Source organism: Rhodoferax sp. ZS1R8, from assembly GCF_056521325.1.
Genome location: NZ_JBWMBA010000003.1, coordinates 224672 through 339518, shown reverse-complemented (window position 1 = coordinate 339518; position 114847 = coordinate 224672). Strand labels below are relative to the sequence as shown.

The following is a 114847-nucleotide window of genomic DNA, read 5'->3' as shown; positions in this document are numbered from 1 at the left end:
GGGCAGCGTTGCTAGATGGTCTTGTATCCCATGGTCTGCGGCAACCACAGCACGATCTGCGGAAAAAAGGTCATGGCCAGCAACAGCAGCAGCAACATCACCAGGAAGGGCCAGCCCTCTTTCATCATCTCGCCAATCGGAATACCGGTCAATGCCTTGGTCACAAACAGCAGCATGCCAAACGGCGGGTGTATCAGCCCGATCATCATGTTCAGCACCACCAGCACGCCAAAGTGCACCAGATCCACGCCCAGCAGCTTGGCCGCGGGCAACAGCATGGGCACAAATACGAGCAGCAGCACCGATACATCCAGAAAACAGCCCAGTACCAAAAACATCACGTTCACCAGCAGCAGAAACTTGATCTGGCTCAGGTGCATGCTGTCCACCCACTGGGCCATGGCCTGGGGCACACCTTCGGCGGTGAAGGCGTAGTTCAGCATGAAGGAGCCCGCCAGTATCAGCGTGATGACGGCACTGCCCCGTGTGGATTCCATGACCACGCCCCAAAACGTGCGCCAGGTCAGTGCGCGGTAGACCACACCGGCCAGGATCAACGCATGCAATGCCGCCACCGCAGCCGCCTCGGTAGGGGTGAAGGCACCGGAGTAAATGCCACCCAGCAGCACGATCGGCATGGACAGCGGCAGCGCACCCCGGAACAAAATGGCGGGCCATTCGCGCAGCGGTACTGGCGCCTCGCGCGGCATATTGCGTTTGACCGCAATGCAGTGCACCACCACCATCATCAGTATGGCCATCAGAAAGCCCGGCACCACGCCACCCAGGAACAGTGCCCCCACCGATGCACCGGATACCAGTGCATAAATCACCATCGGAATGCTGGGCGGGATGATGGGCCCCAGCGTAGCGCTGGCCACCACGACGGCACCGGCAAAGCCACGCGAATACTCGGGCTTCTTCAGCATCTGTTTGATGGTGACCAAGCCAGGGCCAGCCGCATCGGCAATCGCGCTGCCGCTCATGCCCGAGAAGATGACGCTGACCAGAATGTCCACCTGCGCCAGACCGCCACGCATGCGCCCGACAAGGATGCGGCAGAAGTCAAAAATGCGCTCGCTGACCGTGCCTGCATTCATGATGTTGGCCGCAAACACAAACAGCGGCACGGCCAGCAGTACGTAGCTGTTGTACAGGCCATTGCCCACTTGTTCGGCCACTAGGCCCAGGTCTTGGCCTTTGACCAGCAGGTAGGCAAAGCCGGAGACCAGCATAGAAAAACCGATTGGCATACGCAGCAGCATGCCGACCACCAACACACACACCAACGCAGTAAGTCCCCAGCTCATGAAAATGCTTCCTCAATCACGTCCGCAACTGGGAGTCTTCCAAGCCGACGCCACGTGCTGCCCGCCAAATCCCCCACCCACTGCGCACCACCAGCGCACCCATCAGCAACACAAAGGGAAGGTACACCCGCATCATCGGCACATCCAACACGGGCGTACCTTCGCGCGCCATGAAGTGCACGTAGTCCCAGGTGGCCGGCAGCCCCGCCAGCGCCAGGCCGCCGATCAACAGATTGCCTGCGATCCGCATGGCCTGACGGGCGCGGCGGCCCACGTTGTTCCACACCAGGTCGAACACTACGTGTTCGCGCTCCGGCACCACGAAGGCCGCTGCCCACAGGATCACCCAGATGTACAGGATGACAGCCAGCTCGTCGGTCCACGGCAGTGGCAGGTTCAGGCCAAAACGAGCCGCGATCTGAACGATGAAAACCGTGAACAGTGCCAGAAAGAGAATGCCGCCAACCGCGTTGGCACTGCGTTGCAGCCAGCGCATGTTCAGTGTGTAGCGTTGATGCGATCCACCAAGCCGGCGGGCCAGACCTTGGCGTAGTCAGAACCATCGTAGGCGGCTTGCACGGTCTTGCGGAAGGCTGCTACATCAGGCGTCGCGATTTGCAGGCCTTCCTTCTTGAAATACTCCACCAGTTGGGATTCTTCCTGCGCGGTGTTGTCGTTGTTGTACGTAGCGGCCGCTTGTGCCGCGCCGATGACCTTCTGCTTTTGCGCGGGAGTCAGCGCGTTGAAGCTTTTGTTGGAGATGGCAATGAACAGGCTGTCCACCAGATGGCTGGTCAGCACGATTTGCTTGGTTACCTCGTAAAACTTGGCTGCGCGCACGCTGGGCAGCGGGTTGTCTTGGCCATCAATGGTGCCGGTCTTCAGGCCCAGGTAGACCTCGCCAAAGGCCAGCGGCGTGGCGGTGGCGCCCAGGGCGTTGCCCAGAAACAGCCAGTCCTTGGAGCCGGGCATGCGCAGCTTGATGCCTTTCAAATCACCCGGTGTCTTGACCGCGCGGGCCTCGCGCAGATTGACCTGGCGGGTGCCCAGGTAGCAGGTGGACAGCACGGTGATGTCCATCTTCTCGGACACACGCTTGAACAGTTCGGTGCCGATGGGGCCGGTGAAAACCTTCTGCTGGTGGGCCGCGTCGCGCAGCATATAGCCTGCGGTGAAGACAGAGAACTCGGGCACTATCTTGGCCACGTCGGCTGCCGACATCGAAGTCATCTCCAGATTGCCGCGCGCCATCGCGGCCGGTTCCGCGCCCTGCTTGAACAGGGACGCGTTCAAATTGATCTGCACATCAAACTCGCCCGGTGCCGATTTCTCCAGCGCGTCCTTGAAGACGGTCCACATCTTGGCGTGCCACGCGTCAGGCACGGCGGGAGTGGAGATGCGCAGCACAGTCTTGGGCTGCGCGGCGGCAGGGAAGGCTAGGCCGCCAAGCGCAGCAGCTGCAGCTGCAGCGGCCAGTAGTGTGGTGCGGCGCTTCATGGGTAGGGACATGGGCATGGGTTGTCTCATAGCTGGAAACGGAACCTGCAGTGTATTACCGCAGAATCAGGGCCGACCGCAAATGCAGGCTGCAGATAGCGGTGCAGACGTCAACTTCACACCAGGAGCAACCGCCAACTTCCTGAGCAAACTGTCTGGGATGGCTGGGGCGCTCAGCTGCCCGTACGGGAGTGACCGGGTCATTGAGTTGATGCCCTGGGGAGCTATAGTCGCCTACCTGCGCCAACCCTCCCATTCGTTGACAGCTAACAATCACACCATGAACCACGACTTTTTGATCAAAAACACGAACCGAATAGCGGTCTATGCCACCGTGGCACTGACGTACTGGATCGTTATCTTTTTGACCATCACCGTGTTTGACTTGAAAGTCTTCCGGGAACGCATGACTGAGACCTTCTATCTCAGTCTGTTGGGAATATTCGCAATACTTGGGGGCGCAATGGTCCTTAATGTCATGGCAAACCTGTCAAAGATCTCGGCGGCCCTCGGAATCCAGCATGCGTTGCCAACGAATGACACAAAATCGAGTCGCCTGCGGGTAGGCGCTGCAGCGCTCTCGCTGATACTCATCGTCGCTGTCTTGTTTGTTGGCAATGAGTTTTCTGTGCAACGTAAAAAAGAGGTGCTGATTAGTGCGGCAGAAAAGCTCGTTTCTGAGAACCAAGACTCACTGGCCATGTTGGCGGACTATAGATTTTCCCTGGACTACGCCAAGAAGTCGGCAGGGGTGCTAAAGGTCGTCAAGAAAATAGACAAGAACTTCCCCGAGGTAATGCTAGTGGTCCCGGAGTCAATTAACGGCAAGCAAGTGTTTTTAGCATTTGGTGGTCGCGAGTACCACGATGACAAGGAGGAGAGTGACAAGGTTTCCTACATTTTCTCGGCCACCCAAACTGAACGCGAATACCTGAGTTCTGTATTTGTTGCTGGCAACACAAACTACAGGTTTCATGGCGAGAAGGGAAGCTATCAGTTGTATTTTCCGATAGAAGTTTCCGGCAAGAGATTTGTTCTGTACCTTTCTGATTTCCAGCGTTATGGGAAGTTAGGCTCTTGAGTGCTGGAGTTGGGTCACTGTGTTCTACCGGCAGTGCAGGATACGGTGAGCGCATCCGGGTTGGGGCGGATGCCGACATCTGGTGTCACGGCCTGATCGACTACAGTTAACCATTGATTTGTCGTTTGGCGTCGCAGATGCACCCTTCCACTCGCTCAGTGTTTCTCATTGGAACTGACCACCGCTATCAGGAGCGTCAGCCTTGCTTCCCTGAAGCTTCGCACGGCGCATTTGAGACTCTGCTACGGCGATGCGCCAGGGAAAACGACATCCGAGCCATAGCCGAGGAACACAGTCTCGACGCCCTATCTGGAAAATCTCTATCAAGAACCGTTCTTGAATCGCTCGCGGCTGAACTGGGCTTTCCGCACAAATACTGCGACCCGTCAATCGGGCAGAACGCGTCGCTTGGCATACTTCAAGAGAGTCAAATTCGACTGAGGGGCTGGCCGAATACTCAGCCGACTGAAGAGCAAGTGGCAGAAGAACTAGCCAGGGGCTATCGCAGGCGAGAAGCTTGGTGGATGCAGGAACTTCTCACACTCAACGAATGGCCCTGCCTGTTTGTCTGCGGCTCAGATCACACAATTCCGTTCGCCAAGCTTCTCGAGGTGTCGGGAATAGATGTCCACATCGTTGCCGCAGACTGGAACTGGAAAGCGGAATGAGCAACTCATCGCTGCGCCGCACGGCGACTCCGAATACTTCGCTCAACCGGACCCCCCCACTGCATGCAGTTGTCCGGGCTTCCATTTCATTGTGACCCAGCCGCCATCACGCTGCGGCGGTCTGGTTAGCCCAATCGTCACGACTGCTTCGGAGCGAAGTGGACCTGTGCAATGCGTCTGTTATCGTCACCGCTTCGGGGCGATAACAGTCGGTCAAAAACGACCGCTTCCGGGAAGTACAGAGGTCACCCGCCACTTTCTCATACACCCCATCGACCACGCCCACATGAAAGTTTAAATGCCCATTCAGGCTGGAGACGAAGCGGTGGATCAAAGCGACTTCATTAATATGCGGGGCTGCCCTGCCTACCTGCGCCGCACATGGGCAAAGGCAGATGCGGGTCGGTCAACCCACCACCAGCCAGACGTCAGAACAAATTAAAGTTAAAGCATGCGCAAAAATATTCGGTCACTTGCCCTGCTACTCTTCTCAATATGCCTCTTTTACGGTGCAGCAACCAATATCAGCAATCTGCGAAGCTGGGCAATAAAGACCTATTCCTGGGTGTCGGATAGTTTTCTATCACTGAAGAAAACTGATTCTTCGCAGTTCTTTGTAGATGTCTTGCAGTTACGCCAAGCCATTGCAAGGTTGGAGCCACTACAAGCCAGCGAAGATACAGACTCATGCTATCCCGAGGGTGACGAAGAGGATACGAGCGTCACGCTTAGCCCGGAAGCGCTGGTGCTGAAAAATGAATCTATCAAGCAGGAAGAGGCCGCGGCACAGGCCTGTAGCGAGGCCATCGCGCAAAAATTTAAAGCCTATACAACGGCCTTTCATACCTTCAACAGCGAGTGGTTGCCACGGCTCACAAAAGCGATGGAGAGCGGGGATCGCGTTGCCGAGGTGATTTTGCGACAGTGCGATACAACGCCCGTCTTGGATCGCAGCAACATTGAGTCCACCTGCGATGCTAAACCGCAGCGCAGAGACATGGCGGCAAAACGATTAAAAGAAATTGGTTTTGCACCCGCATTCGATTACAGCAAGGAAATAAATACACCACATCCACCAACTTCCAATAACCAGCTGCAATCCAATAGAACCGCTGTGTTAGAGGCCTTTCGGCACGGGGCATTTGGAGTTGATTTCACAATTGCAGCGTGTTGCAGCATTGTCGAAAGTGAAGCTGCCCTAAAAGACTTTCGGCGCTGGGCACTCATTGAAGCAGCGCATCAAGAGGCTCAGCGCATGTTCACGTTTAAATCACTCGACCCGAATATGCCGGGATACTCTGAACTTTCACTCAATCGCCATCCACTTAAAGGCACCCAACTAACTTGGGGTAAATCGATGGTCGAGCCCTATGCGCACAGCGGTTACTGGCGCTCTTGGCCCACTGTTGGCTCGTTTGCCAACAGGCATTACTACTTTGGGACCCCTATTCGAAATTTCGAAGAGGATCGGAATGTGATCCGAATTGATGTGAGTAACCCGTCCAATAAAATCCCGCAAGACTTTTTCAAAATTGACAAAGACTTTGAAGCGGAATTACGAGAGCTTTTGAGTGCCAACGAGAAGGCAATCGATGGCTACCTTCAAGATGATCCGCGCTGGGGCATTTTCCTTCTCCAGCGCATCGGACATCACGAATTTATTCCGCAGGGTATGGTCAGCGCCTCATACGAAGTGGGTACTGCCTTGACTGGAGATTGGGTTCTTGAAGAGCACTATATCGATTGGAAGGCGGTAGAAGAAGACATCCAAGGCCTTGCGAAAATTAGCAGCGATGGCGAATCCACTCGGATCAGCATAAATTCAAAAACTCTTAAATCAGGACTGAGCGAACGTGATCAACTGCCGGACGTCAATCGCTGTCTATTGCGCAGGAGCGGCGGACAATGGCCAGGCATTGGTTATGAGCCAATCAATAGAACGAAAGCCCACAATGGTTTGTACGAGACGGGTATCGGTCATATTCGAAAACCTGAAGACGCGGCGGTACCCGCCTACGGTCCATTTGATTCGAAAAGCAATTACGAACAAATTCTGATGCAGTGCGAGGGGGCTGAAGCCACCAACTCTGATCGCGTCCGTTTCTTGCTTTTGGCAGGCGATACATTGGTGGAGTTTTCTACTGCAAGCTTGTGGCAGGTATTGCATATTCGTCACTACAAGAGACGCTAGTAAATCAGTGGATCGGAATTTCAGCCGCCCGGAGACCAGCATGGCAGCTTTGATCACCCGTGAGCCCATGTAAAAACCCTCTTGATTCCCCCTTCATCCGTCTGCTCATCACCGCCCCCACAGCGGCGGCCGTGTGCCGGTACGTGCGCGCGCCAACGTCAGCGATGGAGCGATCAGTTCGTAAATCTCTACGCCCGCTGTGGGCCTATGGCCGGTGCTCGGTTTGACGAAGTGCTCACCACATTGCAGCCCGTCGATCTTCGGTTGCCAATGTCCGGTCCGGAGGAGCCAGATCGCAAATCGCCACTACCGCTCAGTGTCTGCGGACTAAACCGCTCCCGCGGTAGTCCCCACGCCAGCGCATGTAGTTTGCGCTAGGCACCTGTGCATGCCTATGTTGTGCAATGAGGCAATTGGCCTCGTTTCACAACAGGAGCACAGCCATGCAATCACCCAACCATCCGGTATCACCGTTGCGCCTACGCATGCTCGAAGACATGCGTATGCGCCAACTCGCGCCCAAGACCCAGGCCGCCTATATTCGCGCCGTCTACAAGCTTGCAGCATTCACCAAGCAGTCACCCGATACGGCCAGCGCCGAAGACCTGCGCCGGTTCCAGCTGCATATGGTCGACGCCGGCACGTCCCCCATCACGCTCAACGCCACTATCACCGGGTTGACGTTCTTCTTTGACGTCACACTGGGCCGCGCTGACGTGATGGCCAGAATGCAGTCAGTTCGCGTGCCCCAGAAACTCCCTACGGTGCTGAGCCGCGAGGAAGTGGCCAGACTGCTGGGCGCGGTGGGCCACATCAAGCACCAGACTGCGCTATCGGTGGCCTACGGCACCGGACTGCGTGTCAGCGAAGTGGTTGCGCTCAAAGTGACGGACATCGACAGCGAGCGCATGACGCTGCGCATGGAACAGGGAAAAGGCAGCAAGGACCGCTACGCCATGCTCTCGCCCATATTGCTGGAGCGCCTGCGGGTCTGGTGGCGTGTGGCACGCGCCCAGGGCAAGATGCTTGACGGCGGTTGGTTGTTCCCTGGGAGGGACCCTATCGAGGCGTTGACCGCCAGGCAACTCAACCGCGCCATCCATGAAGCGGCAACTCTGGCCCACATCGACAAGCGTGTGTCCATGCATACCCTGCGTCACAGCTTTGCCACCCATTTGCTGGAACAGAAGGTCGATATCCGTGTGATCCAGGTGATGCTGGGCCACAAGAAGCTGACCACCATTGCCGCAGACCCCAAGCACTTGGGCGCACAGGTCGGGGCCACACTGGTGCTGCATACCTGGGGTTCGGCGCTGACGCACCATCCCCATGTGCACGGGATCGTGCCCGGTGGGGGTTTGTCCTTGGACGGCCAGCGCTGGGTGTCCTGCAAGCCGGGCTTCTTCCTGTCGGTGCGGGTGCTGTCGCGTTTGTTTCGGCGTCGGTTTATTGAAGCGTTGGCACAAGCGCATAGCCTGGGCGAGTTGCAGTTCTTTGGTGACAGTGCAGGCCTTGCCGATCCACAAGCCTTTGCGCAGTGGCTGGCGCCACTGCGCACCTGTGAATGGGTGGTGTACGCCAAGCGCCCGTTTGCCGGGCCTGCAGCCGTGCTGGCCTATCTGTCGCGCTACACGCACCGGGTGGCGATTGCCAATTCCCGTTTAGTGGCGCTGGACGAGCGTGGCGTGACCTTCCGATGGAAGGACTACGAGTTGCTCGGCGTTGCGTCGGCGGTTATCACCGAAGCCTCTCAGGTTGGCGCCGAAACTGAAGTGAATGAGGTTCGCCCGACCTTCGTTTGCACGCACTGTGGCGCGGCCATGGTTATTCTGGAGACCTTGGTGCGGGGCCAGGCCATTCGCGCGCCACCATCAATGCAGGGGCCACCCTGATGGCCCGCGGAAGCATCACTGGGGTCAATTGCCGGTCGGCTGTGTATCCAGAGCAGTTGGCGGGGATGGGTGTTGCCATACGGTGCAAAAGTGTTCTCAAGGGCCTGCATTCACGCCGCCGTATCCTGCTTCTCACCAACTGGTTCGTCGATCTGAACCTGGTGCGCCTGCAATGGGGGGCGCCGTTGCCCGTTCCAGCTGCGTTGTTTCGCATCCAATCGCCATAGTCTTGTAGCGGCCTCAACCAGTATTGGCACTCGCCGCGGTTTCCTCCCCCGAGGCTTGTACGACGCCCACCCTTCATGGGTGATCGTGGCGCCATTGGCTTGCCTGCGCGGGCGGGCATCCTACAAACCTAAACTAAAGCAGCCCAGTCAAAACTTCACTCCGGCAGCGCCCTGAGCACATTCTCAGCCGTAGCAGGCGCCGTCAGGCGCACGGGTTCGCTGTTGCACTGCACTGACGCGATGGCCTCCCGCAACGCCTCATACACGCTGATGGCCAACATGAAGGGCGGTTCGCCCACGGCTTTGGAGCCGAAGACGTTGTCTTCGCGGTTGGGCTCGGGCCACAGGTCTACCTTGAAGTGCTGGGGCACATCGCCTGCGGTCGGGATCTTGTAGGTGCTGGGCGCATGGGTGCTGAGATAACCCTTGTCGTTCCACACCAGTTGTTCGGTGGTCAGCCAACCCATGCCCTGCACAAAGCCACCCTCGATCTGGCCGATGTCGATGGCCGGGTTGATAGAGCGGCCCACGTCGTGCAAGATGTCCACCTTCAGTACCCGGCTCTCGCCGGTCAGCGTGTCAATCGCCACCTCGGTGCACGCCGCACCGTAGGCAAAGTAGTAAAACGGTCGCCCGGTCAGCGTGGCCTTGTCGTAGTGGATCTTGGGTGTGCGGTAGAAGCCATCGCTCCACAGCTGGATGCGGTTGGCATAGGCCATCTTCACCACATCGTCAAAACTGCGCGTGCTGGTGGGTGATACCACCTGCCCATGTTCAAAGCGCACGGCCCCTGCACCGCAGGCATCCATCCCGCTGACGAATGCCGCCAGGTTGTCGCGCACATGGCGGGCCGCAAACTGGGCGGCACGCCCGTTCAGGTCGGTACCGGCCGACGCGGCGGTGGCCGATGCATTAGGGATCTTGCTGGTGTCGCTGGCCGTGCACAGGATGCGGTGGTAGGGCACGCCCAATTCGTCAGCCACAATCTGCGCCACTTTGGTGTTCAGGCCCTGACCCATTTCGGTGCCGCCGTGGTTGACCTGCACGCTGCCGTCGGTGTAGACGTGCACCAGCGCGCCGGCCTGGTTGAACAGCGTGGCGGTGAAGCTGATGCCGAATTTGACCGGCGTGATGGCGATGCCGCGTTTCAGGATCGGGCTGCTGGCATTCCATTCGGCAATAGTCGCGCGGCGTTGCCGGTAGCTGGATGTGCTTTCTAACTGAGTCAGCAGCGGCTGCAGGATGTTGTCTTCCACGCGCATGCCGTAGTGGGTGGTGTCGCGCCGGGCGTCCGTGCCGGCAATGGCTTCGTCGCTATACAGGTTGCGCATGCGCACATCCAGCGGGTCTAGCCCCAAGTGGCGCGCAATATCGCCCATGACAGCCTCGATGGCGATGACGCCCTGTGGCCCGCCAAAGCCGCGGAAGGCAGTGTGGCTTTGTGTGTTGAGCTTGCAGCGGAAGGACGCTATGTCCACATCCTGCAGGTAGTAGGCGTTGTCGCTGTGGAAGATGGCGCGGTCGGCCACCGGGCCGGACAGGTCGGCGCTGAAGCCGCAGTTGGCGGCCATCATCAGTTTCAGTGCGGTCAGGCGGCCCGTGTCGTCAAAACCCGCGCTGTACTCCAACGCAAACGGGTGGCGTTTGCCGGTGACCATGAAGTCGTCATCGCGGTCCAGGCGCAGCTTGACCGGGCGCTGCAGCTTGTGCGCGGCGACTGCAGCCCACACCGCAAGATGCCCAGCCTGGGTTTCCTTTCCGCCAAAACCGCCGCCCATGCGCCGGCATTCGACCTTGACGGCGTGGCTGTCTATGCCCAGCGCGTGCGAGACCCAGTGTTGCACCTCGCCGGGGTGCTGGGTGCTGGAGTAGACCGACCACTGGTTTTGCTCCTGCGGCAGCACGTAGGCCACCTGGCCTTCCAGATAGAAGTGCTCCTGGCCACCAACCTCCAGCGCGCCGCTGAGCGTGTGCTGTGCGCGGGCCAAGGCTGCGGATGCATCGCCACGTTTTACGTACACCGGTGGCAGCACATAGTTCTGCGCAGCCAGTGCGTGCTGCACGGTCAGCACTGCGGGCAGGGCTTCGATGTTGAGCTGGACCTTTCGCGCGGCGCGGCGTGCCTGCATTACCGTGACGGCAACGACGAGACCGACCACCTGGCCGATGTGTTGCACCGTGTCCATCGCAAACACCGGCTCGTCACCGGCAAACGAGGCCAGCATGGGGTCACCGGGAATGTCACGCGACAGGATGACGCCGCGCACGCCCGGCATGGCCAGTGCCGCGCCGGCATCCACACCCAGCAGGCGGCCATGCGCCACGTTGGACAATATGGGCGCGGCCTGCAGCGTGCCGCGCACCTCGGGAATGTCGTCGATATAGGTGGCGCCACCGGCCACCTGGGCAGCGGCGCTCTCATGGGGGCGGCTGACGCCGGATGCGGGTTGGGCTGTGCTCATGCCAATACCTCCAGGCTGCGCACATCGGTTGCCACCGTGCCTTGGCTCTCCAGCCAGAAGCGTTGCAACAGGTTGCCCAGCACCGTGCTGCGGTAGGCCGCCGAGGCCCGCATGTCCGAGATGGGCGTGAACTCGCCGCGCAGAACATGCATGGCCTGCTGGATCGTGGCCTGCGTCCAAGGCTGGCCGATCAGTGCCGCCTCGGTCTGGCGGGCGCGCACTGGTGTAGCCGCCACGCCACCGGCGCCAATGGATGCACTGCGCACTTGGCCGTCGGCAAGCTGAACGTGGATGGCCAGGCACACCGCGGAAATATCGTCTTCAAAGCGCTTGGAGATCTTGTAGACACGGCTGAATTCGTTCTCCGTAGCCTTGGGCACCTTGATCCACGCCAGCACTTCGTCGGGCGCCATCACGTTCTTGCGGTAGCCGGTGTACAGGTTTTCCAACGGCAGCTCGCGGTGGGCGATGCTGGTGCCACTCTGCCGCATCAGCACCACATTGGCGCCCAGTGCAATCAGCAGCGGCATCGAATCGCCAATCGGTGACCCATTGGCGACGTTGCCGCCCAGCGTGCCACTGTTGCGCACCGGCAGGCCGGCAAAACGGTGGGCGAACTCGGCCAGTTGCGGGCGGTCTGCCACCAGCGCGGCAAAGGCATCGGTCAGCGTGACGGCCGCACCGATTGCGGTGTGGTCAGCGTGGGCTTCCACGCGGCGCAGTTCGGCCACCCGGGTCACATCCAGCACTTTGTCAAACTGCATGTGCATCTTGGTGATCCACAGACCTACATCGGTGCAGCCGGCCACCAGCTGGGCATCGGAGTGAGCCGCACGGTCTGCCAGCAGTTGGGGCAGACTGGCGGGCAGCATATATGAAGAATCGGCCGCTAGCCCTCGCGGAATGAGCGTAAGCTGCTCCAAATTCGATAGCACTTTGGATTCGTCGATGTGCGCAACCGGTAGCGTCTGCATGGCCTCTGCCGCATCCAGTATAGGCCGGTAGCCGGTGCAGCGGCACAGGTTGCCCGACAGCGCGCCCTGCGCATCTGCGCGTGTGAGGGGCTGGCCTTTGCAGGTCTTGCTCTGGTACTGGCCAAACAGGCTCATGACAAAACCGGGTGTGCAGAAGCCGCATTGCGAGCCGTGGCATTCCACCATGGCCTGCTGCACGGGATGAAGACGTTGGCCCCCACGTTCCGCCGCTTGCGCGGGTCGCTGCCCCCCGAGGGGGCCGTCCCCGCCTTGGGGCGGCCCGGCGGCGGGGTTGTCGCTGTTCAAAGAGATGTCTTCGGTTGTCCACACCGCCATGCCATCGATGGAGTGCGCTAAGCGGATGCAGCTGTTGATAGCGCTGTATTTGAGTGACGAACCGTCTGCCTCGGCCACTACCACGGTGCATGCGCCACAGTCACCCTCACCACAGCCTTCCTTGGTGCCGCAGCTGTGCAAGTCTTCGCGTAACACTTCGAGCAGCGTGCGGTTGGTGTCCACGGCGGGTAGGCTGACAATCTCTCCGCGTCTGACAAATCTCAGGGGTTGGGTGTGCATTGACTTCATGGGCATTTCTTAATCCGTGAGGGTAAATCGGGTGGCAGCTGCACACCATATTCCTTAGGATATGACACAAATCGACAACACCGTATGAGAAACCATTCCCTGTTAGACAAGATAGACCTTCACTTGATAAGGGTCCTCCACACCGTGTTGACTGAACGCAGCGTTTCCAAAGCCGCCATCCGCCTGGGTATGCACCAGCCCGCGGTAAGCAGTGCACTCAAAAGGCTGCGCGATTTTGCGGGAGACCCGCTCTTGGTGCGCTCGGGCTCCGGCATGGTGCCCACCGATGTGGCGCTGCGCATGCTCGAGCCCAGCGCCAGCATTTTGCGTGCCGCAGAGATGCTGTTCTCCGACGCCAAGGGGTTTGAGCCTGCCACAGCGCGCAACACCTTCCGCGTGGCGGCCAGCGACTATCTGGACCCGGCGTTCCTGCCCCACTTGGTTACGCAAATCAAGTCACTCGCTCCGCTGGCCGAGATCGAAATCCTGTCGCTCTCCGGTAGCGCGGATTACCGTGCACAGTTGGCTCAGGGCGAGGTCGATGTGGTCATTGGCAACTGGTCCGAGCCGCCGGATGAATTGCACCTGGGCCGCCTGTTTGGCGACGAGGTCGTGTGCCTGGTATCCAACAAGCACCCTGCCGTACGCCGCGGCTGGGACGAGGCCTCCTGGCTGGCGGCCGACCACATAGCGCCGGGTGCAACCCATCCTGGGGCCAAGGGCGTCATCGATGAGCACCTGAGCAGCCTGGGCCTGCGCCGCCATATCGCCGCGCGCTGCCCGTACTTTGGGCAGATTCCGGCCATGGTGGCATCAACCTTGCTGGTCATGACGACCGGGCGCCAGTACTGCGAACGGTTTACCGAAACGCTGCCGGTCACAATCCTGCCGTGCCCTATCGTCTTCCCACGGCTGATGTATTACCAGCTCTGGCATGCGCGCACGCACACATCTGCATCCAGCCGATGGCTGAGGGATTGTGTGAAATCGGTGGCGGCGGCATTGAAAAAAGAGTGAGACCCAGAACGAGGCACAACGCGAGAACCAACGGCACCATGACAAGCCCCCCACCCAGACTCCAACTCACCGGTATCACCAAGGCCTACCCCGGCGTTATTGCCAACAGCGATGTCGCGCTGACCGTGATGCCTGGCGAAATCCATGCGGTGCTGGGTGAAAACGGTGCCGGCAAGTCCACGCTGATGAAGATCATTTATGGCTCGGTCAAACCCGACGCAGGCCGCGTGCTCTTCAACGGCCAGGAGATGCATATCCGCAACCCCAAGGAGGCACGGGCCAATGGCATCAGCATGGTGTTCCAGCACTTCAACCTGTTCGACACGATGACCGTAGCCGAGAACGTGTGGCTGGGCTTGACCCGCAGCTCGCTGGCGGATGTGACGGCCAGCATCGTCGCCAAGGCCACGGAGTACGGGCTGGACATTGACCCGCAGCGCCCGGTGCACACGCTGAGCGTGGGCGAGATGCAGCGTGTGGAAATCATCCGCGCGCTGTTGACCCGGCCCGAGCTGCTGATACTGGACGAGCCTACTTCCGTGCTGACGCCGCAGGCCGTAGAGAAGCTGTTCGTCGTGCTGAAAAAGCTGTCGTCTGAAGGCTGCAGCATTTTGTACATCAGCCACAAGCTGCACGAGATCCGCGAACTCTGCACGGCCTGCACGGTGCTGCGCGGCGGCAAGGTCACCGGCGTCTGCAACCCACAGCAGGAGACCAACGCATCTTTGTCGCGGCTGATGATCGGTGCCGAGCCGCCACTGCTACAGCGTGCCGCGCGCAACCCTGGCGCAGCCGTGTTGCATGTCAGGGGTCTGCGCTTGGCGCGCGAAGACCAGTTTGGCGTGGACCTGGACGGTATCGACCTGCAGGTACGGGCCGGTGAGGTGGTGGGCATTGCCGGTGTGTCCGGCAATGGGCAGAAAGAACTGTTGTACGCGCTGTCGGGTGAAGACTGCCGTGCGCCGCGGGGCAGCATCCATATGCAAAGTTGCGGGAGCGATCTCGATGTCTCGCACATGCACCCTGGCAAGCGCCGCGCCATGGGCCTGCACTTTGTGCCCGAGGAACGCCTGGGCCGTGGTGCCGTGCCCACGCTGAGCCTGGCGCACAACCTGTTGCTGACGCGTACCGAATCCATATCCATGCCGCGCTTTGCCGGTGGTTGGATACGCGTGCGCAAGCTGGAGGCCCATGCCGCGCGGCTGATACAGGAATACAAGGTCAAGGCCAATGGCCCGGGTGCAGCGGCGCGTTCGCTGTCGGGCGGCAACTTGCAGAAATTCATTGTGGGCCGCGAGATTGATGCTGCACCCAAGTTGTTGATCGTGTCGCAGCCCACCTGGGGTGTGGACGTAGGTGCCGCGGCCCAAATCCGCGGCGCGATCCTGGCACTGCGCGATGCGGGATGCGCCGTGCTGGTGGTCAGCGAAGAGCTGGACGAATTGTTTGAGGTCTGTGACCGCATGCACGTGATTGCACGGGGCAAGCTGTCGCCCTCGGTACCGGTAGCGGAGGCGACTGTGGAGAAGATTGGTGAATGGATGAGCGGGCTATGGGAAGAAGTTCGGACACCTCTGCATATTGCGAAGGAACTGGCCCATGCTCAAGCTTGAAGCGCGGCCCCAACCCTCGCAGCGCTGGAGCTACGGCTCTCCGTTGCTGGCGCTGGTATGCACCGTGGTCATCGGTGTGATTTTATTTGCGCTGTTGGGCAAGGACCCTGTGCGCGGCCTGCAGGTTTTCTTTTGGGAACCTATCAAGAGCGGCTACGCGGTGGGTGAGCTGGTGGTCAAGGCCACGCCCTTGCTGCTGATCGCGCTGGGCCTGGCCGTGTGCTTTCGCTCCAATGTGTGGAACATCGGTGCCGAGGGGCAGTACATCCTGGGCGCCATCACGGCCGGTGGTGTGGCGCTGTTGGCCGACAAGACCACCGGCGGCTGGATCGTGCCGGCCCTGCTGCTGGCCGGTGTGCTGGGCGGCATGGCCTGGGCAGGGCTCACCGCGCTGCTGCGCGACCGCTTCAATGCCAATGAAATCCTGGTCAGCCTGATGCTGGTCTATGTAGCGGTGCAAGTGCTGGGCTATCTGGTGTTTGGTCCGTGGAAAGACCCCCAGGGCTACAACTTTCCGCAGACCAAGAGCTTTGACGCCATCACGCGCATACCGCGGCTGTTTGATGGCTCGCGGGTCAACATTGGCGTTATCCTGGCGCTGCTGGGCGTGGCCGGCATCTGGGTATTTTTGTTCCGCACGCGGTCCGGCTTTGCGCAGCAGGTGGGCGGGCTGACGCCCGCCGCGTCGCGGTATGCCGGCTTTTCGTCACGCCGCGCGCTATGGACTGCGCTGCTGATCTCGGGCGGCATGGCTGGCCTGGCCGGTGCGCTGGAGGTGGCGGGCCCCATTGGCCAGCTGACGCCGTATGTGCCAGCGGGCTACGGTTTCGCCGCCATCATCGTGGCTTTTGTCGGGCGGCTGCACCCGGTGGGCATGGTGTTTTCGGCGCTGCTGATGAGCATGTTCTACATCGGTGGTGAGTTGGCGCAAAGCCGGCTGGGGCTGCCCAAATCGCTGACCGGCGTGTTCCAGGGGTTGCTGCTGTTTTCGCTGCTGGCTTGTGACACGCTGGTCAACTACCGTCTGCGCTGGGTGCGCGCCGCTGCGCCATCACGGGCAACGGTTGCGGCACAACTGGGAGCCGCAAAATAATGGAATCCTACGCACTGTTAATCGCCGCCACGCTGAATGCTGGCACCGTGCTGGCCATCGCTTCCCTGGGCCTGCTGATCAACGAGAAGGCGGGCATCGTCAACCTGGGGGCTGAGGGCATGATGCTGTGCGCGGCAATAGCCGGTTTCGCCGCGGTGGTGGCCACCGGTAGCGACACGCTGGGCTTTGCCGCCGGCATGGGCGCCGGCGCGCTGATGGCGGCCGTATTCGGCGTGCTGGTGATCTGGCTCAACACCAACCAATATGCCACCGGGTTGGCTCTTAGCCTGTTTGGTGCGGGCTTCTCGGCGTTTGCCGGCATCGCCTATGTGCAGGCCAAGATACCGGAGCGGCCCAGCTTTGCCGTGCCTTTTCTGTCGGACATTCCGCTGGTGGGGTCGGCACTGTTTCGCCAGCATCCGCTGGTCTATTTGACCGTGCTGTTTGCGTTCGCGCTGATCTGGTTTTTGTACCGCACACGGGCCGGCCTGGTGCTGCGCAGCGTCGGTGAAAGCCCTGAGTCTGCCCACGCGCTGGGCTACCCCGTGCGCTGGATACGCCTGGGTGCTGTGGTGGTGGGTGGCGCACTATGCGGCCTGGCGGGCGCCTACATCTCCATCATTTACACGCCTCTGTGGGTGGAGGGCATGGTGTCTGGCAAGGGCTGGATCGCGCTGGCGCTGACGACCTTTGCCACATGGCGCCCGGCACGGGTATTGCTTGGAGCCTACCTGTTTGGCGGGGTGACGATGTTGCAGTTTCACTTGCAGGGCGCGGGGGTGGAAGTGCCCAGCCAGTTCCTCAGCATGCTGCCTTATGTAGCGACCATCGTGGTGCTGGCCCTGATATCCCGCAACCCGCGCTGGATTCGCATTAATATGCCGGCTGCCATGGGCAAACCGTTTTACCCCGGCGCCTAGATTTTTCTGCAGCTATCCGGCTGATTCTTCCGCAACCCAAGTTTCTTAGAAAGAACTGACATGACAGATTTGCAAAAACGCGCATTACTCAAGATTGCAGCCCTGACGGCCGTGGCAAGCGCTGCACTGGTTGGCTGCGGCAAGAAGGAAGAGCCGGTGGCAGTAACGCCTGCGCCCGCCGCGCCGGCAGCATCGGCGCCCGCGCCCAAGCCCGAGCCGCTGAAGATCGCGTTTGCCTATGTCGGCCCTGTGGGCGACGGCGGCTGGACCTTTGCCCATGACAAGGGCCGCCTGGCGTTGGAAAAGGAATTCGGCGACAAGATCAAGACATCGTTCGTGGAAAACGTGCCCGAGTCGGCCGATGCCGAGCGCGTCATCCGCGACATGGCCACCGAGGGCAAGAACAAGCTGATCTTCGGCACCACCTTTGGCTACATGGAACCCATACTCAAGGTGGCGGCTGACAACAAGGGCGTCCACTTTCAGCATGCCACTGGCTTCAAGACCGCCGACAACGTCAGCACCTATGACAGCCGCACCTACGAAGGCGCTTATATGGCCGGCATCATTGCCGGCAAGATGACCAAGACTGGCACATTGGGTGTGGTCGCTTCGGTGCCAATTCCCGAGGTGATCCGCAACATCAACAGCTTCACGCTGGGTGCGCAGAGCAGCAACCCCAAGATCAAGACCAAGGTGGTGTGGGTCAACGAGTGGTTTAACCCACCGAAAGAGACCGAAGCCGCCACCAGCCTGATCAACGCGGGTGCCGATGTGCTGTTCCAGAACACCGATTCCCCCGCCGTGCTGAAGACCGCACAAGACAAGGGCAAGCGCGCCTTTGGTTGGGATTCTGATATGACCGCCTATGGCCCCAAAGCCCACCTGGCGTCCAGCATCATCAACTGGAGCCCGTACTACATCAAGACCACCCGCGATGCACTGGAAGGCAAGTTGGCGACTGGCAGGGCGTGGTGGGGCGTCAAAGAGGGCGCGATCGATATCGTGTCGATTGCTGAAGACGTGCCTGCCGACACCAAGGCCAAGGTCGAAGAGGTGAAGAAGGGTTTGGCCGACGGTTCCTTCGTGATTTGGAAGGGGCCGATTGTTGACAACACTGGCAAGGAACAGATCGCCAAGGACAAGCAAGCCGACGATGAATTCCTCGGCGGCCTGGGTTTCTACGTCAAGGGTGTGGAAGGTAAGATCCCTGGCAGCAAGTAGGCAATAGAACCGTGATCCGGGCCGCTTACGAGCGGCCTTTTCTATTCCACCCCTTCTAAGGTCATTCCACTATGAAAAACCTGTTGCTCGGCACCGTGGCCGCATCTGTCCATTTGTTGTTTGCAAGCCCTGCGCTGGCCGCCAGTGCGCCCAAGCCGGCGACGCAAAACCGTGCCGACATCGCGGCGCAGTACAAGTGGGACTTCTCGCCCATCTACGCCAGCTGGGACGCGTGGGAGGCTGCGATGAAGGCCACCGAGGCCAAGATGGACGCCTTTGCCGCGCGCAAGGGCACGCTGAAGAACGGCCCTGCCGCGCTGCTCAGCGCCTACCAGGCCTTTGACGAGATCGGCATGCTGCAGTACAAGGTCTACCGCTACCCGCAGCTGCAGCGCGATGTGGAGACGCGCAACCAGGAGGTGGCAGGCAAGTTCCAGCGCGTGGGCGCGGTGTTTGCCAAGTTCGGCACGGCCACGGCGTGGTTCACGCCCGAGCTGCTGAAGATTCCGCAGGCCACCGTGGAACAGTGGATACGCGACACGCCGGCGCTTGCGCCCTACAAGTTCACGATACTGGACAACTACCGCCAGCAGGCCCATGTGCTGGACGAGCAGGGCGAGAAACTGCTGTCGTTTGCGTCGCGTCTGAACGACACGCCCAAGGCCACGTTCCAGGAGCTGTCGACGTCCGACATCAAATTTCCCAAGGTGACGCTGTCCGACGGGAAGGAGATCACGCTGTCACCCGGCACCTACCAGGGCGTGCTGCAGACCAACTATGTGCAGGCCGACCGCGCCAAATCGTTTGAGGCTTTCCTGGCCACCTATGCGGCAACGTCCAACACCTACGCCGCCATCTACAACGGTGTCATGCAAAAGGGCTGGTTCACCGCGCAGGCGCGCAACTTCCCGACAACATTGGACTCCGCGCTGGACGGGCATGCGGTGCCCACCGATGTCGTCAAGACGCTGGTGGACACTGTGCGCGCGGGTACCGCGCCGCTGCAGCGGTATTCCAAACTGCGCAAGAAGCTGCTGGGCCTGGACAGCTACCACCTGTACGACGGTTCCATCCCCATCTACAAGACCACGGCCACCTACCCGTACGACGATGCCAAGGAGACGGTGCTGCAATCCATGGCACCACTGGGTACAGACTATGCGGCCAAGTACCAGAAGTTTTTGTCTGGCCAGCAGATCGACGTGTACGAGAACGATGGCAAACGCTCGGGTGCCTATGTGGGTGGCGTCTATGGCGTAGGGCCCTACATGCTGCTGAACCACAACGACACGCAGAACGCGCTGTTCACGCTGGCGCATGAAGGTGGCCATGCCATGCACACCATCCTGTCGTATGAGAAGCAACCGTATGTGACGTCCAGCTACACCATCTTTGTTGCTGAGGTAGCGTCGACCACCAACGAGCGCTTTTTGCTGAACAAGCTGCTGGAAAGTACCACCGACCCCAAGGAACGTTTCCTGTTGCTGCAGCATGCGGTGGATTCCATCGTCGGCACCTTCTACACCCAGGTGCTGTTTGCTGATTTTGAACTGCAGGCCCACAAGTTGGTGGAGCAGGGTAAACCGGTAACCGCCGCCGTGTTGAACGGCATTTACCTGGATCTGCTGAAGACCTATTACGGCGACTCGGTGACGATAGACGATGCCTACAAGTACACCTGGTCGCGCATCCCGCACTTTTTCAACTCGCCGTACTACGTCTACCAGTACGCCACTTGCTTTGCGTCGTCGGCCAAGCTGTTCAAGGACATGACTACCGGCGACGCCGCATCCCGCGCGGCAGCCACCGCACGCTACCTGGAACTGCTGGGTAGCGGTGGCAATGACCACCCGATGGCACAGCTGCAAAAGGCCGGGGTTGACCTATCCAAGCGCGAGACCGTGCAAGCCGTTGTGGACCAGATGCAGGAGCTGGTTGCGCAGATGGAGCTTGAAGCGGCCAAGATCCGATGAGGCCCCGTATGAAGCTGCTTGCAACCCTGGGCGTCAGTCTGTCGCTATGGACCGGCCTGGCGCTGGCGGCCACCCCGCAGGCGGTGCAGGTGCCCACGGCGGGCCTGTCGTCGTCACCTGAACCGCTGCGCGCCTTTGTATTCAGCCCCGCAGAAGCCTCGACCACCACCCGGCACCCCGCGGTGGTCATGGTGCATGGTTGCGGCGGCGCCTATGGCAAAGACGGCCAGCTCAACGCCCGCCACAGTATGTGGGGCGAGTACCTGGCCGCACAGGGTTACGTGGCACTGATGCTGGACAGCTTCAGCTCCCGCGGCTTCCAGGAGATCTGCACCGTCAAGTTCAGCGAACGCACGCTGAAGGAATCAGACCGCGTCGGTGATGCTTACGCAGCACTAGCCTACCTGCGCCAGTTGCCCACGGTGGATGGCGCCCGCATTGCCATGCTGGGCTGGTCGCATGGGGCTGGCGTGACGCTGGACACGATCGGCCATCGCCCGTCGGGCCCGGGGTTTAACGCGGCCGTTGCCTTCTACCCCGGCTGCACGGCGCGCAACAAAAATCCTGAGCGCTTCCACCCCTACGCACCGCTGTTGCTGCTGATAGGCGAGACCGACGACTGGACGCCCGCCGCGCCGTGCAAGGCTTTGGCCGCCACAGTGTCAGCCCGGGGTGAGCCCATGCAGATCGTCACTTACCCCGACACTTACCACGACTTTGATAGCCCCGCACTGACCGCCAAGCGTGTCCGCAAGGACGTGCCCAACGGCGTGACCCCAGGGGCAGGCGTGACAACCGCGCCAAACCCCGAAGCGCGTGAAGACGCCAAGCAGCGCGTCAAGGCCTTTCTGGCCGACCGCCTGAAATAGACTGTTGCACCACACAAGAGAGCACAAGCATGACGACGATGAATCACAAGCCCATAGCAGCCGACCGCCTGCCCGAACTGCTGCGCCGCATGCCCAAGGCCGAGCTGCACATGCACATCGAAGGTTCGCTGGAGCCCGAGCTGATGTTTGCGCTGGCCAAGCGGAACAACGTGGCGCTGCGCTTCCCCAGTGAGCAGGCGCTGCGCGATGCCTATGTGTTCAACAACCTGCAGGAGTTTTTGGACATCTACCACGAGGGAACGATGGTGCTGAAGACTGAAGCAGACTTCTATGACATGACCTGCGCGTATCTGGCCCGTGCCCAGGCCGACAACGTGTTGCACACCGAAATCTTCTTCGACACGCAAACCCACACCGGCCATGGTCTGGATGCCGCCACCGTCATCAACGGCCTGCACCGTGCCTGCGCCGATGCGCCGGCCAAGTTCGGCATGACGGCCTCACTGATCCTGTGCTTCCTGCGCCACCTGAGCGAGGAGGAAGCCTTTGCCTGCCTGGAAGAGGCGCTACCGCTGCGCGACAAGATTGTGGGCATCGGCCTGGCGTCCAGCGAAGTAGGGCATCCGCCGGAGAAGTTTGCCAAGGTGTACGCCCGCTGCAAGCAACTGGGCTTTCGCCTGGTGGCGCACGCCGGTGAAGAAGCGCCGCCGGCCTACATCTGGAGCGCACTGGACGTTCTGAAGGTGGAGCGTATAGACCACGGCGTGCAGGCCATACACGATGCTGCGCTCATGCAGCGCCTGGCCAAAGACCAGATACCGCTGACCGTATGCCCCTTGAGCAACCTGAAGCTGCGCGTGTTCCCGACACTGGCCCAGCATAACCTGCAGCGCATGCTGGACGCCGGCATCATGGCCACCGTCAACTCGGACGACCCGGCCTATTTCGGCGGCTATATCAACGAGAACTTCACGCAGACCTTTGCGGCGCTGGGCATGACCAGCCAGCATGCCTACCAGCTGGCACGCAACAGCTTTGATGCCAGCTTTATCGATGCGTCGTTGCGCAGCCAGTATGTGCAGCGGCTGGACGCGGTGTTTCAAACCTTTGAGTGAAAACGGGCTGTAGCCCTTGTGCAGTGAGCGTAAGCCGCTCCTGAATTGATAGCGATTCAGGCTCCTGCGTAGGCCAGTTTAAGGTCGTCGATATTCAGTTTCGTCATTTGCAACATGGCAGTCATCACCCGTTGTGACCGTTCGTGTTCTGAGTCGGTGATCATGTCCTGCAGGATGGTGGGCACAATCTGCCACGACAAACCGTATTTGTCCTTGAGCCAGCCGCACTGCTGGGAGCCCACATCTCCGCCGGCCGACAACTTGTTCCAGTAGTCGTCCACTTCCTTTTGCGTCGTGCAATCCACCTGCAAAGAGACGGCTTCATTGAATCTGAATGTCGGCCCGCCATTCAGCGCGGTAAATGATTGGCCGACCAATTCAAATGACACTGTCATCACCGAACCTGCCGGCATGCCATGGATTTCATGCCCCGCCTCGCCATAACGGGCGATTTTTTTGATGCGGGAGTTTTTGAAAATGCCTACGTAGAAGTTGGCCGCTTCTTCGGCCTGGTGGTCAAACCACAGGCAGGGAAATATCTTCTGCAGACTGGCCATACTATTCTCCGGGCACGAAACAAGGGTGGTGGGGGTATGGTCAGCGTAGGGCCTTCGGGGGCGGCGGTTTGTACGGCAGCGCACGCATGCCCCCCGTGGCGCCTGGGCTGCGTTGTTTTCGCTACAGTATCGCCAACCGATAGTGGTGTGGCAGTAGGCCCAACTGGGAACCGCCCCCCGGTCTGGTCACAGATCGCGGAAGAAATCGGCGCGGGCTCGGCTGGCTTCGACCTTGCCCAGGCCGTCTTTCAGCTCCACCATAAACCGCCCCGGCCGCTCGCGGTGGATCTTGGCAACAAAGCGCAGATTGACGATGCTGGCGCGGTGCACCTGCACAAAGTTGTGCGGATCGAGCCGCTCCAGCAGCTTGGCCAATGGTTCGTTGATGAGGTGTTCGCCGTGTCGCGTGGTGATCTGGGTGTATCCGGGCACGGCGCGCAGGCAGGCGATGTCGTCTACCGGTATCAGCTGGATCTGGTTGCCGCTGACCACACGGACCCAGGGCATGGGCTCCGGCACAGTTGGCACAGCGGGGCTGGCGTGGGCCATAGCCTGGGCGATGGATTGCGCCACCGTTTGCTGCAGTTCTTTGATCAGCGCTGCGGGATCCTGGCCCGTATCGCCGTGGGGCGCCGCCAGGCGGACCTGAAGCCGTGCCACGGTATCGCGTAGCCGCGCTTCTTCCAGCGGTTTGACAAGGTAGTCGATGGCGCGTTGTTCAAAGGCCGGCAGCGCATATTGGTCGTAGGCGGTGACGAAAACTATTTCACCGCCATAGCCGTGTTCGCGCATCTGCTGTGCTGCAGCCATTCCGTCCAGGCGCGGCATATGGACATCCAGAAACACGACGTCCGGCAGATGTTGCTGGACACTGGCGACAGCAGCCCGGCCATCGCCAACTTGGTCGGCAATCACCAACGCGGGCCAGGCCTGCGCGAGCATGTCGCACAGCTCGGCGCGCAGCAGGGGCTCATCGTCGGCAATGACGGCGCGCGCTATTTTGGTTATGGGGCTTCCCATGGCAACTCCAGAGTGGCTTTGCAGCCGGAACCGATATCCTCCAAATGCAGGCTGGCTTGCCCACCGTAACGCAGGCGCAGACGTTCGCGCAGGTTGCGCAGGCCGGTGCCGGTCGATTCGGCGCTGGTCTGCGTGCGCAGACCTGGTCCATTGTCTTGCATGCTGAGTTGGAAGCACGCACCCGTGCGCGTGGCTGCTATGTGCAACGTAAGCCCTTCGCCATCGTCGGGCAAGCCATGCTTGACGGCGTTTTCGGCAAGGCACAGCAGGGCGCCCGGCAGGATGGACGCTGCCTGGAGCGCGGGCGGCACGTTCAGAGTCAGTTGAATGGGGCGGCCCAGGCGCTCGCGCAGCAGCTGCAGGTAGGCCTCAACCAGCGCAATCTCGTCGGGCAACGGCAAGCGTTCACTGCGAAAGCTGGGTAGCACCAGTTTGAAGTACTTGATCAGCTGCTCCAGCATGGCCAGCGCGCGGGTACTGTCCATGCGTATCAACTGGCGCAGATTTGCCAGCGTGTTGTACAAAAAATGCGGTTCGATCTGGGCCTGCAGCAATTGCAGGTCGGCTAGCGCACGCTCGCGTTGCAGGCGTTCAATGTCGAGACGGTTGGTCATCTCCTGGTGCCAAGCCTGCAGTTCACGCTGGCGGGCACGTGCCAGCAAGAACAAACTCAGTCCGACCATGGCACCCAGCACCGGGCCGGCCATCAAGCCTTTGACCACCACATGCCGGCCCAGGACGTCTGACAGCGTGCGGCCGTGGGCTGCTGCCAATGCAGCCACAGCAAACACCATGCCCACCGCACCGGCCGCCGCCGGCACTGCCACCAAGGTCCACAGCTTCAGGCGTGTGCGGACCAGCAGCCATAGGCCCACACCGCTGCTGCAGGCCATCGTGGTCAGCACGGCTGGCAACACCTGGTACAGCATGACCCGTACGTGTTGTTGCGACAACATCACCACGACCAGCAGTGTCAGGCCCAGGCTCAGGCAAGCCAGCACGGCGGCGTAGTCCCTGAAGGGGACTACCGGTGTGGCTGCGTTGGGGGCCGGGCTGTCGGTTGGCATGGGTTGGTCGTGTTGCTGCGGTGCTAACGGAGTGGGTCAAATACGGTGTGGCGCGACCAGGACGTGCAGGCGTTCGCTTCCACCTGCCCATGGTAGCCTGCGCCGGGCGGGTGCAACGGGGTTTGCGAATCCATCCACTGGGCGATAACCGGTTGGGTTTCGGTTTCCAGGTCTTCCACGGTCAGCAAAGGCCCGGCACCGGCAGCCTGAAAGTAGGCTCTGGCGGCAATGGCATTCGGAGCGGCCATTTTGTCCAGGCTGCCGTAGCAGACAAAGGTTTTGCTGACTGGCTTCCAGTCTCGCAGCAGGTTGTTTTCGCCCGCGTGCTCGCGCACTTTTGCACCACCTTTACTGATAGCGGTTGGGGCACCCAGGTAGCTCTTGACATAGTCCGCGGTGAGCAAGGGCTCTGCGCTGCAATCGGGGTACTGTGGTGTGTGATGGGTTGCAGGGTCCTTTAGGTTGTAGGGCAACTGGCATGTCTGGCGCAGCACGCCGTCGCTTGAGGTGGTGGTGCTCGGTAGCAGTGGCGGGAGTTTGCCCATCTCTTTGAACCACGGGTCACGGTAGGCCTCTGTTGGGTTGGTGTACACGTCACCGTAGCGCTGGTAGAAGCCCTCGATGATGTAAGTCGCCGCCACCGTTTTGGATTCTTCGTTGGTGTCAGGTGCGCCCATGAACTGGTCAAACGTAGCCTGCACCTGGTAGGGGCCGGAGGTCGGCGCTACGGCGGTGATTGCAAACTCGGTAGGGAAGTAGCGCTCCATGCTGCGCTGCGCGGCCATCGTCACGTAGCCTCCTTCCGATGTGCCCGCCAGAAAGAGCTTGGTGCCCAGCGATGCACCGTAGCCATTGTTGTTGAGCCAGTTGCGCGCCGCACGCACCGCATCGATGACCACGGCGGCGCTGGGTTCGGCCTGCAGGTAGGGGTGGTACAGCAATGAGGAATCAGAATAGCCGTGGTAGTCGGGCATGACCACCACATAGCCCTGCGAGCCATAGTAGGCCGCCATGCTCTTGATGCCCTCCTGACCGACACCATCTTTGCCGATGCTGGTGCCGTGCTGCTGCGAGAGCATGGGCCACGGTCCGCGGCAATCTGCACCCGGCACCAGCAGTGCGGCACTGGCTTTGGCTGTGGCCTGCACGGACTTGGGGGCATCCTGTGGGTTGATCGTGCTGTAGGTGAAACGCAGCACCTGTACATCGCACTTTGCATTGCCGGCGGCCGACTGCTTGCCGGCTACATTGGTGACCAGCGGGGCCTCCGCTACGCTGACTGAAGCGTCGATATCTGCCTTCTTCAAAGTTTTCTTGCCAGTGGTGCTGAGCACGGTGCCACGCAGGATCTTCGCGGCGTCTGCAACGGCGGACCCTCCGAGTGCGCTACCGGTGGCCTGAACGGCCATATCTGCGCTTGATGCGCCGCTGATGGCGCTACTCTCCGCGCTCTCCGTGCCACCGCCGCCACCGCAACCCGTGAGCGTGGAGGCGATGAGTGACAGCAACGCCAGAGATGATTTTTGACGACGCAATCGTTTGTACATGGGCGTATTCCTTGTAGTGACAGATGGGACCATGTGTCTCCACGTTGGAAGGCACGCGTGGCATTTCAGCGCACGACAAGACCCGCGTAAACTGTCGCCTCGGCCAGTGGTCGATCGGGCCCCTTGAACGGTGATATCGGGGGGTCCACTGGGGCGGCTTACGAATAAAGAAAGAACTCACTGAATGAAAATTTATCCATTGCTGGTGGTTGTGGTCAGCCTGGTGGCGTGTGCGTCTACCGAATAGGGTAGGCAGGAAGCTGTTGCGTCAGCCCGTTGCATTCGGGAGGTCTCTACGGGGTCGAACATGCCGGTCAAGCGTTGTAGGACTGCGGAAGAATCCGCTCAGGAAAAAGAGGCCGGCCGCGCTTTCGCCGCTGACTCGGCGCGCGCCTAGGGTGCGGAGGGGCTTGCCGCAGCAGACGTCAGCGCACCTGCGTCACTGGCAGCCTGCTGTCTGCTTCCATGTAGCCATGCTGCCCAGGTCCAGCATCTGATTGCTGCTGGCGCTACCCATGTAGCGCAGGTGGTCGTCCTGCGACGAGATGCCGACATAACTGTTGGTGCCGGGGTAGTAGCGGTAGTAGTAGGGCGCCAGTGTTTGCGAACGCGCGGGCGCAGGTATCAACAAATCCGCATAGCGGTGCTCGCCCCAGTTGAAAACACAATCGGCCGACGTGGTGGTGTTGCCACGGTCCAGCGTGGACGTGCTTATCTGTGCATTACCGCTGCCCAGGTAAAAGATGCCAGGCAGGCCTGTGGTCTCGAAGCCTGCGCTGGGGTTGGCACTGAGCACCGAGTTGCTGATCGCCAGCGTGCCACTGCGGTCATTGCTGACAAAGAAGACGGCACCGCCGCCTTCCTTGGCTGTGTTGTTGTTGATCTCGCTACCGCACACCTGCAGCTGGAACGTATTGCCATCGTTGTAGATGGCGCCGCCGCTGCCACCGCCGGTCGTGCCAGACCGCGCCGGGTTGGCGCCTTGGCCAATGGCGCGGTTGTGGGTGAACCGGCTGTTGATGACGGAGTACGACACGCCAATGCTGCTCAAAGCGCCGCCGTTGGAGCACACATTACCCAGATCCGTGCGCCCGCCAAACGTGGACCCCACGACATAGACCGGCAAGTTCTGCGACTGGCTCAGCGCACGGATAGCAGCGCCGCCCACGTCGGGCCCGGTAGCGTCGCACTGGTTGCGAAAGAAGCGGCTGTTGACCACTTTCAGCCGGCCACCGCGCGCCCAGATGGCACCGCCACCATCGGGACTCGCGCCGCTGGAGTTGGCGTCGATGAAGGTCAGGTTCTGCACGGTCAGCTGCGGGTGGTCCTGGTCCTGGCAGTGCGATGTGGTCCACACTTGGGCGGCGTCGCAGGTGTTCATGTACAGAATGCGCGAGGTGCCGCCGCCGCTGAGTGTCACCTTGCCGCCACCGTCGATGACGATCTTGGGGCCGGTGTTGTTGAAGATTTTGGCGGGCTGGGTCAACGTGATCGTCACCGGATCCGGCCCGCAGTTGAAGGTAATTACGCCGCCGCGGGCCACACCCTGCACCACGGCGGAGCCGGTGCAGCTGGCGGGTGTGCCGTTGCCAATTACAGTGGTGGGTGTGGACGTGTCTTCTGACTGCGCGGCTGCCGGCACCGTGCAGCTGCCCACGGCATTGCCGGCAGCCGGGAAATGGTCATCGCCATGGGCGGCAAAACTCAGGGCACTAACGCCCAGCAGCAGCCACAGTGGGCGACTGTGGGCCTGGTGCGCCATCCATTGCTTCAAGGTGTTTGTTCGCATCGTGCGGTCGACTGTAGCGCGGCTATCGGCGCCATGGCTGCCGGCAATTGCAAGCATTGGTAAGCACTGGCCGCAGCCTGTAGCGCTACGAAAGCCACCCCGGCCCGGTGGCATAGGGTTTATGCGGAGCGCCTTATGGTTGACCACCATTCCCGGTTTAAGCTAGCCGCCATGAAAGCCTACCGCGCCTCCGTTCTCTGGTTTGCCCCGCACGGCGAGGGCCCTGTGCGTGCCCTGTTTGAAGAAGACGGCCTGCTGGTCGTGGGTCCTAATGCCGACGGCACCCAGGTTGTGCAAGCCGTAGGTGCCTACCGCGAGGTGGCGGACCAGTACCCAGATGTTGCTGTCGAGCACTTCCCGGGCCGCATCATTGCCCCCGGTTTTGTGGACATGCACATCCACTACCCGCAAACCAATGTGATTGGTTCCCCGGCAGACGGCTTGCTGCCCTGGCTGGAGAACTACACCTTTCCAGAGGAGAAGCGCTTCGCAGCCCCCGACTACAGCGCGCAAGCAGCTACGTTTTTTGTAGCGGAGCTGTTGCGCAACGGGGTTACCACCGCGCTGACGTTTGCGACATCGCACACCGAATCGGTGAACGCCTTGTTCACCGAGGTCCAGGCCCAACGCATGCGCATCATCACCGGCCTGTGCCTGATGGACCGCAACGCGCCGGCCGATTTGTTGAACCAGGGGCAGGGTGCAGTGGGTGCCACCGAGCAAAGCCTGCGCGACACCGAAGCGCTGATCCAGCGCTGGCACGGCATTGACCGCCTGGGCTACGCGATCACGCCGCGCTTTGCACCTACCTGTACCGATGCGCAATTGCGGGGCGCAGGTGATCTGGCCAAGCAGTACCCGAGCGTGTGGATCCAGTCCCACGTGGCCGAGAACAAGGACGAGATCACGTGGGCGCGCGCGCTGTTCCCCCAGTCGCGCAGCTATCTGGCCACCTACGACGATTTTGGGTTGATGCGCCAGCGCGCCGTGTATGCCCACTGCATCCACTTCGACGATGCCGACCGGGCACTGATGCGCGACACGGCCACCGCGGCGGCCGTCAGCCCGACCAGTAATCTGTTCCTGGGCAGCGGCTTTTTTGACTATGCCGGTGCCGACCGGGTGGGTTTTCAGTACGGTCTGGCCAGTGACGTGGGTGGTGGCACGTCGTTCAGCCCTTTCCACACGATGATGGCTGCCTATTACGTGGGGCGGGAAGGGCAGACCAAGCAGGGGCTGACCTTGCATCCGCAGCATTTGTGGTGGCAGCATACGGCCGGCGCGGCGCGGGCTTTGGGGCTGGAGGGGGTTGTTGGCAATCTGCTGCCGGGTTGCGAGGCCGATTTTGTGGTGCTGAACCCCAAGGCAACGCCGTTGCTGGCGCGCAAGACGTCGCAGGCCTCCAATCTGGATGAGTTGCTATTTGCGATGGTTGTGCTGGGGGATGACCGGTTGGTCGAACGCACGGTGATCTCTCAAGCCATTTGAGGCTGTAGCCCTCGTGGGGCATGCGTAAGGCGCTACTGAATTTATAGCTGTTGTTGGGCTTTCGCGCGCCAGGGTGGGGGTAACCGGGCGGCTCATGGTGTCCTGCTGGCCACAAATCGCCGCCCGGTTACCCCCACCCTGGCGCGAGATACGGGTTTTCGACCGCGCGTTCCCCTCGGCTACGCAGCGGGGTATGGGGTATGGGTGCGGGCGATTTGTGGCCAGCAGGACACCATGAGCCCGCAGCCATACCCCATATCCCGCCACCCGCGGCGCCGGCACGCAAGCAGCCTGCAAGCAGCATACGAGCACCAAATACAATCACCCCCCAACTTAGGAGCCACCCCATGAGCATCAAAAGCGACAAGTGGATTCGCCACATGGCTGAAACGACCGGCATGATCGAACCCTTCGAGCCGGCCCAGGTCCGGCAGGCCGATGGCAAAAGAATCATCAGCTACGGCACCAGCAGCTACGGCTACGACATCCGCTGCGCACCCGAGTTCAAGGTGTTCACCAACATCCACAGCACCGTCGTCGACCCTAAAAACTTCGACGAAAAAAGCTTTGTCGACTTCAACGACGATGTCTGCATCATCCCGCCCAACAGCTTTGCACTGGCCCGCACGTTGGAGTATTTCCGCATACCGCGCAACGTGCTGACCATCTGCCTGGGCAAAAGCACCTACGCCCGCTGCGGCATTATTGTCAACGTGACCCCGTTCGAGCCCGAATGGGAAGGCTATGTGACGCTGGAGTTTTCCAACACTACGCCCCTGCCCGCCAAGATCTATGCGGGTGAAGGTTGCGCGCAAGTCCTGTTCTTTGAGAGTGACACAGACGACGTCTGCGAAACCAGCTATAAGGACCGCGGAGGCAAGTACCAGGGCCAGGTGGGCGTGACGCTACCCAAGGCCTAGGCTAGAAATAGGAGAACGTCATGAAATTGGATGGCAGCCGCGAGTCTGACAACGTTGAGGATCGCCGCGGCGAGGGTGGTGGTTCGGGCAGTGGACTATTGGGTGGGCGCAGTATTGGCATTGGCACCATAGTCATTGCACTGGTGGGCGGATGGATTTTCGGTATCAATCCATTGACGATCTTGGGCCTGATCAGTGGAGGGGGCGGCGCACCAACCGCCCAAGTGCACTCCCCTCCGACGACGAATGCCCAGGCGGACGACCCAATGAAGCATTTTGTGAAACAGATCTTGGGGTCGACGGAAGACGTATGGAAAGACGTATTCGCCAAAGGTGGTACCACCTACAGCAATCCGAAGCTGGTGCTGTTTCGCGGCGCCACACCCACGGACTGCGGTCAAGGCCAGGCTGCGATGGGCCCGTTTTACTGCCCGGCTGACCAGAAGGTTTATATCGATCTGGGCTTCTACGAGACACTGAAAACCCGCCTTGGCGCGCCCGGCGACTTTGCCCAGGCCTATGTGATTGCCCATGAGGTGGGCCACCACGTGCAGAATTTGTTGGGTATCAGCAACAAAGTCGACCAGCAGCGCGGCCAGGTCAGTAAAACCGAATACAACGCCCTCAGCGTGCGGGTGGAGCTGCAGGCAGACTGTTTTGCCGGGGTTTGGGCATTCCACGCCAACAATGCGCGCCAATTGCTGGAGCAGGGCGATCTGGAAGAGGCCATCAATGCCGCCGCCAAGATCGGCGACGATGCGCTGCAAAGCGGCAGCGGCCGTGCCGTGGTGCCAGAAAGTTTCACCCACGGCACCAGCGCCCAGCGCCAGCGCTGGTTTGCCAATGGCATCAAAAGCGGCAGCGTAAAGGCCTGCGACACGTTTTCAGCGCGGGTTTTGTGAGTAAGGCCCCCATGCTCCGCCGCTGCGCGGGTCGCTGCCTCCCGAGGGGGCGAACCCGCCTCGGGGGCGGCCCGGCGGCGGGGTGTTCACCCTTTCGGGAAACCTAGGGGATAATACGGGGTGCTCCCAGCGTTGGGCGCCATTCAGCTATCGGACGGATAGCAACCCCTTTTCGCTATGCGTGACCGACTTGAATACTGAACTGATTACCCCCGCCACCACTGAAATTTCCAACGAGCTGAACGCCGATACGCCGCTGATGGCATTCGCCCAGTTGCAGTTGGCTGCCCCCCTGGCCCGCGCCGTAGCCGAAATGGGCTACGAGTCCATGACCCCCATCCAGGCGCAGGCCATTCCAGTGGTTATCACCGGCAAAGACGTCATGGGCGCCGCGCAGACCGGCACTGGCAAGACGGCCGCGTTCTCGCTCCCGCTGCTGCACCGCCTGATGAAGCACGAAAACAGCTCCACCTCCCCAGCACGCCATCCGGTGCGCGCCCTGGTGCTGTTGCCCACCCGCGAACTGGCGGACCAGGTGGCCCAACAGGTCAAGCTGTACGCCAAGTACACCAACCTGCGCAGCGCAGTCGTGTTCGGCGGCATGGACATGAAACCCCAGACGCTGGAACTCAAACGTGGGGTCGAAATCTTGGTAGCCACGCCTGGCCGCCTGCTGGACCACATCGAAGCCAAAAACGCGGTGTTGAACCAGGTGGAATATGTGGTGCTGGACGAGGCCGACCGCATGCTGGACATCGGCTTTTTGCCGGACTTGCAACGCATCCTGTCCTACCTGCCCAAGCAGCGCACCACGCTGCTGTTCTCGGCCACTTTCTCGCCCGAAATCAAACGCCTGGCTGGCAGCTATTTGCAAAACCCGGTCACTATCGAGGTGGCGCGCCCCAATGCGACGGCGTCCACCGTGGAGCAGCGTTTCTACAGCGTGCCGGAAGATGAAAAGCGCCATGCGCTGCACCAGATTCTCAAGACCCGCGGCATGAAGCAGGCCTTTGTGTTTGTGAACAGCAAGCTTGGCTGCGCCCGTTTGGCCCGATCGTTGGAGCACGAAGGCCTGAAGACCACAGCCTTGCATGGCGACAAGAGCCAGGACGAGCGTTTGAAGGCGCTTGACGCTTTCAAGAAGGGTGAAGTCGATTTGCTGGTGTGTACCGATGTGGCCGCACGCGGTCTGGACATCAAGGACGTGCCGTGTGTGTTCAATTTCGACATCCCGTTCAACGCCGAAGACTACATCCACCGCATTGGCCGCACCGGCCGCGCGGGTGCGACCGGTCTTGCGGTGAGCTTTGTCGGCGGCAACAACGATGCACGCCTGGTGGGCGACATTGAGAAGCTGATCAAGACCAAGGTCGAACTGGAACCGGTGGAGTACGACGAAGACGCCCCCGATATCCGCAAGCAAGGCCGCATCAACGACGGCCGCCGCATGTACGCGCAAGAAAATGAAGGCACTGGTGGCGACAACGGCCGCAGCGGCGGCCGTGGCCAGCAGCAACGCGCCGCGCGTGACGACGGCTATGCATCGCGCACGCCGCGTGCGCCACGCAGCGACTACAACCGCCCGGCGCAGACGTCGCGGGATCCGTTTTTTGACAAGCCGTACGAACCATCGGCTCCTGGCGAAGCTGCTGCGGCGCCTTCGTGGGAAGCCACGGCCCGCCCGCAGGCCCGGGGCATTTCCGCCAATATCAAGCCCAAGGTCAAGGTCGCGGCGCTGTTCAAGTCTGTGTAGAGTGGCTATGGCGCTGCGAGCGCCAAGCCAAATGCCTGTTCACTACAGGCCCGGTTTTTGGGACATCGCGCACTGCACCTGGATGAGCTCCTGGTCCTGATTCTTCAGGTTGAAACGCAGCGCGCTCAAGCTGCCGCCCCATACACAGCCGGTGTCCAGCGACAGCACGTCGCTCCTTCCCAGCCAGCCCAGCGTGGACCAATGGCCAAAGGCCACGCTCACCAGCGCCGTGCGCCGACCTGGCACGTCAAACCAGGGTAGGTAACCCGGTGGCGCTCCGCCCGCGCCTTCCTTGCTGTCAAATTCCATGGCCCCCTGTGCGCTGCAAAAGCGCAACCGGGTCAGGGCATTGACGATGACGCGCATACGGTCCATCCCCGTCAGGGAATCGCTCCAGCTGTCGGGCGTGTTGCCATACATCACCTTGAAGAACTCGGCCGCTTGTTCGCCTTGGAGCACGGCTTCTACCTCCTGCGCCAGCGCCAGGGTCTGGTCCGCAGTCCAGGCGGGCAGGACGCCGGCGTGCACCATCAGCAGGGGAGTGCCACCGCGGTTGAGCAGCATTGCCATGTTCTGGTGGCGCAACCAGTGCAGCATGGCAGTGCGGTCGACCGCAGCCAGTACGCCGTCCAGCGTGTCCTTGCGGTGTGGTTTACGCACGCCTGCGGCGACCGCGAGCAGGTTCAGGTCGTGGTTGCCCAGCAGGCAATGGGCCGCGTCGCCAAGCGCCATCAGGCGGCGCAGCACCGCGGCGGAGTCGGGCCCGCGGTTGACCAAGTCACCCAGCATGTACAAAGTGTCGCGGCTGGGAGTGAAATCCAGGGTGTCCAGCAAATCCTGCAGCGCCGCGTCGCAGCCCTGCACATCGCCAATCATGTAAAGTGCCATGGTTTTCATTCTCGCTTGGGTTTCATGGAATTTATTTTGATCGTGCTGCTCACGCTGCTCAATGGCGCATTTGCCATGTCGGAGCTGGCACTGACGGCCAGTCGCAAGGTACGCCTGCAAGCCATGGCGGACGAAGGCGACAAAGGCGCCCAGGCGGCACAGGCCTTGCTGGCCAACCCTACGCAATTTCTATCGGCCGTGCAGGTCGGGGTCACGTCCATTGGCATGCTTAACGGCATCGTGGGTGAGGCTGCATTCAGTGATGGCGTTGCGCGCTGGTTGGGTGCCATGTTGCCGATATCCCACCGCGCGGCGGAGATATCGGCTACAGCGTTGGTCGTTACGCTGATCACCTTTGTCACCATTCTTTTCGGTGAATTGGTGCCCAAGCGCATTGGCCAGTTGTATCCTGAACCGGTAGCGCGTGTGCTGGCCCGACCCATGACCTGGTTTGCAACCGGTGCCAAACCCTTCGTGCGTCTGTTGTCGGTTTGCACCCACGGCATGCTGCGACTGCTGCGTATCGACACCACCGACACCCGCGGTGTGACCGAAGAAGAGATTTCCGCCAGTCTGGAAGAGGGTGTGGACGCCGGCATCATCGAGCAGCACGAGCACCAGATGGTGCGCAACGTTTTTGACTTGGACGACCGCACGCTGACATCGATGATGCTGCCACGTGCTGACATCGAGTGGATGGAGGCGACGGCCACTGTTGCAGATTGCCTGAGGCAAGCCAGCAGCGGTAGTAACAAGGGCACGCATTCGTGGTACCCGGTGTGCCGCGGATCGTTGGACCAGGTAGTCGGCCTGGTGAGCGTCGCGCGCCTGCTGCAGTTGGGGCCACAGCATGAGGGCAGTGTGGAGTCGGTCGCGGAAACCGCTGCCTTTGTGCCAGAAACTCTCAGCGGCATGGAGCTCATCGAACAGTTTCGCGCCAAGTCCGGCCGCATGGTGTTTGTCGTGGATGAGTACGGCGTGGTGCAGGGCTTGTTGACCCCCCACGATCTGCTGGAGGCCATCACCGGCGAACTGCAGCCCGACGGCCAGACGCAGGCCTGGGCCACGCAACTGCCTGATGGCTCCTGGGGGCTGGACGGGCTGATGCCGGTGGGTGAACTGAAGGCCCGGCTGGGCATCGATGAATTGCCGCAGGAAGACCGCGGGCGCTACAACACGCTGGCCGGCTTGCTGATGGCGGTGTCTGGCGAGTTGCCCAGCGTGGGCGAGCGCATCGAATGTGCGCAGTGGCAGTTTGAGGTGACCTCCTTGGACGGCAAGCGCATCGACAAGGTGTTGGCCCGCAACAGCTGACCTGCGTTACAGGCGGCCCGTGACGCGGTAGGCCAACGTACCCAGCAGCTCGTGCAAGGCCAGCTGCCAGCTTCGCAGCGCCGGCCCTAGTGAATACTCGGTCCACGGCGTGGACTGACCGGTGCGAAAGTCTACCGGATACGCCGTCACATTCCAGCCCGCCTTGGCAAACGTCGCCATAGAGCGCGGCATGTGCCACGCCGACGTGACCAGCAGCCAGTGCTGCGTGGTGTCCACCCCCGGCAACTGCGCCGTCAGCGTGGCGTTTTCATGGGTGGTGCGCGACGCGGATTCGTAAATCACTCTCTGCCGTGTCACGTCCAGGCTGTCGAAAAATACCTTGGCGCGCTGGGCCTCGCTGATGGCATCTTTGGGGTCGCCACCACCGGTGTAAATCACCTTGAGGTGGGGGTTGTGTTGCAGCATCGCCAGCGGTGCCGTCATCCGTTCGGCGGCATCATTCATCAGCGGCTGGACGTGCGCGATGCTGGCATGGCTGGACTCCGTCGATCCCCCCAAAACCACCATGCCCACATAGCCACGCAGATCGGCCTGCGGCGGCATTTCGGCGTATTGGCTTTCCAAATGACGCACCAGCAGATCGGGCAACGGCTGCCAGCCCAGCAGCAACAGCAAAGCCAACGCGGCGCCCACCAGCGCGCGGCCGAGCGTGGGTCTGCGCCGCAGCACCAGACTCAGCGCGAGCAGTGCCAGCACCCAGCTCAATGGTTGGGTCAAGATATTCAAAACAGGAGTCGCGATGGGCATGGGGATGGTTGGATTGCCAAGGGTTATTACTTAGGGGAGCTCCACACTTGTGGCGTCTGGACGTCCGGTCGACACTTGTGTATCGCACCAGCACCTGATTACACACCATGAATTTTCGTGCCCTTGCATTGGGCCTGGCCGTTGGAACCTTGTCTTTGCTGTCGTACGCACAGCGCCCCATCCTCATCAAGTTCAGCCATGTGGTGGCCGCCGACACACCCAAGGGCAAGGCGTCGGACTTCTTTGCCAAACGCGCCATGGAATTGACCAAAGGAAAGGTCAAGGTGGATGTTTACCCCAACAGCCTGCTCTACAAGGACAAGGAAGAAATAGAAGCGCTGCAGATTGGCGCCGTGCAGATGCTGGCCCCTTCGCTGGCCAAGTTTGGCCCTTTGGGGGTGAAAGAATTCGAGGTGTTTGACCTTCCGTTCATTTTTGACGAGACGTCCGACCTGCACAGAATCACCCAAGGCCCGGTAGGCGCCAGCCTGCTGGCCAAGTTGGAGCCCACGGGGGTCAAGGGCTTGGCGTTCTGGGATAACGGATTCAAATCTTTCTCTGCCAACACGCCGTTAAAAGTTCCAGCCGATTTCAGGGGTAGAAAATTTCGTATCCAGGCATCCCGGGTGCTGGAAGAGCAGATTCGCATGATGGGTGGCGTGCCCCAGGTGATGGCCTTTTCTGAGGTTTACCAAGCCTTGCAAACCGGCGTGGTGGATGGCACAGAAAACCCCATCTCCAACTTCTACAGCCAGAAGATGCATGAGGTGCAAAAGCACCTGTCCCTTACCAACCACGGCTACCTGGGCTATGCAGTGATCGTCAACAAGAAGTTCTGGGAGGGGCTGCCGGCCGACGTGCGCGCGCAGCTGGAACAGGCAATGAAAGAAGCGACCGTGTTGGCCAACCGTATTGCGCAGGAAGAAAACGACTTGGCGCTGGAAGGCGTCAAGAAGGCCGGAACGACCGCTGTGTATGTGCCCACGAGGGAGCAGCGCCTGGCCTTGAAGAAGATGCTGGTGCCCCTGCATGCCCAGTTGGCAGACCGTGTTGGCAAGCCGCTGCTGGATGCCATTCACAAGGACACCGGCCTTGATCCCAACAAGCTGTGAACCCAACACCCTGAGGGTTTACAGCAATACCCAGACGGTCCCACAGCACCGATAAAGTAGTTTTACGTTTTTGGGAGTTGCGAGCATGGCAGACACTGCACACAGTTTGATTGCCTTGTGCCGGGTAAACAAGCGCGTGTGCCCCATGCCCCAAAGCTGGAACGCGCTGTTCGAAATGCTGCCCAACCGCAAGCGCACAGCGCTGGGTTGGGAGCCTGCGCTGCCGTTGATACTGGAAGCGTGGGACAGCACACCCGCCCCGCTAAAAACCTTGCGCCTGGCCGAACACATTGAGTGGGCGGCGGACAACGGCGCGCTGGACGCGGTTGCCGCTTTCCTCAAAGGCTTGCCCGAAGAGGAATGGTTGCACACCAACTGACTTGCAATGCTATGAAGGGCAGACCGAACAAGTCACTCCGCTGAATGCACCATTTCGCCGCGCTTGGGTCGACTAGATGGCGTAGACCGGCTGGACTGTGCATCAGCTAGCGTATGGCGCATGGCACGCAGGAATTCCTGCACTTCTTCGCTGGGGCGCACTGGTTCTTTCCAGTATTCGCTGCAATCTGATTTGCGCCCCAACAGCTTCATGTTGACCAACTCGCGCCGCAGCGTGGCCTGGTCGCCAAAGGTGTGGTGGGCGTTGAGAATTTGGTTGACTTCTTTTTCGGTGTACTTGCGCCGCACCACAAACTGCGTCCACATCCACCACATGGCCATTTGCTGCACCGAAAATTTGTTGGGCAGGCGCACCAGCCGTCCGGCTGCATCAAATTGCCCCAAGGCCTTGCGGGTCGTCGGGGACAGCGTGGCGCGGTCTGAGGTCTCATCCGCGGTGCTGGCCACGGTGGGCTGCACCGCGTCGGCCGCTACAGTGGTGCCTTCGACCGAAGCTCTAAAGGCCTGGAAGTTGCGCAAACCGGCCGCACGGGCCAGCAGGTTCAGCAGTTCCAGGTGGCTGGGCAACGGTTGGCCTTGTTCGGCGCGTATGTCTAGAGAGGTCTTGAGCTTCTTCGCGAAGGAAGAAATGTCGGCAATAGCCAAGGGTAAGAGCATGCGAGTCATCATCAAAGTTCCTCGTGCGCCGTGGACTCCGTGAACGGAGTGCTGGGGTTGCCACTTGCAGCGTAGGCACACAAAAATTTGATGCGTACTTGCGATCGATACGTCAGGTTTAGCGTGAATCAAAGCAATGATTCTGGCAACGCCTGGGTGAACTGCTGACCCGAGCAACTATTGTAGCCACAGCCGCCAACAAGGCCCAGGCTCTCCACCCAGGCACTGATCGTCCGATCCCAGCGGAATGGCGGGGTCTAGTTCACCGCCTCTGGAACAAGTCGGTTGTTGGACGCATGCTGGTCCCGGACCAGCCCTGCGAGCAACACGTCGACCAAGGTTCCGCCGCCACCTTCGCCGCCGCCGTTGACCACCACTTCGGGAACCAGCTTGACACCGGCTGAGGACAAAGCCTGTGCAACTTGCACAATGGCGTAGTTGCCGGATTCCATGGAGTCGATCTTCTGTTTGATGACCGTGGCTTCGGCCTGGCCAACCGCCAGTGTCTTGTCTGCTTCCGCTACGCCGGTTACACGTATCACTTCAGCGTCGGCGTTGGCGTTGATTTTTTTGGCGCGCGCCGTACCGTCCGCGGTCTTGACAGCTGCCTGAGCCGAAAACTCTGCGATTGCCACCTTGCGCTCGGCATCGACCACCTGCGCCTGTGTGTTGGCCAAGGCCGTGGCTTGCTCCAGTTGCTGGCGCACGCCCTGGGCTTCCATTTGCGTGTTGTAGGTCACCTTCTCCTGCTCCGCAATCTTGCGGTCCGTCAGCGTTTTCATAAGATCTGCGGGTGGGCTGATGTCGCCGATCAGCGTTTCAACTGCGCCCACGTCGTAGTCCTTCAATGCTTTGGCAATGGCCTCCTTGGCCTCTGCTTGGCGCACGGTGCGCTGCTTCAGGAAGTCGATCACATCCGAGCTTTGTGCCGCGTTGCGGAAGTAGTTGCCAATGGTTGGCTCCAGCACCTGCGTGACCAGGGCTTCCATGCTGCCGAAACGTGCGATCACTTTGGGCGCGTCGTTGCGCGGAATGTGGATGATCTGGCTCACATCCAGGTTGAAGGTGAAGCCGTCGGCCGATCGCACCGTGATGGTGGACAGGTTGGCATCGAGTTTATGGGCCTCGGTCTTGCCGGTTGCCCAGTTGAGTACTACGTTGGCTGTGGGCACGACTCGCACCTTGTGCGTGTAGGTGTTGATTGCATACTTTCCTGGGTCCAGCACATCGACCCAGACGCCTTTCTCGCCACGGCGCACCATGTTGGCATGCCTGAACTCCACGCCCGTCACATCGTCGCCTGCCTTGCCCACAAAAGCCACCACGACACCGACCGATGCAATCGGCACCTCCGTCATTTCAATGATCTCTACCGTTGCAAACATGGGGTTGATGAAGTAGCGACCGGCCAGCAATACCTGCTCTTGCAGACCTTTGGTGCCCGCGTTGTCCACAAAGGCTTGCGGATCCTGGAATAAATTGTGTCCAACCACTTCGGGGCCGGCGATTTCACCAGTTTTCAGCGGTGCGCCTTCTCGGGTTGTCACGATGCCAACCTTGTTGTCAGGGATGTCGTGCACGCCAGCCATAGAAACCTTGAACAGCCGCGGGTTGATGCGGTACTTTCCTTGTGGAATGATGGTCATCTGTGGGCCGCGTTCGCCACCGGCGTTCATGAAGGCCTGTGCGTCCTGGAACGAATCGCAGGCGACCTGCTTGCCAATGATGCGGCCCCCTGAAAGTGGACGCCCATCACGTGCTTCCACCACGCCGATCTTTCCCGGCTCAATCACAGTCATATCCTCCAAGTGCACGGTAAACAACAGTGTGTTGATACGCCAGGTGCCGGGAGGGATGATCGACATTTGCACGCCGCGCTCGCCGCCATTGGCCAGAAAGGCACGGGCGTCCTGAAAGTTGTCGCACGCCACTTGGCGTGCAATCACGCGGCCATCTGGCAAGGACATGCCGTCGCATGCTTCGATGACCGCAATCTTGCCATCGGGGACTGTCGTGAACTCGACCAGTTCAACGGTGTACTGCCAGGGCCAGAGAAAGAAGTGCAGACCCGGCGCCAGCGTATCGGCCTGCAGGCCCGCTTCACCCAGCAGCGCCACGATCTTGCCCGCGGGCAGTTCGCGGTTGGCGCCGAAGAGCACGAATTTCTTGGTGATGGTGCCCACCGCATTGTCCGGAACGATCACGATGCCGATTAGGCGAAAGACCCACTTGTATGCGGCGGCCAGCACGACCACGGTGGCGATGGCCAGAACAGGGCCGAAATTGCTGTAGATATCCATATGCGTTTCCTACCTGCAAAGCAGTTGTGTGAAACTGGATTTTGCGAATCCCGGTATCAGGATTGCATAAGGACTCCGGGGTGTGCAGTCACCAATGACAAAGGGTTCATCACCATTTGCATGGCAATGAACCCTTGTGTGTTGTGGTGCTGGAGAGATGAATCGAACACCCCACCGACCAGGCCCGAAGTACCACCGTAGCGTGATCGTGCCACTGCGGCACCCGAGTTGTGACACGACTGTGATCGTGCACGCGGCCGAGGCCGGGCTACACCAGATTTACCAGCCGGGGTTCGACCTGATCAAGGCAGGCGTAATGCTGCTGGACCTGGCGCCCGATCACCTGGTGCAGGGCGAGCTTGATCTGGATGACGAGGGAGAGAACGTGGCCGAGCGCGCGAAGCTGATGAAAGTGCTTGACGGTTTAAACAACCGATTCGGCAAGGGCACGTTGCACCTGGCTAGTAGCGGCCTGGACGATGCCCACCGCGAATGGGGCATGCGGCAGGGGCGCAGAACGCCGCAATACACAACACGCATTGAAGACATCCCAGTTGCAAGAGCCTCAGAGGCTTCCGCGGAACACTCGGCAATCAGAACTGTGCGAATCACCGCCGTAACTCAATGTAAGTGTCTGTATCAAATATGGTATGGACATTTACCCAGACTTAGAAATGCTAGTATCGAAAGTCTCCGCAGTTAATATGCAATGATATTGATGCGGAGAGAAAGTGGCTGAATGCAAATTCGGTCTTCGAGTTCTAATCAAGGGATGAGAATATTATGAATAAGAATATTTCACGTTTACTGTCAGCGTTGGTTTTGGGTGTAGGGATGATTTCCTCTAACGCTGCATTTGCTGGTTGGTCAAGTACCTGCCCATACAGCACAACAAACCAATGTAATGATTACATGAACAGTGTTTGGAAGTACGCAAACGGTACGTTCGGCGGCAACTCACATTGGAACTTCTCGGGAAATGTGGCTGGAGGGCAGCACAATATTAATATTAAATTATCGTTATCTGCACCTGAAGCCACTATCATTTTGGACGGATTTACCTATGGTACTTTTCCAACGCAACTCGTCAAATCTGTTGTGATTGATAATGGAATGTGGAATGTTGTTGATAATATAGCCGTAATGACGTTCAATGTATTGGTTAACGGTCAAGTTTATCCCGTTACTCTTCAGACAAATTATCAAGGTTTTCCTAGTAGTGGTCGCATTCCAATTGGTGCCTGTACGACAATTTCGGGCGTAGGCCCTACTTGTGAAAGTTTCTAGTAGGCTTTAATCCGTGAGTAGCTATGGAAGCAGCTTGAACAGACGTTCGAGAGTTGGCTCTCCATCACACAAGATATCCATGCAGATGGCTATCTTGCTGTGTCGACGGTCCTTAGCGTTCGATACGACCTCAATTGACCACCGACGAACGTGGCCGCAGCGCAGGCGGTGTTCGACGCGGTGAATGCGCATCCTACGCCTGTGCCTATGCAATGAATATGCAGGAACGAGAAGACCCTGAACTGGAGTTAACTGCTGAACAATACGGCTGGGCAGAGGCTTATCGTGTTGCGCAAGAAACTAAGCGACAAAGCGAAGAGAAGTAAGGCCGGCCGACTCTCTATGATCAGGGAACCGAACCGCGATGAAGCCGGGGGGAGACGGGCGCTGGGGCGCAAGAACCATAATGATCGCAGAGTGGGTAAGGTCAACTTAAACCGTCTTCCATCGGCCCTCATATCATAGCAAAAGGAAAAAGGTTTGCTACTAAATTAATAGCAGCAAACCCTTTTTGATTGTGGTGCCGGAGAGATGAATCGAACACCCGACCTTCTCATTACGAACGCTAAGCTCTAGCTAATGTTTGCGGGTAATTTGAGGCTATTATTGTGTTTTTGGCACAATTTCGGCACAACCCGAAACGGGGGGGTATATGGCGGCAATAAATAAACGTGGTCCCTACCAATGGCGGGCACAGATACGGCGACATGGCTTTACGCCGTTGAGCAAGACTTTCACCACCAAGGCTGAAGCGGAAGCCTGGGCGAAGATGAATGAATCCGAGATGTCGCGCGGCGTTTGGATGAGCAGGGGTGAGGCCGAAGCCACACTGCTGCACGATGCCCTGGAGCGGTATGAACTTGAGGTTACGCCAAGTAAGAAGACTGCGGCTGGGGAAAAGTCGTTCCTGCGGATCTGGAAGGCGACGGCTATGGCAAATCAGCCGCTGGCTGCGATACGAAGCTCGGATGTGGCAAAGTTGCGTGACCAGTGGCTGAAAGAATACCAGCCGGCAACAGTGCTGCGCCGCCTGGGAGTTTTGTCCCACGTGTTCACGATTGCGCGCAAGGAATGGGGCATGGAAAGTCTGTCAAATCCGGTTGAACTGGTGCGCAAACCGCAACCTAACAATGCTCGTACGAGGCGAATAGCCGTCGAGGCCATACTGCCTGAAATCGCAGAGTCCGACGGGACGCCCAAAAAGCGCGCTGCCAGTAACGGGGAATTGGAGCGGGTAGTGGCCGCCAGTGGTTCGAGGTTGTTGCCGTCAATCATTTGGTTAGCAGTGGAGACTGCCATGCGCCGCGGCGAAATTGTTGGCTTGCGCTGGGAGCACATTGACCTTGAGCGTAGGGTAGCCCATTTGCCTTCAACCAAGAATGGCAGTTCACGCGACGTACCGCTGTCGACCCGTGCGGTTAATATTCTTGTTGCGTTGCAAGGCGAGCACGAAGACGGAGTCGGTGACGGTGACGGCGAGGGCGACGACACGGACAATGATGACAGAGTGTTCGGAATACGTAGCGATGCCGTAACAAGGGCATTTGAGCGTGCTGTAGTGCGTGCGCGCAAGGCGTTTGTGGACGAGTGCAAGGAAATCCGGCAAAAGCCCGACACACGGTATCTCACGGACCTGCGCTTTCACGACTTGCGGCATGAAGCGACTTCACGCCTGGCGGAGATTTTCCCGTTGCATGAACTTACGAAAATCACGGGGCATAAAGACCCGCGTATGTTGATGCGGTACTACCATCCGCGCGCTGAGGATCTTGCGAAGCGGCTGGCGTAAGTGTGTGTATGGTACAACCCATCCGTAGGCAATGTCCGTACCTACCTGAAGCGGCCACGGAATCTCCACACAATTTTTGTAAAGACGAGGCACACAACGTCGCGGGGGGAGCATGGCCCCATAAAGCTTCAGCGGAAGCTATCCAACGATGAAATTCTGCAGGCTGTTGAATATATTAAGATGAATGAAGTTAAGTTGAGTGGAATGGCCCGCAGTGCGCGTCGCCAAGATGTGGCTGATTTCCTGAAACGCTAGGAACCCAAATGCTCAGACGGTTCTTCACCAAGTTTAGCTCCGCCAAATTTGCGTGCAAGTGGCTGGGGCACGAGCTTCGTCAGGAAACAATATTTGGCGTGTACGGAGCCAAAATTAAGCGGCAATGCATTCATTGCAATTTTGACGACACCGATCCGGACTACAGCTAGGAAAACAGTTATTCAACAATCGAGAGGGAGACCCGGCTAATCGCCGGGTTTTCCCGTTTGACGCTGCCTTTCTCCAGTTTGTCGCGTTTTGATGTCATTTTGTTCTAGCTTGTGCGAACTGCAATCATCCTGTACTATTTGGGCATGCGCAAACACGGGAGGCCCGCATGCTTGGAAAAATCACGATTCGCAATATCCCCGCCTTGATCTGGCAAGGGCTTGAAACGCTTGCCGCCCGGAACATTCGTTCCGTCGAGGGAGAGGCGCGAATGGCCCTGCAGGCATGGGTAGAACCCCAAATTCAATCCGATGAGCGAAGCGCTCGCCGGATTCAGGTTTCTACCCGCTTGCGCGCCCTGCTGGATGCGGCCCGCGAAGGTATGCCAGGCAAGACCTTGAAAATCACACACATCGCACAGGACATTTCTTCGCCCTGCGCCGAACCTGTGGAAAAGTGGTTTAGCGGCGAGATTGAACCGACCTTTCAGGATCTGTTGAGCGTCGCAAACTACTTAGGTGGGCAACCGCGGTGGTTGCAGCACGGCGATGGCTCGATGTTTGAAGTTGGCTACTACCGCTTTCCCGAAAGCGCGACCGAGGCCGTTCAGAGCTTGCTTGAAATTGGGCCGGTGAAATCGGGAATGGACCGCACGTTGACGAACTTGCACTTAGTCCGTGAAAACCATAAAGCTGGTCGGTTTCTGATCGTGAAACAGTACGGTGAGTACCAGTGCAAGACTTTCTCTACACCTTTCCATGTCAGCCAGGAAGTAGGGTCGGGTGGACGTACCTCTTTGATGCATCTGTCGGTGACGTTTGAACTGCTGGATGCTCTCTACAAGAAGAAGCCAAAAATCGCAAGCGTCCAGGCAATCAAGGGGTATGTCCTGCCGGAAAATGAATTCGAGTCGCTAGTGAATGGCCAAGTGCATCCCTTGTCGCTGCTGAAATTTTCAAAGAACGATAGCCCGTGGTGGGAGGATATGTGGGACAGCTCGATGTTTATGAAGCGTGAGTATTGGCCGGGTTGGACCTCTTTTTGTTCCGAGCTGCACGGTCTGGTCCGCGATGACAAGAGTTTGCGCGCAGAGATTGAGTCCATTCGTAACCAAACCCATCCCTTGCTGCAGGAGCCTTGATCACAGGAGCCAAACACCCGGGGGGGACATTTTTGCTGACGCAAATAACGGGATGCTTTTCTGGGTGCGTCCACCGGGCGTTACGCGGTGAGGCCACGCGGGCCCCTAATATTTGCAAAACCAATTTGATGGCTGGATATTTTCTAGGGAACGGGAGGGGGGTGTGATGTTGCAAAAGGCCCCACCTGTCATTGTTGTAACGGCAATCGCGTGCTAGCCTCTGTGAAGTGCCTTACAAACACGGGTAAATCCGCAAGCCAGCTGCGAGAGGTGTGTTCTATTCGCCGTGACGTCCATCGCGTAGGCACCGCCATTTAACGAAGGAAACCATGAAGCTCTTCCAAGACCTCATCCATGACCGTTCAGAAATTGTAAACATGCACAGATCTGACTTAGCTGGGTATGTATTGGAAGCACTCATGACTAGTGAGCGAAACGCTGGGCCTTTCTGGCACAGACGCTCGTTTTGTACAGCAATTGGTGAAGATTTTCGAGCACCATTCGGCCCTCGTGGAAATGATGTTGGTATTGCTTGTTCGACAGCGTGGTCTTGGCTTGAGACAAACGGCCTTATTTGTCGACGCCCAGATGAAAGTGAAGATTGGTTTGATCCTACCCCGCTAGGGCAGAGTGTGCGTGACCTTCGAGGCGTCCGGGCGATGATCAGCAACGAGCAGTTGCCGGAAGCGTTTCTGCATGCCGAATTGCTCATAAATGTGAGGCCTCTCTATCTGCAATCGAGATTCGAGACGGCGGTTTTCGAAGCATTTAAATCACTTGAAGTCGCAATTCGCGCATCCGCAGGTTTGGGACATGACCTGCTCGGTGTTACTCTTGCCACGCGGGCCTTCAGCGTAGAAGATGGCGCGCTTACCGACAAATCTGTTGAACGCGGAGAACGTGTCGCACTCATGAACCTCATGGCCGGTGCGATAGGCAGCTATAAAAACCCTTCTTCTCACCGCCGAGTCGCAATATCCGCAGCTGAGGCGCGCGACATGATCATCTTGGCATCTCACCTTTTGAAAATCGTGGATTCCAGGGCAACAGCATAGGAAAACACGATGCAACTCCTCTTGAACCTGGACTGGGTTTCAATTGTTGCCATGCTGCTTTCTGGGGCGGCGCTGATTGCAAGTCGGGCGGGTTTCAAACGCGAGCCGCCACACATAGCGGCCTTCAATCAGGCCTACCACAAGGAATTGCAAGGCGTGACGCTTGCTGAAGCCGACCTAGGCCCGCAGCCGCGCATGATTGAGCGCATTAACTATTGGTTTAAGGCAAAAGGTGTCACGCTGCTCAAAGATGGCGGCTTCAACCATTACCGGGTAGTACAGGCTGTTCTGCCGAAGCTAACGGCAACGACGTTGAAGCCGGATGAGCTGGCGCGATTCGAGCGTCTCTTTGACCGAGTGTCTGCGGCCTTGTAGTTTGATCTAGGAAACCAAAAAATGAAACTCTTCCCCGACGCCGGCGCGGCTCAATGGTTGGCAGTTTTTGAAGATAGCAAGTTTGCTTGGATACGTCTTGCTGACATTACACAAGTGGCCAGAGTGAAGGTGCCGGAGGCACACCTGTGGTTGCTGCAAGTGACCCTGAGTAATGGCACCACAATGATGCTAGATACCGCAGCAGTATCTATTGATGTGGCTGACAAAGAAATTGAAACGCTTTTGCGTCAAGTGATGGACATCAGTCAATCAACCTCTAGATAGGAAGCCAACCGTGACGCAAAATCATGGCGAGCATCTGGCAGTCGGCTGGAACATGCGTATTCCTGGGCAACCTAGCCACTCATTCCGGTCCAAATCAGCCACCTGTTCCGGCGCAATGTAGGCCACCAATTCCGATTGAAAGTGAGCCAGTGTGTTGAATGCCACCCAAAACGGCCCCCACGCAGCCAGTTGAAGAGCCGCATTAGATGCCTCAAATAGCACCTTTTGCATAAACCCTTGGGCCTGCTTCAACTTTGCTCACGCCAAGCAACATGGCAATCGAAGCGTCGAAAGCACCTGGCTAAAAAAGGGTTTGCTCGCCGGATAACTGGTTGTCGCATAGAGCCCTATACGTGCCGGCTCTGTGTCTTCAGACCGGTGGCGGAACGTCCCGAACACCTGATCCCAAATGACCAGCGCACTGCCGAAGTTGGAGTCGCCTTCACTCTGCTCGGTGGAGTGGTGCCAGCGATGAACTGTGTTGGTACTAAAAACGTAATTGAGCCATCCGTGACACAGCGGCAGGTTGACGTGCTGCAACATCTGGATGGGCTGCGTCAAAGCAATGTAGCCAAGGATCGCGTCTGCCGGTGCACCCAACAGCATCAACGGCAATAGGCTGAGTGCGTGTTTGATCATGTATTCCAATGGATGCACCCGGAAGTTGTTGATGGAATACAGCCTTTCGCTGCCATGGTGCAAGGCATGTAGCCACCACAGTGCAGGAACCGTATGGTGCAAGCGGTGCCCCCAATACTTGCCAAATTCGGCCAGCAGCGTGACCGCCAAAACCTGCAACACAAAGGGCATGCCCGCGAATGACGACCCTATAGGCTCTCCTATCCACCCGTAGACGGCAACCACGATCAGCGGCGACGCCCACTTGAGTAGAGGCTGCACCAGCCCGGCCAGTACAGCAAAGCTGGTCCAGTCGGTGACAGTATCACCCCTGGATTGACTCCACTCGGACCGGTGTGGCGTCCACCGCTCCAGCAGCATGGCAATGACCAACGGAGCCAGGCTCGTGACCAGGATGGCAGTCTCCATAGAGCCACCGGTCTCGCGTGCGTACAGGAAACCAGCCAGGCTGGTGAGGACGGATGCAGGAAGTAGCAAAGCAAAGATGAGAGCCATAGGACCAGCGTGTGGTGGTGAAGTGGGTTTTAACATGGGTTTGTGTGTGCATATATGCACACAATTGGTAAAAAAAACTATTCGGCTTTTCCCGGGCAGCAAAGCGGCACCAGGGTGCGCATCAAGGCAACCATCTGCTCGACACGGCCAGCGATGGTGGGGCCATCAATTTCGTAGAAGGTATGCCGGCCTTCGGTCTGCGACTGAACCACTCCGGCCCGTTCCATCACTTGCAAGTGCCGTGTGATAACGGAGCGGTCTTGTGGCAAGGTCTGGGCGATGGTTCCGATATCCGAACGACCCAATAGCACCAATTGGCGAAACACCTGCAGGCGCGCAGGTTCGCACAACGCTCGAAAGAACTCGGCATCGAGGATCTCGATGCAGGCGTTAGCGGCTTGGGCTCGGGCGGTCGGCGTTTTCATTGGCGAGAGTATATGTGCATGCAAATGCACATGTCAAGAATCTGCTGAAACGAAGGAGCCGCCTCTATACCTTCCAGCCTAAATGGCGCGCTGGTTCACCCGCTTGGACAGCTCGGCGGCCGTTTCCTTGCGCTCGCTGTAGCGGTCTACCAGGTAGGGCGACACATCGCGCGTCAGCAACGTGAACTTGACCAACTCCTCCATCACGTCCACTACGCGGTCGTAGAAAGCCGACGGCTTCATGCGGCCTTCAGTGTCGAACTCGGTGAAAGCCTTGGCAACCGAGCTTTGGTTTGGGATAGTAATCATGCGCATCCAGCGCCCCAGGATGCGCATCTGGTTGACGGCATTGAAAGATTGCGAACCGCCACTGACTTCCATGACCGCAAGAGTCTTACCCTGAGTTGGACGTACCGCGCCATCGGACAGTGGAATCCAGTCGATCTGGCTTTTCATAATGCCGGTCATCGCGCCGTGGCGCTCGGGTGAGCACCAGACCATGCCTTCGGACCAGGCCGCAAGATCTCTCAGTTCTCGCACCTTGGGGTGGGTATCCGGCGCGCCATCCGGTAGCGGCAAGCCTGTGGGGTCATAGACCCTGACCTCGGCACCCATGGACTCCAGCAACCGTGCTGCTTCCAAGGTCAGGAGTTTGCTGTAAGAGCGCTCACGCAGCGAGCCATACAACATCAGGATGCGTGGCGGGTGTGCGGATGTGCCTCGCCCTGTTACGGCGCTGACATCGGGAAATTGGAAACAGGTGAGGTCCAGATTGCTGGAAGGCAGGAGGGATTCAGACACGGTTGCCCTTGTCATCAATTACTGCTTCTCCATCTTCCTTGGTGAAGGCGCCTTGTTGCGGATTGGTCAGAATGTCCAACACCGCTTCGCTGGGACGGCACAGCTTAGTGCCGAGCGGTGTGACGACTACCGGGCGGTTCATCAGAACAGGATGCAGCAGCATGAAGTCGACAAGTTCGTCTTCTGTCCACTTGGGATCAGCCAGGTTCAGCTCGTCATAGGGAGTACCTTTTTCGCGTAGCAAGTCGCGGGCGCTAATGCCCATGGCCTTGATCAACTCCTGAAGCCGGGTCTTGGTGGGCGGCGTCTTCAGGTACTCAATGACTTCGGGTTCTACTCCCGAGTTGCGGATCAACGCCAAGGTATTGCGCGAAGTCCCGCAGGCTGGGTTGTGATAAATGGTGATCTCGGACATGGCGATTCACTGGGCCTTTTTACTATGTGTGGAGTTGATGGTGTTCGGGCGACCTTATTGGATTGCGCCCGGCTGAAGGCTGCAATCGCCAATCAGGCGTCCGAACCCCAACTGAGGATAAAGCCCGGCACCCGCCGGCTCGATTATTTCAAAGCATTGCAGCTTCGGTATGCCCCTCAGACAGATCAAGCAAGCGCTGGACGCCAACCGGTTCGTCTTTCAGAAGTGGCACCAGAGCATATCGCTTGGCGTGCCTGGAGATCACGGCGTCAATAACTGCCACTTCGTTTGCTGCCCGCAGGCGCATCAATGTCGACGTGACGGGCGTCGCCGCAATGCTGTTGTTGATGACCCAAGCCCAGGGTTCGATCCCTGCGCGCCGCAGGTCGTCTTGCAGGCTCGCCGCCTCTAAAACTGGCGTCGTTTCGGCCAAAGTAACAATCAACACCTTGGTCTGCTTGGGGTCCTGCAACTGCATCATCGGTGTCTTGAAGTGCCTGCCACTGGCCTCCATTTGGCGTGCGATATCGCGATGGTAAGCACCTGTGGCGTCGAGGAGTAGAAGGGTGTGCCCGGTGGGCGCGGTGTCCATCACAACAAAGCGCGTTGCCGCCTCGCGGATGACGCGTGAGAATGCCTGGAATACGGCGATTTCTTCCGTGCAGGGCGAGCGCAAATCCTCTTCCAGCAAGGCGCGACCGTGCTCATCGAGCTTCGCGCCTTTGGTGGCCATGACCTGCTGACGGTAGCGCTCAGTGGCTTCCAGCGGGTCGATTCGACTGACCGTGAGGTGTTCGAGTTCTCCGTGCAAGGCCTCCACCAAGTGCGCGGCGGGATCAGATGTCGTCAAATGCACGGGAAAGCCTCGGTGGGCCAACTCAACTGCAACAGCCGCGGCAAGCGTGGTCTTTCCGACTCCGCCTTTGCCCATCAACATCACTAAACCGTGCCCGTCAGAAGCAATTTCATCGACCAGGCTAGACAAGCTTGGCGCTTGCAGCCTAGCAGATGCCTGTTCCGGAATGGGCTGGGTCACACCCGTTGTATCCAGCAACTGGCGCAGCGCGTCAAGGCCGACAAGATTGAATGGTTTGAGCTCCAACTGGTCCATGCTCAGGTTAGCAAGAGACGCCGGCATGTGTCTCAGCGCATCTTGCTCTCGCTGGTAAATGGATGCTGCCAACGTGTCATTGCCCACCTGCGCCTGCGGAAACACGGCGTTGATGACCAAGTACTGTTTTGTGAAGCCAATGTTGGCGAGCTCGTCATGCGTGCGCGCGGCTTCGTGAAGCGCTGAAGCTTGAGCCCGGGCGACAAGAACCAGACGCGTTTTTGATGCGTCGGCCAAGGCATCCACCGCCGCCTTGTACTGAATGCGTTGCTTTTCCAGGCCAGCCAGTGGGCCCAAACAGGAAGCATCGCCTGCACCTGCTTCGAGAAATCCACTCCAAGCACCCGGCAACTGCAGCAATCGAATGGTGTGCCCGGTCGGTGCAGTGTCAAAAACTATGTGATCAAAGTCCCGCACCAGGTCCGTGCCCGTCAGCAAACCGGTGAATTCATCAAACGCGGCTATTTCGGTGGTGCAGGCGCCCGACAACTGTTCCTCAATGCTCTTGACCACTGTCTGTGGCAATACGCCACGCACCGGATCAATGATCTTGCTGCGGTAGGCCTGGGCTGCGGCTTGTGGATCAATCTCCAGCGCCGACAGTCCGGGGACCAAAGGAACCGGTACAACGTGGTTGCCAATCGCAATTCCGAAGACCTGCCCAACATTGGAAGCGGGGTCGGTACTGACCAACAACACACGCCGGCCATCCGCCGCAAGCTTGATCGCGGCGGCACAGGCAATCGAGGTTTTACCCACGCCTCCTTTTCCGGTAAAAAACAGGAACCGTGGTGGTTGGTTCAGAAATTTCATAGAGGTGCTTTCTGCGCTCAACAGCGGCCACCGGAGCAACAGGCAGCAGTCTTTGGCTGCTCCGCGGCGACCAGCGCCAACCCTGCCAGGCGGGCCAACTCGGTGCGCGAGGGGTATCGGCCAGCAAATGCGATTTCGCCATCGACCAGAACCAGCGGCAATGCGTTTTCGCCCGAGCGCTCAAGGATTCCCTTGACCACTGGGCTTGAGGCAAATTCCATCGGCTGCTGGGCCAGGTTGAAACGTTCGATTTGTGCGCCGTTTTGTTTGGCCCAGTTCACATTGGCTGCGAAGGTGACCAGATTCTGATCAACTTCCACTCCGCACACACCGGAGCTGCAGCACATGGCTGGATCAAAAACTTGGATTTTTTTCATTTGAACTCCCTCTTTCCATTACGCACGACCGGATCCGCTGCGGTCTGTGTCTTGGCAATCATTGCGCAAGCTCAGTAGCGCGCCGTTGCGCTAGGTCAAACGTCCAACGATCTCCGCGCAAAGGCTGAGGCCAACAGCGCGCCTGCAACGCCGCCAACGATTTGGGCAAGGACAAATGGCAAAGCGCTCTGCGGAGCGATACCGGCAAAGCTATCGCTCAACATGCGGCCCACGACTGCAGCTGGATTGGCAAAGGACGTGCTCGCCGTAAACCAGTACGCGGCACCGATGTAACAAGCTACTAAGACACTCGCCTTGCCTTTGGGGGCGCGGAGAATCACAAAAATTAGACCTGCCGTTGCCACGGCCTCTGCAAGCCATTGCCCGGTCCCGCTTCGCACCTTCGTGCTGATTTGCATCATGTCCATATCGAACATGGCGTTCGCGAGGAATGCACCCAAAACCGCCCCGCTGCACTGTGCCAGGATATAGAGCGCCGTCATTGGAACCCTATCATGCGGAGCCATTTCGCCTCGGAGCGCCAAAATCACAGTAACGACCGGATTGAAGTGGGCACCGCTTTCGGGGCCAAGAACCTCAATGAGCACGTACAACGTGAAGACGGTAGCAAGGGTGTTGGCCAGCAAAGCCAGGCCAATGTTGCCACCGCTGAGGCGTTCGGCCATGATGCCCGAGCCGATCACGGCACACAGCAGCATGGCAGTACCCACGCACTCGGCCAGCAAGGCCTTAGAAATATTGGGTTGCATGTTTCTATATCACTGAAGACAGAGAGAGCCAATCAAGACGTTGATAGGTTGCGCGCAGTTTGCTCCAGCATCAGCTTCTCCAACCGTTCCGGGGGCAAGTTCACCAACAGATCCAGGCGGCGGCGAATGGCGTGCAGCGTCTGCCGAAAGGCTTCAAAGCGGTGTTCTTCGTCGCCTTGCGCATCGGAAGGGTCGGCATAACCCCAGTGGGCTGTAGCCGGAACGCCGGGCCAGTACGGGCATACCTCGCCGGCCGCGTTGTCGCACACGGTGATAACCAGGTCCATGTGGGGCGCATTTGGCTTAGCAAACTCGTCCCAGTTCTTGCTGTACAAGCCTTCGGTATCAATGCCAACTGATTGCAGCGCCTTCAATGCCAACGGGTTGGGTTGCTGGTTCTCTCGCGGGCTGCTGCCTGCCGAGTAGGCCTTGAAGCGGCCGCGGCCGATGAAATTCAGCGCGGCTTCGGCCAATATGCTGCGGGCGGAGTTGTGGGTGCACAAAAACAGCACGTTGATGGGCTTGTCGGTCATAGTGGGCTTTCAGGTAAATTGAATGGGGGCGGAAGATTCGCGTGTCAGGTTTCGCAGCAGTTGGCTGCAGCACCGTCCACCTCGCAGGCCTCGCCACCACAACAGTTTTCTGTGAGGTAGGCGATCAGTTCGTTCATCGAACTGAAGTCAGCGCTGTAGTGGATGTTTCTGCCCTCGGGTCGGGCGACGATGAGTCCGGAGTGACTCAGCTCTTTGAGGTGGAATGATAGCGGCGGCAAGGGCATCTCCAGCTCTTGGGCAATGGCGCTGGGCGTCATGCCATTCTTGCCTGCCTGGACCAGCATTCGGAACACAGACAGACGGGTCTTATGAGCCAGGGCGCTGAGGGCTTTGACTGTTTGTGTTGCATCCATACTTGTCTTCTCTTCTTCGGTGTTCGATCCAGCCGCCGTGCTGCAATGCCCGGCGGCAATTCCGATTGGCTTATTTTTTGACGGGTGGCATCAATACGGTATCGATGACCTGCACGACGCCGTTGGAGGCCTTGAGGTCAGGTTGCGTAACCACAGCACTTTCAACGGTCAAGAAGGTGCCCGCTTTGTACACCGAAATATTGGCGCCCTCGACAGTCTTTTGCGGGCCACTGTTTACAGCGTCAACGGTCAGGTTGGCCATTACAACGTGGTAGTTCAACACTGCTTTCAGCATTTCTTTGTTGGCCGCGAGTTCTGCCAGTTTTGCCGCGGGAATGGCGTTGAAGGCGTCATTGCTCGGAGCGAACATTGTGACTGGTCCGGCACCACGCAGGGAGTCCGCCAGGCCAGCATCCTGGATCAGCTTGGCGGCGGTAGTCAGATTGGGTGTGTGGGCAATGGTGTCCATGACGTTTTCTGGCTGTGCGGCATTTGCGCCAGCGGAAGCGACTAGCAGGGCAGAGACAGTGATGTTTAACAGTGCGCGAAGTGTCATAGGTAATCCTTAAATGGGCTGAACAGTCGGCGCCGGCCATTGAGTAGCCAGCGCAGCGTCGATCCGGCACACGGCCGGAGCGGAGACACCGGGTCTTTTGCCCCAAAGCAAAGACATTGATCCGGCAATCACTTCAATAATTCTAGAATCATATTATTAAACATTTGTGACGTCAGTAGCAGATCAGGCAACGGTGCGGACGTATCGTTGCTGATGGAAGGACCGAGCGAGACTAGGAGAGCGCCGCCGAGAGTGTTGCGGTAAAGTTTTCTGGAATCACGCGCTCGACAATGACAACGTCCAGCCAGCGGCCTTCCAACTGACCATGCTTTTCGTATATCCCAACTTCGCGAAAGCCGGCATGCTTGCACATCGCAAGGCTGGCAGTATTGAAGGTGAAGACACGTGACAAGAGCTTCCAGTAGCCGATGGCGCTTGCGGCCTCGACTAACTTCTGTAGCAAGTGGCGTCCAACACCTTGACCGCGAGCGTCACGAGCAAGATAAACAGAAAATTCGCCAATGCCCGCATAACATGCGCGGCTTCGGTAGCTGGACACGCTAGCCCAACCGATAACTTGATCCTCGGAGTTCACGGCCACCAGCATTGGATATCTGATGTCGCCACCGATGCGGGCTTCCAACTCTTCCACCGCACGCGGCTGGGTCTCAAATGTCGCAGCGCGATCCGCGATGCCCTGGTTGTAAATCGCTGTGATGGATGGAGCATCGGCCAGGGTTGCAGGGCGAATAGTTTGCATGTAGATCTTTCTGTTCATTGATTGATAGTGGAGATTGGTTTATTTACGTCGTCGCGTGGACAGGTTTTGGCATTAGCAGTAGTGCCCCGAAGGCCATGGACCCGAGAGCGGCTGTGACCCAAAGCGATCCACTGCCCCAGTGCTCAAGGCACAGTCCAAACACTGCGGGTGCAAAGGCCTGTCCGATGCGCGCAGGCATCATCAGAATGCCCTGCCTGGAGCCATATCCCATCGGACCGAACAACACCAACGGCAGCGTGCCCTTCGCGATGGTGAGAATGCCATTGCCAGCTCCGTGCAGCAGTGCAAACAAGGCTGCCACTGGCGCGCCGAAAATCAGAAGGACGGTAGCGCCAACCGGATGCGCAAGCGCGGCCAGTCGCGCGGACAAGAGCGGATGCACGCTCCGAAGAAACCCAAACTCCAGTAGCCGGCCTGCTACCTGTGCGGGTCCCACCAATGCGCCAACACCGACGGCGACGGCAAGCGTGGCTCCGCTGGCCTGAAGCAACTGGGGCAGGTGGGTGGCCATGGCCGTGCTGGTGAACCAAGTTGCCGCGAACACGAAAGACAGCAGGACAGCAGCCAGGCGTGGATTGGCACTGGGTTGCGATGCTGTCTGGGGAGGCGGTGCATCTACGGCTGGCTTTGGCGTCGCAGGTTCACCCGTAGCAACCCTGGGGATGGACCAGTTCAACGGGAAGCCAATCAGCAGATGCATTGCCGCCCAACCGAAACACGCACCGCGCCAACCCATGTGTACCTCCATCAGGGTCGATAGAGGCCAACTGACGGTGCTGGCGAACCCTGCAATCAGGGTGATGCCAGTAATCGCATTGCGCGCATCGTGACCGTATAGCCGGACCAAGGCAGAGAAAGCTGCCTCATACAGGCCGCCACCCATGGCGACCCCGATGATGATCCAGGCTGCAAATAGTCCGACCGCACTGTCCGCCATGGCAAGGGCCGCCAGGCCAGCGGCAAACACCAGGTTGGACACCAGTAGCACAGGACGTCCGCCCCAGCGATCAATGGCCCGACCTGCGAACGGCCCCATCAAAGCCGAGACAATCAACGCCACGGAGAAAGCCATGAAGACCGTGGGCGTTGACACACCAAGCTCGCGCGCCATGGGCGCAGCAAGCATGGCGGGCAAATAGTAAGTTGACGCCCAGGCCAGGGTTTGCGCCGTGCCGAGGATCGCGACAGTGTGCCAGCGTTGTGGTTGGCTCATGTCGCGTCCCGTGTGGTTCGGCTACTAGTGATCAACCGCAGCATGCCGTCTTGGCCAATGCAGGCTGTTTGGCAGGTGTCCCGCCCGCACCCGTGCCGCAGCAGCTTTTGGACGTTGCAGGAACAAGAGCTGGAATTTCTACGAGTTGATCGGCTGCTGGAGCCGGTGTACCGCAGCAGCTGCCACTGTCTGCCGAATCTGCTGCCCCAATGCCACATACGCCAGTCTCCGGCAGATCCAGCTCGACGCGGTCGGCGGCCGACATGTCGCCGGCAATGGCCGCCACCACCGAGCGCGCCTGTTCAAACCCGGTTGCCATCAGGAAGGTGGGCGCGCGGCCGTAGCTCTTTACGCCCAGGCTGTAGTAGCCAGGCTCTGGGTGCGCCAATTCTCTGTGGCCGTGTGGACGCACCGTGCCACAGCTATGCACGTTCGGGTCAATCAGCGGACCCAGAGCTTCCGTCGATTCAAGCCAGGGGTCCAGCTTCAGGCGCAGCTCACTCGTCATGGTCTGGTTGGGGCGTTGACCGGTGGCGCAGACTATCTCATCAATACCCTCCAGCGACGTCGCTTTGCCATCTGGGCCGATGCCGATGACTGTAATTCCGCCGTTTTCGCGCCGCAGCTCGGGAATTCGTAAACCTGAGAGGAACTCCAGCGCGCCCTGGTCGCGCAAAGCTTTGAGCGAGGTGCCCAGCTGTCCACGGGCAGGCAACGCATCGGCACTTCCTCCACCGAAGACTCGCGTTAGCACAGGGGAGCGCACGGTCCAGGCAAGGCGTGTGTTTGGAACTTGCTTGGCAAGCTCTGCAAGCGATAGCAATGCGTTGGCGGCCGAGTGTCCCGCACCCACCACGAGGGTGCGCTTGCCTGCGTACCGGCTGCGGTATTGATCCAATACATCCGGTATGCCGTAGAAGATGCGGTCCTGCAGCGCTGCCTCACCCTGGGCCGGTAGCCCACTGGCGCCTAAGGGGTTGGGTGTGTTCCAAGTGCCTGTGGCGTCAATGACAGCGCGCGCACGCCATTCCACGGGTTGACCGTTTTGCTCTGCGTGGATCACGAATGGAGCCTTTTCACGCCCCGCGGTCTTGACCTTGTCAAAGCCCTCCCGGCTGATCGAAAGCACCTTGGTTTTGAGATGCAGCGAGCGGGCAACCTGGGGCAATGCTGCAAAGGGCTGCAGAACCTTCTCGACGATGTCGCGGGCGGGTGGCAGTTCATCTGCTGGTGGTGCAGACCAGCCGGTGGGCTCCAACAGCTTGGCCATGGCCTGGTCGACGTTGTACTGCCAGGGCGAGAAAAGACGAACATGGCCGTACTCCAGCAGGTTCGCGCCCACCTGGGCGCCAGCTTCCAGCACGATGGATTCAATGCCGCGTTCCAAGAGGCGGGCGGCGGCGGCCAGACCCACAGGGCCTGCGCCCAACACCGCGACCGGCAACTGGGTATTCACGATTGGTGTCTCTATCAAAGTCAACGACATGAATGCAGCACATGCAGGGCAAGCTCCTTGGAACTCCGCAGATGCCTTCAGTGCCTCCGGTGCGTTGTCGCGCAAGCCGCGCTTGAAACCGTATTGCGCGAAATACTCCGGCGCGGTGACGGTCAGCAGATAGACTTTGGCAACCTGGCGACGCTTGGCTTCGTCCAGTAAACGGGTTACGAGCAACTTGCCGACGCCCTGGCGATGGGCAGTAGGTGCTACCGCAACCGAGCGCAGCAGCGCAATGTCGCCATAGACCTCCGCTCCAGCGATCCCGACAACTTCAGTTCCCTTGGTGGCCAAAAGGTAGTTCGACAGGTGCTCCTGTGCGCCCTCCAGCGGAAGCTTGTTTGCCTCCAGCAATGCCGCGATTGCATTCCAGTCGGAAGGTGTGGCGGGACGCAGAGAGATATTCGAATTCAACATTTCAATTCCTTTCGTTCAGGCGCTGGCAGGCAGCACGTGGCCGCACTGTCTTCGCGCAGCGCCTTCAGTAACAACAACAATGAGGTCTCGACGGCTTTACGGTCAGGCCCCGTCAGGGAGCCCAGCAACTGTTCCGCATGCGCATCGAGCGTTCGGTTCAGATCCAAAACACGTTCAACGCCATCGTCGGTGAGCGTGACGAGCCAGCTCCTGGCGTCCTGCGGGTTGGGTTCCTTGGTCGCCCAACCACGCTTGACCAAGCCATCGACCGCTCTGGAGATCCAGCTTTTTTCCAAACTGAGTCGCTGGCCGAGTTCGGATAGGGGCAACGGCCCTGAACGCCCCAGTTCGGTCAGCAGAATGCACTGGGTGTTGGATGTCCGGCAGCAATCGGCGACGACCCGTTGTGCCCGCGTGTAGAGACGGGCTACTTCGCGCAGCAGGCTGCCCGACAACATGGTGGAATCGTTCATAAGGTTGTGAATAGCAACTAAATAGACGCACGATAGACTCCTGGGTTATGGTTGTCAATAGCAACTAGATGCACGAAGAAAGGGGTTAAGAAGCGTTCCATGGTGTGCTCCCTAACATCCGCAGCCTGGCTTGGCGTCCGCGGTAGCTGGGGTGCCCTGGCAGCAGTTCAGGGTCAAAAAGGACAGCACGGCGTTCATTTGGTCGTAGTCTGCGCGGTAGATGAGACTTCGGCCATCGCGCTGCTGGGTGGTCAAACCTGAATGATTAAGTTCCTTCAGATGGAAGGAGAGCGTAGCTGGAGCGATTTCCAACAACTCGCCCATGGCGCCAGGCGTCATGCCGCTTTCACCGGCAATGACTAAACCCCGGAAGATCTTGAGGCGGATCGGGTGCGCGAGAGCCGCTAGGGCTTTGACGATGTTGTCTTCATTCATGATTCCAATATATTCGAATAATGGAATTAATGCAAATAAATCGTATCCCGGATAGTGACCCACTTGCCAAAAGAACGCATGGGAACTCCCGGCGTTTGACGGATGAGGTAGTTACCGTGTCATTTTTTGAACGTGTCGCCCGAGCGGCTGTGGCGATTGACCTGCTTTCCGGGAAGGGACATGATCGAGCGGAATCTCTGGGCGTAATTTCTATTGAGGCAACGGCGGATTAACCATGAACGTGAGAGCAAACAAGCGTCGAATCATGCATCGCCTGTACGGCCGGCTTTTGACTTGGTATCCGCCAGACCTTGGTCCACTGACGGACGAGGACATAGAGGCGATTCGCAACGATGCTGCCAAGCACTTGCCGAAGGGCCAGTTGTTGGCAAGTAGGCGGCCCTCGAATCTCATTGCCCTTTTGGACGGGTTCGATCCAAAGCGCCACGGTGGCGAAGTAATGGCATTGACACCCGCAGGACAAGAATTCGGCAGTCCAGACTACGAGAAGCTAACCTAGCTTGCATGTAAGCACCAGCCTAAACCGTTCCTGACATCCCGCAAGTTGTAATTTCTAGCAACGGCAAGGGGGCGCCTGCGGCGCCCTGATAGATAAAACCCCCCTAAGCATGCTTGGCCAGGTTGGTTTCTTTGACCGGAATGACTGGCCCAATTTGAACCAGAATAGGTGGCCCAGTTTCTGCCGGAATGACTGGCCTACATTGATCTGGAATTAATGGCCAGATTCACAGGAATACGCAGGAACACAAGGAACCACCATGAGCACCACCTCAATCGCGAACCTTTTGGACGGTTTCGATCCCAATCGCCACGGCGGCGAAGCGATGGCATTCGCGCCTGTGGGACGGGAAATTGGGAGACCGGACTATGAGCGTGACGATGGTCCACTGACAGCAGAACACGTGCAGGCGATCCGGCAGGAAGCCGCGAAGCATTTGCCAAACGGCAAGCTGCTATCGCGAAAGGATTTGTTCAAGTGAATACGCCGGCAAAAGTCAATGCTTCACGGCTCTGAAAGGCCAAAGGATTAGCGTTCGAATCCCTTGTCTTTACCGCGCGACTTTTCCCGTCCTGCCGCCAGCCGTTTGAACCCTGCCAGGCGCTGCGCCTTGCGGTAGGCCTCAACCTGAGTTTGCTGCTGTGAGGCCTGGCGCACGCTCTCGACTTGGCGCTCTGCATACTCCCGTGCGGTTTTTTTAACCTGGTCGCGGCCAGCGCGGATCTCTGGGGTGGTTGTGGCTTGGCCAACTGCCTTTGTCACTCCAGGCCTAGAAATATCCCGTCGCACGCCGTCAGTTGGTTTGGCTCCTTGGTGCTCCACTTGACCAGGAACATGACCCGGCAATAGCACTTCACTTCCACGGGCAAGCTGAACCACACGGAGTTCGGACAACCCTCGCAAACGGTTTTGTGCTTCGGGCGGCGGTTTTGTCCCAACGCGGCCAATGTTGGGCTTGCCGGGGAGTCTGCCGCCTAGAACGGGTTTTCTTCCGTCGGCCCCGTGACCTGGGAGCCAGGCACTGGCACCGTTGATTCGGGCAGCGGAGTATCCAGCGCCGACGCCATCATTTCGTCCTCCGTTAGCCGCTTGGCTCTTGCCGTCGCTTGGTGTGGCTGGTCCAGCGTATCTGTGTTCATCGGGCTTTTCTTTCGTGCCAACGGTGATGCTGTTCAAAATCTCTTGACGGCGGCGCTCTAGTGCGGCGTCCTCAAAAGTGATTGGCAATTTGGCAGCAGCTGCAGCTTGTGCAATTTGTTCCTTGAAGGCTGCGGTGCCATTTACTTGGATTCGCTCGCCGTAGCGCTGCATTGCCATCCGCAATGCAGCCTCGAAGCCTTCTTGGTTTGCGCCTCTCGACACATGGAGTTTGTCACCGTCGTCACGAACGGCCGTCGGGCCCACCCGGTAGATGATGGTCCCCTTCTTAGTAACACTGTCCGGGGCATCTGGGATCTGTATGGCAGCTATTGGCGCGATCCCCGCCACAGTATTACCCTTAAGTCCCGTTGCAGCTTCACGAGCGCGCAGCGCAGCGAGCGCTTCCTGATCGCCCTTTGTGGCTTTGGCTCGTAGCCAGTCGGCCCACGCTAGTTTTTCGTAGCGCTCGTAAATCTCTTGGCGCTCCTTCAAATACTTGGCGTTGATACTTTGGATGTCTTCCTTCATGGTTTGACTGGTCGCGGCATACAAAATCTTCTTGCCCTGGCCAGATCCTTTGACCAACTTCGTCGCGGCCCTCTTCAATCGACCAGTTCTCTTGACATCCTCCAGTGCGCGACTCTTCCGCTCGATGGCCTTTGCCCATTCAGCGGCACGCGCAACGTTTTGCGTTTGCTGCTCATGCTTGTAACGACCGTACAACTCAACCGTGTTGATGCGCGAGGGCATCGGCTTGCTCTGGTAGCGTTTGCCGCTGTCGATCTGAAGGGCTTCCAGGTCGCCCAGGCTGCGCAAGCGGTTCTGGCTTCTGGGCGGGGGTTTTGTGCCGACGTTCCCGACCATTGGCGCGTTGCCTTTTGCTATCCGTGCGGCAGAGACTCCTGGTGCAACGATCGGCGCAGGGTCGAACGGGCCGTAGCGCAGCTCAAGCTTTGCCTTGGACAACTCTCTCGCTACTGAGCTGGCCTTGACCCCTTGCCCCTTGCCATCGGTGATCACAAACCCATTGCCACGCGCCTGAAGCTCAAGGCCATTGCTTTGGAGAACTGCGTGCAACTCGACCCAACTCTGAGCGCCCTTAATTTGGTCGGCGCACTCCCGCTTTATCCAGCCTAAAAGACTCTCAATGCCGGCGTGCCTCTCCATGTCCTGCGCTCGGTTTTCGCTTCCAGTTTTGTGCGCCTGGTGGTTGTCCACTTCCAATCCAAATTCACGTTCTAGCTTTTCGCAGACCTGCCCTAACGTCTTGTGGTCGTTGTAGGGGTCATGGATCGTGTACCGCGTTGGGTGGATCTTGTTGATCGCTATATGGAAGTGCAGGTTGTCCGTGTCGTGGTGTACAACGCTGATGCGCTGGTGCTCTCCAAATCCAAGGCTTTCGCAAATCCGCGCCTCAATGGCCTGCATCGTGGCGTCGTCCAATTGTTCTCCGCTGCGGAAGCTCACGATCAGGTGATAGGTCTTGTCCGACATGGCGCGCGTATTCTTTGCTTGGGTGTTCAATACCTCCAAGATGGCGATCCTGTGCTCGTCGCTCTGGCAATTCGTGACCTTGACTGTGCCCACACGCTCGTGCTTCTCCTGATCGCCCGTGAGATAGCTGACCAGGGCACCAAAGTCGCTCTTGCCAATTGACTGCATCGGGACTTGTTTGGCGATCACTGGAACCCCTTTTGTTTCTCGACCAAGGAAAGCATTGATCAATCCTTCTTGGTTCGCGGCAGAACGACCATAGCCATCACATCCTGCATTTTTTGCTGAGTGCCCTCGATTTTCGACAAGACGGCGCGAATCGTCGCCGTCCCAAACAGTGCTGTGCGAGGGTCATCGGTCAGCCAAAGTTTCAAGAGCCCACCCAGTCGTCCAAGGTCACCATTGATGCGTGCCAGCTCTTCAACACGGGTGTTGTCCAGAATGCTCCGCGTGGTGTATCCCATGCCCACACTTCGAAGGTAGACCGCAACAGGCAAGCCGGTGGCCGCCGCCGTCTTCTTGATGGCCGTTTCCTCGCTGGGCAAAACCGGGACGCGCAAGACCTTGTGCTGTTTCCGGGTTGGCGGTTTCTGGTCTTCTTTCATCGTTCAACTCTCTGTTTCGTATGGCCTCGCAGAGCAGGAGACCCCGTTGAGCACGAAGTGCGAATAAGTGGTTGGTGAAGATAGATAACCGGCTTGCCGGGTAGCTACCTTCACATATCCTGCCCGGTCTTCGACCGTGTTTACACCATGGATAGCATGGCACAGAACGTTGTTATATGCATGTTTTTTCAAGCATTCATGCACACAACAACTGCATGACAAAAACACAACCACAAGACAACTAATAGAAACACTAGAACTACAACTGCAAATCAACACACAACAAAAACAAAACAAAACAAAATTTAGCCGCTAAAAATCAGCTTCTGCTTACATTCAACGGATCCAGTCCAGCTTAGCTTTCAGTGCATCCCAACGCTGATCTGCTGGGGCAGTGGCAAGCGGATCGCTAGCAATGGTCGCTAGGTGGGCGCAGACATCATCGAAAACCGCAAGCAGTTGCAACTCGATCTGCACACTTCTATCGTTTAGGCAACACCGCACGCATCGGTACGTCCCTGCACCATCAAAGCCAAACAACTCCTGATGCAGCCTATGCAGTGCCACAGCTTTCGCCAGGCATTGCGGTGTGAGCGGTTTCCTATAGACCTCCGTGAGAAGAATGTCAGCTTCGAACTCTGCTAACGCTACATCAAAGGACTGCCAGGCTTTGAAGTCATCAGCAACAACTGAACTCACCTCGCCAAGCGTGCCCCACATTGCCTTCCATAAAAAGCCTGGACCGTTACGGTGCATCCTCTCTGCATCCGGGAAATAAGTGGACAGAGAATTCAATGCCTTGATGGTCAGGGGCTGCTTACCCGAAAACAAAGGGTGCCACTTTTTTGACTCTTGCGTATTGGAAATTCCGCCTTCCAGGACGTCGTAAATACCTGCGAATTCATAGATCGAATCCGCGCCCACACCGTCTCGGAGAAAGTGCATTGTGGCCTTGGTACGAATGACTTCACGTTGTCGATCTTCTGCAGTATTCATGTTGTTCAGATTGGTGTGCACGGGTAAAAAATAGCGAACGTTTCTACCTGTAATTCTGCATCAGTCGAGAACAAAATCGACAGAAATCAACATCAATGCGATATCAAGTAATCGGATCAACTGCGTGAACACAACACTTGAGTTTCTGCTGAAGCAATATGGGCCAACTCTTACCTTGGAAGAACTGGCCAAGGTTCTTAAGCGCAAGCCTGGCGGCCTTCGGTCCGCATTGTCAATGCGCTCAGAACCATGGGCAATCGAGCTGAACAAAACCAAAGTCTATTTGGGCCGTCGTGTTCATTTTCCAACTGAGATCGTCGCCAACCTTTTAGTTGGTACAGGTGCGAGTCAAGAAGAAGGAGGCAATCTTGATTGAAGACAAGAAGTCACTCTCTGAGCGTATTGCAAAAAGAGAAGTAAGCAACACCCAAAGCTGCAATGACAAGAGCGGAGCGGCATTCAATGCGACTAGCGGAGATGTGTTCCAGACTATAGAAGATGCCCTGCGAGCCTTGGCGAGTGGCAACGCGAACCGTTCGAAGATAGGCCGACTCCGTGAGTTGTTCTCTGAAATAGAAGCATCTCAACGCGCGGGAGTCTCAAACAGCAAGATCGTTGAAACACTCAATACACATGGTTTTGACCTAACGCTGAAATCGTTCGAGACCATGTTGTACCGATTGAGAAAGGAGCGAAGCAAGAACCAAGGGGGTCTAGTCAGGCCGGCGTCCGGGACGGTGGCGGAGACACCAACTGGTGCCGGAACGGTGCAAGTAACGAATCCCGTCGATGACCTGGCGGGTTTGGACAGTAAGCAGCGGCGAGAAAAAATCGCCGATCAGTTCATCAACGCTGGCGAGAGCCAGCTTGCAAAACGTTTGTTGAAGGATAAGAAAACATGAAAATCGCAGTTATCAATTTCAGCGGGAACGTCGGCAAGTCGACTGTCGCCCGCCATCTTCTGGCACCGCGCCTAAAAGATGCGCAAGTGATCGCCGTGGAGAGTATCAATTCAGACGGCACGCAGGACGAAGCCATCAAGGGAAAACAATTTGGTGAGTTGCTTGAGGCCCTGGCCCTTTTGGATGATGCAGTCGTGGACATTGGCGCATCGAACGTGGAAGACTTCGTTGGCCTTATGAAGCAATATCGCGGCTCCCATGAAGACTTCGATTTCTACGTGGTGCCCACGGTTCCAGCGACTAAGCAGCAGCGCGACACGATCTCAACCATTGAGGCCCTATCCGCAATTGGTGTCCCAGCAAAGAAAATTCGCTTGGTTTTCAATCTGGTCGATTTGGACGACAAGCCGGAGCGCGTGTTTTCGGGTCTATTTGAATACCACGCCAGTGCGAAAAACTTCACCATCAAGCCGGAAGCCATCATTCATGTCAATGACATTTACGGCAAGCTCAAGGGCAGCGAAAGCGGCATTGCTGACATCCTCAAAGACCCGGCTGACCTGAAAGAGCAATTGAAGGCGGCGAAGGAGTCTGATGAAAAACTGCGTCTCAGCAAGCTCATCGGTATCAAGCGCTTGGCCGTTGGCGTCACCGAAGAGTTGGATGCAGTGTTCAAAACCCTGCTGAAGTAAACATCGTGGCCGCGAAAGATCACCTCGAAGCGCTCACCGCAGAAATGCTGGGCGACATTCTCAAATTGCATGACGCGGTGGAGTCGTTGAAAACTACGCTGCCGGCGCAAACCGAAGCTGTGGAAGCGAAGCTCTCCGGTCTGATTGACACGTTGCACAAAGCCGGGGACATCTACAAAGGTCAAATCACTGAGTTCGCCAACTCTGCCGGGCGAGGTGTACAGGCGGCTTTGGAAAAGGACTACGCAGCCAAGACAGCTGGCTTGGATTTGCAATCGCGGGAGTTGATTGAAGCGGCGCTGGACGACGCGCGGCGGGCCATCAATACAACTTTGCAACTAGAAATTGGACGGTTGCACGCGGCGCAACCAAGCTTTGCAACGACGCTCGCAGCATTCCTAGTTAGTAGTTTGTTCTGTGGAGCTTTTGTCATTACAGGCAACTACCTTTTGTTCGGCAAAAACCAAGAATCTCTCACAGACATCGGTAAAGCAGTAGCGGCTTCGTGGTCAAAATTGGACAGTAGGGCAAAAGCCACGATCAATGCCGAAAGAGAGCCAAAAACCAATGGCCAATAGACACGGCCTTGGATCGAAATTTAACCAGAACCCACTTGATGGAGAGATAAATGGCTTCTCAAATTTTAGCCGCTAAAAACGCGGCAATAAACGCAGACCGACCTTGCACCCCTTGGCTATTTTGGATCTTGGTCACGTGTCTTTCTTTGGTCTTCAGTGTTCAAAAATCCTATGCAGTCGGACTTCCGGTCTTTGATGGCGCAAATGTCGTGCAGACGACGGTTACTGCGGTCGAAGAGGTTGCACAAACGCTGAAACAAATCGAGCAATATAAGACGCAGTTAGACCAGTATATGGATCAGCTTCGCAACACTAAGATTCCTGGTTCATTCATCTGGGACCAAGCGCAAAAAACTATGAGTTCTTTGCGGAAGTCGATTGATACACTGAATTACTATAAACAGCAGCTGGGAAGCATCGACGGGTACGTCCGTAAATTTAAAGATGCCGCCACATACAGCAATTTTCTTTGCTACAAAAATAATTCTTGCACAGCGGCAGAGTGGGCCCAAATCAATTCGGATCAATACCTTGGGTCCGAGTCCCAAAAGAAGGCAACGGACGCCCTGTTCAAGGGCCTCGACAAGCAACAAGATGCTATGCAAACCGATGCCGCAACACTTGAGAGTCTTCAAGCTGCGGCTCAGAGTGCCGAAGGCCGCATGCAGGCAATTCAATATGCCAACCAGCTGGCAAGCCAACAAGCCAACCAGCTACTTCAGATCCGCGGTCTTCTCATTGCGCAGCAAAACGTGATTGCGACGCGGTTTCAGGCCTTGGCTGATAACGAAGCTAAGCAACAAGCCGCGAGCAACAAACACTACGCTGTGCCACCACTCGAAAAACGTCCTACACCGAAAGGGTTCTAACGTGAATAAGAGTCGCCTATTGAAAATGGTTTTTGCGGTCTTGTTGCTTTTCGTCGCTGCTCCAGCCTTCGCTGATATAGCGACTGGAAAAATTCTAGATGGTGTAGCTGATAAGTTCCTTGAGGCTAGTTCTCACTGGGGCGACATCATCAAGAAGTACGCATCATGGTTGTTCTGGTTACTAGCCACTATCAGCATGGTTTGGACATTCGGAATGATGGCATTGCGCAAGGCAGATATCGGTGATTTTTTCGCTGAGTTTGTTCGTTTCACTATCACTACAGGTTTTTTCTGGTGGCTCCTCTATAACGGACCCGCAATGGCAATTTCCATTGTTAACTCGTTAAGAGAAATCGGGGCACAGGCCGGCACTGTCTCCACGGTATTAACCCCTTCTACCCCTCTCGCAATAGCGTTTGACATTGTGAAGAAGTCGTTTGCCCATCTCAGTTGGGTTCATCCAATTGACAATCTGGCCATTGTGATCGTCACACTTGTCATCGTTCTCTGTATGGCAGTGGTATCCGCAAATATTCTCATTGCGCTTGTAACAGCCTGGGTAATGGCTTACGCAGGCTCTTTCATTCTCGGATTCGGCGGATCTCGCTGGACATCCGATATGGCGGTCTCCTACTTCAAGGCGATGCTGGGCATAGGTTTAGAGCTTTTGACAATCACACTAATGGTCGGCATTGCGACCAGTGTCATAGACGGGTTTTTCGAGCAGCTCGACGGTTCCTCGATACCGGATCTGTTGGTGGTCGCCTGCGTTTGTTGTGTTCTTGCATTACTTATAGACAAAATCCCACACCGTGTCGCGGCCCTTGCGGGCGGAGGAGGTGGAGCCGGAACCATCGGAGCTGGCACAGTTTTGGCGGCCGCAGCAGTCGGCGCAGCTGCAGCGGCTTCAGCGGGTGCCGCGCTGGCCTCTGGCACGGCAAGTGTGGGCGGTGGTGCCTCTGCCCTCATGGAAGCGTTTAAAAGCGCGAGCGCGGCCGAAAGCGGCGGTCGTGACGGTGGAGGGGATGACGGATCTCCCAGCACAGGAGCAGGAGGCAAGGGCTCTGACGGCGGCCTATCGGCCGCAATGGGAGATTCTGGTGGTGGAGGTGGTAACTCGGCCCCCTCGTCTTCATCTGGAGGCGATGGCAGTGGCGCTGGGGGTGGTTCGTCTGCGTCTGGTTCGGCGGTGAGTGCTGGCGGTGGCCAGCAATCTCCGTCTGCACCTGGTGAGCAACAAAGTGGTGGTCTAGCCAAGGCGGGCCGGATCGCTGTAGGCACCGCGGCGAACCTTGCCAAGGGCACTGCAGCGGTTGCTAAGGACAAAGCGAACCGCATGATGGATGACGTCCGTGAACGCATCGGCGAAACCACCGGCGGGAAGATCGCTGCGGCTATCAAGCTGGCAAATATCCCTGCTGAACAGGAGTTTGGGGGAAACAGCGTATCGGGTGCTGCGCCTGAGTCAGATAGTACGGATGCAGAAATCGCTGCTTTCCGCGACAAAACCTAGTGCGTCATGAACGCAGAAAGGCGACTTAAAACCACTCATTGACCCAGAAATTTAAGCGCTGCCACTGGCTATTCTCAGTAACCAGCGGCAGCTAACCATAGCAATCACTCGGAGATAGACATGGCTTCTTCTATTTTATCGTCGCCTACGAGCGCGGAAACAAATGCGTCCCCTGCCATCAGCGCGCCGCAACTCAATGCATACCGAGATCTATTGGAGCATTGCCAAGCTGCAGTTGGCACCTACTTGGTGAGCGGATTGATCAATAAATTCACGCTTGAAAAACTCGCGCCGGCCGGGTCGATTCAAGCCCGTCATAGTGGCTTTAAAGCCGAAAAAATAGTTGTGCTTTTCGCGTTGATTAAATCGCTTTCAAAAACGCTTATGCAAGCGGATAAGTTGTTCATTGGTGTCGCTCACTGGCCGTTTGCAGCAACTCAAAGCGAAGACCTCAATAAGCTGGTGTGCGCGAGCGCAGAACCACTCCTTACTTCTTTGCGTGAGGCACTAATTGAGAATGAAAGCGACCCGACCATAGCGTTGAAACGACTCTCGGCCATCAATGCCGGCGTCTTGGCGAACGTGCAAATGTTCAGCGAGTTGGTAGCTGCGCGACACTCTGGCGTAATTGAGTACTTGGCACATCGCACGGTCGAGTACAGTGAACAACAAGTAGATGCGCTCGTTGATTTCAATGGGCACGCGGTTGTATAGATATACAAATTCGGAAGACCATCAATCATGATTTTTCAATCGATAAAAAAACTCGCACTGGCGGCCGCTGGCCTGTTGCTGCTCGCTGGCGTGCACGCGCAAACAGTGGACGTCGATCCAAATACCGGCATCCCATACCCTCAGGGAACTGCCACATATATACCACCTGGCTCAATAGTTTTAACTGGTCCCATCACACAAGCGGAAATCAACGCCATTGCGGACCCTACAGTCAAGGCGAATGCCCAGGCACGCTACGACAAGGCCCACACTTACACGACCCAGCAAGACGGCGTTGAGCGCCCAACGGATACCAATGCAAGCAGTCGGCCGCGTCTTTTTTATTCACCTCAAAAGCTGACCGCGGCTGACTGCCTGATCGGGCGTCACTGGGAGCTTGTCGCGGGTTATGCTGGCTGCGTTTGCAATGGCGATGCTACCCATACACGTGTGAGTAACGACGATGCAGCAGCCTGCGTAATCCCGCCGCCCCCCCCGCCCCCTCCACCCCCACCCCCCCCACCATCTGGGGGAGGGAATGTTTTGTCAGGCTTTTCATTCGGCGGTCTGGGGTCACAGACTGGCGCAGCAACACCGATTTCCTCTGCGATCACAGGCAATTGGTCGATGATTGCCAACAATGGCGCAACGGTAGTCATGGCCTACTCTGGAAACATTGGTCCACTGACTGGCATATTCAGCGGCCAATGCACCTTCAATGTTTACGACTTCGGGAATGGCGATTTCGGCCTGGTGGGTCCGTGTGGATCTGGCACCGCCTACAGTTGGGGTGGCGTCTATATCGCCATTTCACAACCCAACTACACCGGGACATTCAATGGAACGTTCAACGGCTCGGGCGCTTCGGGCACCATCACAGCAACCTTGAACTCTGGTGTCCAGATGTACACCATCAGCCGTGGCGGCAGCAACATTGGCTTCGTCATGATGAACACGTCCACCGGGACATTCAATGGTTACGACCAAGGCAATTCGATTTCTGGCTATATCAACGGCCAAGGAATCGGGGCCATCACACTTGGCACCGGAGAGTATTACGCGGCCATGACGGGTAGCGGCGTTTTTGGTAGTTTGTTCTACAACGGCCCCCGGTACGCCATTGGCGGCAACGCCAGCAATATCTTTGCCGTTGATTCAGGGGGTGTCATCTTCGGCACGGGCGGACTGGCATCTATTCCCACCAATGATCCTGGGTGGATTCAATATTTCAATACTCGCGGGCTGCCGGTGCCACCACTCGGGCTAAATGGCTATTTGAGTTTCAGCACGTTCGATAACGGGGGCTTGTATGGATGCACCGCACAACCCACTGGTGCGAATTGCTTAGGACCTGGCGGTTCAGCATACAACATCAGCTCGCCCTAAACCTGCTTCAAGGCTATAGGCGCAGAGCGCTACCCCTGCAAGCTCTCATCGTAGGACACCGCCGCGTCAAACGGGGTATCGCCCTGGGCATGGGCCTGCTCAAAAAAGTAAGGCTCAAACTTTATGGCATCCGCTGCCTCTGCCTGACTCCATCCAATATCCATCAGCTCACGCACCACTTCGCGCAGCCAGGATTCAGTCGCGTTTGTCATCTTCAAATCTCCTTCAAGGCAGATACTGCGGAATCGCAGCACCGGTACGGAACATGAAGTTCCGGGAAAACCCCACACCGTTAACCGTGCCCACGATCACCACGTCATAGGCAGCATTGGGCAACAGGTTTTGCTGCGGCCACACAAAGCTTTCATAGGCGTACCGCGTGCGCGGTGACCCTAGGTTCACCAGCACTGGCACGCCTGCCCCGCCTTGTAGCGCGACAGTCGCTGCCGTGAGCACCAAGGTATCACCGGGGTTGGCAAAGACCGCAATGGGCGTGCCTTGCGCTCCAGTAATCCTTTGCGTCCCATCACTTGACAGCGTTGCGGCCGTTCCGCTCACGTAGCTTACAAACCCACCAATCGAGCTGGCGTAGGGGGCTATATCCATCGTGTTGGCACAAGGAAAGGTTAACGGCAACGTGGTATTTCGCACCACCGGGTTTCCCAACATTACCTGGGCTCCGCGTTGGTGGATAGAGCCCGCTTTCCCCAAGTTGGAAACCATCCCAATCTCGGTATACGGGCGCATCAAATTCAACATACCTTGGTAGTCCATCAGGGTTGTTTGCAACTCCAGTTGGCCCACCAAGTCGTTGTTCTCGGAATTGCTGGAGTATTGGCTGTTGATGCCCCCCACGGTCGTGGGAGCCGCATAGCCAGCGTTCGTAGCCATAGTGACCTGATTAACGGTAGCGGACGCCGTTGGGATATTGCTCGCGGCAACTTCTAGAACCGTGTTCTGCGACAACGCGGGCATGCCACACTGGGTGCGGTATGTGTTGAGCTTGGCCAGGTAGCCAGCCATTTCGCCGGTGTAGTTCGGCGCAGCCAGCGTGCCGGGCGTACCAGGTCCTCCGGCGCTAAGCAGGGTGTAAGAGTTGATCTTGACAGTCGCGTTGTTGTAAACAGTCCCTCGATAAGAAACTGCACCCAACAGCAATACATTGTTTGTGGGATTGAAGTTGTCAGCCGCTGGCGTGCCACCCGCAACCCCAATCAAATCGTAGGCGATGACTGTGACGGCAACATTGCGGTATGTCACGCCACCAGTAGTGACGCTGTCCATGGTCAGCAGGTTGGTTGCAGGGTCGAAAGCATCGACTGCAAACGCAGACGACGCAAAAGCGGCAACAACCAATGCTACAGCGCGGTTTTTGAAAATTGATTTTGAGTTCATTAATGCTCTTCCCTGGGGTCGGTTTTAGCTCTGTGTTTAACGTTTGAAAGGGTGTTTCCGTTGGCACTTTTCTAAGTCTTTTTTGGCGTAAGTGCAGCGGCTTTGTCTGCTGCCAACGCCCGCGCCAAGCTGCGCGCTCCAACCTCTTCCGTGGTCATGGTTCCCTCGTCCAAGGCATCACAGTCGGCAAGGAATTCAGGACTTGGAATATGCCCCTCGATGCGGCTCGAAGCAAGCGCCTGTTTAGTGGCCCAACGGCGTTCTGCCTTGGCAACCTCGTCTTCTGATTTGTGCCTGGCCATGGCTTCCAGGACGCTCTCGCCGTCCTTTAAGCCAAACAGCGTGTGCGCGTTTGCTGTAGAAATGAATGGCGGTATTTCAAGGCTGGGGCCATCGTCGTCGAGAAAGGCCGGTTCTTGCTGTGCGGCCGATTGTTCTTGAGGGACTATTCGATTAGTTTTCATTTGGAAACTTCCTTTAGTTGATCATCGGTGAAGCATTTAGCACTTTTTCGCGCTTGTGGTTTTCCCTGCCTCGATCTTGGACTGGCGAACACTGAGCGCCCGCACCAAATCCGTCGCTTGGGCCTGCAGGGCGTCCACCTGGCCACGTAGATTGGCGGCATTTTCGCGGGCTGTGATTGTTTCTTTGCGCGCAGCGTCCCGGTCTGCCTCTGCCAGGGTCATGCGTTCAGTCGCTGCTTTTGTTGTCTGCTCGATCAGCGTCAGGCGTTCACGTACTTGGGCTAGTTCAACGGCCTGAGCCTGGTTCGCGGCCAGACTATCGGCCAGGCGTATCTTCAGCGCCTCGGCCTCGGTCGCGGCTTCATCCAGTTTGGTTTCCAAGTCGTCCACCGTCTGCGAAGCATCGGCCAGCTCACGGTCGGCTTGCTCGCGCTCCTCGCCGGCAGTGCGCACCACCTCATGGACCCGGCGCTCTGCAGCCTTGACCGCCTTATCGTTCAACTCCATCGCCAGCAGGGCCAGGCGCTCGGACAGCGCTTTGGTCACGGCCGCTACTTCCTCGGCAACCTCAATCGGCAGCTTTGCGACTGGTTCGGTCTTGGTCGTGGCCTGGCTGTTGAGGTGTTCATCCCAGACCTGCTTCAGCCTGGTCGGGTTACCTCCACCGACTTTCTGGCGTAGAGCAAATCCGGTAATGTTGCGACCGGTGGCTTGCAACTCCTTACCCGCCTGGATGATCGCTTCAGGACCAAATTCGACGGGGCGCATAGCAAGTTCCTTCGCGTGAATGTTTAGTTCACGCCTTCATTATAAAAACAAACAAACAAACTAATAAATAAACTAACTTATTGCAACTCTTTGCGACAATCGATGCGTCACAAACGGCTGACGGCCGCAAAAACCACCAAAACGGCCCTAGGCGCGTTTTAAGGCCATGGTGTGTGGGGTAGGTGCCAAATGTTGCAGAAAACCGCTTCCACGGCCCGGAAAACGGTTGCGTTTGGCATTTTTACTGTTTAGCTTCGCAACCCATTCAGGGTTTTTAAGCGCGAGTCCTCAAAAATTCCGCTCCCAAATCCAAGAGCTTTTTCTGCAGCGATGCCAATGCTGCCTGGCAATCTTGGTGGCATGTAGCTATGCGGTACGGTCGCCCGGCTTTTGCGCCCCCGTTTTGAGAGACCGGTTGTTTCTCCCCCTGCGTGTAGCAGGGGGTTGGGGGGTGTAGCAGAACCGACACGAAGTGCGGTTCGGGGGAACTGTTCGGCCCCCGTGGGGGCCATTTGATGATTCCCACGGGGTGAGCGCTATTGCGCGAGGGCGCAGCCCTGGGGGGGCAGGCGCGTTAGCGCCTTTTCTGTGCCCCCACACGGGGGGACTGGTTATGGATGTGCAAGGGTGGGTGCCCTTGCAGGTCGCCCTGCGCAGCTGGTCGTATTTCTGTCCGCGTTATCCACAAAAACATGCCCTCTTACTACCGGTTAATTTATAGGAATACCTTAGAGGCAGAACCGTACCGGTTTTAGGGGGGGTCCGATCTATCGGAGAAGGGGGGTCCGATCTATCGGAGAAATCCGGCGTTTGGGGGGTCCGATCTATCGGAGAAGGGGGGTCCGATCTATCGTGGATAAGTGTTTGAATCCACAGGGGGTCCACAGGGATGCCCACCGTTTCCCTTGTTTAGGGGTATGGGGAGCAATAGCCGGACCGACGTAAGGCTTTGAAACCCAAAATTGCGTGTCCTGGCCACACGCCGGCCAGAGATGACACATCAGACCCGGTGAAGTTGACCAAATGGCCCCTGCTGGGGGGGTCCGATCTATCGGAGTTTAGCTAAACGTTTTGATCACCAACATGATCCTCCCGAAGATCATCTAGGTGATCCTCGCCAAGATCAGTCGTGATCCGAGTCGGGTCACGGATGACCGTCACCGCTTCGGCGCGATCGGCGGCGGCGAACTAAGTAGAAGCAGCCCGCCAGTTACTTGTTTGACATTCGCACGAGGATAGACCGCTTGAACCTTGTGCAGCGCCGGCAAGAATTTCTTCTTAAAGTCCTTGTCTGCGTCCTTTCCGGTGTACTCCTGGGCGAATTGCTCGCGTATGGACTTCCAATGCAGGGTGACGCCGCGCCCCTCGATGCGGTGCAACCGGTGAGCAAGCCAGGTGTACACGTCCAGGGCCAACGCAGAGCCTTTCAGAGCGTGAAGAGCGCGATTGTCCAGCGGTACGGCGCTGTCCATCAGCGATACGTAAAAGTGTTCGGACAGAACCATCTGGCCAGGCCACAAAGTGCGCTGATGTGTCCCCTTATTTTCCATCCAGGCATCGAACTGCTCAACAGCTTGGCCGTTGAACGTCCGGCCTTTGTAGCCGAGTTGCAGGCGGCAAGCAGCTAAGGCGTGCATTTGCGTGCGCAGGGTTTTAAACCGCGCTCCCTGGTCATCCATACCCATCAAGCTCAGGAAATCGCTCGCACTGTCACCAATTGGAATCTCTCGGGTGTTGTGCCGTTTGGCGAATGTGGATACCCATGCCAACGCCAGCCGTGGCATGACCCCGTAGGGGATCGGCTGCTCGACTGGTCCCCGCCCCTCGTCTAAATAGCCTGCCTGAACGTTTACCCAGGCAGCACCGGACTTCCGCATGAACTCGCGCCCGTCCACCTTTGATCTAGGTAATCCGACCTGACACAACACTGCGTGGGTGAACGCCATGTCCTCACCGCTTGGCGGGGTGGTGTAAATATCCGTCGAGGCATCCAGTAGCTTGCCTTCCTGTTCAGTCAACACCAGTCCAACCGACTTTTGCCGACCATGGCGCATCGTATTGACGTCCATGGGTTATTTCCTTCCGCCAGAGTCGGCGGTGGCAGGCGTGCTAGTGGTGCGGCGTTGCCTTTCGACTTGTTCCGCTTTTGTGGGTCGACCGCGTCGAGGCATGTCGGCGGGGCACTCAACCAATTTTTTGATCGCTGTGGGTATCACATGGGCGGCAAGCCAATGTTCAACGTCCTCAGCTCGCCAAAGCAAGCGCTTTGTTCCTGGAAGACGGCACAGTGGGGGCAATGACCGGGGATTGCGTGTAGCGTCACTGCGTATGCTGGCGACGGACTTGTGAAGGCAATTAGAAAGCTGTTCTACTGTAAGTAGCGTATTCATGGGCAAGACCATTCCGTTCCCGACTTGGTCAAAGACCAAATCAGGTTCGGACGAGTCCGCGGCCCCGTACTCTGTTCAGATGATCGGAGACTTTACGCCTAGGGCTACTCGATCAAATTAGCGATAAACAGCTTACGGTGGGGTCGTCCCCCATAGTGCATACCAGCTCTCCTAGAAACATCGCTCGTTTATTTCCGGCCTCGTCACGGGTCCGGTGGCAATATTCCCAGGCGATTGCTTTGCAGCATCCTTTCCCATCATTCTTCAATCCGCTTATGAAGAACAACTGCTGAACGGTACGTGGCTTCTCTTCGTGAGCATGGGCAGGTCACTACTCATTCATGCTCTTTATGTTTGTCGAAGCCGTTTAAAACGCCCTCAGCGCTGGTTGTGCAAATCATACTGCAAATCGCCGCAAAGTTGTGCTTTGGATGGCAACCACGAGAGGCTCGAATTTGGCACAAAATTGGCACACCCCGTGTGCAAAAGTGTGCCATTTAATGCACAACAACGCACTGTACTGCCATGGCTAGTGCGTTGTTTTTATTACATATTTTGGTGCCGCTTGACGGAATCGAACTGTCGACCTTCTCCTTACGAATGAGCTGCTCTACCGACTGAGCTACACCGGCTGGTACGCTGAGAATTATACCGAGGCGTCTATGCTTCAAGGTGGTATCGCGTCACGCGGTCCACCTCGTTCTTGGAGCCCAGGCACACGCTGACACGCTCGTGCAGCTTGCCGGGTTGTATGTCCAGGATGCGTTGCTTGCAGTTGGTGGCGGCGCCGCCAGCCTGCTCGACGAGCCAGGCCATGGGGTTGGCCTCGTACATCAGGCGCAGCTTGCCGGGCTTCTCGGGCTCGCGCTTGTCCCAGGGGTACATGAAGATGCCGCCGCGGGTCAGGATGCGGTGCACGTCGGTGACCATGCTGGCAATCCAGCGCATATTGAAGTCCTTGCCGCGCGGGCCGTCCTTACCTGCCAGGCATTCGTCAATGTAGCGTTTCACCGGGGCGTCCCAGTGGCGCATATTGCTCATGTTGATCGCGAATTCCTTCGTGTCTTCGGGGATGCGCATCTTCTCCTGCGTCAGCACAAACGAGCCCTGTTCGCGGTCCAGTGTGAACATGGCCACGCCATTGCCCACCGTCAACACCAGCGTGGTTTGCGGGCCATAGACGCAGTAGCCCGCGGCAACCTGTTTGCAGCCAGCCTGCAAAAAGTCCTGCTCGGTCACACCTGGATGCTCGTCGGGCTTTTTCAGCACGCTGAAGATGGTGCCGATGCTGACATTCACGTCGATGTTGCTGGAGCCGTCCAGGGGATCAAACAGCAGCAGGTATTCGCCCTGCGGGTAGCGGTTGGGCACCAGGTAGATGCCTTCCATTTCCTCGCTGGCCATGGCTGCCAGATGGCCGCCCCATTCATTGGCTTCGATCAGCACTTCGTTGGAGATGATGTCCAGCTTCTTTTGGACTTCACCCTGGATGTTTTCGCTCTCGGCCGTGCCGAGCACACCGCCCAGTGCGCCTTTGTTGACGGCATGGCTGATGCTCTTGCACGAACGGGCCACAACTTCCAGCAGCAGGCGCAGCTGGGCGGGGATGGAGCCGTCGACGCGTTGCTCTTCAACCAGGTAGCGGGTCAGGGATATTTTTTGTGCCATGGGAGCCTTTAATCTGCAAGGGCGCGGTCGATGACTTCGCGCACGTCGTTGCTCAAATCGCTTTTCGCGGCCACACGGGCCAAGGCCTCGCGGGCGGCGCTGCGGTAGGGTTCGGCCAGGCGTTTCCAGCGGTCTAGCGCACGCGCCAAGCGGGCGGCAACCTGGGGGTTGATGCCGTCCAGTTCAATGACGCGCTCGGCCCAGTACACATACCCTGCGGCATCCGATCGGTGGAAGCCACCGGGGTTGGCATTGCAGTAGCTGAAGATCACGCTGCGGGCGCGGTTGGGGTTGCGGATGTTGAAGTCGGCATGGGTCATCAGCTGGCGCACGGCGGGCAGTACATTGCCGCCCCGGTCCGGGGCACCGGCCTGCATCGCAAACCATTTGTCCAGCACCAGGTCTTCGTTTTTGAACATCGCGTGGAAGCGGGCCAAGGCGGGCGCTGCCAGCGCGTGGCCGCTGCCGACCAGGGCTTGCAGCGCGTTGGCGCGGTCGGTCATGTTGCCGGCGTCCTTGAAGCGTTGCAGTGCCTTGCCGGGCCACACGGCGTCGCCACTCTGCGTGGCGGCCAGGCACAGGTAGCACAGCGCCATGCCGGCCAGCGCGCGGCGGCCCGACGAAGTGGCATCCGGGCTGTAGGCACCGTTCTCCTGGTGGGCGTCAAAAGCCCATTCCCAGTCGGCTTGCAGGCCAGTGGCAATCTGCAGACGCATGGCTTCGCGCACGGCGTGGATGCGCTGGGGGTCGACCACGTCGAGCTGCTCGGCGATATAGGTCTCAGACGGCAGCGTCAGCACCAGTTCCTTGAATGCAGCGTCCAGCGCCGGGTTGCGCAGCACGCTGCGCATGGCGTCGATGTATGCAGAATTTAGCGGTGCAGCCCCCGCGGACTGTGCGTAAGCAGCTATGGAATTGATAGCGCTGCGCAAGGCAAGACGCTGACCGGCTTCCCAGCGGTTGAAAGGGTCGGGGTCGTTGGCCAGCAGCGTCAGCAGCTGCGCGTCGGTGTAGTCGAAGTCCAGCACCACCGGTGCGGAGAAGCCGCGCAGGATGGATGGCACAGGTTCTTCGGCGACATCGGTGAAGGTGATGCTGGCGGCGTCGCCGGTCATCACGAACAGGTGGTTGTCGGCCGGCGCGTCGTTGCTGCCTTGCACAGTCATCCGCAAGGTGGCCCCACTGCTGCTACCCACAAGGCCCAGCAACACCGGGATCACAAAGGCCTGCTTGGTCGGCTGGTTGGCAGTGGCCGCGCAGCTTTGCTTGAAGTTCAGCGTGTATGTCTTGGCACCGGCATCGTAGCTGCCGCTGGCGGCCAGGCGGGGCGTGCCGGCCTGGCTGTACCAGAGCTTGAACTGGGGCAGCAGCTGCGCCAGGCTGGAGCCGGGGTTGGCATCGGCCATGCTCTGCGCAAAGTCGTCGCAGGTGACGGCTTGGCCATCAAAGCGCTCGAAGTACAGCTTCATGCCCTTGGCGAACCCGTCGCGGCCCACCAGCGTCTGCATCATGCGCACCACCTCGGCACCCTTTTCGTAAATGGTGACGGTGTAGAAGTTGTTGATTTCGATGTAGCTGTCCGGGCGCACGGGGTGTGCCATGGGGCCGGCGTCTTCGGGGAACTGGGCGGTGCGTAGCACCCGCACGTCTTCAATCCGTTTGACAGCGCGGGCCGATGCATCGCTGCACATGTCCTGGCTGAATTCCTGGTCGCGGAACACGGTCAGGCCTTCCTTCAAGGAAAGCTGGAACCAGTCGCGGCATGTGATGCGGTTGCCGGTCCAGTTGTGAAAGTACTCGTGACCAACCACGCTCTCGATGTTGGAAAAATCCACATCGGTGGCGGTGGCCTGGCTGGCCAGCACGTACTTGGAGTTGAAGATGTTCAGGCCCTTGTTCTCCATGGCGCCCATGTTGAAGTCGGCCGTGGCGACGATCATGAAGCGTTCCAGGTCCAGCCCCAATCCGAAGCGGGCTTCGTCCCAGGCCACCGATGCCATCAGCGAGTTCATCGCGTGTTCGGTCTTGTCCAGATCGCCAGGGCGCACGAACACCTGCAGCAAGTGGTCTTTGCCGGTGCGCGACGTGATGCGCTGCTCGCGCGCCACCAGCTGGCCGGCCACCAACGCGAACAGATAGCTCGGTTTCTTGTGCGGATCGACCCACTTGGCGAAGTGGCGGCCGTCGTCCAGCATGCCGCTATCGACCAGGTTGCCGTTGGACAGCAGCACGGGGTACTTGGCCTTGTCGGCGCGCAGCGTCACCGTGTACATGGCCATCACATCCGGGCGGTCCAGGAAGTAGGTGATGCGCCTGAAGCCTTCTGCCTCGCACTGTGTGAAGAACGAGTCGTTGCTGGTGTACAGGCCCGACAGCTTGGTGTTCTTGACCGGGGCGCAGGTCGTGAAGATTTCCAGCTGGAAGGGCTCATGGCCCTCGGGCAGGTTCTCCAGCACCAGGCGCTCGCCTTCCATCTTGAAGGACGTGCCCTGGCCGTTCACCAGCACACGGGCAAGGTTCAGCTCCTCGCCGTCCAGCTTGAGCGCCTGTGCCGGCACGTCCGGGTTGCGGCGCAGCGTCATTTTGTTCAGCACCCGCGTCTTGGCCGGGTCCAGATCGAATGTCAGCTCCACCGTGTCGATGCGGTAGGCCGGGGCCGTGTAATCGGCCCGGTTGATGACGGTGGGGGCGCCTTCGTTATCGCGGAATTGCAGCATGTTGTTCTCCTGGGATTCTTGTAGGGGTCAGACGCCCTGTTTTAGAGACGCTTCGATGAAGACGTCCAGGTCGCCATCAAGCACCTTCTGCGTAGCCGATACCTCGACATTGGTGCGCAGGTCCTTGATGCGGCTGTTGTCCAGCACATAAGAGCGGATCTGGTGGCCCCAGCCCACATCGGTCTTGGTGTCTTCAAGCTTTTGTTGCGCCTCTTGCTGCTTGCGCAGCTCGAAGTCATACAGGCGCGAACGCAGGCGTTTCCACGCCACATCGCGGTTGCTGTGCTGGCTGCGTCCGTCCTGGCACTGCACGACGATGCCGGTGGGGATGTGCGTCAGGCGCACCGCCGAGTCGGTCTTGTTGATGTGTTGTCCACCGGCACCGCTGGCGCGAAAGGTGTCGGTGCGCACATCGCTGGGGTTGATTTCGATCTCGATCGAATCGTCAATCTCGGGGTAGACAAACACGCTGGCAAAGCTGGTGTGGCGACCGCCAGACGAGTCAAATGGCGACTTGCGCACCAGGCGGTGCACGCCGGTCTCGGTGCGCAACAGGCCAAAGGCGTATTCGCCCTCGATCTTGATGGTTGCGCCCTTGATGCCGGCGGTGTCGCCCGCGGTTTCGTCTTCGATCGTGGTCTTGAAGCCCTTGCGCTCGGCGTATTTGAGGTACTGGCGCAGCAACATACTGGCCCAGTCGCAGGCCTCGGTGCCGCCAGCGCCGGCCTGGATGTCCAAAAAGCAGTTCAGCGGATCGGCCTGGTTGCTGAACATGCGGCGGAATTCCAGCCCTTCGATGATGGCGGACAGCTTGGCGGTCTCGCCCTCAATCGTCACCAGGCCGGCCTCGTCACCGTCGTCCTTGCTCATCTCGAACAGTTCGAGGTTGTCGGAGAGTTCACTCTCCAGTTCGGTGATCGTGACCACCACGCCATCCAGGGCCTTTTTTTCCCTGCCCAGCTCCTGGGCGCGCTTGGGGTCGTTCCAGACGGAGGGGTCTTCTAGCGATGCAATGACGGTGCGCAGGCGCTCGGCTTTGGCATCGTAGTCAAAGATACCCCCGTAACTCTTGGGTCCTGGCGGAGAGGTCCGTGAGTTGGGTGCCGATGAGGTTGATGCGTTCTGCTTCCATGATGGTGCTGTCCTATGCGTGAATTCGGGGGTAACCTGCGATTTTAGTTGGGATATTGCCCCCACACTCCGCCGCTTTGCGGGTCGCTGCCCCCCAAGGGGGCTAAATCCGCTTGGGGCGGCCCGGCGCGGATTTGCAGCCTATCGGCCGGGGACGCGCAGGTCATCCAGATAGTCCCGCGCTATGTTGACCGTGGAGGCGTGCCCCAGCGACGCAAATCGCTTGGCGAGCCACTGTTTGGCTGAGGCTTTGCCCAGGTCGCGCAGCGTATGGATCAGCTTGGCGTCGGTGGAGGATTTGGTAGAGGCGTGGAAGCCTTCCAGCACCTCGCCACCGTCTATGCGGTGCATCAGCACGTTTTTGTAGCGCGTGGGGTCCAGCCGCCCCTCCATCAGCAGGCGTTTGACGAAATCTATCGCGCGCATCTCGGCCATCAATGCCGCGTTGAACGTGATCTCGTTGATGCGGTCCATGATTTCGGCCGCCGTCGTCGGCAGCTTGTCGCGTTTGATCGGGTTGATCTGTACCAGCACCACGTCGCGGCTGTCGCACTGGTAGATCAGGGGGTGGATAGCCGGGTTGCCGGCGTAGCCCCCATCCCAGTAATGCTCGCCATCGATCTCCACCGCCTGAAACACCGTGGGCAGGCAGGCCGAGGCCATGACGGCCTTGGCGGTAAGGCGCTTGCCGGAAAACACCTCGGCCTTGCCAGTGGTCACGGTCGTTGCCACTACAAACACTTTGAGCGCCTTGAAGGCCGCCAGTCGGTCAAAGTCTACTTTTTCTTCAAGGAATTTCTGCAGCGGGTTGATATCCATCGGGTTGCTTTGGTAGGGCGACACATTGGTCGACCAGAAGCTGGTCATCGCGTCAGTGAACATTTGCACTGGCGAAGGCCCACCTGCATTACCGCCAAAACCACCAAACAACATGTCAAACGGCGCACGTTGTGCTTCCGAGATGGACGCCCCCAACGCGCCCATGTCCACTATGCCCTCCCAGAAAGCTGCCAACGATGCACGGGCCGACTCCCGCATCTTCAGCGCCGACTGACCCTGAGCCTTCGCGAAGCCGTCGGCCATGGCCACCGCATTCATCGCCCCCGCACTGGTGCCGCTGATACCTTCAAAGGCAACGCGGCCATCGTCCAATAAGGTGTCCAGCACTCCCCAGGTGAAGGCTCCGTGCGAACCGCCGCCTTGCAAGGCGAGGTTGACACGCGGTGGGGTAACGGAAGGCGTGATGGGCTGGGTCAGGGGGGAAGGGTTGGGGCCGGATGGTGGTTGCATGGCCCTAGGTTAACAAGCCTGGCGGCATGGCGGGCGTGGAGGCGGACTATTCGATAAAGCGCTCAATCAATTCCGCCAATATCTGCGGCTGGTCATGGTGCATCATGTGACCCGCATCATCGATCAGTGCGATTTTCACATCCGGTACGTTCTGGATGCGCTCGTGGTATTGCTCCAGCGTGAACTTGCCCTTCCACCAAAGTTCCAGGCTGTTGTCGGAGGCCTCCACGGCCAGCACCGGCATGCTCAGGCGGCGGTAGAGCTCCAGCACCTCTTCGGACTGGTACAGGTGGGCGCTGATGACTTTGTGCGCGGGTTGGCCCAGGATGGTCCATTTGCCCTCGGCGTTTTCTTCGGCCCAGTGCTGGGCCAGCCAGTCGGCCTTGTCCTGGCTCAGGCGCGGGTTGGTCTTCATCAGTCGGCGGGCCACGCCGCTGGCGGCGTCGTAGGCTTTGAGGTCCATCTCGCCGCGGTGGAGCTTCTTCAGCTCATCCATCCACTTGGCATAGCGCGCGGGTGCCATATCGGGCGTGGTGGCGGGCAGACCAAAACCTTCCAGGTTGACCAGGCGGCGGATGCGCTCGGGGCGCACGCCGCCGTACAGCATCACCACATTGCCGCCCAGGCTGTGGCCGACCAGGTTGACGGGTTGGTCGGGCGAGTAATGGTCTAGCAAAAAGTCCAGATCTGCCATGTAGTCGGGGAACCAGTAGTTGTCTACTTCACCGGACGGAGTCTTGCCATACCCGCGCCAGTCGGGCGCGATGATGTAGTGGTCGTCCTGGAACGCATCGACGACGAACTGGTAGCTGGCCGCCACGTCCATCCATCCATGGACCATGACCAGCGGGGTTTTATCGGGTGATGGTTCGCCCCAAATTTGCACGTGGTATTGCAGATTACGTATAGGGACAAACTCGCTGCGGAATTTTCTTTTGACTTGGTACATTTAACCAATCATACGGAGCCATTGGATGCCAGTCAGTCAGCACAGCGACAAACCCAAGCCGGGCAGTCGGGGAACGCGGGAGCCAGCCACAGGCTGCCCGCCCGAGGCCTATGCGCGTCTGCACCGCAGCTTTACCTGGGCCGTACCGGAGCACTTCAACATCGCCCAGGTGTGCTGCGCCCGCTGGGCTGCATTGCCGGATGCTGCAAAAATAATAGCAATACACTCATATTCCACGAGGGCTAGCGGCATTTTTTACTCATACACACAGCTCCAGGAGCAGGCCAACCGCCTGTCCAACGTGTTGGTAGCCCAGGGCGTGCAGCGGGGTGACCGCGTGGCCATCGTCATGCCGCAGTGTTTTGAAACGGCTGTGGCCTACATGGCCGTGCTGCAAATGGGCGCGGTTGCCATGCCGCTGTCCTTGCTGTTCGGGCCCGACGCGCTGGAGTTTCGCCTGCAAGACAGTGAAGCCGTGCTGGCCATTGCCGACAGCTCCGCGCTGGCCGATCTACAACTGGCCCGCAAGCACTGCTCCACGTTGCGCACCGTGATGGGCGTGGGCGAACCGGAGGCCGTGCAAGGCCACGCCGATTGTGAATACGCCGACGCGCTGGCGCAGTTCAGCACGCGATTCACACCGGTGGATACGCTGGCTGACGATCCCGCCATCCTGATCTACACCAGCGGCACGACCGGCAACCCCAAGGGTGCACTGCTGGCACACCGGGCGCTGATCGGCAACCTGCCAGGATTTGTGGCCAGCCAGAACTGGTTTGGGTTTGATCCGCATACCGAGTCCTCCACGGAAGCCACCTTTTGGAGCCCCGCCGACTGGGCGTGGACGGGTGGGCTGATGGATGCGCTCTTGCCCACGCTGTACTTTGGCCGCCCCATCGTTGCCTACAGTGGGCGTTTCAGTCCGCAGACCGCGCTGGAGCTGATGGGCGACTGCGGCGTCACCCACACCTTTTTATTCCCGACGGCGCTCAAAGCCATGATGAAGGCTTTCCCCGGCTCGCCCGAGCGCACGGTGCGCCAGCAGTTCAAGCTCAAGCTGCAAGCCGTCATGAGTGCGGGCGAGGCTGTGGGTGATGCGGTGTTTGGGTATTGCGAGCAGCAACTGGGCGTCAAACCCAACGAGATGTTTGGCCAGACCGAGATCAACTACATCGTCGGCAACTGCAATGCGTTCTACCCCTCCAAGCCCGGCAGCATGGGCATGGGCTACCCCGGCCACCAGGTGCGTGTCATTGACGATGCCGGCAACGAATGTCAGGTGGGCGTGCCCGGCGATGTGGCGCTCAATCGCCTGGACATACATGGCCAGCCCGACCCCATATTTTTCCTTGGCTACTGGAAGAACGATGCTGCCACCGCAGCCAAGTTCACCGGTGACTGGTGTCGCACCGGCGATATGGCCGTGCGCGATGCCGATGGCTACCTGTGGTACCAAGGCCGGTCCGACGATGTGTTCAAGGCGGCCGGCTACCGCATAGGCCCGGGCGAAATCGAGAACTGCCTGGTCAAACACCCCGCCGTGGCCAATGCTGCGGTGGTGCCTAAACCCGATGCCGAGCGCGGGGCCGTGGTCAAGGCCTACGTCGTAATTGCTCCTGATTTCCTAGCGGCTTACGCGCACAGCGCGGGGGCTACAGCCGAACTTCATACAAAGCTGATTGCGGAACTGCAGACCCACGTCAAGGGACTGCTAGCGCCCTACGAGTACCCCAAAGAGATCGAATTCGTCAACGCCCTGCCGATGACTACCACTGGCAAGGTTCAGCGCCGCGTACTGCGTTTGCAAGAGGAGGAGCGCTATGCAGCTGCCCGCATTTAAAGCCACGCTGTTGCGCCGCGTTGGCTGGTTGGGCTGGAGCAAGTGGCTAGCCTTACCGGTGCTGCCGTTGGTAGTGCTGGCCACCCGGCCTTGGGGCCGCATGTTTGCCGTGATGCTGGTGGTTTCTGTTTTTGTCAGCGTGGTGCTGTTCGTGGCCTTGCACGCCTGGCAGACCAGCCTGCGCCGCCAATTCATCAGCGAATCCACTTTTCCCCGGTTTCTGGGCACCAAGCTGCGCGCGCAATACCCGCAACTGGGTGTACGCGATGTGGAACTGGTGCTGCATGGCCTGCGCCAATTCTTCATGGCCCACTTGCGCAGCCAGCGCCAGTTTGTGGCCATGCCATCCCAAGTGGTGGATACCGCATGGCACGAGTTCATTTTGCATACCCGTGCCTACGAAACCTGGTGCAGCACTGCCTTTGGCCGGCTGATGCACCACACGCCGGCGGAGGTGCTGGGCCGCGACCCCAAGCGAAACGACGGCCTGCGCCGTAGCTGGTACTGGGCCTGCAAGGAAGAAAGCATCAACCCGCGCCAGCCCACGCGCCTGCCGTTGCTGTTTGCGCTGGACAAAAAGTTCGCGATTGCCGGCGGTTTCAGCTACGTGCCCGACTGCAGTGACATCGACCGAAAAAGCGGATCCGACGTCTACTGCGGAACCAGTTTTGGTGACGCCAGTGGCGGGGGAGGGGGCTGCGGAGGCGATGCCGGTGGTTTCGGGGGCAGCGACTCCTCAGGGGACGGCGGTGGCGATGGCGGGGGAGGCTGTGGAGGCGGTTGTGGTGGTGGCGGAGATTAGCAGGCTGCGCGCTTCCTACTTCCAGCGCTGCGCCTGTTTCTCCACCAGGTGCCAAGACAGCCCGGCCAGCGCGAACGTGATCACCGTGCTGGCCAGCACGTAGCCCGCAAAGCTGGCCTGGTGCAGCTTGTAATGCGCCAGCACCTGCTGCACAGGAAAGCCGTACAGGTAGGCGCCATACGACCAGTCGCCTACGCGCTGCGGCACGCGCGGCAGCCACAGCGCATGGAGCGCCAGCCATAGCGTCAGCGTGCCGACCCCCAGCACATACAGCAGAGTTTGGAAGGCGCCGTGCGGCAGGCACAGCGCACCGGCCAAGAGCAACAACGCTGGCCACAGCATCGGGCGGATCTGCGCACGCCAGCAGGCGAACACCGCGCCCAGCGCGAACAGCAGGCCCAGCTTGGCGTGGTAGTAGTCCAAACCCCAAAACAGATCGAAAACTGCCAGCTGTGGCGCGGCGGGGCGCACCAGCAGCAGCGCTGCCATCGCTCCAACGGCCAGCAGCGCCTTGAACCGCAGCGCCCCCGGCAGCAGACTGGCCAGCGCCAGCACGACGTAGCAGCTGATCTCATATGGCAACGACCACAGCGCACCATTGACGGTAATGGGATGCGGGTTGGTGTAGAAAACGCCCGGCAGCGGGTAGTGGATGAACCACGCGCTGGCCGTCTGCAGGTAGGCCCAGGTAAGGTTGTGGTGCCAGTATGCTGCCAGCGGCCACGTGGTCATCAGTGGGCCCAGCACCAGCACGCACAGCAGGCAGATGGTGAGCAGCGCAGGATAGATGCGCAGCATGCGGCGGCGGGCAAATTCGAAGAGGTTGGGGCTGCGCTCCACAGAAATTGTCACCAGGTAACCGCTGAGCACAAAAAAGATCGCCACGCCGACGCCCCCCAGCGTGTCGATGCCCAGCGTGCTGGCCAGCGGCTCGCTGCCGGGCCGTCCGCCCAGCGGGTAGCAGTGGCTGAACAGCACCAGCCAGGCGGCGAACAGGCGCAGGATGTCAAAGCGGTTGTCGTCGCGGTGTAGGCGCATGGGGGGCGAAAGAAGGGAGCTGTTGCTAAGCCCTCTAATTTAGACCAAGGATCTCCAGAACCTTTGTCAGATCGTGGCCGGTGTGCACGGGCTTGGGGCCAATGGTCTCATACGGCAGCCCTTGCCGATTCACCCACAGCGTCGCAAACCCGAACCACGTGGCGCCCAGTGCATCCCACGCATTGCTGGAGACAAACAGTATTTCCGTTCGGGCAACGGGAATGGCTGTTTGAACCAGGGCATAGCTCTCGGGCGCCGTTTTGAACAGGCGGATGGCATCAACCGATAGCACATGGTCCAACAGGTTTTGCATGCCGGCGTGGGTCACGGCCGAGTCCAGCATGTCGGGGCTCCCGTTTGACAAAATCGCGGTGGTCATGCCGGCTGTGCGCAGCCTTTGCAGCACCGAAAGGTTTTCGGCAAACGGCGTCAGGTGGGCATATTGGCGCATCAAGTCTTCGACCCTGCTCCCACTGCGATCCAGCTTGAGTCGGTCCAACACATACTCCAGTGCGCGTCGGGTGATCTCCCAAAATGGCAAGTAGTACTGGCTGCCCGACGCCTGGTGGGGATCAGACTGCGTGATCAGGCGGGTGTATTCAATTTGCTTGTCCCGCCACGCCACGGAAATTGCAGCGCCCTGGCCCGGGTAGAGCTGCTCGGCCAGGCTCTGTATGGAATAGACGTCGAACAAGGTTCCATACGCGTCGAACACCACGGCTTTGATGGTCATGTGAAGTTCCTGGTGGCAGGCCTGGCGAACCGTTCTGGCACTCTGACAGCCCGTGTCTCAATCATGGATCAGGAGGCTGCTGACTTGAGGCGTTCGTTAGAGGGGAAGAGCATCTTGCGCGCTTCTTCGTCCACTTCGGCCTTGAACGAGAACTGCGTTTTGAGCGCTTCGGCACGTTGTGCGGCGGGCCGGGCATTGATTTCGTCCAGCAGGCGCTTCACATGGGGCAACTGCTCCCAGGCGGTCGCGCCGAGTATGAAGGGTATGGCCCGGGCCCAGCCCCACACCGACATATCAACCACCGTGTAGTCATTGCCCATCATGTAGGGCTGCGTCGCCAGACGGTCATTGATGATGTGCCAGTGGCGCCAGGCTTCAAAATCATAGCGGTTGACGGCGTATTCCTTGGGTTCGGGTGCAAAGTGTTTGAAGTGGACCGCCTGTCCGCTGTACGGACCTATGCCGGTGGCCACAAACATCAACCATGAATACATTTCCGCCTTGTTGGCGGGGGTGTTGGCAGGTACAAACTTGCCGAGCTTTTCGGCCAGATACAGCAGCATGGCATTGCTGTCGAACACGCGGATGTCTCCATCAAGCATCGCCGGTGTCTTGGCGTTGGGGTTGATGGCCTTGAAAGCATCGGAATGCTGTTCGCCCTTGCGGGTGTCGATTCCCACCAACTCGTAGGGCTCGCCGGCTTCCTCGAGGTACAGCGCAATCTTCATAGGATTGGGCGATGGGTGAAAGTAGAACTTGATCATCAATGGTCTCCTTAAAAGCTCAAAAAACAAGCATGGGGTGGCCGACAGTGTAGGGTCTTGTCCGCAACAACGACAACGCCAAGCTAGAGCCGCGTGGGTGCCGTCGCGGGGAACGCCACGGTAAAGCAGCTACCCTTGCCGGGAGTGGAAGTGACCGTCAACTTGCCACCCAGAAGCGAAGTCACGATACGGTGCGAGATGGCTAACCCCAGGCCCGACCCGCCCTGCCCCAGTCGGGTGGTGAAGAAAGGGTCGAAGATGCGCGACATAACGTCCAGCTCCATGCCAACGCCGTTGTCCATCACCTGGAGGTGCACCCACCCACTGGCCGCATCGTGCGCAGCCTGTAGCGTGATGGCATCATCGGGTGCGCCGTCGAAACCGTGGGTATACGAGTTTTGCACCAGGTTGGTAATGACCTGACCCAGCGGACCGGGGAAGCCATCGCAGCGTATGCCCGGTGGCACTGCGTTGTAGATGCGGATGGAGCCAGCCTGCTTCATCGCAAGACTGAGGGTGTTGAGTACGTCTTCGACCACATCGTGCAGAAGGAATTCGCGCCGCCGCTGGGAGGTTTGGTCAACCGCAACTTGCTTGAAACTGGTGATCAGATCGGCGGCCTTGCGGCTGGTGCTGATCTGCAGCGCGCTGACCTCGCCCAGAAAAGCCAAAAAGCGTTCCAGCTCGGCGCGCTTCAAACCCACCCCTGCCAACAGTGTGCTGAACTCACGCACACGGTCTTGCAGCGTGCTGGAGAGCATCAGCACATTGCCGATAGGGGTGTTGAGCTCATGGGATACACCCGCTACCAAAGCGCCAAGCGACGCCAGCTTCTCCGACTCCACCAGTTCTTCCTGCGACCGTTTGAGCAGGGTGAGCATATTGCTCAGTTCCTCAGTGCGCTCGACAACACGCTTTTCCAACTGCTCGTTGAGCTCCTGGCCGTGCAGCATGGATTGGCGCAGCTGCTGTTCCCTGAACTTGGCCTCGGTGATGTCGCTCAGGCGCACCAGACAGCCCTCTTGCAGGGGTGCGCAATAGACCGAAAACCAGCGGCCCTCGTCGCCCTGGCCGATGAAGCGCTCTTCTTCCAGTTCGTGTGCGTCTGCAAGTGATCGCTCGCACAGATCCGCGAACCCGAGTGCCTGCCAGTGGGGAAACGCCTGTGCCACCGGCCGGCCTTCGATCTTGGTAGTGCCTGCGCCAGCCAATTTGGACATTGTCTGGTTGGCTACCAACACCATCCAGTCGGTGTGCCCCGGCACTTCGCCAACCACGCGCCGTAACGCCAAAATTGCATCACGGCTGCCATCCAGAACAGCATCCAGCAGGTGGGCTCGCATTTCCAACGGCTGGTTATAGACGACCAGTATCAGCCTGCCATCGGCGCGCCGCAGCGGCAGAATCAGGCGCTCCCAGGTGAATACCGAGGAGGCCCGGTCAGAGTAGTGCAAGGTGTACGCGGGCCTTTGTTGCGCCTGCACACTGCGGTAGCAGTCGAGGAAAAAGGGCGCCAGCACGCCCCCAAACTCGGAGACCTTTTTACCCGTCATATTGATCTGGCTGTGGCGGCTGATCTCTATGCCGTAGTGCAGGTATCTGAAATCGCCGTCGTCCAGTGCCTCCAGGACCATCACCGTCGGAGCAAATTGACGCAGGGGCTCGGCTAGCGGCTCCTCGTGCAGCGCAAGATCGGCAATGTCTGGAATGCCGGGGCCACGCCGGGGCAGCGCCTGCCAGGCAAACAGCAGCGCCAGCACGTTCGGGTTGGAGACTACGGACTCGATCTCATCCCACACCACGCGATGCCAAAATGGAGTGTCTTCAGTCATGTACTGCCTTTTCGCCTCGCGTTGTAGCCGTCGCCAATGCACCAACTATACGGCCAGTACATGCCAGAATGCCGTTCAATCTGATTCCCTTTTACACCGCACGTACTTCATGAATACCGTTCAACTTGGCAGCAGCGATCTACATGTCACTCCCATCTGCCTGGGCACGATGACGTTTGGCGAACAGGTGGATGAGCCTACCGCCCACACCATCATGGACCGCGCCGTGGAGCGTGGCATCAACTTCGTGGATACGGCCGAGATGTATGCCGTGCCCGCCCGCGCCGAGACCTTTAACGCCACCGAGAAAATCATCGGCAATTGGCTGGCGGCGCGCCCGGGCCTGCGCCAGAAACTGGTGATAGCCACCAAGGTGGCTGGGCCCTCACGCGGCATGCCGTGGGTGCGCGGTGGCAAGGGTGATACGTCGGCACAGGACATCATCGCCGCGTGCGATGGCAGCCTGCAGCGGCTCAAGACCGATGTGATCGACCTGTTCCAAATCCACTGGCCCAACCGCTCCGTGCCGATGTTCGGCGGGATGTACTACAAGCCAGCGGACGACAGCCAAGTGACCAGCCTGCATGCGCAACTGGGAGCCCTGGGCCAATTGGTCAAGTCCGGCAAGGTCCGCGCCGTGGGCTTGTCCAACGAGACGCCGTATGGCGTGCATGAGATGGTGAACCTTGCCGAGCAACACGGCCTGCCGCGTATCGCCACCGTGCAAAACGTCTACAACCTGATCAGCCGGGGGCTGGAGAATGGAATGGACGAGACCATGCACCGTTTGGGGGTATCCCTGCTGGCCTATTCGCCGTTGGCCTTTGGATTGCTGACGGGCAAGTACGACGCTTCCGGTGTGGAAGGCCCTGGTGCACCGCAAGATGCCCGTATCACCCGCTTTGAATCAGTGCGCAAACAGCGCTGGGGTCGCCAGCAGTCCCTGGCTGCAGCCCGCCGCTACAACGCGCTGGCGCAGTCGGTGGGGCTGACCCCTACACAATTGGCACTGGCGTTTTGCTACACGAAGTGGCAGGTGGCCAGTACCATCATTGGTGTGACTTCTGTGGCGCAGCTGGAGGAAGACATCAACGCATTCGGTACGAAGCTCACACCCGAGACGTTGGCAGCGATTGATGCAATTCGGTTGGAGATGCGGGATCCGGCGTATTAGGTAAGCGATTGGCCAGTTTGCGGGCTTGCCGCAAGCCATCGACGATGGTGGAGTAGGCGCGCTCACGGCTGGCGGCGTCTTGCGCGCGCAAGGCGTACGACGGATGGTAGACCGTGACAATCCAGCGGCCATCGTGCGGGAATGGCACGCCCAATTTATCAGTGATGGTCGCGGCGCCGTCTTGCAGCAGCGACTTGAGCGCCGTGCCGCCGAGGGCAACAACCACTTGCGGCTGCACGCGCGCCAACTCCTGCTCCAGCCATGCATGGCATGCTGCCACTTCGCGCTGCGCAGGCGTCTTGTGCATGCGCCGTTTGCCGCGTGGCTCCCACTTGAAATGCTTGACGGCATTGGTCAGGTAGATGGCGTGCCTCTCGATTTGCGCCTCGGCCATCGCACGGTCGAGCAAAGCGCCTGCCGGGCCGACAAAAGGCAGACCGGCCAGATCCTCCTGATCGCCCGGCTGTTCGCCGACCAGCATGATGGCCGCCTGCTCGGGGCCGACACCCGGCACGGCTTGCGTTGCCTGCTCCCACAGCGGGCAGCGCCGGCATTGGTCGAGTGAGGCCGGCGCCGCGCGTTGCGGCTGCGCACGTTCGGCGGTCACCGCGACCATGGTGCCGCCGCGCAGGCCAACGGCCTCGGTCTGACCCGTGCGGCGCGCGCCCATGGCCGCCGCCGACACCATCTCTGGCACTACGGCACCTTCCGGCAAATTCTTCCAGAAACGCGAGGGGATGTGGCTGCGCATCAGGCCCGCATTGAGGCGCGCCGGGTTAAAAATGCTGCGGTAGTAGGTCAGCCACAGTGCTTCGCCGGCGTCGTCGATATCGGCCTCGCCGCGCAATGGCGACGGTGCCAACTGCAGTGCGCTGCCATCCCACAGCGCAGCCAGCCCGGGCGTGGCGATCATCCAGGTGACCTTGCCCATGCGCCGGGCAAAATGCTGGCCCACTTGCGGCAGCACGTCGTGCGATGGTTCAAACCATGCGACGAAGCGCGGTGCGCCGGCATCGGCATCGCGTTCGCGGAAACGGACATAGGCATGCATATCGTGCTCCTCCCGGCGCACTGCCTTGGCCATCGCATGCAGCCGCGCGCCGTCGCGGTCCGCATGCGATAGCACCGCGCGGTCGCCGCCATGCCAGCGCCACAATACCTGGTACAGCACGGCCCAGCGGTCGTGCACGCGGCAGCACGCAGCACTTTCCAGCAGTTCGATCAACTCGCGCGGCAGGCGGATGGTGCCGGCTGCGATAGTCGGGTTGTCACCGGCCGCCTCAGGGTCGGCGCTGGAGTTTGCGAGGTCACCGGTATCAGCGCCCGCAAACAGATCACCGCCATCTGACCCGGTGAACCACTGCACGCATTCCGGTGCAACGCGGCGCACGAGCAGGGAGCGTGCGGCGTCGCGCCATTGCGCGAACGACTGCACCAGCACCGGGACGCCTGTGCCGCCGCCATCGGCGCCGCTCATGCCGCCTTCAGCTCCGCCCACAGCGGCATCTGCTGCACCGTGACATCGGCCAGTGCGCGGCGCAGTTGCGACGATGGTGTGGTATCGCGTGCCGGGAAGTAATCAGCGGTGATGATGAAGGGCGCGACTTTCTCCATGCTGCAGCGCAGCCGCGACAGGTCGGCATAGCGGATCTGGCGCAGCCGCCGCAACGCGATGAGGCGTTGGGCGTTGCGCAAACCGATGCCGGGTATGCGGGCGATCAGATGGGCCTCGGCGCGGTTCAGGTCCATCGGGAAATGCTCGCGATGGGCCAGCGCCCAGGCTAGCTTGGGGTCAATGTCCAGCGCAAGATTGCCGCCAGAGGGCAACAGTTCGTCGACCTGAAAACCATAGCTGCGCAGCAGAAAGTCGGCTTGGTAGAGCCGGTGTTCGCGCTGCATCGGCGGTGGTGCAGACGGCACGCTGGCGGGGCTGTCCGGGATGGGGCTGAACGCCGAGTAGTAGACGCGCTTGAGCTGGTAGCTTCCGTACAGCGTTTCGGCCGTTGACAGGATCTGGCCATCGTCGCTGGCGTCGGCGCCGACGATCATCTGTGTGCTCTGGCCAGCCGGCGCGAAACGTGGTGCGCGGGGTTCTGCGGTCGCTTCGTCGCGGCGACGGCGGATGGCACCCATCGCCAGTTTGATCGTGTGCACGCTCTTTTCCGGCGCCAGCCGTGCCACGCTGTCCTGCGTCGGCAGTTCGATGTTGACGCTCAGGCGGTCGGCGTAGCGGCCGGCGGCGTCTATAAGCGCCGGGTCGGCATCGGGGATCGTCTTCAGATGGATGTAACCGCGAAACTGGTGCACTTCGCGCAGTTCGCGCGCGATCTGCACCAGCAGCTCCATCGTGTAATCGGCCGACTGGATGATGCCCGAGCTGAGGAACAGGCCGTCGATGTAATTGCGCAGGTAAAAATCGGTGGTCAGCTTGACCACTTCAGCCACCGTGAAACGCGCGCGCGGCACATTGGAGGTGCGCCGGTTGACACAATACTGGCAGTCGTACAAACAGTAATTGGTCAGCAGGATTTTGAGCAGTGAGACGCAGCGGCCATCCGGCGTATAGCTGTGGCAGATGCCCATGCCCGTGCTGGCGCCGATGCCATCCTTACCAATCGAGTCGCGCTTAGGCGCAGCGCTGCTGGCACAGGAAGCGTCATATTTAGCTGCATCGGCGAGGATTTCCAGTTTGTCCGCCAATTGCATGGCCTGCTCCAATACTGTATAAAAATACAGTTTAGCAAACCATCAACGGCCCTGCGCCGTGTCGGTGATTGCCCCTAGGCCAGCCGCGCCCGGTGGCGCGCAATCTGCGCCTGCACCTGCACCGGCGCCGTGCCACCCAGCGTCTTGCGTGCGTTCAGCGAGCCGCGCAGGCTCAAACATTCGTACACATCTTTTTCAATCATCGGATTGAATTCCTGCAGCACGGCCAACGGCAGTTCGGACAAATCGCAGGCGTGGGACGTGGCGGCCTTCACGGCGTGGGCCACGATCTCGTGCGCATCGCGGAAGGGCAGTCCCTTCTTAACCAGGTAGTCGGCCAAATCGGTAGCAGTGGCGTAGCCTTTCAGCGTGGCCTGCTCCATGGCGGGGGCATTGACGGTGATGCCACCCTCCTTGACGCCAGTGGCCGGGTTCAACTGGCCGCCAACCATCTCCGAGAAGATGCGCAGCGTGTCTTTCAGCGTATCCACGGTGTCAAAAAGCGGCTCCTTGTCTTCCTGGTTGTCCTTGTTGTAGGCCAGGGGCTGGCCCTTCATCAGCGTGATCAGGCCCATCAGGTGGCCAACCACGCGCCCGGTCTTGCCACGCGCCAGTTCGGGCACATCGGGGTTTTTCTTCTGCGGCATGATGGAACTGCCGGTGGTGAAACGGTCAGCAATCTTGATGAAGCTGAAGTTCTGGCTCATCCACAGAATCAGCTCTTCGCTCATGCGGCTGATGTGCACCATGGTCAGTGTGGCGGCTGCCGTGAATTCAATGGCAAAGTCGCGGTCGCTGACGGCATCCAGGCTGTTCTGGCAGACCTGGGGGTTGCCCTTTTCATCGACCATGCCCAGCGAGCGTGCCACGCGCTCGCGGTCCAGCGGGTAGCTGGTGCCGGCCAGCGCGGCGGCGCCCAGCGGCAAGCGGTTGGTGCGGCGGCGTACTTCGGCGAAGCGCTCGGCATCCCGGCTGAACATTTCCACGTACGCCAGCATATGGTGGCCAAAGCTCACAGGTTGTGCCACCTGCAGGTGCGTAAAGCCGGGCAGGATGACGTCGACATTCTTCTCGGCCACGTCCAGCAGAGACTTTTGCAGGTCCACCAGCAGTTCGCCAATCAGGTCGATCTCGCTGCGCAGCCACAGGCGCACATCGGTTGCCACCTGGTCGTTGCGGCTACGGCCGGTGTGCAGGCGCTTGCCTGCGTCGCCTACCAACTGGGTCAGCCTAGCCTCGATATTCAGGTGCACATCCTCCAGATCCAGCTTCCACTCGAAGTTGCCAGATTCAATGTCTGCGGTGATCTGCGCCATGCCGCGCTGGATGGACGCATGGTCTTCGGCACTGATGATGCCCTGAGCCGCCAGCATCTCGGCGTGGGCCAGGCTGCCGGTGATGTCGGCCTGCCACATGCGCTTGTCAAAAAACACGCTGGAGGTGTAGCGCTTGACCAGATCGCTCATGGGTTCGGAGAACAGCGCGGACCACGCCTGGGATTTTTTATCGAGTTGGTTTTTGGACATGGGGTGCAGGGCGGGGTAATGGAGTCAAAATCCGGGTTCATGAAAGACACCCAAATATTATCGGCGTTCCACGATATAGCCCAGCCGGCGGAAGGCAAGCCGGCTGGCGCGGCACCAGTTGAGGCTGGTTTGGTGTTTGACGCCTGCCAGACCGGCGTGGTGCTGCGGGCCGTGCTATTTGTCGAAGTGTGTGTCGGTGTGGGCGTTGCGTTTTCGGCCAACGACCCTATGGACTGGGTCATTCGCCTGGCGATGGTTACCGGGGGCGCATTGACAGGCACGCTGGCCTGGTTGCTGCTGGCCTGCCTGACCAAACGGCTGATTGCCCGTCTGGAGCCACCGTTGCAGTACGCCGTGGCGGTGGCCATGGGGGGGCTCGCCGGGCTCTATGGCTGTGCCATGCTGACCTGGTCGGGCCTGTTGATATCTCCAACCTGGGCGGCCAGCGGCGTCAGCGGGCTGCTGTTGTCTGGCATTCTGGTCGCGGCGTTGGTGATGCGCAGCAAGGGGCGTATGCCCGCCGACACCTCGGCCCGGCTGGCTGAACTGCAGTCGCGCATCCGCCCCCACTTTTTGTTCAACACGCTGAACAGCGCCATTGCACTCGTGCGCGCCGAACCGGCCAAAGCGGAAGCCTTGCTGGAAGACCTGAGCGACCTGTTCCGCGAAGCGTTGAACGACTCCGGCGAGCCAGTGCGGCTGGCTCAGGAAATCGAATTGGCACAGCGCTACTTGGCCATTGAAAAAGTGCGCTTTGGTGAGCGTCTGCGCGTGCAGTGGGCGCTGGACCCCGAGACCGACGACGCCCTGTTACCCCCTTTACTGCTTCAGCCATTGGTGGAGAATGCGGTACGCCACGGAGTGGAGCCCAGTGCACAGGGCGCCGACGTGCGCATATCCACGCAACGCAGGGGGTCGATGGTGGTAATCAAGGTGACCAATACCGTTCCAAATGGTCAGGGCGAGCAGGGGCAGGGCCTGGCGCTGCGCAATGTGCGCGAGCGGTTGTCACTGTTGCACGATGTGCAGAGCCAGTTCCGCAGCGTGTTGAAAGACGGCGTCTACCAGGTGCGCATGGAGGTACCGCTGTGACGACCGCACTGCTCAAGGCCCTGGTGGTCGACGACGAAAGCCTGGCACGTACCCGCATGCGCACTTTGTTGTCTGATTGCACGTCCCCCGCCGTGCAGTGTGTCGGCGAGGCTGCCAACGCCGTACAGGCCATGGAAATGCTGCAGCACCAAACCGTAGATGTGGCGCTGATCGACATCCACATGCCCGGGGCCGATGGCTTGACACTGGCTCGCTCGCTGCAATTGTTGCCTGAGGCCCCAGCGCTGATCTTTGTGACGGCCCACGCCGAACACGCAGTGCACGCCTTTGAGCTTGAGGCGGTGGACTATCTGACCAAGCCGGTGCGCCTGGAGCGACTGCAATCAGCGCTACAAAAAGTAGAGCGCCTCACGCGCGCCCGGCGAGGGCTACAGGTCGATTTGGCACCTGAAGATGTGCTGATCATCCAAGAGCGCGGTCGCACCGAACGCATACCGGTGCAGCAGATTTTGTATTTCAAGGCCGAGCTGAAATACGTGACCGTGCGCACCGCCAGCCGCAGCTACATCCTGGACGGCTCGCTCAACGAATTGGAAGAAAAATACCGCGCCGACTTTGTGCGCATCCACCGCAACGCCCTGATCGCTCGGCGTGCGGTACGGGCCTTGGAAAAACACTTTGATGCTGAAGAAGGTGAGGGCTGGGCGGTGCGGCTCAATGGAGTGGATGAACTGCTGGCGGTGTCACGCCGGCAGCTGGCGGTGGTGCGGGAGTTGGTGTCGCGGTAGGAATTGCAGCGAGCTGGCGATGCCAACTGCGACAGCAGTCGCACCCCTTTCTTGCGCGAGTTCACATCGTCCAGGTTCGCAGACCGATCCAGCCAATTGCTAATGCGTAGCCTGAAATCAACAGAATGGAACCCGAGGTCAGGCCCGCATACCATCGCACCAATCGGCTTGCGTTGCGGGTGCGAACGGCGTGCCACAAGCCGGTGACGGCCAATATTGGAAACAGAATACTGCACAGAAAAATCGAAATTGCAAGCACGCTCGGCTCGGCAAGTTTCGCCAACATTTCTATACCAGACTCGATCGCAAATAGGGGAAGTATCAGGGTAGTGCAAAGTGTTGCGAAGGCAAGAAGCGGAAAGAGCCTGACCTTCCACCCTCCGCTGGCCGTCAGCCTTTTGCGGTATGCGCTGACGAGCCAGACCGGCAACAACAACAGGCCGCCTGCGCCGCCCAGCAGGGCCAAACCACCCAATACAGCAGCCGTGGCAATGCGCCAGCCTGCTTCCTTCTTGCGGTCGCCAAATCCTCCCGACAAAGCGTACACCTCGCCATCTTTTTCAATGAATGCAAGGCTGGCGTTATCACGGTCAACGCGGCGAAAGCTATGGGGCGTAACCGCGAGAAACTCGCGACCGCCGACAAGCAGTGTCCCGTTGGCCACAGTAACCCGCGTCAAGCCCAGTACATCAGTGTAGGGACGCATCAAGTCCTTGGCTGGCGTCACGTTGCGATAGAACCCAGCCCATGCGTCTAGGTCGCGTTGCGCCACTGAAACGCCTGGTGGTGGTGTGAATGCGTTGCCTCGGTTCAAATAGGCTTGTATCAAGGCCGTAACCGGCGTTCTGTAATCGACACCCTCACCCCCATTGGCCATCACCACATAGCCCGTACGCTGTGCAACAGAATACCCGTACACGGATGTGAATGAGTCGATCTGACCGTTGTGTCCACGGTAAGTAACACCCTTGTCGTTCAATGGATAGTTGCCCAAGCCAAAAGCTCCGTCCAGCCCCGCTTTGCTGGCCCAAGACGACTCACCGCGTTCAATGCGTTCAACCGATTTCTGCGTCAGGATCTGCTGACCTTCAATCGATCCACGTCCGATGAAAAAAAGTACCAGTCGTGACAGTTCCCGCACACTGGTCGCAAGGGAACCCGAGGGCGGCAAAATGATGTGTTTATACGGCGTCTCGGTGCCGTTAGGCCCGTAGCTCTTGGCTAAACGACCCGCCAACTCAGGCGTCAAATCAAAGTCCGCGGTGACCATTCCCATCGGGCGCAAGACCGAATTGCGTTCGAAGGAGGAAAAATCTTGCCCGGTGAGCTTTTCCAGTACATAGCCAGCTACCGCTGGACCCGAATTGGAATAGACCGCAAACTGTCCGGGCTTCCAACGGCTTACGTACTCTGCATTGGCGTATTCCACTCCCTGGCGCAAGGCCCACCCACGACCGTCGGCTACCTCAACACGTGTCGAAATGTCCGGCCAACCCGAGCTGTGCTCCAGCAAATGCACCAGGCGCAGCGGGTCGGTCTGTTCCCAGGGGTTGGTGAATTTAACCTCTGGGGCCAAGTCAGCCACGCGGGCATCGAGTGTGAGCTTGCCGGCTTCAACCAACCGCATGAGCGCAATACTGGTGAAGCTTTTTGAGATGGATGCAGCGCGAAAAACGGTGTCCGGAGTCACCAGTAAACTCCTCTCCTTGTCCGCGACGCCGTATCCCTTCAGATAAGTGACCTTGCCATCTTCAATCAAGGCCAGGGAGGCGCCGGGAATGCCGCGCTGCACGAACAGTGCTGCCAAACGTTCGTCCAGTTCTTTCAATGTCGCGGGTGCTGCTGGCGTCGCGGTTGGCGTGGCCGCCTTGGTCCCCATGGGGAACACCATCAGCGCCAATAGAAGCGCGATTGCGCCCCACCCGTGCAAGGAATGGTTTGGTTCGGTGTTGGTGGATATGTTGCTGGAGGTTTCGGTCAGTCGCATGGGTATCTTTCACGGCATCATCCGCTCGACGGCGCCGACGGCGCCGAAGAGTGACAAGAGCGCAATGTTCTTTGTTCCGGCGAATGTCTGCCAGCGAAATGCGATGCGCTGCATGTCGGAGTGACAAGCCCGGCAAAATGCCGGACGCGCTGATGCATATAGAAATGCTGCCGTGCGCAAGACGCACCGCCCGGGCCAGAGACCGCATACCCGATCTGCCAGCCCGGCCCATACCTAAAGGCGTAGGATATTTAGAGCGCTATACAATAGATAGCGAGACAGCCATACTTTACGTGGGCTAGCGGCTCAATTTACTTTAGCCCGTATTGCGCAAGCCCGCCGCAATCCCATTGATGGAAATGTGTATGCCACGCTGCAAGCGTTCATCGGCCTGCCCCGCACGGTAACGCCGCACCAGTTCCACCTGCAAGTGGTGCAGCGGGTCGATGTAGGGAAAACGGTGGCGGATGGAGCGTTGCAGCGCCGCGTTATTGGCCAGGCGGTTCTTGTCTCCGGTGATGGTGGCCAGGGCTTGGGCTGTGCTGTGCCATTCGGCTTCGATGGCGGTGAAGATTTTCTTACGCAGGCGCGTGTCGGCCACCAGTTCCGAATAACGTGAAGCAAGCGCAAGATCGCTCTTGGCCATCACCATGTCCATGTTGGACAGCAGCGTCTTGAAGAACGGCCATTGGCGGTACATTTTCTGCAGCAGCGCGGTGCGGTCTTTTTGTTCCGCTGGCGTGCCCGAGGAGATGAAGCTTTGCACCGCCGAGCCGAATCCATACCAGCCTGGTAGTGTCAAGCGACATTGGCCCCAGCTAAAGCCCCAAGGAATGGCACGCAGGTCTTCAATCCGCTGCGAAGGCTTGCGCGATGCTGGGCGCGATCCGATGTTGAGCTCGGCAATCTCGCGTATGGGCGTGGAGCTAAAGAAATATTCGGTGAAGCCCGGGGTTTCGTAGACCAGCGCGCGGTAGGCCGCCATACTGTCGCGTGACAGTTCGGCAGCGGCATCCAGAAACGCGGGTGTGGCGGACTTGGTGGGTTGCAGCAGCGTGGCTTCCAGCGTAGCGGCGACTAAAGTTTCCAGGTTGCGTCGGCCAATTTCTGGGTTGGCGTATTTGGAGCCGATGACCTCGCCCTGCTCAGTCAGCCGGATCTGGCCGCGCACGGTACCCGGTGGCTGGGCCAGGATGGCCTCGTAGCTGGGGCCGCCGCCCCGGCCCACGGTGCCTCCACGGCCGTGGAACATCCGCAGGCGGATCTTTGTTGCTCCCACGCTCGGCACTGGCGTGTTCTCGCTACCCCCCGAGGGGGCCTTCGCCCCTTGGGACGGCCCGGCGGCGCTCAAACCGTGGCTGGCGAGTTCATCAAACAGTTCCACCAGCGCAATCTCGGCGCGGTACAACTCCCAGTTGCTGGTAAAGATGCCGCCATCCTTGTTGCTGTCGGAGTAACCCAGCATGATGTCCTGCTCGCTGCCACTGCGCCGCACCAGACCCGCAATGCCGGGCAGCGCGTAAAACTCGCGCATGATGGGCGCGGCGTTGCGCAGGTCTTCAATCGTTTCGAACAGCGGTACGACGATCAGATCGCAGACCGGTTGGAGCGGGTCTGGGTTGCCGGGCGCGGTGGGGCCATTCAGCACGCCGCGCATCAGGCCCACTTCCTTTTGCAGCAGCAATACTTCCAGCAAATCGCTGACCGTCTCGGTGTGGCTGATGATGTAGTGGCGAATGGACTCTGCGCCAAAGCGCTCGCGCATGACCTTGGCGGCCGAGAAGATGGCCAGTTCGCCCTGCGCGTGGGCCGAGTAGCTGACGCCGTGCACCCGCAGTGCGCGGGCATCCCCTAACAGGCCCATCAGCAGCTTGCGTTTGGCGGCCTCGTCCAGGCTGGAATAATCCGCTTCGATGCGGGCCGTGGCCAGCAGCTCGGCGACCACTTCTTCGTGCTTGTCTGAACTCTGGCGCAGGTCTACGGTCGCCAGGTGGAAGCCAAAGACATCGACGGCCCGTATCAGCGGGTGCAGGCGCTCGGCGACCAGCGCCGAGCCGTGATTGGCTTTCAGCGATGCTTCGATGGTGCGCAACTCGGCTGCAAATTCTTCCGAACGTTTGTACGGGTTTTGCGGCGCGACAGCGTGGCGTGCGGCCTCGGTACCGGTCAGTTCTTTCAGCGTGGCGGCCAGGCGTGCATAGACACCGGTCAACGCCCGGCGGTAGGGCTCGTCCATGCGGTGCACGTTCTGGTCGGGTGAGCTTTCGGCCAGCGTCTTCATGTCGGGCGTGCATTCGTTCAGCATGGCCGACACCGACAGTTCACCGCCCAGGTAGTGCACTTCCGTCAGGTAGTGGCGCAGCGCCACTTCGGCCTGACGGCGCAACGCGTAGTCCAGCGTCTGGGCGCTGACATTGGGGTTGCCATCGCGATCCCCGCCAATCCACTGGCCCATGCGCAGAAAGCTGTGCACGGGCTGGTTATTGCCCAGTAGCTGCTCCAGGTTGGCGTAGAGCTTGGGGATCTCGCGCAAGAACGTCGATTCGTAGTAGCTCAGCGCATTTTCGATTTCATCGGCCACGGTCAGCTTGTTGAAGCGCAGCAGCCGGGTTTGCCACAGCTGCATCACACGTGCACGCATCTGCGCTTCGTTGGCAGCCAGTTCGCGGGCGCTGAGGGCGTCCTTTTTGTTCTCAAAAAAGGCACTGCGCATCTTGATCTCGTCACGCTCGGTCAGCAGGCGGGCAATGCCACGCTCCGCGTCCAGAATGCTTTTGCGTTGCACTTCGGTCGGATGGGCAGTCAGCACCGGCGACACATAGCTCTGGGCCAGCGTGCTGGATATCGTCTTGGGTGCTATGCCGGCCCAGCGCAGCCGCGACATCGCGACTTCGACGCTGCCCTCTTGCGTGTCACCCGCACGTTCGTGGATGGCGCGGCGGCGAATGTGGTGACGGTCTTCGGCCAGGTTGGCCAGGTGCGAAAAATAGGTGAAGGCGCGGATCACGCTGACCGTCTGGTCGCCGCTCAAGCCTTTGAGCAGCTTTTTCAGCGCCTTGTCGGCTTCCTGGTCGGCGTCGCGGCGGAACGCGACCGACAGCGTGCGGATTTTTTCTATCAGTTCAAAGGCCGCGTCGCCCTCCTGCTCGCGGATCTCGTCACCCAGTATCCGGCCCAGCAGGCGGATGTCCTCGACCAAGGGCCGTTCGTTGTCTTTGCTGCGCTTGGCGGGGGCTGGGGCGGGTACAGTTTTCATGGGTCCCATGCTAGCATTGACCACTCGCAATAGATTACAAATGGGTTACGACTGCCAGGCCATGACTGCACACAAATTAACGATAGCAACCCGCGAGAGCCGCCTGGCACTGTGGCAGGCCGAACACGTGAAAGCGTTGCTCGAACAACAGGGCCACACCGTCACTTTGCTGGGCATGACGACCAAGGGCGACCAGATCCTGGACCGCTCGCTCTCCAAGGTCGGCGGCAAGGGATTGTTCGTCAAAGAGCTGGAGCTGGCGCTGGAGGCAGGGCAGGCCGACCTGGCCGTGCATTCGCTCAAAGACGTGCCCATGGAGTTGCCCGCGGGTTTCTCGCTGGCCTGCGTCATGGAGCGCGAAGACCCGCGCGATGCCTGGGTGTCCAACCGCTACCCCACGCTGGCAGATTTGCCGCAGGGCGCGGTGGTCGGGACATCGAGCCTGCGGCGCATGGCGCTGCTGCGCGCCCTGCGTCCCGACCTTAAGATCGAAGGCTTGCGTGGCAATCTCGATACGCGTCTGAAGAAGCTTGACGATGGTTTGTACGATGGCATTGTGCTGGCCGCTGCAGGACTCAAGCGCCTGGGGCTGGAGTCCCGTATCCGCGCCGTTTTCAGCCCTGAACAGATGCTGCCCGCAGCGGGTCAGGGCGCACTGGGGATTGAGGTGCGCACCGACCGCTCCGAGGTGGCCGCGGTGCTGCAAACCCTGCTGCATCCGCAGACCTGGCTGGCAGTGTCGGCCGAGCGTGCCGTCAGCCGCGTGATGGGTGGCAGCTGCTCCATGCCACTGGCCGCCTACGCCACGCTGCAGGGTGATGTGCTGAACATTCGCGCCGCCTGGGGTGATCCGGAGGGCGTGCTGCCGTTGGTCCATGCGCAGGCGCAGGGCGTTGTGCGCGATGGTGCGGCTGCCACGCAATTGGGCGAAGCGGTCGCCCGCCAGTTGCAAGCCAGCGTGCGCGTGCAAACCGAATCGAGGGGCTGAACCATGCGCGTCATTGTTACCCGTCCCACACAAGAGGCCGCGCAGTGGGTCCACGCGCTGGCAGACGCTGGTTTTGACGCCGTGGCCTTGCCACTGATTGGTGTGCTGCCGCCACCCGACCCGGCCGCCGTTGCTGCCGCTTGGGCGCGCATTACCGAATTCGATGCCGTGATGTTTGTCAGCGGCAATGCAGTAGAGCACTTCTTTGCGTCAAAACCGCCCGCAGCCCCCGTATTTGGTATGTCTGGTGCTACCAATATCAGAGCGTTCGTCACCGGACCCGGCAGTTTGTCAGCGTTGAAGCGGGCGCAGGTGGATGTCCGCAGCATCGACATGCCGGACCGTGCGGCCGAGCAATTCGATTCGGAAGCCCTGTGGGCCGTAGTCGCACCCCGCGTGGTTCCCGGCTACCGCGTGCTGATCGTGCGTGGCAGCGCCAGTAATGATGCGGCCGGCAGCCCCATACCGGCGGACAAGGCTGTGGACGGCGTCGGCCGTGACTGGTTTGCAGAACAGGTGCGCGCCGCCGGTGGCGCTGTGGAGTTTGTCGTGTCGTACCAGCGCCACCCGCCCGCAATGTCGGAGAGCGAAGGCGCCATGGTGCGACAGGCCGCGGTGGACGGCTCTGTCTGGCTGTTCAGCAGCTCCGAGGCCATTGGCAATCTGGTTGCAAGCTGTGCGGGGCAGTCGTGGTCACAGGCCAAGGCGGTGGTTACGCACAGCCGCATCGCACAAGCCGCCCGCAAGGCCGGATTTTCTGTTGTTTGCGAGTCACGGCCCACGCTGGCTGCATTGATGGCGTCTATAGAATCGGTGGCATGAACACAGAGCCCAGCCTTACCGCGGCGAGTGCGCCACTGGAGAGCTCGCTGGTTCCCTTGCAAACCCGGCCCCCCGGTATGGTCGTGCACCGCTTGCAGTGGGCGGTAGCCTTGATCGCCGTGTTGGCCCTGGTGGTCAGCGTTTTGCTGTGGCAAAAGCTCGGTTCCATCCAGGAGCAACTGGCCCGCCAGAGCGCCGATGCCGGCAGCCAGGCCGTTGAGGCCCGCGCCACCGCCAGGCAAGCCCAGGAGTTGGCCATGGAGACGGCCGCCAAGCTGGCAGTCACCGAAGCCCGGCTCAGCGAGGTTTCGCTGCAGCGCACCCAGTTGGAAGAGTTGATGCAAAGCCTGTCACGTTCGCGTGACGAGAACCTGGTGGTCGACATTGAATCTGCGCTGCGTCTTGCGCAGCAGCAGGCCCAACTGACCGGCAGCGTGGAGCCCCTGTTGGCCGCTCTCAAAAGTGCCGAAGTGCGGGTGACGCGTGCAGCCCAGCCCCGCCTGACACCCCTGCAGCGCGCGATCACGCGGGACATTAACCGCATCAAGGCCACCGCGCTGGCCGATACGCCGGCACTGCTGGTCAAGCTGGACGAGCTGGTGCTGCTGGCCGACGAATTGCCGGTTGCCAATGCATTGCCTACCACCCGGCCCAACGATACGCTGAAGCGCAAACCTGAGGAAACCGTGGCGAACTGGTGGGTGCGCCTGGGCTTGCTGGTGCGCGATGAAGCGCGCAATTTGGTTCGAGTCAGCCGTATCGAAGACCCGGATGCAGCCTTGCTGTCGCCCGAGCAATCGTTCTTTCTGCGGGAGAACCTGAAGCTTAAGTTGCTGAACGCCCGTTTGGGCCTTCTGTCACGGCAAATTGAATCCGTGCGTTCCGACTTGGGCTCCGCTTCTGCCGCCGTGGGCCGGTACTTCGACGCATCGTCGCGCAAAACGCAGACCGCCAGTGCGCTGCTGCAGCAAGTTCGTGGCCAGATGAAGGCTCTGGAGTTGCCGCGTGTCGACGACACGCTGGCGGCCTTGGCCACCGCCGCAGCGGGACGCTGAATATGCGGGTTGCACTGTGGCTGATGGCCTTGTTCGCGGTGGCGGTGGCAAGTGCACTCTTTGCCGGCGACAACCATGGCACCGTGACACTGTTCTTTCCCCCGCACCGGGTAGATCTGTCGCTGAACCTGTTTTTGCTGCTGCTGGCCGGCAGCTTCCTGACGCTGCACCTGGCCATGCGGGCCTTGTCTGCGCTGACCAATATTCCGCATCAGGCGCGCCACTGGCGCTTGCTGCAAAAGGAGCGCGGCATGCACACGGCGCTGCTGGAGTCTTTGGCCCATCTGATAGCGGGGCGGTTTGTGCGCGCGCGCAAGGCGGCCGAACTGGTGATTTCTCTCGAAGAGTCCGTGCAACGCAGCGGCGAACGGGTGGCATACGGTGCGCGTTTGCGCTCGCTGGCACATGTTTTGGCGGGCGAAAGCGCCCATGCGCTGCAAAACCGCAGCGTGCGCGATGCCCACTTCCAGCTCGCCCTGCAGGAGTCGGAGGGCCGTGATGCCCAGGACGCACGCGAAGGTGTACAGCTGCGCGGGGCCCAGTGGGCGCTGGATGATCGGGAAGCACCCGCCGCCATGCATTTGCTGGACCAGTTGCCGCAGGGAGCATCCCGCCGCACGCTGGCGTTGCGCCTGCGCTTTCGCGCGGCGCGCCAGACCGGGCAATTGCCGCTGGCGTTGGAAACCGGGCGTCTGCTGACCAAGCACCGGGCCTTCTCCGAAGCCGCTGGCAAGAGCATTGCACGGGGTTTGGCCATCGAGTTGATACGTGCTGCGCACGACAGCGTGCAGATACAGCGTGCATGGGATGCGCTGGACGCAGCGGAACAGCAAGTGCCTGAAGTTGCATTCGAAGCGGCAGAGCGCCTGCTGGCACATGGTGGCGCCGTGACCGTATCGCGTCAGTGGCTGTTGCCTATTTGGGATGCCATGGTACTGCGCCACGATGCGCTGACGCTGGCGCAGCGTGTGCGAATGGCCCGTGTGTTGGAGAAAGGTTTTGCTGCTGTCGACGGTGCACCCGATGCCGCATGGCTGAGCCGCATAGAGACTGCGCAAATGGGCAACCCGCGCGACGCGGTGCTGCAATACCTGGCCGGCGTCGTCTGTATGCGGCTGAGTCTGTGGGGCAAATCCCAGCAACTGTTCAAGCAGTCACTGGCCATGCTGCAAGACTCCGACCTGGCGCGCGACACGTGGCTGGCGTTGGCTTATATGGCAGAGCAGCGCCAGGATATGCAGGCCGCAGCAGAGGCTTATCGCGAGGCCGCGAAAAGGTGACGCCAGCGGAATTCAGGGCTATTATGCGGCCATGGCCACACTCACCGAACACATCATCAAGCTGACTGACCATCGGGATCGGGAGCTTCTGGAGTTGACGCTTTCCAAGGCACTGATCGATCTGCTGCGCATTGACCGGGTGGTCATCGCCCGGGTCATCAGCGAAGAAGGCGTCAAGCGATGGTTGGAGGTAGCGTCACTGGACGTGCGCGGTGGCGGCAAGGTGGTAGACCCCCTTCGGGTGAACTTTGACTCCCTACGCGAACTGGCCGATGAAAAGGACCGGTTGCGCTGCCTTCAGACCCGTAGCCTGGTGGAGTATGCGTGGGCCGGAGAAGAAGGGCCACGCGTCAGCTTTATCCCCTTGTATGCGGATTCCACCACGGATGACGAAGGCGTCATTGAAGTGCATTCCGGCTCGCCATTGAGCAAAGGCCAGCTGCAAGTTATTGACGACATGGTCCACGTGTTTCGCAACATGTACAAGTTGCTGGCCTATAGTGACCGCGACGCACTGACAGGCCTGCTGAACCGCAAGTCATTGGACGACACCTTCTACAGCGCTGTGCTCGAAGAGATGGGCCATGGATTCGAAACTGCAGCGCAGGTGTTGGAGGCCAGCGTGCTTCCGGTTGCCGAACGCCGCCACCGCGTACCGCCCAACTACTGGCTGGGCACGGTAGATGTTGACCACTTTGGCGTCATCAATGACAAGAGCGGCCATCTGATCGCAGAAGAAGTGCTGTTGTTGGTGGCACGTATCATGAACAACACCTTCCGTACCTACGACCGCATTTACCGCCTGGGCGGTGAGCAGTTTGCAGTGCTGATGCACTGCCCGGATGAGGCGCTGGTGCTGGCGGCGTTTGAACGATTCCGCGCCAATATGGAGAAGTTCAATTTCCCGCAGGTCGGGCGTGCGACGGCCTGTGCCGGATTCACACGGGTCACCGCCGACGATTCCCCCAGCACAACGCTGGAGCGTGCTGAACGGGCCGTCGACTATGCACAACGCAATGGGCGCAACCAGGTGCATAGCTATGATGACCTGGTGCGCAAAGGTTTTTTTGGTGATGCCGTTAAGGTGGGCGCCGTCGACTTGTTCTGAGGATTGACTCAGCAAAAAAAAGAGGCCTGTGGGCCTCTTTTTTGTTGGTGTAACTCCGTTTACGCGGAGGGTGGCTGCTCAAATGGCAGCGTCATGTTGCGCAGGTCGCGTTTGGTTTCCACCAGAACCAGAGGCCCGGTTTCGACATTCACCGTTGCCGGCCGCTCGCGCGGCACGTGGATGGGCTTGGCTTCAGCGGCAATCGCGGCTTGGACGGCGGCGATCTTGTCAGCGTCGGAATTGACCCACTGCAGACCCGAACTTTGCGCCACGTCGACCAGGGTCTCGGTGGGCAAGGTGTAGGTCCTGACCTTGGGCATGCGCTCAGCCGTTGGCGCTGCTGCCGAAGCAACAGGGGCCGCCGGTGCAGCGGCAGGTGCCGCTACCGGGGTAGCTGCACGAACGGGCTGCTCGGAGACGGGTGCAGCAACCGTTTCGGTAACTGGAGCGATGGCACGTACTGCTTCGGCAGCAACTGCCGGGACTTCACCCGTTTCGCTGGGCTGCACGGCAGTCTGTAACGGGATGCGCAGATCCGGCCGCTCTTCACGCTCGCCGCGGGGTCCACGGTCACGGCCGTAGCGGTCGCGCTGGCGTTTTTCACGGGGTTCACCGTTCTCGTTGCGTGGTGCGCTTGACTGGCCATCGGCCTGTACAGTCGTTTGTTCATCGGCAGTGGCCGCGGCTGCGTCACCTTCCGCGAAACCCAGTGGGGCCTGCTGGTCGCCGCCGTTGGTGTTGCGGCCTTCGCCATCCGGGCGTGGACCACGTCCATTGCGGCCACCGCGGCTATTGCGGCCCTCACCGCGTCCGTCACCACGGCCTTCGCGGGCCGGTTGGCCTTCGGTGCGGGTGTTGTGGGTGTCGGTGCCATTGTCGACTGCGCCGTCGGGGCGAGCTTCCGCACGCGGCTGCTCGTTGCGATCAACCGCTGCGTCATTGCGCTCACCGCCACGGCCGCCACGGCCGCCACGTTCACCGCGTTCACGGGGTGGACGGTCGGGGCGTTGTTCCTGGCGATTGGCCGCGTCAGCACCGGTGGGACCACCGGCTTGCAGGTTGGCGTCCATGGTCACCGGTTTGCCTTCAGCGTCGAAACGTTCGCGTTGTGCGCCACCCTGGCCTTGGCGTTCTCCGCCGCCGCCACGTCCACCGCGTCCGCCACGGCTGTTGCGTCCATCACCACGGCCTTCACCGCGGGGGCCGCGGCCATCGCCACGGGCTTCGTTGCGGCCTTGACCTTCGGCACGGCCTTCGCCGGGCTTGGCACCGCTGCGGTTGCCGTCACGGTTGCGGCCGTCGCGGGCTTCGCGGCCTTCAGGGGCTTTGGTAGCTGGGGCAGGGACTACGGGCTTGACCGGAGCTGCCGGCTCGGCGCCAAACAGGCTCTTGATCCATCCGAAGAAGCCCTTTTCAGCGACCACGGGTGGCTTGGCTTCCGCAACGGCGGGGCGTGGCTGTGCAGCTGGCTGGACAGGGGCGGCCACCGGTCGCGGTGCAGCCACAGGCGCTGGTGCATCTGGCAGCACGCCCTTGATGATGGGTGTCTGCTTGTTGGTAGGCTCTTGCGAACGGCGGGTCACGCTGGTCGGGTCTTCAATTTCATCGGCCAGTTTGTAGCTGGCGTCGATGTTGTCCAAGCGTGGGTCGTCGTGCTTGAGGCGCTCCATGCGGTAATTGGGCGTTTCCAGCGTCTTGTTGGGCACCAGCAGCACGTTGATGCGCTGCTTGAGCTCAATCTTGGCGACTTCAGAGCGCTTTTCGTTCAGCAGGAACGAGGCGACGTCGACTGGCACCTGGCACAGCACGGAGGCTGTGCTGTCCTTCAACGACTCTTCCTGGATGATCCGCAGAATCTGCAAAGCGCTGGATTCGGTATCGCGGATGTGGCCGGAACCACCGCAACGCGGGCAAGGAATCGAAGCGCCTTCGGACAGGGCAGGGCGCAGGCGCTGGCGGCTCATTTCCATCAGGCCAAATTTGCTGATGGTGCCGAACTGAACGCGGGCGCGGTCCTGGCGCAGCGCGTCACGCAAGCGGTTTTCCACTTCACGGCGGTTGCGAGACTCTTCCATGTCGATAAAGTCGATGACGATCAGGCCACCCAAGTCGCGCAAGCGCATCTGGCGAGCCACTTCGTCGGCGGCTTCCAGGTTGGTGCGGGTGGCGGTTTCTTCGATGTCGCCGCCCTTGATCGCGCGGGCCGAGTTGACGTCCACCGAAACCAAGGCTTCGGTGTGGTCGATAACAATGGCGCCGCCGGAGGGCAGTTGCACCGTGCGGGCATAGGCGGATTCGATCTGGTGTTCGATCTGGAAACGGCTGAACAGCGGGGCGTCGTCACGGTAGCGCTTCACGCGGGCAGCATGCTCGGGCATCACGTGGGCCATGAACTGCTGGGCTTGTTCGTACACGTCGTCGGTGTCGATCAGGATGTCGCCGATGTCGTGGTTGAAGTAGTCGCGGATGGCGCGGATCACCAACGACGACTCTTGGTAAATCAGGTAGGCACCCTTGCCGCCCTTGGCGGCGCCGTCGATGGCGGACCACAGTTTCAACAGGTAGTTCAAGTCCCACTGCAGCTCGGGTGCGCTGCGGCCGATACCGGCGGTGCGTGCGATGATGGACATGCCGTTGGGGTATTCCAACTGGTCCATGTTCTCTTTGAGTTCAGCGCGGTCTTCGCCTTCGATGCGGCGGGATACGCCACCGCCACGGGGGTTGTTGGGCATCAGCACCACATAGCGGCCGGCCAACGATACAAAAGTGGTCAGGGCTGCGCCCTTGTTGCCGCGTTCTTCTTTTTCGACCTGGACCAGCAGTTCCTGGCCTTCACGGATGGCATCCTGGATACGGGCTTGGGAGGCTGTAACGCCTTCCTTGAAGTACATCCGCGAGATTTCTTTGAACGGCAGGAAGCCGTGGCGGTCTTCGCCGTAATCGACGAAGCAGGCTTCCAGCGAGGGCTCGACGCGCGTGACGACGGCCTTATAGATATTGCCCTTGCGCTGCTCGCGCCCTTCGATTTCGATTTCGTAGTCGAGGAGTTTTTGTCCATCGACAATGGCCAGGCGGCGTTCTTCGGCCTGCGTGGCGTTGATAAGCATCCGTTTCATGGGATTGCGTCCTTCTTCTTCAGTTTTACATGCCCTCTAGGGGCTATTGATGCCTGAACAGACGAACCGAATGCGAGGTGGAATTGCCGGAGAACTTCGACTCAAATGAGGCGACGAAGCGTAGGCGCGTGGAGGAGAGCGAGGGGATGCGTTTGTGGGTTAGCTATCAATTGCATAGCTGGTTGCGCTCGTTGGACGAGGGCTAGAGGCCGATTCATGCCAAGCAGCGGGGCGAAAACGCTCCGTACGCTAAGACACAGCAGGCACATCAGTACAAACATCTCGCTTCATTCCGTTCGCAGACGAGGGGTCTGCAAACTGTGGGTATTCCGTATCAGTATTTCGATTCGCAGTCTTGACCGTGTTGTTTGCAAACCACCACAGGCATTTGGCGTGTGGTTTGTTTGCAGCCCAACCCGGCGGCATCGACCTTCCAGCGCGTCTGTGTATGGCGTGTGGACTAAACTCCAGATAAATCAACCACTTACAGCGCATCGCTAGTGAAACACATTATAGGGGGCATTCCCGCCCCCTCCGCACCCATCGTTCAGCCCCAGGTGAAAACCCTGACCATTGATGACGATGGGGACGGGCAGCGGCTGGATAACTACCTGATGCGCCACCTGAAGGGTGTGCCCAAAACCCACGTCTACCGCATCATCCGCAGCGGCGAGGTGCGGGTTAACAAGGGCCGGGCAGCTGCGGAAACCCGACTGAACGCAGGCGATGTGTTGCGGGTGCCTCCGGTCCGGATCTCCGAACGGGTGGCGGAGAAGGCCCAGGCCATGGCTGAGCAGGTGGCAAGCCATGCGCCGGCCAAGGAATTTGCGGTTCTATTTGAAGACGACAGCCTGCTGGCCATCAACAAGCCGGCCGGCGTGGCGGTTCACGGCGGCTCTGGCGTCAGTTTTGGTGTCATCGAGCAATTACGCATGGCGCGGCCCCAGGCCAAGTTTCTGGAACTGGTCCACCGGCTGGACCGCGAAACCAGTGGCATTTTGCTGGTGGCCAAAAAGCGCAGCGCGCTGAAGAACCTGCAAGACCAGTTCCGCGAGCGAGAAACCGGCAAAACCTACCTGGCGATGGTGATCGGCCAATGGCCTGCGAATAAGAAGGTGCTGGACAAGCCGCTGCACAAGTTTCTGCTGCCCGATGGCGAGCGCCGCGTGAAGGTGGTTGCCAAGGACGACCCGGACGGCATGCCGTCGTTAACCCTGGTCAAGGTCCGCGCGGCGGGCGGTGTGGTACCCGGCACGCACCAGGCGCCAGTCGCCAGCGACCGGGGTTATTCCCTGCTCGAAGTCACGATCAAGACCGGGCGCACCCACCAGATCCGTGTACACCTGGCCTCCGAAGGCCTGCCCATCGTCGGCGACGACAAGTATGGCGACTTTGAGTGCAACAAGGCTCTGGCCCGTGCCAACAGCGCCACGCCGCTCAAACGCATGTTTCTGCATGCCTGGCGCCTGCAGTGCAACCACCCTGCCACAGGGACACGTGTTGAGTTGCAGGCGGATCTGCCTGCGGAACTGGCCCACTTCGTGCGGCAAGTTCTGCCGCACGCCCTTTGAGCCCACAGATTTCTCGATTTCCACCTACGCCGATGTCCAAGCCGCCCAAACCCTTTCGCTCTTTTGACCTGATTGCCTTCGATTGGGATGGCACGCTGTTTGATTCCACGGCCATCATCACCCGCTGCATCCAGGCCGCGGTCGTTGATGTGGGCGGCCGCAGGCCCAGCGACCAGGACGCTTCCTATGTAATCGGTATGGGCCTGATGCAGGCCCTGGCCCACGCCGCACCCGATGTGCCATCCAGCAAATACCCGGAATTGGGCGCGCGGTACAAGCACCATTACTCGACCCACCAGAACGACATCAGCCTGTTCGACGGGGTGTTGCCTATGCTGGCGGAGCTGAAGGCGCGCAACTATGTGCTGGCCGTGGCCACTGGCAAGAGCCGGCGCGGCCTGGATGAGGTGCTGAAGACCTCGGCGCTGCAGGGCCTGTTCCATGCATCGCGCACCGCTGACGAGACCGCAGGCAAACCCCACCCGCTGATGCTGCAGGAGCTGATGCAGGAGTTTGGCGTGCCTGCCCAGCGCGTGCTGATGGTGGGCGATACCACACACGACCTGCAAATGGCGCTGAACGCGGGGTGCCCCAGCGTCGGCGTCAGCTATGGTGCCCATGAGCCGGCGGCTTTTGATGCTTTGAACCCTTTGTTTGTAGCCCACACCGTGGCTGAATTGCAAGCCTGGTTTACCGAACATGCCTGAAGCAACCAGCTCCCCCATCCCTCTGTGCAACTCCGCCGATCTGGTGGACAGCGGCGAAGCGGTGCCGTTTGACGTCGTCTACTGCGGCCGCACGTCGCGTGGTTTTGCGATCCGCTTTGAAGGCCGTGTCTTTGGCTACCTCAACCAATGCTCCCATGTGCCCATGGAGATGGACTACCAGCCCAACCGTTTTTTTGACAGCAGCGGCCAGTGGCTGATGTGCGCCACCCACGGCGCCATGTACAGCCCGCAGACCGGCCATTGCATCGGCGGCCCCTGCCGTGGTGGCCTGGTCAAGATTGCCATGACGGAGCGTGATGGCGTCGTCCACTGGCATACTGGTTCCAACCTGCAAGCGCTCGAATTTTGATATATGACCGACCTGAACGACCCCGCCATGACACCGAATTCCTCTCCAGCCCCCGACGATATTACCGATGCTGCTATAAAAACAGAAGCATCCGCTAACGCAGGCCGCGCGACCGGCTGGGAGCGTGCCACGTTGGAAACCCTGGCGCTGGCCGCCATTACCGAGCAACGCCAGGCCCGCCGCTGGCGCAATGGCATCCGCCTGGCCTGGCTGGCCTTCTTCGTGGCGCTGCTGTGGCTGGGCATGGACCGTGGCAGCAGCACGGCCGATACGTCGACACCGCACACAGCGCTGGTCAAGATCCAGGGCGAAATTTCATCGGGTTCGGAGGGCAGCGCTGAACTCATCGTGGCCGCTATGCGCAGTGCCTTCGAGGACAAGGGCGCCAAGGCCGTGGTGCTGCTGATCAATTCGCCAGGCGGCAGCCCCGTCCAGGCCGGCATCATCAACGACGAAATTTACCGCCTCAAGGCCCTGCACAAGAAACCGATTTATGTGGTCGTAGAAGAAACCTGTGCC

The 114847-nt window shown here is 59.4% G+C and carries 103 protein-coding genes and 1 pseudogene (1 of these 104 only partly in view); 52 read left to right on the top strand and 52 right to left on the bottom strand.

All coding sequences use genetic code 11. The features are described 5' to 3' along the window. Positions 1 to 11 precede the first annotated feature (11 nt). The 3 genes from AC097P_RS12480 to AC097P_RS12470 are packed head-to-tail and all read right to left on the bottom strand — an operon-like array spanning position 12 to position 2825. Positions 12 to 1310, bottom strand: coding sequence for a TRAP transporter large permease (locus AC097P_RS12480; RefSeq protein ID WP_479610738.1), 1299 nt, complete (start codon positions 1308 to 1310; stop codon positions 12 to 14). A gap of 16 nt (positions 1311 to 1326) precedes the next feature. Next, on the bottom strand, positions 1327 to 1806 hold the full coding sequence (locus tag AC097P_RS12475) for a TRAP transporter small permease (RefSeq protein WP_479610737.1): 480 nt from the start codon (positions 1804 to 1806) through the stop codon (positions 1327 to 1329). 2 nt (positions 1807 to 1808) lie between these two features. After that, on the bottom strand, positions 1809 to 2825 hold the full coding sequence (locus AC097P_RS12470) for a sialic acid TRAP transporter substrate-binding protein SiaP (RefSeq protein WP_479610736.1): 1017 nt from the start codon (positions 2823 to 2825) through the stop codon (positions 1809 to 1811). A gap of 262 nt (positions 2826 to 3087) precedes the next feature. On the opposite strand from AC097P_RS12470, the gene AC097P_RS12465 reads away from it, so the two are divergent. The 5 genes and pseudogenes from AC097P_RS12465 (at position 3088) to AC097P_RS12445 (ending at position 8639) form a co-directional block, all read left to right on the top strand. Next, on the top strand, positions 3088 to 3888 hold the full coding sequence (locus AC097P_RS12465) for a hypothetical protein (RefSeq protein WP_479610735.1): 801 nt from the start codon (positions 3088 to 3090) through the stop codon (positions 3886 to 3888). Between the two features lie 137 nt (positions 3889 to 4025). Next, positions 4026 to 4556, top strand: a complete 531-nt coding sequence (locus tag AC097P_RS12460) for a hypothetical protein (protein WP_479610734.1) — start codon at positions 4026 to 4028, stop codon at positions 4554 to 4556. 451 nt (positions 4557 to 5007) lie between these two features. After that, positions 5008 to 6747 (top strand): hypothetical protein, encoded by a 1740-nt coding sequence (locus AC097P_RS12455; RefSeq protein ID WP_479610733.1) that lies wholly within the window; start codon positions 5008 to 5010, stop codon positions 6745 to 6747. 404 nt (positions 6748 to 7151) lie between these two features. Next, a pseudogene (locus tag AC097P_RS12450) lies at positions 7152 to 7445 on the top strand (phage integrase N-terminal SAM-like domain-containing protein); the annotation flags it as partial. Between the two features lie 21 nt (positions 7446 to 7466). Then, on the top strand, positions 7467 to 8639 hold the full coding sequence (locus AC097P_RS12445; RefSeq protein ID WP_479611069.1) for an IS91 family transposase: 1173 nt from the start codon (positions 7467 to 7469) through the stop codon (positions 8637 to 8639). Positions 8640 to 9021: 382 nt separating this feature from the next. Here the strand turns inward: AC097P_RS12445 and xdhB are convergent, their stop codons facing one another. Continuing rightward, complete coding sequence (gene xdhB / locus AC097P_RS12440; RefSeq protein WP_479610732.1) at positions 9022 to 11328, bottom strand: xanthine dehydrogenase molybdopterin binding subunit; 2307 nt, start codon at positions 11326 to 11328, stop codon at positions 9022 to 9024. Beyond that, positions 11325 to 12878: a xanthine dehydrogenase small subunit gene (xdhA, locus tag AC097P_RS12435; protein WP_479611068.1), complete on the bottom strand. Its 1554-nt coding sequence runs from the start codon at positions 12876 to 12878 to the stop codon at positions 11325 to 11327. The genes xdhB and xdhA overlap by 4 nt, the downstream gene beginning before the upstream one ends. 93 nt (positions 12879 to 12971) lie before the next feature. Here xdhA and AC097P_RS12430 point away from each other — a divergent pair, with 93 nt between their 5' ends. The 8 genes from AC097P_RS12430 to AC097P_RS12395 all read left to right on the top strand — a co-directional run bounded on the left by AC097P_RS12430 (position 12972) and on the right by AC097P_RS12395 (position 22672). After that, positions 12972 to 13904 carry a LysR family transcriptional regulator gene (locus tag AC097P_RS12430; protein ID WP_479610731.1) on the top strand — a complete coding sequence of 311 codons (933 nt, stop codon included), beginning with the start codon at positions 12972 to 12974 and terminating at the stop codon, positions 13902 to 13904. A gap of 38 nt (positions 13905 to 13942) precedes the next feature. Beyond that, a complete protein-coding gene (locus AC097P_RS12425; protein WP_479610730.1) occupies positions 13943 to 15517 on the top strand; it encodes an ABC transporter ATP-binding protein in 1575 nt (524 codons plus the stop codon). Beyond that, positions 15504 to 16610, top strand: coding sequence for an ABC transporter permease (locus AC097P_RS12420; RefSeq protein WP_479610729.1), 1107 nt, complete (start codon positions 15504 to 15506; stop codon positions 16608 to 16610). The genes AC097P_RS12425 and AC097P_RS12420 overlap by 14 nt, the downstream gene beginning before the upstream one ends. Further along, on the top strand, positions 16610 to 17530 hold the full coding sequence (locus tag AC097P_RS12415) for an ABC transporter permease (RefSeq protein ID WP_479610728.1): 921 nt from the start codon (positions 16610 to 16612) through the stop codon (positions 17528 to 17530). Before AC097P_RS12420 ends, AC097P_RS12415 begins: the two co-directional genes overlap by 1 nt. A gap of 60 nt (positions 17531 to 17590) precedes the next feature. Then, positions 17591 to 18754: a BMP family ABC transporter substrate-binding protein gene (locus AC097P_RS12410; protein WP_479610727.1), complete on the top strand. Its 1164-nt coding sequence runs from the start codon at positions 17591 to 17593 to the stop codon at positions 18752 to 18754. Between the two features lie 71 nt (positions 18755 to 18825). After that, the gene (pepF, locus tag AC097P_RS12405) at positions 18826 to 20727 is read left to right on the top strand and encodes an oligoendopeptidase F (RefSeq protein WP_479610726.1); all 1902 of its coding nucleotides are present in this window, start codon (positions 18826 to 18828) and stop codon (positions 20725 to 20727) included. A gap of 8 nt (positions 20728 to 20735) precedes the next feature. Further along, the gene (locus tag AC097P_RS12400; protein ID WP_479610725.1) at positions 20736 to 21596 is read left to right on the top strand and encodes a dienelactone hydrolase family protein; all 861 of its coding nucleotides are present in this window, start codon (positions 20736 to 20738) and stop codon (positions 21594 to 21596) included. Between the two features lie 29 nt (positions 21597 to 21625). After that, positions 21626 to 22672, top strand: a complete 1047-nt coding sequence (locus tag AC097P_RS12395; protein ID WP_479610724.1) for an adenosine deaminase — start codon at positions 21626 to 21628, stop codon at positions 22670 to 22672. 56 nt (positions 22673 to 22728) lie between these two features. Here the strand turns inward: AC097P_RS12395 and AC097P_RS12390 are convergent, their stop codons facing one another. The 5 genes from AC097P_RS12390 to AC097P_RS12370 form a co-directional block, all read right to left on the bottom strand. Continuing rightward, positions 22729 to 23229: a VOC family protein gene (locus AC097P_RS12390; RefSeq protein WP_479610723.1), complete on the bottom strand. Its 501-nt coding sequence runs from the start codon at positions 23227 to 23229 to the stop codon at positions 22729 to 22731. Between the two features lie 186 nt (positions 23230 to 23415). Then, complete coding sequence (locus AC097P_RS12385) at positions 23416 to 24249, bottom strand: LytR/AlgR family response regulator transcription factor (protein WP_479610722.1); 834 nt, start codon at positions 24247 to 24249, stop codon at positions 23416 to 23418. Then, entirely contained in the window at positions 24234 to 25316 is a 1083-nt protein-coding gene (locus tag AC097P_RS12380) for a sensor histidine kinase (RefSeq protein WP_479610721.1), read from the bottom strand. Before AC097P_RS12380 ends, AC097P_RS12385 begins: the two co-directional genes overlap by 16 nt. Positions 25317 to 25339: 23 nt before the next feature. Beyond that, entirely contained in the window at positions 25340 to 26863 is a 1524-nt protein-coding gene (locus AC097P_RS12375) for an alpha/beta hydrolase family protein (protein WP_479610720.1), read from the bottom strand. 439 nt (positions 26864 to 27302) lie between these two features. Next, positions 27303 to 28652, bottom strand: coding sequence for a hypothetical protein (locus AC097P_RS12370; RefSeq protein WP_479610719.1), 1350 nt, complete (start codon positions 28650 to 28652; stop codon positions 27303 to 27305). Positions 28653 to 28823: 171 nt separating this feature from the next. Between AC097P_RS12370 and guaD the strand changes: the two genes are divergently transcribed. The 4 genes from guaD to AC097P_RS12350 all read left to right on the top strand — a co-directional run bounded on the left by guaD (position 28824) and on the right by AC097P_RS12350 (position 33715). Then, positions 28824 to 30140, top strand: a complete 1317-nt coding sequence (gene guaD, locus AC097P_RS12365) for a guanine deaminase (protein ID WP_479611067.1) — start codon at positions 28824 to 28826, stop codon at positions 30138 to 30140. Between the two features lie 347 nt (positions 30141 to 30487). Continuing rightward, positions 30488 to 31060, top strand: coding sequence for a dCTP deaminase (dcd, locus tag AC097P_RS12360; RefSeq protein WP_479610718.1), 573 nt, complete (start codon positions 30488 to 30490; stop codon positions 31058 to 31060). Between the two features lie 20 nt (positions 31061 to 31080). Continuing rightward, positions 31081 to 31962 carry a KPN_02809 family neutral zinc metallopeptidase gene (gene ypfJ, locus AC097P_RS12355; protein ID WP_479610717.1) on the top strand — a complete coding sequence of 294 codons (882 nt, stop codon included), beginning with the start codon at positions 31081 to 31083 and terminating at the stop codon, positions 31960 to 31962. 259 nt (positions 31963 to 32221) lie between these two features. After that, positions 32222 to 33715: a DEAD/DEAH box helicase gene (locus AC097P_RS12350; RefSeq protein ID WP_479611066.1), complete on the top strand. Its 1494-nt coding sequence runs from the start codon at positions 32222 to 32224 to the stop codon at positions 33713 to 33715. A gap of 42 nt (positions 33716 to 33757) precedes the next feature. Here the strand turns inward: AC097P_RS12350 and AC097P_RS12345 are convergent, their stop codons facing one another. After that, positions 33758 to 34603, bottom strand: a complete 846-nt coding sequence (locus AC097P_RS12345) for a symmetrical bis(5'-nucleosyl)-tetraphosphatase (RefSeq protein WP_479610716.1) — start codon at positions 34601 to 34603, stop codon at positions 33758 to 33760. Positions 34604 to 34627: 24 nt separating this feature from the next. Here AC097P_RS12345 and AC097P_RS12340 point away from each other — a divergent pair, with 24 nt between their 5' ends. Then, positions 34628 to 35917: a hemolysin family protein gene (locus tag AC097P_RS12340; protein ID WP_479610715.1), complete on the top strand. Its 1290-nt coding sequence runs from the start codon at positions 34628 to 34630 to the stop codon at positions 35915 to 35917. Positions 35918 to 35923: 6 nt separating this feature from the next. Here the strand turns inward: AC097P_RS12340 and AC097P_RS12335 are convergent, their stop codons facing one another. Beyond that, positions 35924 to 36685, bottom strand: a complete 762-nt coding sequence (locus AC097P_RS12335) for a YdcF family protein (protein WP_479610714.1) — start codon at positions 36683 to 36685, stop codon at positions 35924 to 35926. A gap of 107 nt (positions 36686 to 36792) precedes the next feature. Between AC097P_RS12335 and AC097P_RS12330 the strand changes: the two genes are divergently transcribed. Continuing rightward, positions 36793 to 37797: a TRAP transporter substrate-binding protein gene (locus AC097P_RS12330; protein WP_479610713.1), complete on the top strand. Its 1005-nt coding sequence runs from the start codon at positions 36793 to 36795 to the stop codon at positions 37795 to 37797. A gap of 85 nt (positions 37798 to 37882) precedes the next feature. Continuing rightward, positions 37883 to 38176 (top strand): hypothetical protein, encoded by a 294-nt coding sequence (locus AC097P_RS12325; RefSeq protein WP_479610712.1) that lies wholly within the window; start codon positions 37883 to 37885, stop codon positions 38174 to 38176. Between the two features lie 32 nt (positions 38177 to 38208). Here the strand turns inward: AC097P_RS12325 and AC097P_RS12320 are convergent, their stop codons facing one another. Continuing rightward, positions 38209 to 38862, bottom strand: coding sequence for a DUF2087 domain-containing protein (locus AC097P_RS12320; RefSeq protein ID WP_479610711.1), 654 nt, complete (start codon positions 38860 to 38862; stop codon positions 38209 to 38211). Between the two features lie 248 nt (positions 38863 to 39110). Continuing rightward, positions 39111 to 41153: an SPFH domain-containing protein gene (locus AC097P_RS12315; protein WP_479610710.1), complete on the bottom strand. Its 2043-nt coding sequence runs from the start codon at positions 41151 to 41153 to the stop codon at positions 39111 to 39113. A gap of 157 nt (positions 41154 to 41310) precedes the next feature. Here AC097P_RS12315 and AC097P_RS12310 point away from each other — a divergent pair, with 157 nt between their 5' ends. The 8 genes from AC097P_RS12310 (at position 41311) to AC097P_RS12275 (ending at position 47508) form a co-directional block, all read left to right on the top strand. Next, on the top strand, positions 41311 to 41856 hold the full coding sequence (locus tag AC097P_RS12310; protein WP_479610709.1) for a DUF4113 domain-containing protein: 546 nt from the start codon (positions 41311 to 41313) through the stop codon (positions 41854 to 41856). Between the two features lie 80 nt (positions 41857 to 41936). Continuing rightward, entirely contained in the window at positions 41937 to 42440 is a 504-nt protein-coding gene (locus AC097P_RS12305; RefSeq protein ID WP_479610708.1) for a hypothetical protein, read from the top strand. A gap of 134 nt (positions 42441 to 42574) precedes the next feature. Then, positions 42575 to 42766, top strand: a complete 192-nt coding sequence (locus AC097P_RS12300) for a hypothetical protein (RefSeq protein WP_479610707.1) — start codon at positions 42575 to 42577, stop codon at positions 42764 to 42766. A gap of 326 nt (positions 42767 to 43092) precedes the next feature. Continuing rightward, entirely contained in the window at positions 43093 to 44229 is a 1137-nt protein-coding gene (locus AC097P_RS12295) for a site-specific integrase (RefSeq protein WP_479610706.1), read from the top strand. 592 nt (positions 44230 to 44821) lie between these two features. Further along, positions 44822 to 45793, top strand: a complete 972-nt coding sequence (locus AC097P_RS12290; protein WP_479610705.1) for a FitA-like ribbon-helix-helix domain-containing protein — start codon at positions 44822 to 44824, stop codon at positions 45791 to 45793. 329 nt (positions 45794 to 46122) lie between these two features. After that, positions 46123 to 46848, top strand: a complete 726-nt coding sequence (locus AC097P_RS12285) for a TIGR02391 family protein (RefSeq protein ID WP_479610704.1) — start codon at positions 46123 to 46125, stop codon at positions 46846 to 46848. Positions 46849 to 46857: 9 nt separating this feature from the next. Then, positions 46858 to 47223 carry a hypothetical protein gene (locus tag AC097P_RS12280; protein ID WP_479610703.1) on the top strand — a complete coding sequence of 122 codons (366 nt, stop codon included), beginning with the start codon at positions 46858 to 46860 and terminating at the stop codon, positions 47221 to 47223. Between the two features lie 21 nt (positions 47224 to 47244). Further along, the gene (locus tag AC097P_RS12275) at positions 47245 to 47508 is read left to right on the top strand and encodes a hypothetical protein (protein WP_479610702.1); all 264 of its coding nucleotides are present in this window, start codon (positions 47245 to 47247) and stop codon (positions 47506 to 47508) included. Positions 47509 to 47766: 258 nt separating this feature from the next. Here AC097P_RS12275 and AC097P_RS12270 read toward each other — a convergent pair whose 3' ends face one another. The 15 genes from AC097P_RS12270 to AC097P_RS12200 form a co-directional block, all read right to left on the bottom strand. Further along, positions 47767 to 48642, bottom strand: a complete 876-nt coding sequence (locus AC097P_RS12270; protein ID WP_479610701.1) for a sterol desaturase family protein — start codon at positions 48640 to 48642, stop codon at positions 47767 to 47769. A 77-nt stretch (positions 48643 to 48719) separates the two neighbouring features. After that, positions 48720 to 49067 carry an ArsR/SmtB family transcription factor gene (locus AC097P_RS12265; RefSeq protein WP_479610700.1) on the bottom strand — a complete coding sequence of 116 codons (348 nt, stop codon included), beginning with the start codon at positions 49065 to 49067 and terminating at the stop codon, positions 48720 to 48722. Positions 49068 to 49145: 78 nt separating this feature from the next. Further along, a complete protein-coding gene (gene arsH / locus AC097P_RS12260) occupies positions 49146 to 49883 on the bottom strand; it encodes an arsenical resistance protein ArsH (RefSeq protein ID WP_479610699.1) in 738 nt (245 codons plus the stop codon). Beyond that, the gene (gene arsC / locus AC097P_RS12255) at positions 49861 to 50283 is read right to left on the bottom strand and encodes an arsenate reductase (glutaredoxin) (protein WP_479610698.1); all 423 of its coding nucleotides are present in this window, start codon (positions 50281 to 50283) and stop codon (positions 49861 to 49863) included. Before arsC ends, arsH begins: the two co-directional genes overlap by 23 nt. Positions 50284 to 50431: 148 nt before the next feature. Further along, a complete protein-coding gene (arsA, locus tag AC097P_RS12250) occupies positions 50432 to 52207 on the bottom strand; it encodes an arsenical pump-driving ATPase (RefSeq protein ID WP_479610697.1) in 1776 nt (591 codons plus the stop codon). Between the two features lie 17 nt (positions 52208 to 52224). Beyond that, complete coding sequence (arsD, locus tag AC097P_RS12245) at positions 52225 to 52584, bottom strand: arsenite efflux transporter metallochaperone ArsD (protein ID WP_479610696.1); 360 nt, start codon at positions 52582 to 52584, stop codon at positions 52225 to 52227. Positions 52585 to 52679: 95 nt separating this feature from the next. After that, positions 52680 to 53354 (bottom strand): aquaporin, encoded by a 675-nt coding sequence (locus tag AC097P_RS12240; RefSeq protein ID WP_479610695.1) that lies wholly within the window; start codon positions 53352 to 53354, stop codon positions 52680 to 52682. A 32-nt stretch (positions 53355 to 53386) separates the two neighbouring features. Continuing rightward, a complete protein-coding gene (locus tag AC097P_RS12235) occupies positions 53387 to 53887 on the bottom strand; it encodes an arsenate reductase ArsC (protein ID WP_479610694.1) in 501 nt (166 codons plus the stop codon). Positions 53888 to 53931: 44 nt separating this feature from the next. Then, a complete protein-coding gene (locus tag AC097P_RS12230; protein ID WP_479610693.1) occupies positions 53932 to 54261 on the bottom strand; it encodes an ArsR/SmtB family transcription factor in 330 nt (109 codons plus the stop codon). Positions 54262 to 54331: 70 nt separating this feature from the next. After that, complete coding sequence (locus AC097P_RS12225; RefSeq protein WP_479610692.1) at positions 54332 to 54817, bottom strand: fasciclin domain-containing protein; 486 nt, start codon at positions 54815 to 54817, stop codon at positions 54332 to 54334. A 232-nt stretch (positions 54818 to 55049) separates the two neighbouring features. Then, positions 55050 to 55577 carry an arsinothricin resistance N-acetyltransferase ArsN1 family A gene (locus tag AC097P_RS12220; RefSeq protein WP_479610691.1) on the bottom strand — a complete coding sequence of 176 codons (528 nt, stop codon included), beginning with the start codon at positions 55575 to 55577 and terminating at the stop codon, positions 55050 to 55052. A 43-nt stretch (positions 55578 to 55620) separates the two neighbouring features. Continuing rightward, positions 55621 to 56811 (bottom strand): MFS transporter, encoded by a 1191-nt coding sequence (locus AC097P_RS12215; protein WP_479610690.1) that lies wholly within the window; start codon positions 56809 to 56811, stop codon positions 55621 to 55623. Between the two features lie 31 nt (positions 56812 to 56842). After that, on the bottom strand, positions 56843 to 58723 hold the full coding sequence (arsN2, locus tag AC097P_RS12210) for an arsenic resistance N-acetyltransferase ArsN2 (RefSeq protein ID WP_479610689.1): 1881 nt from the start codon (positions 58721 to 58723) through the stop codon (positions 56843 to 56845). Next, positions 58717 to 59196: a MarR family winged helix-turn-helix transcriptional regulator gene (locus AC097P_RS12205; protein WP_479610688.1), complete on the bottom strand. Its 480-nt coding sequence runs from the start codon at positions 59194 to 59196 to the stop codon at positions 58717 to 58719. The genes arsN2 and AC097P_RS12205 overlap by 7 nt, the downstream gene beginning before the upstream one ends. A 111-nt stretch (positions 59197 to 59307) precedes the next feature. Then, positions 59308 to 59631 (bottom strand): ArsR/SmtB family transcription factor, encoded by a 324-nt coding sequence (locus AC097P_RS12200; RefSeq protein ID WP_479610687.1) that lies wholly within the window; start codon positions 59629 to 59631, stop codon positions 59308 to 59310. 779 nt (positions 59632 to 60410) lie between these two features. Here AC097P_RS12200 and AC097P_RS12195 point away from each other — a divergent pair. Beyond that, positions 60411 to 60632 carry a hypothetical protein gene (locus AC097P_RS12195; protein WP_479610686.1) on the top strand — a complete coding sequence of 74 codons (222 nt, stop codon included), beginning with the start codon at positions 60411 to 60413 and terminating at the stop codon, positions 60630 to 60632. 47 nt (positions 60633 to 60679) lie between these two features. Here AC097P_RS12195 and traI read toward each other — a convergent pair whose 3' ends face one another. The 3 genes from traI to AC097P_RS12180 all read right to left on the bottom strand — a co-directional run bounded on the left by traI (position 60680) and on the right by AC097P_RS12180 (position 64386). Then, positions 60680 to 63016, bottom strand: a complete 2337-nt coding sequence (gene traI, locus AC097P_RS12190) for a TraI/MobA(P) family conjugative relaxase (protein WP_479610685.1) — start codon at positions 63014 to 63016, stop codon at positions 60680 to 60682. Next, on the bottom strand, positions 63013 to 63390 hold the full coding sequence (gene traJ / locus AC097P_RS12185) for a conjugal transfer transcriptional regulator TraJ (protein WP_479610684.1): 378 nt from the start codon (positions 63388 to 63390) through the stop codon (positions 63013 to 63015). The genes traI and traJ overlap by 4 nt, the downstream gene beginning before the upstream one ends. A 336-nt stretch (positions 63391 to 63726) precedes the next feature. Next, positions 63727 to 64386: a hypothetical protein gene (locus tag AC097P_RS12180; RefSeq protein ID WP_479610683.1), complete on the bottom strand. Its 660-nt coding sequence runs from the start codon at positions 64384 to 64386 to the stop codon at positions 63727 to 63729. Positions 64387 to 64510: 124 nt separating this feature from the next. On the opposite strand from AC097P_RS12180, the gene AC097P_RS12175 reads away from it, so the two are divergent. From AC097P_RS12175 to AC097P_RS12140, 8 genes are all read left to right on the top strand, one after another. Continuing rightward, positions 64511 to 64762: a hypothetical protein gene (locus tag AC097P_RS12175; protein ID WP_479610682.1), complete on the top strand. Its 252-nt coding sequence runs from the start codon at positions 64511 to 64513 to the stop codon at positions 64760 to 64762. Next, positions 64755 to 65288 carry a hypothetical protein gene (locus AC097P_RS12170; RefSeq protein WP_479610681.1) on the top strand — a complete coding sequence of 178 codons (534 nt, stop codon included), beginning with the start codon at positions 64755 to 64757 and terminating at the stop codon, positions 65286 to 65288. Before AC097P_RS12175 ends, AC097P_RS12170 begins: the two co-directional genes overlap by 8 nt. Beyond that, positions 65285 to 65980 (top strand): StbB family protein, encoded by a 696-nt coding sequence (stbB, locus tag AC097P_RS12165; protein WP_479610680.1) that lies wholly within the window; start codon positions 65285 to 65287, stop codon positions 65978 to 65980. The genes AC097P_RS12170 and stbB overlap by 4 nt, the downstream gene beginning before the upstream one ends. Before the next feature lie 5 nt (positions 65981 to 65985). Next, on the top strand, positions 65986 to 66558 hold the full coding sequence (locus AC097P_RS12160; protein WP_479610679.1) for a hypothetical protein: 573 nt from the start codon (positions 65986 to 65988) through the stop codon (positions 66556 to 66558). 50 nt (positions 66559 to 66608) lie between these two features. Then, on the top strand, positions 66609 to 67427 hold the full coding sequence (gene trbJ / locus AC097P_RS12155; protein ID WP_479610678.1) for a P-type conjugative transfer protein TrbJ: 819 nt from the start codon (positions 66609 to 66611) through the stop codon (positions 67425 to 67427). Between the two features lies 1 nt (position 67428). Then, positions 67429 to 68940, top strand: coding sequence for a P-type conjugative transfer protein TrbL (trbL, locus tag AC097P_RS12150; protein ID WP_479610677.1), 1512 nt, complete (start codon positions 67429 to 67431; stop codon positions 68938 to 68940). Positions 68941 to 69060: 120 nt separating this feature from the next. Further along, complete coding sequence (locus AC097P_RS12145; RefSeq protein ID WP_479610676.1) at positions 69061 to 69654, top strand: hypothetical protein; 594 nt, start codon at positions 69061 to 69063, stop codon at positions 69652 to 69654. Between the two features lie 27 nt (positions 69655 to 69681). Beyond that, entirely contained in the window at positions 69682 to 71040 is a 1359-nt protein-coding gene (locus AC097P_RS12140; RefSeq protein ID WP_479610675.1) for a hypothetical protein, read from the top strand. A 29-nt stretch (positions 71041 to 71069) separates the two neighbouring features. Here AC097P_RS12140 and AC097P_RS12135 read toward each other — a convergent pair whose 3' ends face one another. From AC097P_RS12135 to AC097P_RS12090, 10 genes are all read right to left on the bottom strand, one after another. Further along, on the bottom strand, positions 71070 to 71252 hold the full coding sequence (locus AC097P_RS12135; protein ID WP_479610674.1) for a hypothetical protein: 183 nt from the start codon (positions 71250 to 71252) through the stop codon (positions 71070 to 71072). 13 nt (positions 71253 to 71265) lie between these two features. Beyond that, positions 71266 to 72435, bottom strand: a complete 1170-nt coding sequence (locus AC097P_RS12130) for a hypothetical protein (protein WP_479610673.1) — start codon at positions 72433 to 72435, stop codon at positions 71266 to 71268. Between the two features lie 71 nt (positions 72436 to 72506). Next, positions 72507 to 72899, bottom strand: a complete 393-nt coding sequence (locus AC097P_RS12125; protein ID WP_479610672.1) for an antitoxin VbhA family protein — start codon at positions 72897 to 72899, stop codon at positions 72507 to 72509. A gap of 36 nt (positions 72900 to 72935) precedes the next feature. Beyond that, positions 72936 to 73667, bottom strand: a complete 732-nt coding sequence (locus AC097P_RS12120; protein WP_479610671.1) for a DNA-binding protein — start codon at positions 73665 to 73667, stop codon at positions 72936 to 72938. Positions 73668 to 74824: 1157 nt separating this feature from the next. Continuing rightward, entirely contained in the window at positions 74825 to 75736 is a 912-nt protein-coding gene (locus AC097P_RS12115) for a replication protein RepA (protein ID WP_479610670.1), read from the bottom strand. Between the two features lie 981 nt (positions 75737 to 76717). Beyond that, positions 76718 to 77725 carry a class 1 fructose-bisphosphatase gene (locus AC097P_RS12110; protein ID WP_479610669.1) on the bottom strand — a complete coding sequence of 336 codons (1008 nt, stop codon included), beginning with the start codon at positions 77723 to 77725 and terminating at the stop codon, positions 76718 to 76720. Between the two features lie 8 nt (positions 77726 to 77733). Beyond that, positions 77734 to 80442 (bottom strand): aminopeptidase N, encoded by a 2709-nt coding sequence (pepN, locus tag AC097P_RS12105; protein ID WP_479610668.1) that lies wholly within the window; start codon positions 80440 to 80442, stop codon positions 77734 to 77736. 27 nt (positions 80443 to 80469) lie between these two features. Then, a protein-coding gene (prfB, locus tag AC097P_RS12100) for a peptide chain release factor 2 (RefSeq protein WP_479610667.1) occupies positions 80470 to 81574 on the bottom strand; the annotation gives its coding sequence in 2 pieces (ribosomal slippage) (positions 80470 to 81492 and positions 81494 to 81574; 1104 coding nt in all). Between the two features lie 140 nt (positions 81575 to 81714). Then, positions 81715 to 82863 carry a patatin-like phospholipase family protein gene (locus AC097P_RS12095; RefSeq protein WP_479610666.1) on the bottom strand — a complete coding sequence of 383 codons (1149 nt, stop codon included), beginning with the start codon at positions 82861 to 82863 and terminating at the stop codon, positions 81715 to 81717. Between the two features lie 46 nt (positions 82864 to 82909). Then, on the bottom strand, positions 82910 to 83812 hold the full coding sequence (locus tag AC097P_RS12090) for an alpha/beta fold hydrolase (RefSeq protein WP_479610665.1): 903 nt from the start codon (positions 83810 to 83812) through the stop codon (positions 82910 to 82912). 25 nt (positions 83813 to 83837) lie between these two features. Between AC097P_RS12090 and AC097P_RS12085 the strand changes: the two genes are divergently transcribed. Together AC097P_RS12085 and AC097P_RS12080 are read left to right on the top strand one after the other, a co-directional pair. Further along, positions 83838 to 85652: an acetate--CoA ligase gene (locus AC097P_RS12085; RefSeq protein ID WP_479610664.1), complete on the top strand. Its 1815-nt coding sequence runs from the start codon at positions 83838 to 83840 to the stop codon at positions 85650 to 85652. Beyond that, the gene (locus AC097P_RS12080; protein ID WP_479610663.1) at positions 85633 to 86454 is read left to right on the top strand and encodes a glycine-rich domain-containing protein; all 822 of its coding nucleotides are present in this window, start codon (positions 85633 to 85635) and stop codon (positions 86452 to 86454) included. Before AC097P_RS12085 ends, AC097P_RS12080 begins: the two co-directional genes overlap by 20 nt. A 15-nt stretch (positions 86455 to 86469) precedes the next feature. Here the strand turns inward: AC097P_RS12080 and AC097P_RS12075 are convergent, their stop codons facing one another. From AC097P_RS12075 to AC097P_RS12060, 4 genes are all read right to left on the bottom strand, one after another. Beyond that, positions 86470 to 87492 carry an acyltransferase family protein gene (locus AC097P_RS12075; RefSeq protein WP_479610662.1) on the bottom strand — a complete coding sequence of 341 codons (1023 nt, stop codon included), beginning with the start codon at positions 87490 to 87492 and terminating at the stop codon, positions 86470 to 86472. A gap of 34 nt (positions 87493 to 87526) precedes the next feature. Next, a complete protein-coding gene (locus AC097P_RS12070; RefSeq protein ID WP_479610661.1) occupies positions 87527 to 88225 on the bottom strand; it encodes a haloacid dehalogenase type II in 699 nt (232 codons plus the stop codon). Positions 88226 to 88293: 68 nt separating this feature from the next. Continuing rightward, positions 88294 to 88989: a glutathione S-transferase family protein gene (locus tag AC097P_RS12065; protein ID WP_479610660.1), complete on the bottom strand. Its 696-nt coding sequence runs from the start codon at positions 88987 to 88989 to the stop codon at positions 88294 to 88296. 83 nt (positions 88990 to 89072) lie between these two features. Beyond that, entirely contained in the window at positions 89073 to 90821 is a 1749-nt protein-coding gene (locus tag AC097P_RS12060) for an ATP-binding protein (protein ID WP_479610659.1), read from the bottom strand. A gap of 109 nt (positions 90822 to 90930) precedes the next feature. Here AC097P_RS12060 and AC097P_RS12055 point away from each other — a divergent pair, with 109 nt between their 5' ends. Then, a complete protein-coding gene (locus AC097P_RS12055) occupies positions 90931 to 91995 on the top strand; it encodes an aldo/keto reductase (protein WP_479610658.1) in 1065 nt (354 codons plus the stop codon). On the opposite strand, the gene AC097P_RS12050 is transcribed toward AC097P_RS12055, so the two are convergent. The 3 genes from AC097P_RS12050 to argH all read right to left on the bottom strand — a co-directional run bounded on the left by AC097P_RS12050 (position 91931) and on the right by argH (position 96227). Beyond that, positions 91931 to 93472, bottom strand: a complete 1542-nt coding sequence (locus AC097P_RS12050; protein ID WP_479611065.1) for a UdgX family uracil-DNA binding protein — start codon at positions 93470 to 93472, stop codon at positions 91931 to 91933. The genes AC097P_RS12055 and AC097P_RS12050 overlap by 65 nt on opposite strands. Next, positions 93469 to 94701 carry a putative DNA modification/repair radical SAM protein gene (locus tag AC097P_RS12045; RefSeq protein ID WP_479610657.1) on the bottom strand — a complete coding sequence of 411 codons (1233 nt, stop codon included), beginning with the start codon at positions 94699 to 94701 and terminating at the stop codon, positions 93469 to 93471. Before AC097P_RS12045 ends, AC097P_RS12050 begins: the two co-directional genes overlap by 4 nt. Positions 94702 to 94775: 74 nt before the next feature. Further along, complete coding sequence (gene argH / locus AC097P_RS12040) at positions 94776 to 96227, bottom strand: argininosuccinate lyase (protein WP_479610656.1); 1452 nt, start codon at positions 96225 to 96227, stop codon at positions 94776 to 94778. Positions 96228 to 96266: 39 nt separating this feature from the next. On the opposite strand from argH, the gene AC097P_RS12035 reads away from it, so the two are divergent. After that, on the top strand, positions 96267 to 97319 hold the full coding sequence (locus tag AC097P_RS12035) for a sensor histidine kinase (RefSeq protein ID WP_479610655.1): 1053 nt from the start codon (positions 96267 to 96269) through the stop codon (positions 97317 to 97319). Continuing rightward, entirely contained in the window at positions 97316 to 98068 is a 753-nt protein-coding gene (locus AC097P_RS12030; RefSeq protein WP_479610654.1) for a LytR/AlgR family response regulator transcription factor, read from the top strand. Before AC097P_RS12035 ends, AC097P_RS12030 begins: the two co-directional genes overlap by 4 nt. A gap of 61 nt (positions 98069 to 98129) precedes the next feature. On the opposite strand, the gene AC097P_RS12025 is transcribed toward AC097P_RS12030, so the two are convergent. Next, positions 98130 to 99827, bottom strand: a complete 1698-nt coding sequence (locus AC097P_RS12025; RefSeq protein ID WP_479610653.1) for a serine hydrolase domain-containing protein — start codon at positions 99825 to 99827, stop codon at positions 98130 to 98132. On the opposite strand from AC097P_RS12025, the gene AC097P_RS12020 reads away from it, so the two are divergent. Then, complete coding sequence (locus AC097P_RS12020) at positions 99805 to 100179, top strand: hypothetical protein (protein ID WP_479610652.1); 375 nt, start codon at positions 99805 to 99807, stop codon at positions 100177 to 100179. The two genes, AC097P_RS12025 and AC097P_RS12020, sit on opposite strands and share 23 nt — an antisense overlap. 192 nt (positions 100180 to 100371) lie before the next feature. Here AC097P_RS12020 and AC097P_RS12015 read toward each other — a convergent pair whose 3' ends face one another. Next, positions 100372 to 103311: a phosphoenolpyruvate carboxylase gene (locus tag AC097P_RS12015; RefSeq protein WP_479610651.1), complete on the bottom strand. Its 2940-nt coding sequence runs from the start codon at positions 103309 to 103311 to the stop codon at positions 100372 to 100374. 61 nt (positions 103312 to 103372) lie between these two features. Between AC097P_RS12015 and hemC the strand changes: the two genes are divergently transcribed. From hemC to AC097P_RS11990, 5 genes are read left to right on the top strand one after another with little or no spacing between them, the layout of a single operon-like run. Then, positions 103373 to 104299 (top strand): hydroxymethylbilane synthase, encoded by a 927-nt coding sequence (gene hemC, locus AC097P_RS12010; protein WP_479610650.1) that lies wholly within the window; start codon positions 103373 to 103375, stop codon positions 104297 to 104299. Positions 104300 to 104302: 3 nt separating this feature from the next. Then, entirely contained in the window at positions 104303 to 105121 is an 819-nt protein-coding gene (locus AC097P_RS12005) for a uroporphyrinogen-III synthase (protein ID WP_479610649.1), read from the top strand. Beyond that, a complete protein-coding gene (locus tag AC097P_RS12000) occupies positions 105118 to 106176 on the top strand; it encodes a uroporphyrinogen-III C-methyltransferase (RefSeq protein WP_479610648.1) in 1059 nt (352 codons plus the stop codon). Before AC097P_RS12005 ends, AC097P_RS12000 begins: the two co-directional genes overlap by 4 nt. Before the next feature lie 2 nt (positions 106177 to 106178). Further along, positions 106179 to 107456, top strand: a complete 1278-nt coding sequence (locus AC097P_RS11995; RefSeq protein WP_479610647.1) for a heme biosynthesis HemY N-terminal domain-containing protein — start codon at positions 106179 to 106181, stop codon at positions 107454 to 107456. A 31-nt stretch (positions 107457 to 107487) separates the two neighbouring features. Further along, a complete protein-coding gene (locus AC097P_RS11990) occupies positions 107488 to 108564 on the top strand; it encodes a GGDEF domain-containing protein (protein WP_479610646.1) in 1077 nt (358 codons plus the stop codon). A 59-nt stretch (positions 108565 to 108623) separates the two neighbouring features. On the opposite strand, the gene AC097P_RS11985 is transcribed toward AC097P_RS11990, so the two are convergent. Beyond that, positions 108624 to 111680 (bottom strand): Rne/Rng family ribonuclease, encoded by a 3057-nt coding sequence (locus AC097P_RS11985; protein ID WP_479610645.1) that lies wholly within the window; start codon positions 111678 to 111680, stop codon positions 108624 to 108626. A 500-nt stretch (positions 111681 to 112180) separates the two neighbouring features. Here AC097P_RS11985 and AC097P_RS11980 point away from each other — a divergent pair, with 500 nt between their 5' ends. The 4 genes in view from AC097P_RS11980 to AC097P_RS11965 are tightly spaced (at most 32 nt apart) and all read left to right on the top strand, a layout consistent with a single transcriptional unit that may run on beyond the window. After that, entirely contained in the window at positions 112181 to 113251 is a 1071-nt protein-coding gene (locus tag AC097P_RS11980) for an RluA family pseudouridine synthase (protein WP_479610644.1), read from the top strand. Between the two features lie 32 nt (positions 113252 to 113283). Then, positions 113284 to 113958 carry an HAD family hydrolase gene (locus AC097P_RS11975; RefSeq protein ID WP_479610643.1) on the top strand — a complete coding sequence of 225 codons (675 nt, stop codon included), beginning with the start codon at positions 113284 to 113286 and terminating at the stop codon, positions 113956 to 113958. Beyond that, on the top strand, positions 113951 to 114328 hold the full coding sequence (locus AC097P_RS11970) for a Rieske (2Fe-2S) protein (RefSeq protein WP_479610642.1): 378 nt from the start codon (positions 113951 to 113953) through the stop codon (positions 114326 to 114328). The genes AC097P_RS11975 and AC097P_RS11970 overlap by 8 nt, the downstream gene beginning before the upstream one ends. 3 nt (positions 114329 to 114331) lie before the next feature. Then, positions 114332 to 114847, top strand: partial view of a S49 family peptidase gene (locus AC097P_RS11965; protein WP_479610641.1) — the start only. The gene runs 516 nt beyond the window's last position; 516 of the gene's 1032 nt are visible here — the first part of the coding sequence; it begins with the start codon at positions 114332 to 114334; its stop codon lies off the right edge, out of view.

Excerpts from the sequence above, each read along its gene's own strand:
- AC097P_RS12205 (WP_479610688.1), bottom strand. The coding sequence starts at position 59,196 with ATGAACGATTCCACCATGTTGTCGGGCAGCCTGCTGCGCGAAGTAGCC.
- AC097P_RS12230 (WP_479610693.1), bottom strand. The coding sequence starts at position 54,261 with ATGGATGCAACACAAACAGTCAAAGCCCTCAGCGCCCTGGCTCATAAG.
- AC097P_RS12050 (WP_479611065.1), bottom strand. The coding sequence starts at position 93,472 with ATGAGCGGCGCCGATGGCGGCGGCACAGGCGTCCCGGTGCTGGTGCAG.
- AC097P_RS12280 (WP_479610703.1), top strand. The coding sequence starts at position 46,858 with ATGCAACTCCTCTTGAACCTGGACTGGGTTTCAATTGTTGCCATGCTG.
- AC097P_RS12265 (WP_479610700.1), bottom strand. The coding sequence starts at position 49,067 with ATGAAAACGCCGACCGCCCGAGCCCAAGCCGCTAACGCCTGCATCGAG.
- arsD (WP_479610696.1), bottom strand. The coding sequence starts at position 52,584 with ATGAAAAAAATCCAAGTTTTTGATCCAGCCATGTGCTGCAGCTCCGGT.
- AC097P_RS12275 (WP_479610702.1), top strand. The coding sequence starts at position 47,245 with ATGAAACTCTTCCCCGACGCCGGCGCGGCTCAATGGTTGGCAGTTTTT.
- AC097P_RS12220 (WP_479610691.1), bottom strand. The coding sequence starts at position 55,577 with ATGCAAACTATTCGCCCTGCAACCCTGGCCGATGCTCCATCCATCACA.
- AC097P_RS12415 (WP_479610728.1), top strand. The coding sequence starts at position 16,610 with ATGGAATCCTACGCACTGTTAATCGCCGCCACGCTGAATGCTGGCACC.
- AC097P_RS12075 (WP_479610662.1), bottom strand. The coding sequence starts at position 87,492 with ATGCGCCTACACCGCGACGACAACCGCTTTGACATCCTGCGCCTGTTC.
- AC097P_RS12095 (WP_479610666.1), bottom strand. The coding sequence starts at position 82,863 with ATGCAACCACCATCCGGCCCCAACCCTTCCCCCCTGACCCAGCCCATC.
- AC097P_RS12350 (WP_479611066.1), top strand. The coding sequence starts at position 32,222 with ATGGCATTCGCCCAGTTGCAGTTGGCTGCCCCCCTGGCCCGCGCCGTA.
- arsN2 (WP_479610689.1), bottom strand. The coding sequence starts at position 58,723 with ATGTTGAATTCGAATATCTCTCTGCGTCCCGCCACACCTTCCGACTGG.
- AC097P_RS12305 (WP_479610708.1), top strand. The coding sequence starts at position 41,937 with ATGAATAAGAATATTTCACGTTTACTGTCAGCGTTGGTTTTGGGTGTA.
- AC097P_RS12480 (WP_479610738.1), bottom strand. The coding sequence starts at position 1,310 with ATGAGCTGGGGACTTACTGCGTTGGTGTGTGTGTTGGTGGTCGGCATG.
- AC097P_RS12470 (WP_479610736.1), bottom strand. The coding sequence starts at position 2,825 with ATGCCCATGTCCCTACCCATGAAGCGCCGCACCACACTACTGGCCGCT.
- AC097P_RS12315 (WP_479610710.1), bottom strand. The coding sequence starts at position 41,153 with ATGGATATCTACAGCAATTTCGGCCCTGTTCTGGCCATCGCCACCGTG.
- AC097P_RS12290 (WP_479610705.1), top strand. The coding sequence starts at position 44,822 with ATGCTTGGAAAAATCACGATTCGCAATATCCCCGCCTTGATCTGGCAA.
- AC097P_RS12240 (WP_479610695.1), bottom strand. The coding sequence starts at position 53,354 with ATGCAACCCAATATTTCTAAGGCCTTGCTGGCCGAGTGCGTGGGTACT.
- AC097P_RS12395 (WP_479610724.1), top strand. The coding sequence starts at position 21,626 with ATGACGACGATGAATCACAAGCCCATAGCAGCCGACCGCCTGCCCGAA.
- stbB (WP_479610680.1), top strand. The coding sequence starts at position 65,285 with ATGAAAATCGCAGTTATCAATTTCAGCGGGAACGTCGGCAAGTCGACT.
- AC097P_RS12310 (WP_479610709.1), top strand. The coding sequence starts at position 41,311 with ATGAATCGAACACCCCACCGACCAGGCCCGAAGTACCACCGTAGCGTG.
- arsH (WP_479610699.1), bottom strand. The coding sequence starts at position 49,883 with ATGACAAGGGCAACCGTGTCTGAATCCCTCCTGCCTTCCAGCAATCTG.
- AC097P_RS12225 (WP_479610692.1), bottom strand. The coding sequence starts at position 54,817 with ATGACACTTCGCGCACTGTTAAACATCACTGTCTCTGCCCTGCTAGTC.
- AC097P_RS12370 (WP_479610719.1), bottom strand. The coding sequence starts at position 28,652 with ATGCGAACAAACACCTTGAAGCAATGGATGGCGCACCAGGCCCACAGT.
- AC097P_RS12115 (WP_479610670.1), bottom strand. The coding sequence starts at position 75,736 with ATGGACGTCAATACGATGCGCCATGGTCGGCAAAAGTCGGTTGGACTG.
- AC097P_RS12285 (WP_479610704.1), top strand. The coding sequence starts at position 46,123 with ATGAAGCTCTTCCAAGACCTCATCCATGACCGTTCAGAAATTGTAAAC.
- AC097P_RS12200 (WP_479610687.1), bottom strand. The coding sequence starts at position 59,631 with ATGAATGAAGACAACATCGTCAAAGCCCTAGCGGCTCTCGCGCACCCG.
- AC097P_RS12000 (WP_479610648.1), top strand. The coding sequence starts at position 105,118 with ATGAACACAGAGCCCAGCCTTACCGCGGCGAGTGCGCCACTGGAGAGC.
- AC097P_RS12380 (WP_479610721.1), bottom strand. The coding sequence starts at position 25,316 with ATGCCAACCGACAGCCCGGCCCCCAACGCAGCCACACCGGTAGTCCCC.
- xdhA (WP_479611068.1), bottom strand. The coding sequence starts at position 12,878 with ATGCACACCCAACCCCTGAGATTTGTCAGACGCGGAGAGATTGTCAGC.
- AC097P_RS12130 (WP_479610673.1), bottom strand. The coding sequence starts at position 72,435 with ATGAACTCAAAATCAATTTTCAAAAACCGCGCTGTAGCATTGGTTGTT.
- AC097P_RS12035 (WP_479610655.1), top strand. The coding sequence starts at position 96,267 with ATGAAAGACACCCAAATATTATCGGCGTTCCACGATATAGCCCAGCCG.
- AC097P_RS12335 (WP_479610714.1), bottom strand. The coding sequence starts at position 36,685 with ATGCCCATCGCGACTCCTGTTTTGAATATCTTGACCCAACCATTGAGC.
- AC097P_RS12080 (WP_479610663.1), top strand. The coding sequence starts at position 85,633 with ATGCAGCTGCCCGCATTTAAAGCCACGCTGTTGCGCCGCGTTGGCTGG.
- AC097P_RS12135 (WP_479610674.1), bottom strand. The coding sequence starts at position 71,252 with ATGACAAACGCGACTGAATCCTGGCTGCGCGAAGTGGTGCGTGAGCTG.
- AC097P_RS12430 (WP_479610731.1), top strand. The coding sequence starts at position 12,972 with ATGAGAAACCATTCCCTGTTAGACAAGATAGACCTTCACTTGATAAGG.
- AC097P_RS12060 (WP_479610659.1), bottom strand. The coding sequence starts at position 90,821 with ATGACTGAAGACACTCCATTTTGGCATCGCGTGGTGTGGGATGAGATC.
- AC097P_RS12070 (WP_479610661.1), bottom strand. The coding sequence starts at position 88,225 with ATGACCATCAAAGCCGTGGTGTTCGACGCGTATGGAACCTTGTTCGAC.
- AC097P_RS12055 (WP_479610658.1), top strand. The coding sequence starts at position 90,931 with ATGAATACCGTTCAACTTGGCAGCAGCGATCTACATGTCACTCCCATC.
- AC097P_RS12410 (WP_479610727.1), top strand. The coding sequence starts at position 17,591 with ATGACAGATTTGCAAAAACGCGCATTACTCAAGATTGCAGCCCTGACG.
- AC097P_RS12180 (WP_479610683.1), bottom strand. The coding sequence starts at position 64,386 with ATGAATACTGCAGAAGATCGACAACGTGAAGTCATTCGTACCAAGGCC.
- AC097P_RS12475 (WP_479610737.1), bottom strand. The coding sequence starts at position 1,806 with ATGCGCTGGCTGCAACGCAGTGCCAACGCGGTTGGCGGCATTCTCTTT.
- AC097P_RS12235 (WP_479610694.1), bottom strand. The coding sequence starts at position 53,887 with ATGACCGACAAGCCCATCAACGTGCTGTTTTTGTGCACCCACAACTCC.
- AC097P_RS12340 (WP_479610715.1), top strand. The coding sequence starts at position 34,628 with ATGGAATTTATTTTGATCGTGCTGCTCACGCTGCTCAATGGCGCATTT.
- AC097P_RS12390 (WP_479610723.1), bottom strand. The coding sequence starts at position 23,229 with ATGGCCAGTCTGCAGAAGATATTTCCCTGCCTGTGGTTTGACCACCAG.
- AC097P_RS12090 (WP_479610665.1), bottom strand. The coding sequence starts at position 83,812 with ATGTACCAAGTCAAAAGAAAATTCCGCAGCGAGTTTGTCCCTATACGT.
- AC097P_RS12385 (WP_479610722.1), bottom strand. The coding sequence starts at position 24,249 with ATGGGAAGCCCCATAACCAAAATAGCGCGCGCCGTCATTGCCGACGAT.
- AC097P_RS12085 (WP_479610664.1), top strand. The coding sequence starts at position 83,838 with ATGCCAGTCAGTCAGCACAGCGACAAACCCAAGCCGGGCAGTCGGGGA.
- AC097P_RS11990 (WP_479610646.1), top strand. The coding sequence starts at position 107,488 with ATGGCCACACTCACCGAACACATCATCAAGCTGACTGACCATCGGGAT.
- trbJ (WP_479610678.1), top strand. The coding sequence starts at position 66,609 with ATGGCTTCTCAAATTTTAGCCGCTAAAAACGCGGCAATAAACGCAGAC.
- dcd (WP_479610718.1), top strand. The coding sequence starts at position 30,488 with ATGAGCATCAAAAGCGACAAGTGGATTCGCCACATGGCTGAAACGACC.
- AC097P_RS12330 (WP_479610713.1), top strand. The coding sequence starts at position 36,793 with ATGAATTTTCGTGCCCTTGCATTGGGCCTGGCCGTTGGAACCTTGTCT.
- AC097P_RS12425 (WP_479610730.1), top strand. The coding sequence starts at position 13,943 with ATGACAAGCCCCCCACCCAGACTCCAACTCACCGGTATCACCAAGGCC.
- AC097P_RS12345 (WP_479610716.1), bottom strand. The coding sequence starts at position 34,603 with ATGGCACTTTACATGATTGGCGATGTGCAGGGCTGCGACGCGGCGCTG.
- AC097P_RS11985 (WP_479610645.1), bottom strand. The coding sequence starts at position 111,680 with ATGAAACGGATGCTTATCAACGCCACGCAGGCCGAAGAACGCCGCCTG.
- AC097P_RS12045 (WP_479610657.1), bottom strand. The coding sequence starts at position 94,701 with ATGCAATTGGCGGACAAACTGGAAATCCTCGCCGATGCAGCTAAATAT.
- AC097P_RS11995 (WP_479610647.1), top strand. The coding sequence starts at position 106,179 with ATGCGGGTTGCACTGTGGCTGATGGCCTTGTTCGCGGTGGCGGTGGCA.
- AC097P_RS12465 (WP_479610735.1), top strand. The coding sequence starts at position 3,088 with ATGAACCACGACTTTTTGATCAAAAACACGAACCGAATAGCGGTCTAT.
- AC097P_RS12110 (WP_479610669.1), bottom strand. The coding sequence starts at position 77,725 with ATGGCACAAAAAATATCCCTGACCCGCTACCTGGTTGAAGAGCAACGC.
- traJ (WP_479610684.1), bottom strand. The coding sequence starts at position 63,390 with ATGAAAGAAGACCAGAAACCGCCAACCCGGAAACAGCACAAGGTCTTG.
- arsC (WP_479610698.1), bottom strand. The coding sequence starts at position 50,283 with ATGTCCGAGATCACCATTTATCACAACCCAGCCTGCGGGACTTCGCGC.
- AC097P_RS12445 (WP_479611069.1), top strand. The coding sequence starts at position 7,467 with ATGGCCAGAATGCAGTCAGTTCGCGTGCCCCAGAAACTCCCTACGGTG.
- arsA (WP_479610697.1), bottom strand. The coding sequence starts at position 52,207 with ATGAAATTTCTGAACCAACCACCACGGTTCCTGTTTTTTACCGGAAAA.
- AC097P_RS11975 (WP_479610643.1), top strand. The coding sequence starts at position 113,284 with ATGTCCAAGCCGCCCAAACCCTTTCGCTCTTTTGACCTGATTGCCTTC.
- AC097P_RS12195 (WP_479610686.1), top strand. The coding sequence starts at position 60,411 with ATGAGCACCACCTCAATCGCGAACCTTTTGGACGGTTTCGATCCCAAT.
- guaD (WP_479611067.1), top strand. The coding sequence starts at position 28,824 with ATGAAAGCCTACCGCGCCTCCGTTCTCTGGTTTGCCCCGCACGGCGAG.
- AC097P_RS12325 (WP_479610712.1), top strand. The coding sequence starts at position 37,883 with ATGGCAGACACTGCACACAGTTTGATTGCCTTGTGCCGGGTAAACAAG.
- ypfJ (WP_479610717.1), top strand. The coding sequence starts at position 31,081 with ATGAAATTGGATGGCAGCCGCGAGTCTGACAACGTTGAGGATCGCCGC.
- pepN (WP_479610668.1), bottom strand. The coding sequence starts at position 80,442 with ATGCTGCAATTCCGCGATAACGAAGGCGCCCCCACCGTCATCAACCGG.
- AC097P_RS12005 (WP_479610649.1), top strand. The coding sequence starts at position 104,303 with ATGCGCGTCATTGTTACCCGTCCCACACAAGAGGCCGCGCAGTGGGTC.
- AC097P_RS12145 (WP_479610676.1), top strand. The coding sequence starts at position 69,061 with ATGGCTTCTTCTATTTTATCGTCGCCTACGAGCGCGGAAACAAATGCG.
- AC097P_RS12065 (WP_479610660.1), bottom strand. The coding sequence starts at position 88,989 with ATGATCAAGTTCTACTTTCACCCATCGCCCAATCCTATGAAGATTGCG.
- AC097P_RS12455 (WP_479610733.1), top strand. The coding sequence starts at position 5,008 with ATGCGCAAAAATATTCGGTCACTTGCCCTGCTACTCTTCTCAATATGC.
- AC097P_RS11970 (WP_479610642.1), top strand. The coding sequence starts at position 113,951 with ATGCCTGAAGCAACCAGCTCCCCCATCCCTCTGTGCAACTCCGCCGAT.
- xdhB (WP_479610732.1), bottom strand. The coding sequence starts at position 11,328 with ATGAGCACAGCCCAACCCGCATCCGGCGTCAGCCGCCCCCATGAGAGC.
- AC097P_RS12270 (WP_479610701.1), bottom strand. The coding sequence starts at position 48,642 with ATGGCTCTCATCTTTGCTTTGCTACTTCCTGCATCCGTCCTCACCAGC.
- AC097P_RS12015 (WP_479610651.1), bottom strand. The coding sequence starts at position 103,311 with ATGAAAACTGTACCCGCCCCAGCCCCCGCCAAGCGCAGCAAAGACAAC.
- AC097P_RS12140 (WP_479610675.1), top strand. The coding sequence starts at position 69,682 with ATGATTTTTCAATCGATAAAAAAACTCGCACTGGCGGCCGCTGGCCTG.
- AC097P_RS12120 (WP_479610671.1), bottom strand. The coding sequence starts at position 73,667 with ATGCGCCCCGTCGAATTTGGTCCTGAAGCGATCATCCAGGCGGGTAAG.
- AC097P_RS12375 (WP_479610720.1), bottom strand. The coding sequence starts at position 26,863 with ATGTACAAACGATTGCGTCGTCAAAAATCATCTCTGGCGTTGCTGTCA.
- AC097P_RS12125 (WP_479610672.1), bottom strand. The coding sequence starts at position 72,899 with ATGAAAACTAATCGAATAGTCCCTCAAGAACAATCGGCCGCACAGCAA.
- AC097P_RS12215 (WP_479610690.1), bottom strand. The coding sequence starts at position 56,811 with ATGAGCCAACCACAACGCTGGCACACTGTCGCGATCCTCGGCACGGCG.
- AC097P_RS12460 (WP_479610734.1), top strand. The coding sequence starts at position 4,026 with ATGCACCCTTCCACTCGCTCAGTGTTTCTCATTGGAACTGACCACCGC.
- hemC (WP_479610650.1), top strand. The coding sequence starts at position 103,373 with ATGACTGCACACAAATTAACGATAGCAACCCGCGAGAGCCGCCTGGCA.
- pepF (WP_479610726.1), top strand. The coding sequence starts at position 18,826 with ATGAAAAACCTGTTGCTCGGCACCGTGGCCGCATCTGTCCATTTGTTG.
- AC097P_RS12320 (WP_479610711.1), bottom strand. The coding sequence starts at position 38,862 with ATGACTCGCATGCTCTTACCCTTGGCTATTGCCGACATTTCTTCCTTC.
- AC097P_RS12420 (WP_479610729.1), top strand. The coding sequence starts at position 15,504 with ATGCTCAAGCTTGAAGCGCGGCCCCAACCCTCGCAGCGCTGGAGCTAC.
- argH (WP_479610656.1), bottom strand. The coding sequence starts at position 96,227 with ATGTCCAAAAACCAACTCGATAAAAAATCCCAGGCGTGGTCCGCGCTG.
- AC097P_RS12295 (WP_479610706.1), top strand. The coding sequence starts at position 43,093 with ATGGCGGCAATAAATAAACGTGGTCCCTACCAATGGCGGGCACAGATA.
- AC097P_RS12400 (WP_479610725.1), top strand. The coding sequence starts at position 20,736 with ATGAAGCTGCTTGCAACCCTGGGCGTCAGTCTGTCGCTATGGACCGGC.